Source organism: Trueperella sp. HMSC08B05 (assembly GCF_001808405.1).
Classification (GTDB): domain Bacteria; phylum Actinomycetota; class Actinomycetes; order Actinomycetales; family Actinomycetaceae; genus Trueperella; species Trueperella bernardiae.
The window spans coordinates 1-86,795 of sequence record NZ_KV793240.1 but is presented as its reverse complement, the minus strand read 5'-3'; the positions used below and the strand labels follow the sequence as shown (position 1 = coordinate 86,795).

The window sequence follows — 86,795 nt, the reverse complement described above, 5'->3', positions numbered from 1 at the left end:
GGCTATTATCCGCACGATCTTCCAAGCCCTGGCCGGCATGGCCACGATGGGGGTTATCTGGCTCGCCGGGCGCTCCATCGGCGTTGACCTGAGCGAATATGGTGACGCGATGCGCGAGTCTATCGCGTACGGCCTGTGGATTGTGGCCACTGGTTTCTACACGTGGCTGATGACCCGGCCGCGTGTGAACGAGGTCGTCGAACGGCTTGCCCCGTTCCTTGCCACCGGTGTCCATACTGAGGCCCAGGGGGTGAAGGTGGGAGATCGTCCTAACGACGCCGACCGCACACTGGATGCTGTGGGCCTACCCGCCGCCACTGATGATGATGGTGATGGTGGGGTTGTGAGTGACCCGGTCGTGGTGGATATCGGGTAGCCGGTTGTGGCCCTTTTTTGGTCTCACATTTTCTCGGCGAGTTCATGGTCCCGCCGAGCGCTCAAATGCTGATAAACCTTCACAATCGCATCAAGCAGATCCCTGCACTCGTGGCGGGCTACCTGAAGTCACGAGTGAGCCTGACGACGCCAGTGAGTCGTATACAGGCGCAGAATTCTAGAAAAGGCTTCATTCTGCGCGAATGAAGACAAACCCTAAGGCCCCGCAGTTGTTCGGAAAACCCGGACAACTGCGGGGCCATTCCTTTTTGCTATCAGCCCCCACCGGCACCACGTGCCGGGTAAACCCCGCCGACCTCTAAAAGAAACCGCCCGAGGGTGAGAGTTGGTGTCTGGACACAATAAATGGCCTTGTCATTGACAAGCGAAGTGTGTATACTTGTCACCGACAAGGCAACCGGCTTTGTCTTCCACAATAAGGAGGTCCGATGGTCAATGACCTGAAAGTCCTTCTCAAAGAACTGGAACGGCAGGGATGGGAAATCCGCGAATCCTCACGAGGAATCATGGCAGTCCCGCCCAACAAGGAGAAACCGATGGTGTCCATCCACAAAACGGCTCGGGGAAGCCGCTCGTGGCAGAACATGATCGCCCAGCTCCGTCGCTCCGGATTCGAATACAGGGGAAGGTGACAGTGGGCGGGGTAGAGAAAAAGCAGAAAGAATCTCTACCCCGCACACTACCTAACCCGAAGTGGAAAACAAAAAGAAAGGAGACAACGCAATGAGCACGTGGCATATCGCGGCAAGCTTCACAGCAACCCCCAAGCTCGACCTTGACACCGTTTTCGATGTCGAGACGAAGCTGGAAGACCTTGCTGCCGTCATGAGCGTGGCACGTGCTTTCGACGCGGGAAGCGTCGCCGTAACCGTCGATGCTTCGACCGCATCTGAAGCATTCACCACCGCAACAACCCGCATTACCGACGCGTTCACGAGCGTGAACGTGACGGCCACTATTACAGGAATCAACATCCAGACCACCGAAGAATTCGATCGCGAACTCTCCGAACCGATCTACCCCGAGGTCGTTTCTTATGCAGAGATCGCAAAGATCGAAGGCGTCTCCCGTCAGCGCGCACGCCAGTTCGCCGACATGGACACGTTCCCCAAACCGGTGATCAAAACCGGCCAGGGACCGCTTTACTCCCGCCACGCCGTCGAAAACTGGCTGGCAAACCGCAAAGCGCCCGCTATGGCGTAAGCCGCCCACTCCTCACCTTCCCAGAGGAAACCACGAGGCCCCACATCGGCAAGAGTCTGATGTGGGGCCTCTTCTTCATGCTCAGACGGCCCACGCACGCGCCCGGAAGCCACACTAGCCCCCATGACCATCTACCTGCGCACCCTCGCACACCTACTCACCCTCACAGCCCGCCACACCACCGCAACCGCCCCACCCGAGGACAACACCGTCGTGGTAGACATCTAACCGGCTACCCCACTCTGGCCCCCGCCCAGCGCCGAATCTTCGAGCGCTGGACGGGGGCCGCTTTTTCATGCCCACTACACCCGGTCGACCAGCTCCCGATCCCGCCGGGCACTCGAATGCTGATACACCATCACCGTCTTCGCATCCGTATGCCCCGCCCTAGCCATCAAATCCGCCAGCGTCGCCCCAGCTCGCCCATACAACGTCAAGCCCGTATGCCGCAGATCATGACAACGCAACGAGGCAGGTAGCTGTGCCGCCTGAGCGGCTTCACCAATCACCCGATTCCACACATCATTTGAAATCCAGCCCTCCCGCCAGAAAAGCGCACCGGTGGGATTATCACCCGCGAATAGGCGCAGGTGGTCCTCGACAGTTTTCCGGTGCCGTTCTGGTAAGGCGACCGTGCGGTAGGCGGCCTCGGATTTCGGTTCACCCACGACTAGGCCACCATGCTTATCACGCTTGACTGATTTACTCACTCGCACCAGCAGGCGCTCAACGTCAATGTCGTTGGTGGTCAGTGCCGCCATTTCCCCATAGCGTAGGCACCCGAACGACATGAGAAGGATTCCGAGCCGCCATTTGCCGGGCGTGGCCGCCAAGAGGTCGTCAACTTGTGTTGATTCTAGGGCGATTTTTTCACGCATTGGCCGGTACCGGTGTCGCGTGCCCTGTAACCGCACGGGGTTGTCTGTGATGAGTTTCGCATTCACTGCCGCGGCCATGCACGACGAGAAGCACAGCATCACATTTTGTGCGGTCACGGGTGAGACTTTCGCGAGCGCGGTCTGGTGGACCTTTTCGGCATGTGTTGGGGTAATGCTTTTGATCGGGATGTTCCCGACGATGGGGCGAATGTGGACTTTGAGGCTGGAGGTGTGAGCGCGAATTGTGTTCACGGATTTCTGCCGCGCTTCGAGGCTGGCGAGCCATTCATCAGCCCATGTGTCGAAGGTCATCGTCGCCCGTTTCTTCTGGGTGGGGGATTCCCATGTGCCGAGGGTGATCTCGGCGTGGGCTTGGTCGAGCAGGTGACGGACCTCGGTTTTGGTGCGCATGGTGGGTGTGTAGATGGTGTGACCGTTTTTGCGGTAGCGGCCGCGCCATCGGCCGGACGCGGTTTTCTGGATTGTCCCGAAGATTGATCTAGCCATATCTGCACCCTTGCTGTGTTGGAGACGGTGACCCTATCTGCACCCTAGGGGCCCAAAAAACACCATATCAGACCACAAAAGACCACAAAACAAAACAGTGGCTTTTCCCCGTCAAAACAACGAAAACCCCGCCAGATCAACGATCCGGCGGGGCTACCTGCGGAGATGGCGGGATTTGAACCCGCGAGCCACGTTTCCACGGCTACTCCCTTAGCAGGGGAGCGCTTTCGACCACTCAGCCACATCTCCAGGCTTGATCAGAATAGCGGATATCGCCCGGGCGGCGCCAATTTACCGCCGCCCCGGCGCCGTCAGGCGCGTCGCTGTCGTGCAAGCCATGCGTCCCTGGTCATCGCGTTGACGTGAACGGTTCGCTTCTCGTGTAACCGCGGGATGTCGACGTCGTGGAGAGTCTCAACATGCACGAAGCCGAGCTTTTCCTGGACGCGCTTTGACTGGGTGTTGCCGTCGTAGAACCTGCACCAGACCTTAGTGATGTCGATGTCTTCAAAGGCGTGGCGAAGAATCTCCCGGGCGGCTTCCGGTGTGAGCCCACGGCCCCAGTACGGTTGGCCGATCCAAAAGCCGAGGTTGCACTCGTCGGCGGGTGTGTCCTTGCTGTCGACCTTGAGTTCGATAGATCCGACAAGTCTGCCGTCATCTTTCAGGCACATGGCATACGTCTCCGGGCCGTCCAGGAAGTTTCTGATGATTCCGAGGCTTTCCTCAACGCTCTTATGCGGTGGCCACCCGGCCATCGGACCTATGGCGGGGGCGCTGGCGTAGTGGAAGAGGTCGGTTGCGTCGCGTTCTTCCCATTGGCGCAAGAGTAGTCGTTCGGTCTCAAGTGTCATGTTCGCTTACCTCTACTCCTTGGCGGGCGCGGCGTATCCAATCGGCAGGAGCGAGAATCGGAAGTCGTAGCGGATCGCGCCCGGCCCGGCATCGGCGGGCTTGGCGTCGGCTGGCCCGGTGCCTGCCGGCTGGGTGTCTTCGTCCGGCGTCGCCGGGCGCCCCACATACCGCTCGACAAGTGCGGAAAGTTCGTCGGCGAGTGTGCGGGCGTCGTCGAGGCTGAGGGTGAGGACGGTGTCGCCGTTGGCGAAGGGGAGGACGACGCCGGCGTCACGCTGCTGGGCGGCGAAGGCCTCTGAGCGGTCGCGGACGTGCTGGTCGAGGAGGGTGAGCGCGGCGGTGAGGCCGGGGGCGAGCTCCGGGTCGTCGACCTGCCACCCGCCCGGGACGGCGGACCACCAGGTTTCGCGGGCGTCGTCGCCGGGCTGCTTGGTCACGACGCCGGCCGCCCCGAGTTTCTTCAGGTGGTAGGAGACCTTGTTGGGCGCGAGTTCCACGGCCTGCGCGAGGTCGGAGGTGCGGGCGCGCCCGGCTGCCGTGATCTCGTACAGGAGCTTGAGCCGCACGGGATTGGCCAGCGCGGCCACGACCTCCGGGGTGGCTATGTTCGTCATAGCTCCACATTAGACCACTCGCCTGGGCGCGGCAGCGAGCGCACCCGCGGCATCGCCGACCAGGTGAGCAAAGGCACGACCATCGCCACGATGAACGCCGCCATAGCCACGCTGTAGGCACCCCGGTCGAGCAGCACGCCGGCCAGGGTGGGGCCGGCCGCCATCGGCAACGACGTGATCAGCCCAAACGCCGCCCATAGCCGGCCCTGCATGTGGTCGGGCGCCGTGGAGAAAATGATGGAGTGGTGGCCCGCAGTGGTGATCGCGGCCATGAGGTACAGGCCCATGCACGGGATGATCACCACGAGCTCGCGGCTGAACACCGCCGGGATCAGCACCAACGCCGACGCCGGAATGGCCACCGTGAACACCCGCCCCGTGCGGAAGCGGTTCGAATACCGGCCCGCCAGCGCGGATCCGACCAGTGCAAACACCGCGATCGCCATGTTATAGCCCGCGATTGTGCCCGGCGACCGGCCGTCCAGCACCAGCGCGTACGTGATCGCGTGCTGCGCGCCGAGGAACCCGATGTTCGCCACTGACAGTGGTGCCAGCAATTGCAAGATCGTGGGGTGTTCGCGCAGGTAGGCGAAGCCGTCGCGGACGTCGGTGGTGAAGGTGGTCCACGCTTTCACGACGACGGTCGGGCCGGTGGCGTCGTCGACGCGGGTGGTGGCCGGGGCAGGTGCTGTGGTGGAGGCTGGTTCGGCGGGGGTGGCCGGTTCGGCGGGGGTGGTGCGCGGGCGGAGGTCGCGGCGGATGAGGGAGCCGCACAGGCCAAGGAGGAGGTAGCCGACAACTGAGGCGGCGAAGGGTGCCCACGCGCCCAGGGCGTAGAGGGCGGCGCCGATGGGTGGGGCGCCGAGTTCGATGGTGGCGTCGCGGCCGTGGTTGGCGGCGCTGGCCTTGACGAGGTCCTCGCCGTGGACAAGCGTGCGGAGGATCGCGTCCGTGACCTGGCCAAACAGGCCGGCGTTGATGGCGCCCAGCGAGGTCAGCGTGATGAGGACGGGGAAGCTGAGGGCGCCGGTGACGAAGAGAATCGCGACCGCTGACCAGATGACCGTGCCGAGCGTGGCAAAGAGGTAGAGGATCTTGCGGCGGTCCACCCGGTCGGCGATCACGCCGCCCGGCACCATGCAAATGATGCCGATGACCTGGGAGGCCGTGGCGATGAGGCCCGCCTGCGTGGCCGAGCCGGTGAGGGCGACGACTGCGAGCGGAAGCGCAAAAGCGCGCAGGGCGCCGGCGAGCTGAGAGGAGGTGTCGCCGACGAACCAGGCTCGGTAGTCGTGCTGGCGCCACAGGGATTGGGTTGGGGTTTGGGTGGTGGGTGCGGTATCTGGGGTGATCATGGGACCAGCCTAATGCGGCAATTATAATTGTGCAAATAAAGTTGAATTAATGGGGTGTTAAAGGGTGGAGTGCGCTGGAAGTGGGCTGCTAGCGGGTTGGTGTGGCTAACTCGTGAGTCTGAGAGTTTTCGTTTCCAAAATCGGCCATTCGGAGCAAATCCTCATGATTTGTCTACGCGAGCCTTGGCGCCCTGCCCGACCGCGCCCGCGAGCATGTCAGTCACGGCGTTAGCCATGAACGCTGAGAAGGAGGCCCGGAAAGGGCGAGGCGTCGCCCTTTCCGGGCCGGTGGCGGAGGGTGGGGGATTCGAACCCCCGATACGGGATCGCCGTATAACGGTTTTCAAGACCGCCTCATTCGGCCGCTCTGACAACCCTCCAGCGCTCGCGCCGCACGCGCGAGCTACGTGTCATTCTGGCACGTTGGCCGACCCCCTGCCAAAAACTGCCGTCCAATTCGCCCGGCCAGGGGAGAAGGACACGCGGGACGAAGTAGATAATGAGGGGAGAAAGGAGCCAGGTGGTGGAAAGAAAGGCGTCAGGCCAGCCCCGCCTACAGCAGGGCCTCGAGCACGACGGCCAGGCCGTCGTCGTCGACATGGGGTGCCATGGCGTCGGCGAACTCGCGAATGTAGGGGCGGGAATTGGCCATGACGATGCCGGTGTCGGCCCAGGCGAGCATTTCGCAGTCGTTGCCGGAGTCGCCGACGGTCAGGGTCCGCCGCGCGCCCACGATCTTTTGCACGTCGGCGAGCCCCACGGCTTTGGAGATCCCGGCGGGTGCGAGGTCCATCCACGCCGACCACCCCACGGCGTACTCGATGCCGCGTAGCCCGAGCGCCTCAATGGCGTCGAGCAGTTCCATGGCGGTCATGTGGGGTGCGCGGATGGTGACGCGCGTGGTGTCGGGGCCCACCAGCTGGTCAGGCGCGGAGAGCACCACGTTGCCGGAGAGCTCGCCGACCGGGAAGGGTGCGGAGATGCGGGTGGCGGAGCTCATGGACTCGACGGCAATGGCGGCGTCGGGAAGCCCTACGAGGACTTTGGCGATTTCGGCGCTGGGGTCGAAGGTGTGGACGCGGACGATGTGGACGGCCCGGTCGGTGATGTCGGGGGAGACGGGCGTGGTGGGCGCGAGCCCCGGGTCCTCGCCGAACGCGGCGATGATCGCGCCGTTCGAGCACACGGCGTAGACGCCGCTGAGTCCAAGCGCGTCGAGCGCCAGCTGCGTGCCGGCGATCCCGCGCCCGGTGGCGATCACGACGTGCGTGCCCGCGGCTACGTGGGCGAGGATCGCGTCGCGGACGCGGGGCGAGAGTGAGGTGTCGTGGTGGAAGATCGTGCCGTCGACGTCGAGCCCGATAAGCAGATCGGGTCCGGCCGCGAGGCCGGAAAGGGCGTCACTTAGCTCGCGCATTGTTATGCCTGCAGCCCCCGGACCGGCTCAATGACCTCGCGTCCGCCCAGGTAGGGTCGGAGCGCGTGTGGCACGTAGAGCGAGCCGTCGGCCTGCTGGTGGTTTTCGAACATGGCCACGAGCCAGCGGGTGGTGGCGAGGGTGCCGTTGATGGTGGCCACGGCCTCCATCCCGTCCTCCCCGCGCTGGCGGATCTTGAGGCGGCGCGCCTGGAAGGTGGTGCAGTTCGAGGTGGAGGTGACCTCCATGAAGCGGTTCTGGGAGGGCAACCAGGCCTCGCAGTCGAACTTGCGGGCGGCGGAGGCGCCGAGGTCGCCTGCGGCGGTGTCGATCACGCGGTAGGGCAGCTCCACCTTGGCGAGCATGTCCTCTTCCCAGCCGAGGAAACGGGCGTGCTCGGCTTCGGCGTCGGCGGCGTCGCAGAAAGAGAACATTTCCACCTTGTTGAATTGGTGGACACGGATGATGCCGCGGGTGTCCTTGCCGTGCGATCCGGCTTCGCGCCGGTAGCAGGTGGACCAGCCGGCGTAGCGCTTGGGGCCGGCGGTGAGGTCGAGGATTTCGTTTTCGTGGTAGCCAGCGAGTGCCACTTCGGAGGTGCCGGTGAGGTAGAGGTCGTCGGCGGGGAGGTAGTAGATTTCGTCGGAGTGCGCGCCGAGGAAGCCGGTTCCGCCCATGACTTCCGGCTTGACCAGCGTGGGCGTGTTCATGAGTTTGAAGCCGTTGGCTTCGGCCTGGTCGGCGGCCATGGTGAGCAGCGCCAGTTCGAGGCGCGCGCCGATGCCGGTGAGGTAGTAGAAGCGCGCGCCGGAGACCTTCGCGCCGCGTTCCATGTCAAGCGCGTCGATGCCCTCGGCGACGTCGAGGTGGTCCTTGACCTGCACGCCTTCGGCGGCGAAGTCGCGGATTTTCCCGACCTCGCGCAGCACCACGTAGTCGTCTTCGCCGCCGGCGGGCACGCCGTCGACGATGATGTTTTGCAGCTTGAGCATGGCCTCCTGGAAGGCGGCCGCGGCGGAGTCGGACTTCGCTTCGAGCGCCTTGACCTGTTCGGCCATTTCCTTGGCCTTGGCCAGGATCGCGGGGCGTTCCTCGGGGCTGGCCTTGCCAACCGTGCGGGAGAGCGCCTTTTGTTCCGCACGCAGGTCCTCGAACTCCTGGAGCGACGATCGGCGGGCCTCGTCGGCGGCGAGCACGGAGTCGACGTCGGACTCCGCGGCCCCGCGGGCGCGCTGGGAGGCCTTTACTTGTTCGGGATTGTCGCGGATGGTGCGGATATCGATCATGCCTCAAGGATATGCCTTGGCTTACGAACGGGGCAATTGACGTCCGGAACGCTCGGTGCGCGGGCGGGGTGTGAGGGACGACGGCGGCCGGCTTGCGCTCCCCGTTGTGGTGGCGTTGGGCGCGGCTTGCGTCGCCTGCGACGCGGGCGGACCGGGAGAAAGGGCGCATTTGCGGGCCGGGGAAGAATTGTCGGAGGGTGGGGATAGGATGATTTCATGGATTGGGGAATCGTTGTCGGAGTGCTCGGCCTGGTGGTCGGGCTTTTTGCGCTGTGGTCGGCGGCGCGGGTGAATTCGTCGGCCGATTCCTTGCGCCTCAAGTGTGATGCGAATGAGGCGGAGATTGACGCGCTGCGGGAGCTGGTGGATCCGGGCGGGGGCGCCGCGGAGGCGGAGCCCCCGCCCGGGAAGCAGGCGGGCCCTGTGGTTGTCTTTAATCCGACGAAGAAGACGGATTTTGACTACCTGAAGACCCTGCTGGCCAGAGTCGCCGCGGATGCGGACTTGCCGGAGCCGATCTGGCTACCCACCACCGCGGAGGATCCCGGCGGCGGGCAGACCCGCCAGGCGCTGGAGATGGGCGCCTCGGTGGTGATCGCCGCGGGTGGGGATGGCACGGTGCGCAATGTGGCCGAGGTGCTGGCCGGCACGGGCACGCCGCTCGGCCTGCTCCCGGTGGGTACGGGCAACCTGCTGGCCCGCAATCTTGACCTGCCGTTCACCTCCGCCCGGCGCATGGCAGTCACCGCGCTGACCGGGCAGGAGACCACGATTGACGTGGGGTGGCTGGAAATCCCCGAGGGCGCCCCGGCGCCGCCCGCGCCGGATGCGCCCGGGGCTGGCGAGTCCACGGATCCCGATGCCTCCCAGGCGGCCAAGCCGGGGAAGTATGCCTTCTTGGTGGTGGCCGGCTTGGGTTTCGATGCTGACATCATGGCGGCTGCCGATGAAGAATCGGAGCTAAAGGCCAAGATCGGCTGGCTGGCCTACGTCAAGGCCGCGATGCCGTACCTGCGCGCGGACAGGATGTCGGCCACGATCACCGCTGGTCAGGAGGGGCAGCCGGTGCAGGTAGAGGCCCGCTCGGTCATGCTGCTCAACTGCGGGCAGCTGGTGGGCGGCCTGCTCCTCGACCCGCACACCCGCCCGGATGACGGGTGGCTTGAACTCGGAGTGCTCGACATCCGCCGCGGCCTCATCGGCTGGGTGGACGTGGCGCGCAAAGTCGGTTTCAACGGGCTGGGCCTAAAGCCGGTGAGCATGCCGGGGGTGCAGCCCTCGGGGGACCTCCACATTCACCGCATCAGCTCGGCCACCGTGGTGGCCGAATCCGCCCAACTTGTCCAGGTGGATGGCGACGTGCTCGGCGCCGCCACCACGATCTCCGGTTACATCGACAAGGGCGCGCTGCGCGTGCGCGTGGTGTAACGCGCCCGGCGCGCGAGCCCGCGCTGACCGCCCGCCACATCCGCGGGCCCGGTAAGCCCTACAGCGAGCGCTCCACCAGTGCGTCGACCCAGGCGCGGGCGCCGATGAAGTCGTCGTCGGCGGTGCCGGGCCGCAGCCGGATGCTCTTGTGGGCCGCGGACGGGTAGGACCCGAGGAACGTCACCTTGGGGCACACCCGGTGCAAGCCGAGTAGCACGGCCTGGATGCGTTCGTCCATGAGGTGCCCCTCGGCGTCGATGGAAAAGGCGTACCGGCCGAGTGAATCGCCGATCGGCCGCGACTCGATCCTCGACAGGTTCACCCCGCGTGCCTTGAACTGTTCGAGCATGTTGAGCAGGGCGCCGGCCTCGTCGGTGGGCAGTTGCACCATGAGCGTGGTCTTGTCCGCGCCCGTGCGCTCGGGTAACTTGCCGGCCTTGCCGATGAGGACGAAGCGGGTGACGGCGTCGTGGTTGTCGGCCACGGCGTCGGACAGCGACTCCAGCCCGTACTGCTGGGCGGCCAGCTTCGACACGAGCGTGGCCTGGAAGCCCGGGTTCTCCTCGCGCGCCAGTTTTTCGGCGCCGGCCGCGGTGGACGACGCGGGCAGGTGGACGACGTCGGGAAGATGCTCCCCCAACCAGTTGCGGCACTGCGTCCACGCGGCGTTATGGGTGGAGATGTGGGTGATGTCCTCCATCTTCGTGCCCGGCCGTACGGCAAGCGTGAACGCGATGTCCACCAGCACCTCGGCGTAAATGAGCAGGTCGGAGCCGGCGGCGAGCGTGTCGAGCGTGGCGTTAATCCCGCCCTCCACCGAGTTCTCGATCGGCACCACGGCGTAGTCGGCCTCCCCGGCGCGCACCATCTTGATGGCGCGCGGCGAGTCGATCGCGGGAATGTGGACCGACTCCTCCTCAGTGGAGATCTCGTTCAGCGCCTGCTGGGTGAACGTGCCGCGCGGGCCGAGAAACGAAAAACGAAGCTTGCTCATGGCCGCTAGTCTACCCGGGGCACGCTAGGCTAAATCTCATGGCAAAAAGCATGAGACTCGGGCGCGCCGGCATCGCGATCGTTGTGGGCACGGCGCTCGCGTTGCTCGCCTCGATCCTCCTCCCGCTCCTGCGCCCCGACCCCGAGCCGATGCCGCGCGGTAACAAGGTCGTGTTCGTTGGGATGACCGGCCTGCCGTGGGAAGCGGTCGGCCCGCGCACCCCCACGCTCCTCGCCCTCGCCGAGGACTCCGCCATCGCCAACGTCTCCGTCCGCACCTTCGACCTCACCACCTGCTCGCTCGCCGGCTGGGCCACGCTGAACACGGGCGTGCGCACGCGAGGCCTCGCCGACTCCCAGCAGCCCTGCCAGGAATACGGCGGCACGTTCGTAGGGCGCAGCCTCAGCCAGGACGGCCGCCTGGGCGTGTGGGACACGCTCCTCGAACACAACGAATCCAACCCGCTCCGCCCGGCCTTCGGCGCGCTCGCCACCACGGTCACCGACGCCGGGCTCAGCGTCGCCTCCATCGGCGGCGGTGGCGCGGTTGCCATCGCCGACGACGACGGCCGCCCCCTCGGCCCCGCTCTCGCCGTCTCCTCCTACGGCACGGTCAACCAGGTGGTCGAGGCCTACGAGCTGGTCAGCGACGCCGACCTCGTGGTCATCGACCTGGGCAGCGCTCACCGCGACACCACCCCCTCCTCCCACCTCGAGGCCGCGCTCGTCCCGCCCGGCCAGGTGTCGGCCCACACCCGCGCGGTCGCCGAAACGATAGACAGCCAGCTCGGCGAGCTCATCGCCACCCTCGAACCCGGCACCACCCTCATCGTGTCCTCCATCGGCGACTCCGACCGGCGCGCCGCCCGCCTGCAGATCTTCCTTGAAACCGTGATCGGCGAATCCCACCACGGGCTCGCCACCTCGGCGTCCACCCGCAAGGGCGGCCTCATCCAAAACGTCGACGTCCACGCCGCCATCCTCGACGCCCTCGGCCTCACCGCCCCCGCCACCGCCGCCGGCGCCGCCGTCACCTTCCTCGCCTCCGACGCCGGGCCGGCCACCCTCGTCGACGCCAACGACCGCGCGATCATGACCCGCGCCGTCGTCGTCCTCTTCTACCTCCTCTTCGTGTTCGGGGCCGCCCTCATTTTTGCCGCCATGATCATCACGATCCGCGGCGGGCGCTTTGGCCTCCACCACGTCTTCGCCCTCGGCGTCGTAGCCGCCATGCCCGTGGCCTCCTTCCTCATCAACCTCTTGCCCTGGTGGCGGGCCGGCCGCTTCTCCACGATCAGCTTCACGGTCGGCGTCATCCTCATTGCCCTGGCCATCGCGGAACTGGCGATGCTCGTGGTGCGGCGCGCCACCCGGCGTCGGCTCGCCGAGGAGCAGGCGGAAACCGGCCAGACCAGCGACGTCCTCACTGCCCCCGACGCCGGCGGCCTACCCGCCATCGCGCTCGGCCCCGTCCTCATCGCGTGCCTCACCGCGGTGGTGATTGGCGTGGACGCCATGCTCGGCTCCCACCTGCACGCCAGCTCCGTGCTCGGCGACCAACCCCAATCCGGCGGGCGCTTTTACGGCATCTCAAACGCCCCCTTCGCCATCTGGGCTGTGTCAATGATCTTCCTCGCCGTGGTGGCGGCCCGCGTGCTGGCGGGGAGGTGGATCGCGGTCGGCGTCGTGAGCCTGCTCGGATCCGTGGCGATCTTCATCAACGGCGCCCCACACATCGGCGCCGACTTCGGCGGCCCGCCCCCACTACTCATCGGCTTCCTGCTCCTCATCCTCATGATGCGAGGCGTGCGGATCACGCCGCTGCGGGTGATCGTGGTGGGGGTGGCGGCGGCCGCGCTCGCGGTCGGGATCTCTTGGCTCGACTGGCTCCGCCCCGACCCCACCCACCTCGGCCACTTCTTCCAATCCCTCCTCGACGGGCAGGCGCTCGACGTCGTGGCGCGCAAAGCCCACCAGCTCTTCACGCAGGTGCCGTGGCCCAGCTGGATTGTGGCCGCAGTGGTGTTGACCGGGGTAGTGGTGGCCGTGCGTCGGGCCGGCCTCGATCCCCTGCGCGACCGCACCGACTTCCCCGAACTGCGCGCCGGCGCCATTGCCGCCATCACCACGCTACTCATCGCCATGCTCATCAACGACTCCGGCCTGGTCATCCCGCTCATCGGCGGGATCTACATGGGCGGCCTGTGGGTGATCGCCGGGCTCGACGGCACCGAAAACGAGCGCTACGGGCGCAACGTCTTCGAAACGCCCCTGTCCAAAGAGCACGCGCGTGGCTAACTGGTGAGTGTGAGCAGTTTCGTTCGAAAAACCGGCGGTTTCGGGCCCAAATTCGCTAGTTAGTAACGGGCCGGCCCGCGCTCACCCTACTTGACGGCGCGGAACGGCACGCCCGGCTCGGGAACCTGCCCGGAGCGCTTGCGCGAATGGACCCGGACGCCCCGCATCCGGCGGGCGGTCACGGCCCGGACGACGTCGGCGTACTGGCTGGCCCGGTGCAACTGACCCGCGAGGTCGTTGCCCGAGGGCCGGTGGTAAAGCTTGCACGCGATCTCCTGCACGGTGAAACCCTGGGTGAGCAGGTCGATCGTCATCCCGACCTCCACGCCCCACCCCGGGGCGAGCGGGTGAGCAGCTTCCACGGCCTCGCGCGTGAGGCACCGCTGGCCGGACAGGGGTTGCTGCGCCTCCCAGCCCGTCAGCTTCTTGATCCAACGCCGCGCGTACCCGGTCACCATGCCGTGCCCGCCGGCGCCGGCCTGCGGGGGAAGGTAGGCGATCGTCATGTCGACCTCGCCCGCCAGCACGGGCGCCACCAGAGGGGCGCACTCGATGGCGGAGTCGCCTAGGTCGGCGTCGAGGAAGAGGAGCGTGCGGGGCGTGGCGTCTTCGGCGTCGCGCATCGCCACCACCGATGCGCCCGTCTCCAGTGCCGAGGCCTTGCCACGGTTGACCGAGTGGCGAACCACCGTGGCGCCGGCGGCGCGGGCGACGGAACGCGTGTCGTCGTCGGAGCCGTCGTCCACCACCACGATGAGGTCAACCTTGGGAATGGCGCGCGCGGCACGGATCGTCGCGCCGATGCGCTCCGCCTCATCTTTGGCCGGAATAACGACTGCTACACGTTCGCCCTTCACACGTAAAGTCTAACCATTCCAGGTAAAGAATGTGCAAAGGAATGCGCGAACGTGCAGGAAGTTATCGCAGAGTCACCTGGCGGGAAATGATGCCCGACCGGGTGCGGCGCTCCTCGGGGGAGAGCGGCTCGTCGGATGTGATCGCAGCGATCAGCACCTTCTCGAAGTTGGCCAGCGGGCCCTCGAGCTCCTCCGCCTCGGTGCCCGGGGCCAGCTCGAAGACGGGGATGAGCAGGCCGAGCGCGCGGAAGGCGCCGACGAACCGGGCGTCGTCAAACGTGAGCTCGCGCTTGAAGTGCAGGCGGGCAAGGCCGTCGAGCACCTTATCCTCCGATTCGGGGCGCACCCAGCGCAGGAACTCGCGCTGCATGCGGCACCAGTAGGCGCCCTCCACGCCCTCCACCTGGGTGGTGGGGACCATCTGGTCGGAGGTCTGCTGGATTGCGGCCTGCACGTTGGGATCCTGCGCGTCCTCCGCGTCCACCCAGTACTCGAACGAATCGAGGATCGTGAGCTCGCCGGCGCTGTCCGCATCGAGCACGTCCTGCAGGCGCGGGCCGGGCTCGGGCAGGTCGGCGTGCAGGATGGACTCTCCCGGCTCCAGCTCGAGCGCCTTGACCAGACGGTCTGCGATGTCGAGCGACGCATCTCCCGACGACGTCACCGCTTGCACCGCCACCAGAACTTCGCCGTTCTTGCGGCGCAGCGCCGCCCCCATGCCCGGCAGGATAGTGACGAAGGTGACCTCGCGCGAGCCGTACTCCGGCGTGGTGATCACCGTCAGCGTGGCCGCCGGGATGATCTCGCGCATCGCCACCAGCTCCGCCTCGAACGGCAGGCCCTCAAACGGGCGGTCAACAAACTGGATACGGGGCCTCTTCGGCTTGGCTTCCTTGTTACGGCGGCTGGACTTGCCCATCAAAAGTTCCTGTTCTGTCGGTGCGCGGCGCCGATGCGGGCGCGTTTGGACCAAGACTAGCAAATGCGCTGGCCGCCTTCGGGCGGCGGCGGGCGCCTGTGGATAGACTGGGCTTGTGAATCTTGCAATCTTTATGGCCACCTCCGCTGACCCTACCGCCGTCAAAATCATCCAGTATGTCGGCATTTTCGCCGTCGCGTTCGGCATCGGGGTCCTTGCGCGGCGCTGGTGGAATAACCGGTAACAACGGCGCCCGCGTGGCTGGCCGTCAAATCTCAGGACTCTGAGGCCGGATCGGCCGATTTTGGCAACGAAAAGCTACAGGGTCCTGACATATGACGAGGGTCAGTAGCGCGTGGCGGTGCTGGTGGCGTCGAGCGCCCAGGAAATCGTGCGCTCGGTGTAGAACGTGCGCGCGGGGGCAGGGGAGAGCGAGAGGTCGTGCCGGCCGCCCGGCACCGCCAACAGCTCGACGTTCCGGCCGAGCTTCGGGGCCAGGCGGACCATGTCGCCCACGTTGAGGACCACGTCCGTGCTGTCCAGCTCGGCGCCGGTGGGCTTCTTAGGGTTGCCCGAGGCGCTCGAATGGGCAACGAGGATCGGCGTCGGGATGGCCAATCCGGCCGCGAGCTGGGCCTGCGCCCGGCGCACGCCCCTGAAGAACCCGGCCAGCACGGGCACGGAGTCGAGGGGCTTGTGGGCTGGATCGAAGCGGAACTCGCCGCCGTAGTCCACGTGAAGGCGGCGGGCGTAGGCGGGGTCGAGCTTGCCGATCCGCAACAGCGGTAGCCGCGCGCCCACCCGGTCCACCAGGGCGGTGAGCTGCTTCTTTTCCAGGTCCGGGCCGTTGTGGTCAAACCAGGGCGAGTTCAAGATGATCGCGTCCGCCGCGCCAGGGTGAGCCGCCGCGAAGATCGGCACCTGAAGGCCGCCCGTCGAATGCCCGATGAGGATCACCTTGTCCGCGCCCCACGCGCGCAGCACCTCAATCGCCCGGTCGATCTCCTCGTTGCGCACGGACATGTCGCGGATGTCGTCGCGGTGCCAGCCGATGAGCGCGCGGCCCGCCCGGCGCATGTCCAGGCCCACCAGGGCCACGCCCGCCTCCCGCCACGCCGCGGCATGCTCCACGTGGAAAAACGTGTCCACGAAGCCCGGGATCCACAGGGCCGCCATGCCCGTTCGGGCGACCAGGTCCGCGGCATCGACCTCATGGACCAACACGGCGAACTCAGTGCCGCCGCACGTCGAGCCGTGGGCGCGAGGGGCACCACCGTCGTCGTCGCGAAGATAAATCCTCCGGGCGCGCCAGGACGGGCCCAGGTAGTCCGGGCCGGGGGAGCCGAGCCAGCTAGGCGCGGGGGCGGCCACTAGTCGACGACGCCGTAGAGGCGATCGCCCGCATCGCCCAGGCCGGGGACGATGTAGCCCTTCTCGTTGAGGTGGTCGTCGACGGCGGCCACCACCACGCGCACGTTCGCGCGATCCCCCAGGTGCTCCTCGAGGGTGGCGAGGCCCTCCGGTGCGGCGAGGATGCAGATCGCGGTGACGTCGCGGGCGCCGCGCTCGAGCAGGTAATCGATCGACGCGATGAGGGTGTGGCCGGTGGCGAGCATCGGGTCGAGCACAAAGCACTGGCGGCCCGTCAGGTCATCCGGCAGGCGGTTCGCGTACGTGACTGCCTCCAGCGTCTCCTCATTGCGTTTGAGCCCAAGGAAGCCGACCTCGGCCGTGGGCATCAACTTCATCATGCCCTCGAGCATCCCCAAGCCCGCGCGCAAAATCGGCACGACGATCGGGGCCGGGGTGGCCATCGCGCGGCCCGTCATCGGAGCAACCGGGGTGACGATCTGCTTGTCCACCACCTCCACGTCGCGGGTGGACTCGTAGGACAGCAACATGATCAGCTCCTCGACAAGCTGGCGGAAAACCGTGCTGGGTGTCTTCTTATCGCGCAACACGGTGAGCTTGTGGGAGACGAGCGGGTGATCAATAACCTGGAGTTTCATAGCTCTAATCTACCGCGTTCAGGGCGGTTGCGTTTCTGGATCGATACGATGTCGGTATGGAAAAATCGTGGATCAACCTGGTGCTCGAGCTGGCCGGCGGCGCCGGGGCCGAGGGCGACGTCCCCGTCGCCGCCGTCGTCGTGGACGAGGCCGGACGGGAGATCGGGCGCGGGGTCAACACCCGTGAGATCGACCACGATCCGGCCGGGCACGCCGAAATCAACGCGCTGCGCGAGGCCGGGCGGGCGCGCGGCTCGTGGAACCTGGCCGGGTGCACGCTGTATGTGACGCTCGAGCCGTGCACGATGTGTGCCGGGGCGATCGTAAACGCCCGGATCTCGCGGGTGGTGTTCGCGGCCTGGGATGAGAAGGCCGGCGCCGCCGGGTCCGTCCGCGACGTCCTGCGCGACGCCCGCCTCAACCACGAAGTCGAAGTATTCGGTGGGGTGGCCGAGGAACAGGCGGGGCGGCAGCTGCGGGAGTGGTTCGCCGCGCGGCGGGTGTAAGGGCTGGCCGGCCGGGTGTTCGAGCCGGCTCGCGACGCGGGGTGCGGGCCGTGGGGCGGCTCACCCCGAGGGCGAATTGCTCAGCGGCACGAAATTCGGTTAAGATGGCGTGCCGAGGTGGAGTGTCCGAGCGGCCGAAGGTGCAGCACTCGAAATGCTGTGTAGTTAATAGCTACCGCGGGTTCAAATCCCGCCTCCACCGCCAGAGTCCTCCGGTACGGGTTTGCCCGCGCCGGAGGATTTTTCATGCCCGACGACGCCCGGTCAAGCCCGGGGTCAAGCCTGGGGCCGGCGGACCGGGCGATTTCTCCGGTAAACATGGCGAACATCATGTGGTACTTGCGACCAGTGATCTACGGTCAGCCCGGGCTCGCGGGGTAGCCTGCCATACGGGGGAGTGGCCCGCCCAACCGGCCCACCCGGCCAACCGGCCCACTTGCACAACTACACAACGAGGGGACACACAGTGAGCACGCCAACACCAACGAGCAAGATGCCCACCCCCGTCATCGTCGGTTTCGCCCTGTTTGCCATGTTCTTCGGCGCGGGCAACTTGATCTTCCCGGTGATGATCGGCGCGAACTCGGTCGGCCACCTCCCGGCGGTCCTCCTGGGTTTCTTGCTGACGGGCGTCGTGCTACCGGTCTTAGCGATGGTGGTGAACGCCACCGAAACGGCCGGCGAGCTCCGGGCCGGCGGCGTCGCGATGCGCATCGGTCGACCGGCCGGCTTCCTGTTCACGCTGGCAATCTTCCTGTCGACGGGCATGCTGTACGCTGTGCCGCGCGTGGCCACGGTCGCCTACGAGATGTCCACTCGCCCGTTCGTTTCCGACGCCGCCCACACCTCCGGCACGCCTCTCCTCGTCTTCACGCTGGTGTTTTTCGCGGTCTCCACGCTGTACTTGGTCAATCCGCGCAAGGTCGTGGACCGCGTCGGCGGCGTCCTCACCCCGCTCCTCCTGGGCTTCCTCGCGCTCCTGATCGTCGGGGCCCTCATCCGCCTGCCGCAGATCGCGAACGCGGTGTCCACGGAGCCGTCGTCGCTGACCAGCGGCATGATCAAGGGCTACTACACGATGGACGTGCTGGCCACGTTCGTGTTCGGTGTCGTGATCGTGACGGAACTGAAGAAGCGCGGCGCCGCCACCCGCGCCGCCCGCATTGGTGGGATGATGAAGGCGGGCCTGGTGTCGGGGGCGTGCTTGGCCGTGGTGTACGTGGGCCTGGCCCTGATCGGCGCGCGCCAGGCGGGCATGGGTTTCACGAATGGCGCGGAGCTGCTCGCGTCCGTGGCGGGCCAGATGTTTGGCTCGATGGGCCAGGTCATCTTCGGCATCATCACTTTGCTCGCCTGCCTCACGACGACGATCGGCCTCCTCACCGCCTCCACCGCCTACTTCACCCGGCTCCTGCGCGTGGTCCCGCGCCCGGTGGTGATCGCGGTGCAGATCGTGGTGTCGGTGGCGCTCGCGAACCTTGGCCTGGAGCGGATTCTCGAGTTTGTGGCCCCGCTCAACCAGTTCATTTACCCGATCGCGATCGTCATCGTGGTGTTGGGCTTGGTCGAGCTGGCGCTGCCCTTCGCCCTTGATTGGGCGTACAAGCTCGGCGCGCTCGCCGCCGCCGTGGTCGCGTTCGCCGAGGCCGGCCTGATCGCCGCCTCCGAGTGTTTCCTCGCGATCAAACCCGCCGTCGACGCCCTCCCCGCCTCCGACCTCCAGATGGGCTGGACGACCCCCGCCCTCGCGGCCATCGTCATCGGCTTTATTCTCGACGCCCGACGTCGTCGCCCCCGCCGCGCCTAGCCGCCACCTGTCGCCGACGCCAACCCGCCCGACGACGTCGCCCCGCCGCGCCTAGCCGCCACCGAACCCCTGCCCTGCGTTTCTCGTCACGCACAGTGTTTTCGCGTCACTTAAACGGCCGATTTTGGAGTGCACAAAACCCTTTTGGTGACGAGAAACGAAAGAACGCGCGCCCCGAGGTCATCCCCCGGTCTACTTCGCACGGCGGGGCGGTCGCGTTTAGACTAGGACGGTTGAAGGTCGCGTGGTGCGCGAACTTTTGCTCCGGCACGGTTCCGGGCCACGCGACCCAAAGCGTGATCCGGCACCCCACCCGCCCAGGGCGGTGTGCTGTGGGAGGTGCGGCGGCCCCAAAGCCGCGGCCCCAGCGTGCGAGGCGTGAAGGAGTAACTGTGTCGCAAGATTTGTCCGGCCCAACCCCGTCGTCGATCGGTTTTGATCGGGACAAGTACATTGATATGCAGTCGGCCCACATTCGTGAGCGGCGTGAGCGGATCGGCGGGAAGCTCTACTTGGAGATGGGCGGCAAGCTCTTCGACGATAATCATGCTGCCCGCGTCCTGCCCGGCTTCACGCCGGACAACAAGATCGTGATGTTGGAGCAGATCAAGGACCAGATCGAGATCCTGGTCTGCCTCAACGCGAAGGACATTCAGCGGCAGAAGAAGCGCGGCGACTTGCAGATTACGTACGAGGAGGACGTGCTGCGCCTGATTGACGTGTTCCGCGAGCGCGGGTTCCTGGTGGAGAACGTGGTGATGACGCAGATTGAGGCGGGTAACCGCCAGGCGCACCAGTTCTCGGACCGGCTGGAGCGCCTGGGCCTGAAGGTGGCCCACCATTACACGATCCCGGGTTACCCGTCGAACACGAAGCTGATCGTGTCGGATGAGGGGCTGGGCCGCAACGATTACGTCCGCACTTCCCGCGATCTCATCCTGGTCACGGCGCCCGGCCCGGGATCGGGTAAGCTCGCCACCTGCCTTTCCCAGATCTACCACGAGTTCAAGCGGGGCGTCCCGGCCGGTTACGCCAAGTTCGAGACCTTCCCGATTTGGAATATCGCGCTGGAGCACCCGGTGAACTTGGCCTACGAGGCGGCGACCGCGGACCTCGAGGACAACAACGTCATTGACCCCTACCACCTCGCCGCTTACGGCAAGCAGGTCACGTCCTACAACCGCGACGTGGACGTCTTTCCGCTGCTGCGCTCGCTGCTCGAGCTGATGATGGGCGAGTCGCCGTACAAGTCGCCCACGGACATGGGCGTGAACATGGTGGGCATGTGCATTTCCGACGACGACGCCGTCCGGCGCGCCTCCCGCCAGGAGATCGTGCGCCGGTATTACAAGGCGCTGGTGGATGAGGCAGCGAATGACCTGGAGCCGGCGCAGTCGGACCGGATTGCGCTCATCATGGCGGAGGCCGGGATCACGGCGGAGGAGCGGCGCGTGGTGGAGCCGGCGCTCGCGATTGAGCAGGCGACGGGCGAGCCGGGCTGCGCGATCGAGTTGCGCGACGGCACGATCATCCAGGGCAAGACCTCCCCGCTACTGGGCTGTTCGGCGGCGATGTTGCTCAACGCCCTCAAGCACCTGGCCGGCATCGATCCGGAGTTGCACCTGCTCTCCCCGGAGTCAATCGAGCCGATCCAGACCCTGAAGACCGAGCACCTCGGCTCGCGTAATCCGCGCCTGCACACGGACGAGGTGCTGATCGCGCTGTCGGTGTCGGCGTCGACGTCGCCCGAGGCCCGCCTCGCGCTTGAGCAGCTGCGCAACCTTGAGGGCTGCGACGTGCACACCACCACGATCCTGGGCACGGTGGACGAGGGGATTTTCCGCAACTTGGGCATCCTCGTCACGTCCGAGCCGCACTACCAGCGCAAGACCCTTTACAGGAAGAGATAGCATGCCAGCTACAACGCTCGGCTTGACGTCGGCGGAAGTTGAGGAACGGCGTCGTGACGGCCGCGCTAACGAGCTCCCCCCGCGCACGGGCAAGTCCGTGGGGCAGATCGTCCGCCAGAACGTCTTCACGCGGATCAACGCGATCCTGTTCGTCCTGTTCGTCATGGTGATGACCACCGGATCGCTCATTAACGGCGCGTTTGGCCTGCTCATCGTGGTGAACTCCGGCATCGGCATCGTCCAGGAGTTGCGCGCGAAGCGCACGCTCGAGTCCCTCGTGATCGTGGGGGAGGAGCGCCCGCGCGTGTGGCGCGACGGCGAGCTTACCGAGGTGGCCCAGGAGGAGCTGGTGCTCGACGACGTCGTCCGGGTCGGCGCGGGGAACCAGATCGTGGTCGACGGCGTGGTGCGCGCCTCGGACTACCTGTCGGTGGACGAGTCGAACCTGACGGGAGAGTCGGACGCGGTGCGGAAGGCGCCGGGGGATCCGATCATGTCGGGGTCGTTTGTCGTGTCCGGGTCGGGCGATTATGAGGTGACGAAGGTCGGCGCGGATTCGTACGCGGCCAAGCTCGCCGCGGAGGCCTCCCGGTTTTCGCTCGCGCGTTCGGAGTTGCAGGCGGGCATCAACACGATCCTGAAATACATCACGTGGGTGCTCATCCCCGTGGGCCTGCTGACGATTTATTCACAGACCAGCGACGGCGTCCACAGCTACCGCGCCGTGGTCCTGGAGATCACGGGCGCGCTGGTGCCGATGGTGCCGGAGGGCCTGGTGCTCATCACGTCCACGGCGTTCGCGCTCGGGGTGATCCGGCTCGGCAAGCGGCAGTGCCTGGTCCAGGAGCTGCCCGCGATCGAGGGGCTGGCGCGCGTGGACGTGGTCTGCGCCGACAAAACCGGCACGCTGACCGAGAACACGCTGGTGTTCGCCGAACTTGAGGTTGTTCACGACGCCGGCCGCGCGGCTCGCGTCGACAGTGCGGGGCACGACGGCGGGGCCGAGGGCGCCGACGGCACAGTCGGCCGTGGTGAGCCGAACGCGCAGGAAAGCGAGTGCGCCCAGATCCTGGCGCAGCTGGTGGCTACCGACCCGGACCCGAACGCTACCGCGCAAGCCATCGCCGAGCACTTTTCGGTGGAGGGCGAGGCCTGGGAGGTGGCCGAGCGGGCGCCGTTCAGTTCGGCCACGAAGTGGTCGGGGGCCACGTTCGCTCGGCCGGACAGGGTCACGTACGTTATGGGCGCCCCGGATGTCCTCGGCGGCGACCACCCTGCCGCCGCACGCGCTGAGGAGATCGGGGCCACGGGCCGCCGCGTCCTTATGCTGGGAAGGGCCGAACGGGAGGTCGGCGAGGAAGGCGCGCCCGGCGTCGTGACTCCGCTTGCCCTCATCATCTTCGAGCAGAAGATCCGCCCCGACGCCCGCGCCACCCTCGAGTTCTTCGCCGAGCAGGACGTAGAAGTCAAGGTGATCTCGGGCGACAACGCGGCGTCGGTGGGGGCCGTGACCGAGCGCCTCGGCGTCGAGCAGGGCACGCCCGTCGACGCCCGCCACATCGAGCCGGACGACTTCGCCCGCACCATCGAGCACAACCGCGTGTTCGGGCGCGTACGCCCCGACCAGAAGCAAGACATAGTCAAGGCCCTCCAATCCAACGGGCACACGGTGGCCATGACCGGCGACGGCGTCAACGACGTCCTCGCCCTCAAAGACGCCGACATCGGTGTCGCCATGGGCTCCGGCTCCGCCGCCACCCGCGCGGTGGCCAAGATCGTCCTGCTTGACAACCGCTTCGCCACCCTCCCGCACGTCGTGGCCGAGGGCCGGCGCGTAATCGGCAACATCGAGCGCGTCGCCAACCTCTTCCTCACGAAGACGATCTACTCCGCCTTCCTCGCGATCCTCGTGATCCTCGCCGCCGTGCCCTTCCCCTTCATGCCGATCCACGTGACGATCACCGGCTGGTTCACCATCGGCATCCCCGCCTTCATCCTCGCTCTGCCCCCGAATCACAACCGGGCGCGGCCACACTTCGTGCGCCGCGTGCTGCGCTTCGCGGTGCCGGCGGGGGTGGTGGTCGGGACGACGTCGTTCCTCGCCTACATGGTTGCCTCCGGGTGGGACGTGCCGGACGTGCACGTGCAAGAGTCGACCGCGGCGCTCGTGGCCCTCATCATCCCCTCGTCCTGGGTGCTGTTCTGCATCGCCCGCCCGCTCTCTGCGTGGAAGCTCGCGCTCGTGGTGCTGCCGCTGGTCGGGTACGGCGTGATCTTCAACTGGGACCTCACGCAGCGCATCTTCATGCTCGACTCCTCCAACGGCCCCATGATGTGGCAAGCCACGCTGATCGGCTTGGCGGGCGCGCTCGCGGTCGAGGCGCTATGGTGGATCATCCGGGCGCGCGCCGACGAGCCCACGCCCCTGTGGAAGCCCGAACCGTTTTTCGAGGAGAGTGCATGATCGCCGAGCTTCGTTTCTTCGCCGCGGCAGCCGACGCCGCCGGCACCGACACCGCCACCGTGGAGGTCCCGCAGGGCGCCACGGTCGAGGAGTTGGCGGCGCGCGTTCACGACGCCGTCGCCCCCGCCGACCCCGACCGCCTCACCCGCGTCCTGGGCCTGTGTTCCTTCCTGGTGAACGGCAAGCACGCCGAGCGGGAGGCCGTCCTCCCCGACGACCCGCGCGTGGACGTTCTACCCCCGTTCGCCGGAGGCTGAGGTGGGCGTGAAGAGCAGTTCGGCTGGGATGATCGCCCCGCTCGTGGAGCCAGGCCCCGAACTGACCCTCGACCAGCGGGAACGCTACGCGCGCCACATCGCGCGGGCGGAGATCGGCGAGCTTGGACAGCGGAGGTTGCTAGGGGCGCGGGTGCTGATGATCGGGGCCGGAGGCCTCGGATCGCCAGCGCTGCTCTATCTGGCGGCGGCGGGAGTGGGCGCGGTCGGCGTCGTGGACGCCGACCGCGTGGACCTCACCAATCTTCAACGCCAGGTTATCCATTCGACCGCCGCGGTCGGGGAGCTCAAGGTGGCTTCGGCGGCGCGTCGGCTCAAGGAGCTCAACCCGGGCCTTGCTGTGGAGACCTTCCCCGTGAGGCTGACGGAGGATAACGTCGATGGGGTGCTGGCCGGCTGGGACCTCGTGCTGGACGGCACGGACAACCTGCCCACCCGGTTCCTCATCTCCGATGCTGCCGCGCGTGCCGGCATCCCCGTGGTGTGGGGTGCGCTGCTGGGCTGGCAGGCCCAAGTGTCGGTGTTCTGGACTGGGCCGCGGGCCGTGGCCGCCGGATTCCCCGGTCCTGACGGGCTCTGTCTGCGCGACCTCTTCCCCGTTGAACCTCCCGCCGGCTCCCTGCCCACCACCGCCGAGGTGGGGCTCATGGGCGCGGCGCCCGGCCAGACGGGCGCGGTCATGGCCGCCGAGGCCATCAAGCTCATCACCGGGGCTGGCCACCCGCTGGTTGGGCGCGTCCTCTTCATCGACGTGCTCGCCGGCCGCACGCAGGAGATCCCCTTCGGCCCCCGCTGACCGCCCGGCACCGGCTAGTCGGCGATCGAGAAGTCCCGCGCCAGCTCCATCGCACGCTCCGGGTCAAGTACGGCCAGGTGCGGCAGCGGATTAATCCCGCTGACCTCCACATAATCGGTGAGCATCTGCCGCACGGTCTCGCGTAACTCCTCGGGTTGCCAGGGCTTGGCGATGTAGTGGTCGAGGTCGGCGTCGTTGACGGCGCGGATCGTGTCGGACAGGTCGGCCTGCCCGGTCACGAGCACCTTGCGAGTGTCCACGGTCCGATCGTCGTCCATCATCTGCACCAGGAATTCCACGCCGGTGGTGCCGGGCATGCGGTGGTCGCACAGGACGAGGGCGAGCGCGTCGCCGTCTTCGTCGATGTCGTCCACCACCTCCCAGGCGTCCTCGACGTCCTCGGCGGGCTCGATACGAGCCACGTCAGCGAAGTCGATGAGGTCGCGCTCGATGGAGGCGCGCACCTCCGGCTCGTCCTCCACGATGAGAATTGCAAGTTTCATGGTTCCTCCTACTCGGCTCTCTGCTCTGCTATTTGGCTTGTTGTGACGCCGTCCGCCCGGCCCGTACCAGCGCCCTCAGCCTCCCTCGGCGGCCCGGCGATTGGCAGCGACACGGTGAAGGTGGTGCCGCTCGGCCCGGTGTCCACGCGGATGTGGCCGCCGTGCCGCGTGACCATTGACCGCACCACCGACAGTCCAATCCCCATCCCGAACCGCACCTGCCCGCCCTTGGTGGTGAAGCGCGGTTCGAACATGTTCTTCTGGATGTCGGGTGCGATGCCGGGCCCGTTGTCGGCGATCGCCACGGTGACGTTGCCGCCCTCCACGCCGGTGGTGATGCGGATGCGGGCGCCCGGCTGGTCGGCCATGGCTTCGGCGGCGTTGGTGATGAGGTTGGTCCACACTTGGGAGAGTTGGCCGGGGTTGCCGGTGATGTGGGGGATGGTGTGGAAGTCGCGTTCCACTTCGACGTTGAGGAGGCGATGGGAGACGAGTCGGAGGGTGTCGTCGAGACCCACGTGCACGTCCACGTTCGTGATGGGGTCGCCGTCGGGGCGCGCGTAGGAGCGCAGCGAGGCCACCAGCTCGGTTACCCGGTGTGTGGCCGTGGAAATGTTGCGCAGGCCCGTGCCGATCGACGCCGCCAGCTCCACGGTCTCCAGGTCGATGCCGCGCGAGCGCAGGACTTCCTTGGCGAAGCCTGGGTCGTGGATTCCGGCGAGCACGAGGCGCTGGGCCGCGGCCCGGTCACCCGTCACCGCTTCCAGTTCGCGCCGAATCTTTCGCTCCTCGCGCGTTGTTAACGACGCCGCCCCGTGAGCCGCGTCCATCGCCGCCAGCACGCGCCGCGCCCACTTTTGGTCCTTCGCGGTGGAGGTGAGGGCGTGGACGTCGTCGTAGAGGTGGTCGCCGATGCGTTCGATGGCGGCCATCGGGTTGTTGAGCTCGTGGGCCACTCCGGCCGCGAGCTCGCCGAGCGACGCGAAACGCGCCTGGCTCATGAGCTCGGCGCGGGCCGCCTCGAGGTTGCGCAGAGCCTGGGCAAGGTTGGCGCGCTCCCGCTCGAGTTCGGCAGTGAGCTCCACCTGCTCGATCTGAATATCTTCCGAGCGGCGCAGGCGCCGGTCAAACGAGCGCACGAACAGCGCCGCCACCAGGGAGGGGATCTCCGAATTGTGGCTCCAAATGTAGTTCATCTGCTCGAAGGTGAGCTGGACGGCCACCACGTTGGTGGTCGTGCGCGAGGTAAAGAACGCGTTGCGGCCGGAGGTCAGGGCCAGCATGCCGATGAGGCGGCCGGTGGTGGAGCGGTGCATGGTGACGTCGCCGACGTCGGAACGCATCTCGAGCGCGACCTGCCCCGACAGCGCCAGCGTGATCTCCTCCACCCGTTCGCCCTCGGTGGTCAGGCGCGTGTTGGGCGGGTGGTGGACGCGCGGCTGGTAGCCGAGTAGCTCGTCGGCGAGTTCGACGATCCGGTGGACGATCTCCAGGTCGGAGGCGTCGAGGTGGAGGGCGAAGCGCTCGTCCACCGTGGCGCGCTCGCGGCGCCCGCCGGCCTTGACGCGAGTGTTCTTGCGGTAGCGGCGCAGCTGGGTGCGGATGTCGCGAGTGAAGGGCAGGTGGGGGATGTCGGGGAGGTAAGCGAGGAGGTCGAGGCGGTTGGAGTCGGCGAGGGCGGACAGGCCGCTGATCTCGCGCTCAGTGGCGAGTAGCGCCACGCGCACGTCCTCATGTCCGGGGGCGGCGATGAAGTCGAACAGGGGGTGACCGGGGCCGAGCCCGTGCTTGTCCACGGTCAGGGTCACGACGGCGAGCTCGTCCAGCTCCGGCTCCCGCTCGATGAGCTCGGTCAGGTCGGCCATGAGGTGGACCCGGCACTCCCCGCGCAACCCCTCCGCGAGCCACTCGGGGACTGCCGCGGTGGCGGGGTCGGTGCCGAGCATGACGACGTCGAGCGGGCGCGCGTCCACAATCGGGATCGACGGCTGGACGCCGAAGTTCGCCGTGTCGAGCGCGGGGGTATGGAATGGTGCGCGGTTGAACGCGACCGAGTCGGACGTCGTCGGGAACCCCATCGTTACAGCAACCCCATGGCAGACCAGACGGTAGGCAGGGCGAAGATGAGGACGGCGGTGGCGGCCGTGCCCACCACCATGCCGAGCAGCGCCATCTGGGAGATCTTGATCTCGCCCGTGGAGTACGCGATCGCGTTGGGCGGGGTGGAGATCGGCATCGACATGCCCAGCGAGCAGGCGATCGCCACGACCACGCTGACCGTGATGGTGTCCACGCCGTCGAGGGAGACGGCCAGCGACACGGCCAGCGGGACGAGGAGGTTCGCGGCCGCGGAGTGAGAGATGACGTTCGCCATACCGAACCCGATGAGGCCGAGGATCGCGACGATCCACACTCCGCCCAGGGATTCCCACGGCACCGAGCCGACCAGCCAGGCGTCCAGGCCCGTGGCACCGACGCCCGTGCCGAGCGCGATGCCGCCCGAGACCAGCCACAGCACCGACCAGTCGAGCGCCTTGATGTCCGCGCCGCCCATGACCTTGAGGCACAGCAGGGCTACGACCGGGAAGAAGCCCACCGTGTTGGATGAGACGCCGTGGAGCGGCTCGCTCATCCACAGCAGGATGGTGATTGCGGCGATTGCGTAGAAGATGCGGGCGTTCGAGGTGCGGTCCCAGTTCGAGGTCATCTCCACGTGGATGCGGGCGTCCTTCGGGAGGAACACGAAGGAGAGGAACAGCCAGGAGAACAGCAGGATGATCGCCATGAACGGCACGGCCATGATCATCCAGTCCACGAAGGAGACGGTGATGCCACGCTCGGCCAGCGCGCCGATAGCGATCGCGTTGGGTGGGGTGCCGACGGGCGTGCCGATGCCGCCCACGTTTGCCGCGAGCGGGATGGACAGCGCGACGCCGGCGCGCGCCTTGCCCTTCGGCAGGCCCTTGAGGATGGGGGCGACGACGGCGAACATCGTGGCCGTGGTAGCCGTGTTCGACATGAACATCGACAGGATCGCGGTGATGAGCATGAGGCCCGCGGTGGTGGCCCGGGCGCTATCGGGGAACGGGCGCAGCATGACCGAGGCGAGGTTGCGGTCCAGGCCGTACTTTTCGGCGCCGTGGGCGATCATGAAGCCGCCCAGGAACAGGATGATGACCGGGTTGGCGAGCGCGGCGAAGTAGGCCGAGGAGGGCAGGAGTTGGTCGGCGATGGTGGCGGCGTCGGGGCTGGAGGGGTCGAGGCTCGGGGTGAAGACGCCGCCCTTGGCCACGAACAGCACCTCCAGCAAGATGACGAGCACCGCCGTGGCCGTGAGCGGAATCGGCTCCGTGATCCAGAAAATAATGGCCAGCAGGAAGATCGCCAGCATGCGCTCGCCCAGGGGCTCCAGGTTCGGGATATCCACCACGAATGGGAACGCGAAGGCGATCGCGCCCAGAATCAGGCCGATCTTCTCCTTCGCGCCAAGCGGCGTGCAGCGCTGGGCGGCCGGTGCCTTGCGTGGGCGGCGGGCCGGGCGCTTAGCGCGGGGCTTGGATGCGCCAGCCGGGGTGGCCGTGGGTTGGGCTTGGCCGGGGGCTGGGCGGGCAGCCGAGGGCTGGCCGGTTGCGGGCGTGGTGGTGGGGGCGGGTCCGTCGTTGGACGCGGCGCGTGGGGCGTCGTTCATGAAAGCCATCTTAATGTTCCGTACGCCACAGTCATGGGTCTAATGGCTCGGAAAACCGCGGGTTCTCGGGCGCCTGTTTGGGTTGCGGCGGGAGGTAAAGATTTCCCAGAAAACTCCCAGAAATCATCAATGGATATCTAAGTATCGATTGCCATACTAGAGACATCGCAAGGAGATCTCCTTCAAGGTCTTCCCTTTCGTGTGTGTGATGAAACCTGACGCACTGGCTGGAGAAGGAATTTGTGCAGTCTTCTCCCTGAAGGTCAGAGCGTCTGCCCGAGGCGGGCCGCCTAGCGTGGATGGCGGCCCGCCTCATTTATGTTTTCGGCCGGTTTGCGGCCCTGCCCGGTTCGGCCTGTCTGGCCTGGCCATTCTGGTTCGGCCCGGCCCCTCACCTCCGCAGGTGCAACGCTAATTCGCGATGTGCAACGGCAAAAAGCCGCATTTTGGTGTTGCATCTTGGGAACTAACGTTGCAGATGCGCGAAGGGGGCGGCGGGCCTTCGCCCGCCGCCCCCGTTCAGCGCCGCTTAGTTCTTCTTACCCGCGCGGCCCAGGTAGATGCCGATGAAGAAAATCGCGAGCACGGTGGCCACGATCCAGCGGATCCAATCAATGCCGGGCGTGTCGGTTGGGTAGCTGAAGAGCTGGAGGATCAGGTTACCGACCACCACGCCGGCCACACCGAGGCCGACAGTTGCCAGCACGGAGATCGGGGCGTCCTTTCGGATGAAGCGGGCGAGGAAGCCGATCACAGCTCCGAAGATAATCGTTCCGATGATGTTGACCATGGGTGGACTCCTTTCAGGTCAGCGCCGCCCGGATCGGGCAACGCACACACTCATCTTACGCCCCGGTAGCTACTTATTCACATTTGCACCGTGCGAAATGGAGATGAGTCGCACCTGCATCGCCTTCACTTCGGCATACACGGCAGCCCCCTCCTCCAGCCCGAGCTCGGCGGCTGCGGCCGCGGTGATGGTTGCGTGGATCGGCGTCGCAGAGCCGATATCCAGCATCACGTTCACCCCCACGGCCCCGGTGCTCATAGACTGCACCCGGCCCTCGAACACGTTGCGCGGCGAACCGGGAGTTCGCTGGGTGCGAAGCGAGACGGAGGTGGGGTCGAAGACGGCGGCACCGGCGTCGCCGTCGGTCAGCCCGTCGGCCACGCCCTGGAAGGTCACGGCCCCGGATCGCAGGCCATCGCCGCCCATCTGCCCGAACTGCATGTTGACGCCCGCGAAGCTCGCCACGAACGCCGTGGCCGGCCGGCTGAGCGCCTCCTGCATCGGCGCGAGCGCCACGAGCTGCCCTCCCTCGAGCACGGCCACGCGGTCGGCAAGGGTGAGGGCGTCGACGATGTCGTGCGTGACGATCACCGTGGTAATGCCCGCCACCCGCCGCGCGATGATGGCGCGCAGCTGCGCGGTGGCGGTGGAGTCGAGCGCGGCGAAGGGCTCGTCCAGCAGGAGCAGCTGCGGGTCCACGGCGAGCAACCGGGCCAGTGCCACGCGCTGTGCCTGCCCTCCCGACAGCTCGCGCGGGTTACGCTCCGTCTGCCCGGCCATCCCGACGGCGGCCAGCTCGGCCCGCGCCCGCTCCCGCGCCTCGGCCTTGCCCACCCCGGCGCACCGTGGCCCGAAGGCTACGTTGTCGAGCACGGACATGTGCGGGAACAACGCCGGCGACTGGTCCAAGAACCCCACGGCGGCCGGTTTCTCCACCACCGACCCCGGGCTCGTGATATCTCCGGCCAGTAGCCGGATCCCCGTCGACTTCCCCGAGCCGTTCGGCCCGATGAGCGCGATCGTCTCGCCCGGCTCGGCCTCCAGCCGGTAGCGCACGTGCCTCTCGGGCACGTCCGCGTCCAGCACGAAGCCCACCGGCGCCTGTATCTTCCGCCCAGCCTCGGTGTCGTTCCCGACGCCGTCCTCCCGGCCCCCACCCGGGGCACCGGCGTCGTTGGCAAAGCGGCGAGAGCTGCGGGCCTCGATGGCGGTGGTGAGCGCGGTGACGAGCAACGCGATCAGGATGAGGAGGAGGGCGAGGGCGAGGGCGGAGTCGGGGTCTTGTTCGCGCTGGAGGTAGACCTCGAGGGGGAGCGTGCGTGTGGTGCCCTGGAGTGAGCCGGCGAAGGTGATGGTGGCGCCGAATTCGCCGAGCGAGCGGGCGAACGCAAGGGCCGCGCCCGAGATGATCGACGGGCCGAGCACCGGCACCGTGATGCGGCTGAACTGCACCCACCGGCTGGCGCCCAGGCCCGCGGCGGCGTGCTCGAGGTCGGAGCCGGCGGCGCGCGCGGCGCTCTCCACAGTGGTGACGAGGAAGGGCAAAGACACGAAGACCTGGGCCAAGATCACGGCCGTGGTGGTGAACGGGATCTGGATGCCCGCCACGTCCAGCGCCGGGCCGAACAGCCCGCGCCGGCCGAATGTGGTGAGCAAGGCCAGGCCGGCCACCACCGGCGGCATCACCAACGGCACGAGGACGAACGTGCGCAGCGGGGTGAGCCACGCCGGGCGCCGGGGCGCCTCAGCGGCGCGCGCGAACATGAGCGCGAGCGGCGTTCCCACCACCAGGCAAATCGCCATGGAAAGAAGGCACGTGCGCAGTGAGAGCCACAGCGCGTCTGTGGACGCGGCGGAGGTGAGGATCGGCCCCAGCTCCGCCCACGGCACCCGCGAGGCCATGCCCACCAACGGCAGGATAAGCATGGCTAGCGCAATCGTGGCCGGCAGCCAAAAGCCCCGCGGGATGCCGCGCATTACTTGGTTTCGCCCGCGCCCGTGCCGAACCCGTACTCCGCGAGGATGGCCTGACCCTTCTCCGACATGACGGCGTCAAGGAAGGCCTTCGCGGCGTCGGGATTCGGGGCGTCGGTGAGGGTGGCGATCATGTAGGAGGTGCCGACGTCAGTGATGCCGGGGACATCGACGATCTTCACCTTGTCCGCCACCAGCATCGCGTCGGTGACGTAGACGAGGCCCGCGTCGGCCTCGTCGGTCTCCACCTTCGTGCGCACGTCCGTCACCGACTGCTCCTCCGAGACCGGCGTAAGCGTGAGCCCGAGGTGCTCGGCAAGCTGCGTGGTGGCCGCCCCGCACGGCACCTGCGGCGCACACACCACCAACTTCGCCGCGTTGGCCGAGGCCAAGTCCGTGACACCGGCCGGGTTGCCCGCGGGCACGATGAGGCGCAGCGTGTTCTTGGTGAACTCGGCGGGGGAGACGGCGAGGTCGCCCACCTTGTCCATGTTGCCCACGTTCGCGGAGGCAAAGACGTCCGCCGGGGCGCCGGCCAGGATCTTCTCCGCCAGCGAGGAGGAGCCCTCGAAGGAGAACGTGACGTTGACGCCCGGGTTATCCGGGCCGAAGACCTCCTCGGCGATCTGCGGGAACGCCGTGTTGAGAGAGGCTGCGGCGAAGACGATGAGCTCGGAGCTGGCGGGGCTGCTGGCACCCGAGCCGCCCGGGCTGCCAGGGCCGGAGCCGGCGTCGTTACCGGCGCCCTGGGAGCAGGCGACGAGGAGGAGGGTAACCGCGGCGACCGCGGCGATCTTCTTGAACATGTGTGTCCTTGGGTCGCAGGCTTCGTTAAGCAAGACGTTCCTAAACATTCTTGAGCGAACGTTTACTTAATTTATAATGAGCCTATGAGTATTTCAGCTGCCGTTATCACGATCTCAGATCGAAGCGCCGCCGGCAAGCGGGAGGACATCTCCGGCCCCACCGCCGTGCGCTATCTCGAAGAGGCCGGCGTCAAGGTCGTCACCGCCACCGTGGTTCACGACGATGTCCGCGCCATCGCCGAAGCCGTCCAGACCGCGGCGTACGACGAGGTCGACGTCGTGATCACAACCGGCGGCACCGGCATCTCGCCCCAGGACTACACGGCCCGCGCGATGGACCCGCTCCTGCGCTTCGACATCCCCGGCATCCCGGAGGCGATCCGCTACCACGGGATCAAGAAGGGCTCGCCGTCGGCAGTCCTGTCCCGCTCGCGCGCGGGCGTCATGGTGCTCGGGCGCAACCGCACCCTGGTGGTCAACCTGCCCGGTTCGGTGGGCGGAGTGACGGACGGGATGGAAGTGATCATCCCGATCCTGCCCCACGCCGTGGACCAGATGCGCGGCGCCGACCACTGATCGCCCGCGGATGTTGGCCACCGTGGCCGGGCTGAGCGATTTAAAAATACTGGACGATTCCGGGGCGATCTTTCTATATGAGGAGATCGCCCCGGAATCGTCCAAAATATTTCAATCCACCCTGGTGTCGAGGCCGGTTTTGGTGCCGAGGCCGGCCCCAACCTATTGGGGCGAAACCTGCCGGCGCCGATAATTTGCCGGCGGGCGCTTGTTTTTCTGCCTGCCCCAACCCTATTCACACCAGTCACAATTGCCCCAATTGTCACCGCCCAGATTGGGGTGTGACGGAGAGGTGGTCCCTTCGCGGGACGATTTCGGCCGTATCTTCGTATATACGAAGATGAAGCTCAAATCGTCCCGCGAACGGCGTCCGGCGAGGATTGCCGGGTGGAAGTCCGGTGCCGACCACTGATCGCCGTAACTAACTGGTGAATCTGGGCTTGAAAAGGCCGGTTGTGCGCACGAAACCGCTCAGACTCACCAGTTAGCAACGTTCCTATAATTGAATGACCTGGAGGAGGTCCCCTGGCCGGACCTCCTCTTTGTCTGCCGGCACCACGGCCAGCACCTCGGCGTGGTGCAACGCGGCCACCAGGTGCGAGCCCGAGCCCCGTTCGTGCACGGGCACCACAACGTCCGGGTCGCCCGGAACCACGCGCGCGGGCAGGTACTGGCGCCGACCGGCGGGGGTGGTCCAGCCAGCGCCGGCCGGTAGCATCCGGGCGGGGTGCTCGGCGTGACCAAGGAGGCGGGCGAGGTAGGGCCGCACGAACAGGGCGAAGGACACCGCCACGGAGACGGGGTTGCCGGGCAGGCAGATGACGGGCACGCCACCCGGGCTGCGCCCGTGGCCCTGCGGCTTACCGGGCTGCATCGCCACTTTCTCGAAGGTCCAGCCGTGGGCGAGGCCGTATTCCTTGACGGGGTCGAACGCGCCCATGGACACGCCGCCGGAGGTGACGATGAGGTCGACGTCGGTGGGCAGTGCCGCGCCGAAGGCTTCGGCCGTGTCCGCCACCGTGAGGACCTCCGTGGGCTCCCCGCCCGCCTCGCGCACGAGCATCGCCAGCAGCGTGGAGTTGGAGTCGGGGATCATGCCCGGCCCGAGCGGCTCGCCCGGGCGCGCCAGTTCCGATCCGGTGGCGACGACGCCGACGCGAGGCCTGCGCACCACCCCCACCTGCCCGTAGCCGATCGCAGCGAGTGCGGACAGCGAGCGGGCGCCGAGAATCGTGCCCGCCGGGATGGCAGGAGAGCCGGCGGTGAGGTCCTCGCCGGCGCAGCGGATGTTGAGGCCCGGTCGCGGGGCGGCCGTGATCCGCACGGTTGCCGGGAGTTCGGAGGCACCCGCGGGGGCATCGGTGTCCTCGACCTTGACCACGGTGTCGGCCCACGGCGGCACGGGTGCGCCGGTCATGATGCGGGCGGCGGACGGACGTGCGCCTGCCGCCCCGGCTCCACCCAGTTCGGCCGGGCCCAGCTCATCGCCCACAGTCCCCGCCGCGATCTCCGACACCACCGCGAACTCCCAGGGCCCCTCGCCCGCAAAATCCCCCACCCGCACGGCGAAACCGTCCATCGCGGAGTTGTCGAAGGGCGGGACGGAGAGCAGGGCGTCGGCGTCGTCGGCGAGGGTGCGCCCCAGCGCATCGGCCAGGCGCAAGCTCTCGGACGCCAGCCGCTGCGGGCGGAAGGCGGAGAGGAGGGATGCGAGGTACGCCTCGGGTGTCGTGAGCGCGCCCATCAGGCCTCCACGGAACGGTCGGATTCGAAGCCGGGCCGCTCCCACGTGCCCGAACGCCCGCCGGACTTGGCGGTAATCAACAGGTCGGTGATGGCGGCGGAGCGGTCCACGCCCTTGACCATGTCCACCACCGCGAGCGCCGCCACCGACGTCGCGGTCAGCGCCTCCATCTCCACGCCGGTGCGGTCGGCGGTGCGGACGGTGGTGCGGATGAGCACGTGGTCGACCTCGAGCGTGAGGTCCACCTGCGCGCCGTGCACGCCGATCGTGTGGGCAAGGGGGAGGAGGTCGGGCACGCGCTTGGCGGCCGCGATCCCGGCCACGCGGGCCACGGCCAGCACGTCGCCCTTGGGCACGGTGCCGTCCCGGAGCGCGGCCATGACCTCGGCCGAGCACGTGACCTTCGCCTGCGCGCTCGCCGCGCGAACGGTCGGCTGCTTGCCCGTCACGTCGACCATGCGGGCTTCTCCGGCGGAATTGAGGTGGGTGAGCTTCATGAATGTCCTTTCTGGGCGGGCCTCGGTGGGCGCGCCACCACCACACCATGCTAGTGTTTGCGGGTCGCAACAATAGGGAGGACGCACATGGACCGCATCGGCCTCACCGGCGTGCAAGACACCCCACTTGACACCGCCGCCATCGCCGACTCAATCCGCAACGATGCCGCCGGCGCACTCGTGGTCTTCGAAGGGATCGTGCGCAATCACGACGCCGGCCGCGGGGTGACCGGCATCGAGTACAGTTGCCACCCGAGCGCGGCTGAGGTGGTGGCCGACGTCGCCGCCGAGGTGGCCGAGCGGCACCCGGAGTGCCGGGTGGCCGTGGTGCACCGGGTGGGCGAGCTCGCCATCGGGGAGCTCGCGATGGTTGCGGTGGTGGCTAGCCCGCACCGCAGCGCCTCGTTCGCAGCGATCTCAGACGTGGTGGACACGATCAAGGACAAGCTGCCCGTGTGGAAGCGCCAGCTCTTCACCGACGGCACCGACGAGTGGGTGGGCTCGGCGTAGTCGGGAACCCCGGCGCAACTCGTGAACCTGAGACCTGCCAGGCCCATATAGAACCGGTAGCCGGTATATTTACGAGTTCTGTCGAGCGCCCCGTTCGGACGGGCTGCTTAGCCGCCGATTTCTGACATGTAGCGCTCGGGCTGGATGAAACCCGGGTCGTCGATCCCGTGGCCGGGCTTCTTCTCCCACATGGCGTCGGCCCACAGCCGGGCGAGTTTGGAGTCGTCGGCGCCGGAGCGCATCGGGCCGCGCAGGTCGGTCTCGGTGCGGGAGAAGAGGCAGTTGCGGATCTGGCCGTCGGCAGTGAGGCGCGTGCGGTCGCAATCCGCGCAGAACGGCTTCGTCACCGACGCAATCACGCCCACGCTCCCACCCGGGTGATCCGCTCCCGGGGCCACATTCCACAGCTTCGCGGGCGCCGACGGGTCGGCGGTCTCGGCCGGCGTTAGCTCGAACTCCTCGCCCAGGTAGTCGAGGATCTCGTCCTGCGGCACCATATTCGCCCGCGACCACGTCTCACGCGGCCCAAGCGGCATGTGCTCAATAATGCGCAACTGGGCCCCGACGCGCAGAGAGTAGCGCAGCAAGTCGCGCAGACCGGCGTCGTTGACATCCCGTATCGCCACCGCGTTGATTTTCACGGGCGTGAGCCCCGCGTCGAAAGCGGCCTGGATCCCGGCGAACACGGAGGCCAGGCGGTCACGGTGGGAAATGTGCCGGTAGACATCCGGGTCTACCGAATCCATCGACACATTCACCCGGTCCAGCCCCGCCTCCGCAAGCGCCGCGGCCCGCTTGTCCAAGCCGAGCGCGTTCGTGGTGAGGGACAGGCCAGGCCGCGCGCCCGACGTCGTGCGCAAACTCGCGCCAAACGCCACCAAGTCCTCGAGGGACCTGCGCAGAAGCGGCTCGCCGCCCGTAAAGCGGATCTCCTCAATGCCAAGCATCTCCACACCGATCCGCATGAGGCGCATGACCTCGGCGTCGGTCAGCGTCTGCTCCGTGGGTAACCAGTCCAAGCCCTCGGGCGGCATGCAATACGAACAGCGAAGGTTACAGCGGTCCGTGAGCGAAATGCGCAAATCACGCGCCACGCGACCCCACTGGTCACGTAACTGTAGTGTTGCGGCAGTGGCCTCACTCATGAACATCCTCGCCTCGGTGTCTTACTGAACAGCCACGTTACGGGGTGGGACCGAATTGTTCAACACCAAGCTGTGCGAAAACGTGCACGGGCAAAACCGCAGGTGAGAAGGTGTGGGGGGCGGATCGGGGTCGGGAAGAAAAAACCAGACTTAGGGCGTAGATAGACAAGGAAAGCGCCGGGCTCGAGGAGGGCGTGTTCGCCTAGCCGGCGTAGGTGACGGTGTCGCCGTCGTCGAACGCCAACGTGATCGAGGGTGCCGTAAGGTCGATCGTCACCGTGAGCGAGCCCTCGCCGAGGTTGCCGGGGCAGCCGGCGTTGCCTGGGCGCGAGGTGACGCGGTAGGAGAGGCGCTCGTTGGCTTTGTCCAGGACCTCGACGCGCGCGTCGACCAGCCACGGGTGCCGGCGCCGCGCGGCCACCAGCTCCTGGTAGTGCCGGTACATCCACCAACCGAACTCGCTCAGCTCCTCCGGGGAGGCCGGCAGGGGTGGGCGGATCTGATCGTCGGAGGAGGCGCCCTCGCCTTTCATCCCACGGAACGCCTGCTCATCGCCCTGGTAGATCGATGGGATGCCCGGCAGCGAAAAGAGGATCGCGGCAGCAATGGCGGCGCCGTCGTCGTCGAGGGTGGAGGCGATGCGGTCGACGTCGTGATTGCCCACAAAAATCTGCAGGCGGTGGTCAGCCGAGAAGGGTCGTGGCGCTCGAGCGCGTGGGCGAGCTCCCACAGATTGCGGTCCTTGAGCGACGACCAGATGCCCTTCCACAGCTCGTACTGCGTGGCGGAGTCGAGGTGGCCGGCGTCGATGAGGCGCAGGTAGTCGCCGTGGATGATCTCGCCCACGAAGACAGCGTGCGGGAAGCGGGCGCGGACGCGGTCCGTGACGCGGGCCCAGAAGTCGGTGGGAACCGAGTAGGCGACGTCGAGACGCCAGCCCGCAATCCCGCGCTCGAGCCAGAACTCCATGGCTTCCACGACCAGGTCCTCGGTGGCGGGGTTGGCGTGGTCGAGCTCGGCCAAGTCCAGGTGGCCTTCCCAATGCTGGGGGTAGCCGTCGTCGGCGACGATAACCGGGGAGGGCTGGCCGTCCAGGGCCGCGAGCGTGAGCGGGTGGCGCACGCCCACGTGGTTGAACACGCCGTCGAGGATGATGTGCAAGCCGCGGGCGCGGCATTCGGCCACCAACCAGTCGAAATCCTCGTTCGAGCCCAGGCGCGGGTCAATGCGCAGGTGGTTCGTGGTGTCGTAGCCGTGCGTGGTCGACTCAAACAGCGGGCCGAACAGGATGCCATTGCAACCCAACTGCGCGACGTAATCCAGCCAGGGGCCGAGCTTGCGCAGCCGGTGCTCCTCGCCCGTGTCCCGCCAATCCTCGCGGATCGGGGCGCCCAGGGCGCCAAGCGGATAGACCTGCCACCAGATCGCGTGTTCCAGCACGTTTGCTCCTTTGTTTGGTCCCTCAAGGCTACCGCGTGGGGGGTGGGTGCGGGGGCGGTTTGGATAGAGGCCCGGGCGTGGTGGCCGACAGAAGTCGTGAATATACCGGCTGGCGATTGCTATGGGGCCTGGTGGGTCTGAGGTCCACGAGTTGTGTCGGGGGTGGCAGGTACCGGGCGGGTATCGGGGACCGCGCCGGCGCCGGTGGTCGGGGTCGCCGGCACTGCTGGTGGAGGCCGGGGACTCCTGGGCGGGCATGAAAAACGGGTGAACCCTCACGGTTCACCCGAATTCTGGTCGGGGTGGCGGGATTTGAACCCACGGCCTCTTCGTCCCGAACGAAGCGCGCTACCAAGCTGCGCCACACCCCGATATCTTGCGACTCAATAAATAGTAGCCGCTACACCCCCGAATTCGAAATCGCTCACGGCAGTGCGCGCGAATTCACACCCGCAGGCTGGGCGGCCACCGGCACGACGTCCAACAAGATCGCCTCCGGCGGGCAGAACGTGCGTAGCGGCATGTAGGTGGCCGACCCAATCCCGGCCGACACCTGCACCCACGCCCCGCCAGCCTCCTCCTTCGCGATCGCAGCGCCGTCGCCCTTGATCGGCTCCTCGGAGTCGGGGAAGCGGGGCCAGTCGAACAGGCCGGAGGCGAGCGACGGGTCGAGGTCACAGTTCGACACCAGCGCCCGATGCGGCGGCAGACACACCTGCCCGCCATGCGTGTGACCTGCGAAAATGAGCGAACACCCGTCCGCGACCATCTGATTGAGCACCCGCTGATAGGGCGCGTGCGCCACGCCGATCCGCATCCGGGGTTGTTCGCCCACGACGGCATCGCCTAGCTTCCCGACGCTGTCCCCCGGGTTGGTGGCTGGCTTTCCAGAGTTGCCCGTCGGCGAGGCCGGGCGGGTTTTGCCGGCTGAGATGGCTGTGCCGGCTGCGCCGGCGGACCTGGCAGTGCCCGCAGAATCTCCAGCGGCGGGCCCATCGACGGGATCTGGGAAGCGGTCGAGGTGCATGTGCGGGTCGTCCACGCCCACGAATTCGAGATCCCACCCGGCCACTGACATCTGGGCGCGCGCGTTCGTCAGGTCCGCCCACCCGCGCGCCTTGAACTCGGCGCGCATGTCCCGCCACGGCAGGGGCCGGCGATCGGGCTGGCCCTTCTTCGCCCCGCGGTTGGACGGCCCGCCCAGGTAGGCGAGCGGATTCTTGAACGTGGGCGCCACGTAGTCGTTCGAACCGAACACGAACACGCCGGGCACCTCCAGCAACTCGTCGAGCGCGGCGAGGACCGGGGCGACGGCGTCGGGTTCGGCGATCATGTCGCCCGTCAGCACCACCAGGTCCGGTGAGGTCTCCGCGAGGTCGCGGATGAAGCGCAGGCGCTTGGTGTGCCGAGCGAGGGTGTGGGCGTCAGAGATGTGCAAGATGCGCAGCGGACGCGCCTGCCCGGGGAGCAACAGCGAACGACGCCGCAACACGTAGCTGTGCGAATGCACCAGCCCATAGACGCCGGCACCCAGGCCAGCCGCTATTAGCCCGCCGCCACCTGCCAGCACGGCATGAGAAGTTCGCATGTATGCCTCCTAGTCGGGCGGGCGGCCCACCGGGCCGCCCGCCATCACGTCCACCGCGTTGAAATTAGTTTCCGCCTGAAATCCAGATCTCGATCCGGCTACCCGGCGTCGCCTCCTGCCCAGGGGCAGGACTCTGCCGAAGGACGGTCCCCGCGGGCTGGCTCGAGGATTCGGTTCGAGTCACGTACCCGTATCCGGCGGCAAGCGTCGCGGATTGCGCGGCTTCCTGAGTCATCCCCAGCAACGACGGGGCGGGGTTTGCCGCCGTGTCACCAGCCGGCTCCGTGGTCTCCTTTGCCGCTTCCTTTGTCTCTTCCTTTTCTTCCGACTCCTCGAGCTTCGTGCGCGGCACGCGGATCGTGGTCGGATCGGCGGTGGGCTTGGCGAACTGTTGGATAGGTTCGCTGGCGAGCGCGGCGTCCATGTAGCTCTTGAACGTCATCGCCGGGTACAGGCCGCCGTAGACCTCGCGGTGGTAGACCCCGTTGATCACCGAGTGGAACATTGAGATGTAGCCTTCGTGGTGACCCTGCCACACGGCGGAGGCGAGCTGAGGGGTGTAGCCGACGAACCAGGCATGGTAGTCCTCGTTCGCAGTACCGGTCTTGCCGGCGGCCGGGCGCCCGCCCGCCAGCTGGGCGCGCTCACCCGTGGCATCGCTCTTGACCACCTGGGCCAGCGTGGAGGTGGTCCGCCGCGCGAGCTCCTTGTCAATGACCTGGCGGCACTGCGGCTGCCGGTCCGACAGCACGTTGCCGTTCGAATCCTCAATGAGCGTGTAGGACTGCGGTTCGCACCGGTTGCCGTCAGCGGCCAGGGTAGCCATGGCCACCGCCATCGACAGCGGGGTGACCGGGTTCGAGCCGATAATCGCAGCCGGGTTCGGCATGAGCGGCAGGGGCTCGCCCAGCTCGTAGGGCAGACTGAGGTTGGCAATCTGCGCTGTCTCCGCGTCCCCATCCATGGCCACGCGTCCGCGCTCCACGCCCAGGTTGCTGGCCATGTCCATGATGTTGCACAGGTCGAGCTGGTTGGCCATCTGCCCGTAGGCCGGGTTGACCGATTGCTTGGTGGCCGTCAGCACGCTCATCATTCCCGTGCCGACGCCGTCAAGCGTGCCGGGCCCCCACGCCTCGCCGGGCCGCGCGCCGGGCGCGCACCGGATCTTCCAGGAGTTAGGCGCGAACTTCTGCGGCGTGCCATTGACCCGCTCCAGCGTGCCGTGCCCCTCCTTCAGCCACTCGACGAGGGTGAAAATCTTGAACGTCGATCCGGCCTGGAATCCCGATCCGCCGCCCATGTTCATGCCCGCGTTGAGGTTGAGCGTCATGTCATCCGGCGATTCGGGGGTGGGGTTGCCAAAGTTCGTGTTCTGCGCCATCGCGCGGATGTGGCCGGTTCCAGGCTCCACCGACGACAGCGCCATGTTGATGGACGATTCGTCACCCACCGGCACCGAGCCCACCACCGCGTCATACGCGGCCTGCTGTTCAGCCGGATTGATCGTGGTGTGAATGACGATGCCACCACGGTAGAGGGCCGCGATGCGCTCCTCGCGTGTCTCGCCTAGCGCCGGATCGTTCAGCACGTCCTTCACCACATACTCGCAGAAGTAGGCCGAAATTCCGGCCTCCGCGCACCCGTTGGGCACCGAGGTGACGTTCAGCATTTCCTCCACCGGTACGGCTACCGCGGCCTCAAAGTCCTCACGCGAAATCATGTCGAGCTTGTACATCTGGCCCAGCACCACGTCCCGACGCTTCTTCGCCTCCTCCGGGTTCGTGACCGGATTCCACTTGCCGGGCGCCTGCGTGATGCCGGCGATCATCGCGGCCTGCGGCAGCGACACGTCCTTCGCCGAGATGCCGTAGAAGTAGCGCGAGGCCGCCTCCACGCCCCACTGCGACGGGCCGAACTGGGCCAGATTGAGGTAGCCCGTGAGGATCTCATCCTTCGTCAGCTTATTCTCCACCGCGATCGCGTAGCGCGCCTCGTTCAGCTTGCGGGAAATCGAACGCTCGGTGGCCGACGCAATGAGCGTGGAATCGCCGAGGATTCGCCCCTCTTCGATGATCGCGTTCTTCACGTACTGCTGTGTGATCGTGGATCCGCCCGCGAGCCGCCCGCCCGTGAAGTTATTGAACGCCGCGCCGATGAGACCCTGGGCGTCAATGCCGTTGTGCGTGTAGAAGCGCTCGTCCTCAATCGCGACCACCGCCTGCTTAATCAGCGGCGAAATCTGGTCGGATGCCACTACGATCCGGTTCTCCGCGTAGAACGTGGCCAGGTGCGAGCCGTCCGCCGCCAAGATAACGGACTGCTCGGACGGCTTGGTGAAGTCAATATCCGTGGGCAGGTCATCAAACACCCGAGTGCCCGCGTTAGCAACCGTGCCCGTGGTGGCCACTATAGGTAGCGCCGCGGCGGCAAGAATCCCACCGCCGACACCGGTGAGCAAAAAGAAGCTGAGCAGGGCGACGATGATCTGTCGGATGGTCATCTTTCGGCCAGAACTACGCATGTTTCAACAATAGTGGTTGCCACCGACAAAGTTGCGTGAATTGGGGCATGCCAAGGGCGGATGTGGCCCGTTTATCTCCGGTGTTCTGCGCTCTGAACAGGGTGAACGCCGCGTCCGCGGACCGGCCGGATGTGATTTTATCGGAGCAGTTGGGTAACATGTTGGTGAGTGACCGCAGTCACGCCAGTTCGGGAGCAAGGGCGCTTTCGGTGAAGGGATAGGTAAATGACGCAGGTATATGAGGATCAGACGTGGGCAGTGCGCGCGATCTGCGCAAACACTGATCCGGATTCGCTCTTCGTGAGGGGCTCTGCGCAAGCCGACGCCCGTCAAATGTGCTTCTCCTGCCCGGTCCGCATCGAGTGCCTGGCCGACGCCCTCGATTCGCAGATGTCCTTCGGCGTCTGGGGCGGCATGACCGAACGCGAGCGCCGCGCCCTCGTCCGCCGCTTCCCCCACATCACCGACTGGTGGGATTACCTCACCGAATCCAACGACGCCGTCGCGATCGAGCTTCGCGCGGGTCGCATTCCGCGCCTCTCGCGGCGTCCGGCAGCGCGCTGACACCCCGCCCTGCCCGTAGCTCGGCCGGCAACAATAATTCGCGGGCCGGATCGAGCCACATCGGCGCATATGTGCAGATGTGGCTCACATCGTCCCGGAAGTATTCGATTGAGCTTGGTGCCCGGCCTACTTGGCGATGAAGGTGACTTCCACTTCCACCGGCGCATCCAGCGGCAACACCGCAACTCCCACGGCGGAGCGGGTGTGCGCGCCGCCGTCGCCGAAGATCTTGCCCAGCAGCTCGGAGGCGCCGTTGATGACGCCGGGCTGACCAAAGAAGCCCGGGTCGGAGGCAACGAAGCCGGTCACGTGCGACACACTCACCAGGTGATCCACCCCGCCGGCAGCGGACGCCGCCGCCGCGAGCGCGTTGAGCGCGCACTGTTTCGCCAGGTCGTAGGCCTGCTCGGCCGACACCGCCTGGCCTACCTTGCCCGTCACCAGCTCACCCTTGACGAAAGGGAGCTGGCCGGAGGTGCGCACCTCGTTGCCGACACGCCGAGCGGGGATGTAGGCCGCAACTGGGGCGGCGACGTCGGGAAGCTCCAGGCCGAGCTCAGCCAGCGCCTGCGCGATGCTCACTCGACCGGCCTCTTCATGTAGGCCACGGGGTTAGTGCCGTTCGGGCCGGGGATAACCGTGACAAGCTCGTAGCCGTCCTTCCCCCACGTATCAAGAATCTGCTTCGTGTTGTGCATCAAGAGCGGTACAGTGACGTATTCCCAAGTAGTCATGGCTCCAGCGTAATGAGACGGGCGAGCACCGGCAAGGCATTCGATTGGGGGTGCTCTACCCGTTAAAGGCAATTGGACGATGTCGGGGCCATCTGCGTGAAGGAGCAGATAGCCCCGACATCGTCCAGCTAAGCGAAATGCCCTAGCCGCCGGGCGGCGACTAGTGGGCGCGGCGCTGCAGGCGCCCCACCTGGATGAGCAGCACGGCCCGGCCCTCGAGGCGGATCCAGCCGCGGGCCGTGAAGTCCGCCAGCGACTTATTCACCGTCTCGCGCGACGCCCCCACGAGGTGCGCCAGCTCCTCTTGGGTCAGATCGTGGGCCACGTAGATGCCCTCGGGCGTGCGTTCGCCAAAGCGCTCGGCCAGGTCAAGCAGGGCCTTGGCCACGCGTCCGGGCACGTCGGAGAACACGAGGTCGGCCATCTGGTCGTTCGTGTTGCGCAGGCGGGTGGCGAGCTCGCGCAACATGGCCTTGGCCATCTTCGGGTGCTCGTCAATGTAGTTCATCATGTCCTTGTGGGACAGGTAAAGGAACTTTGACGGCGCAATCACCGTGACCGTGGAGGACCGCGCGCCCAGATCAAACAGTGAGAGCTCGCCAATGATCTCGCCCGGGCCGAGGATCGCGATGAGGTTTTCACGCCCGTCGTCGGAGGTGTGGGACAGCTTCACCTTGCCTTCGACAATGACGTAGAGCCGATCGCCCGCGTCACCCTCGTGGAACAGGGACTCGCCACGCTTGAGGCTGGTCTCTGACATGAGGGCCATGAGGGAGTCGCGCTCGTCGTCCCCAAGCTCCTTGAAGAGTTCAACGTTGGCAAGGATGTTCGATTCCATCCGCTTACCTTTCTACTTAAGTTTACTGAGGTCTTCGTGACCATGCCGGTGGGCGGTCGGGGCCGCGCGGCGGGTCGGGCTTGTGTCCGAGGTCATACACACTACATCTTGCCATGCTAGCGCGCTATTCGCACGGTGTATACGGGGGTTTGTCGCGCTAATCTGGTCTTACGCCGCCGATGGAGGTTGACATGATGGAACCCGGCTCGCCCGAGCAGGTCACGGAAATCCTGGGGCGCCTTGCCGCCCTCTATCCCGACGCCGCCTGCGAACTTGACTTCACCACCCCCTTCGAACTGCTGGTCGCCACGATTCTCTCGGCCCAGACCACCGACGTGCGGGTCAACCAGGTGACCCCCGAACTATTCGCCCGCTTCCCCGGCCCGGAGGCCCTGGCCGGCGCCAGTATCCCCGAGCTGGAGGAGATCCTGCGCCCGCTCGGCTTCTTTCGGGCCAAGGCCAAGTCGCTTTCGCGCCTGGGCGGGGCGTTGCTCGAGGCCCACGACGGCGTCGTGCCTGGAACGCTAGAAGAACTGGTGAGGTTGCCGGGGGTGGGGCGGAAGACGGCGAACGTGGTGCTCGGCAACGCCTTCGGCGTGCCCGGGATTACGGTGGACACGCACGTGGGCCGGCTGACCCGGCGATGGGGGTGGACGCAGCAGACCGACGCCGTCAAAGCCGAGCGCGAGCTGATGGAGATCATGCCGCGCGAGGACTGGACCATGGATTGCCACCGCATCATCTTCCACGGGCGGCGGGTGTGCCACGCCCGCCGCCCGGAGTGTGGGGCGTGTGCGCTGGCGGACATCTGCCCGTCGGCAGAATAGGGCCCAGCCGCCGGGTCGGTAGAGTAACCGGGCAAACGTCAGGACTCTGAGAGTTTTCGTCGGCAAAAGAGGCCGTTTTGGCCTCAGGGTCCTGACAATTGACGGGGCGCCGCCGAGCCAATCGGGCAAAACGGAACAACCGCCACTGGCTAAGCCGAGCAATTCTAGACAAATCGGACATTGCGGTCCGCCGGTGCGCCGATCCCACCCGGAAAGCAGCTACTCGAGCCCCTGAAGGAAGTCCAGTAGCAGGCGCGTGGTGGTCTCGGGCTGTTCCTCGGCCACGAAATGCCCGGCCCCGGCCACTCGCACCTTGTGGTACGGCCCGGTGGAGAACTCGAGGTCCTTATCCCAGGCGCGGTCGGGGAGGAGGGGGTCGGCCTCGCCCCGGATCGCGAGCACGGGGATGTGCACGGGGTTCGCGGAGGCGCGCAGGTAGGTGCGCCCGGTGGCGCTGCGCTGCGAGTTCCACGTCCACCGCAGCTGGTTGATGGCGATCTTCGCCGCGCCGGGCAGTTGCAGGGCCTGGGTGTAGATGTCGGACTGGCTGGAGGCGCCGTTGTTGCCGGAGGCGGACCACTCGGTGAGCAGTGCTCGCACCACGGACTCCTTGGCCAGGTTGCGCCCTGAAATGGGGGTGAGCGCGAAGGTGAGCACGTGCCGCCACGTCCGCAACGTGACATGCATGCCCAGCCGGTGGAGGGTGCGCGGGTGCGGGGAGGAAATGGTGACGAGCCCGGCGAAGAGGTCCTGCTCCATTGACACCGCGCTCCACGCCAGCGCCCCGCCGCGCCCATGCCCGACGACGACCGCCCTGCGCGCCCCGAGCGCCCGCACGATCGCCACGAGGTCGGAGGCGAGGGTGAGCCCGTCTTCGGAGTCGGGGGTCTTATCGGAGCCGCCGATCCCGCGCTGGTCAATGGCTACCACGTGGTAGCCGGCGGCGTGCAGTGGCTCGATCTGGTTGCGCCACGCCCACCAATACTGGGGAAACCCGTGGACGAGCAGCACGAGCGGCTTGTCGGGGTTGTGGGAGCCGGCGATCGCGGCGTGGAACTGGGCGCCGTTGGCGCGGATGTATTCGTGGCGCCAGGGGCCGGGGAGGGTGATGCAGGTGGTGTCGGCGGGCATTAGGAATCGCGAAGGAGTAGGTTGCGGCGGGTGACGGTGGTGCCGAAGGCCTGGCCGCGGCGTCGTGCGCCGTGCGAGACGATGCCCGTGAGCAGCAGCAGCGCGCCGAAGACGGCGATGCGGCCGGTGGCGAGGTCGTTGCCGAGGTGGTAGACGACGTTGCCGGTAAATGCGTTGTAGCCGCCGATCGCGTTCGACAGCTGCTCCACCACGTCCTGTGCGAACTTCGGGGCGCCGAGCGCGCCGGCCCCCGCGAGCAGGACGAGCGTGCCGATCACGTTCGCGCCCAAGGACGACGCCCGGGCCATCCACCAAATAATTCCCGCGACGACGACGCCGCCCGCCAGCTCCAGCAACGGCATGAGCTGCGGGGAGCCGGTCATCCACGGGTTGTCGGGGACGATCGCGAGGCGAGCCCCGGCGTCGGCGATGAGGTACCAGGCCGCGGGCACAAGCAGCAGGGTGAGTAGGAGGGCGCCGGTGTGGGTGAGGCCGCGGCCCTTGGGGGCGTCGGGGATTCTGTCGGCGAGGACGGTGTCGCCCGGGTCGGCGGACCAGCGCTCGCGGCGCTCTTCGGCGTCGGCGGAGCTGGCGGCGGTCATGAACGCCGGCGCGGCGGGGGAGTCCGGGGTGGGCTGCTCGACGGCGGTGTCCGGGCTGGCCGGGGAGCTCGCGTATGGTTCGTAGGAATCGCCGAAGGTGGCCGCGCTCATGACGGAGGTGCGCGTGGGGCCGCGCGGGGCGTCGTGGGTGGAGGATGCGAGATCGTCGGAGGTTTCGGAGCTCAGCGGGCCGAAGCCGCGGGGGCTGGAATCGGAGTCGGTGCTGGCGGGCGAGTCGGCGCGGGCCGGGCCATCAGCTCGGCCCTCAATGGAATCGGCGGCCGGGCCCTCGGCCCAGCCCTCGGCCCAGCCCTCGGCGGGCGTGGCATCCTTGGCGGGCGCCCCACCCTCAGTCGGCTCAGCGCCCTTGGCCGGCGCATCAGACGGCCAGCCGTTCCCCTCGTCGCGACCAGGTGCCAGCGGGTCCGCCTCCCATGTCTCCTCGGTGCCGGCCTCGTTGTGCGCGGGGAACTCGGGCTCCACCGACCCGGTGAAGCGGTGCGGCAGGCCGTCGTTGGCGAAGCTGCCCAGTGTGGGTTCGGCCTTGCCGGGCTCGGCGGCGGGGGCGGCGGCGCGGTCGTCGAGCGGCTCGAGGATCGAATCCTCGTCGTCGAAGGGCCGGCGCGAGTTGGAGTTGTAGGGGTCGGTAGGCGTTGACACGTTGTTCTCCTTCTACTTCTTGCTCCAGCGTAACGACAAAGAGCGGCGATAAGCCAGAACTTGTCGGCGTGCCTGTGTGGAAAACGCAAAACTATCCACAGTTGCGCCGCCGGGGCGCCGCACCCGCGCCGGATTCGCAAGACTGCCGGCATGGAGAACATGCATTCAGTGGTGTACACCGGCACGGATCGGACCGTGGGCGACGAGCTGGCGCGGCTCGCGGACCTCGTGGGGATTGATTTTGCGCGCCTGCGCGCCCCCGCGGTGCTCATGTTCGACGACGCCGACGCCCCCGGCCAGGTCGAGGCCCACTTCCACGAGATGTTCGCGCCCTACTTCCCGCGCGGCCGGGTGCGCCTGGATCCGCACGAGTCCGCGGATGTGCTCGAGCTCATGGCCGCCGTGGGGTTGACGATGCGGGGGCGGGTGATCGGGGTCGTGGGCGCGCATGGTGGGGCCGGGGCGTCGACGATTGCGGCCTGGCTGGCGCGGCTGATTGCGGTGGAGGACGACTGCGCGCTTGTTGACGTGAATCCGGCGTCGGTGGGGATTGACCACCTGCTCGCGATCGATGCCGAACCTGGCAAGCGCTGGGCGGACCTGGCCGGAGACGGCGCGATCCTGGCCGGGCGCCTTAACCGGGTGCTGCCGCGCTGGCAGGATGTACGCGTGGTCTCCGCCGACGACCGGGGCGGGGTTCCCGACGCCGCAGCCGCGACCCGCGTCATCAGCGCGCTCGCGCAAACGCATGCGTGGACGGTGCTCGACCTGCCGGTCGCGGCCGGGATGGCGGGCAGTGAGTGGCACGGGCTACTCGATTGGTGCGACGTGGTGCTGCTGGTGACGAGGCCCGACGCCGTCGCCCTGGCTCACGCTCGCGCCCGCCGAGACCATATCGGGCGGCAGATGGTGGCGGTGGGCAACACGGTGGGATCAAAGATGGAGGCCGCCCACCTGGCCGGTGCAATCGGCGTGCCGGCGATGTTTTCCGTGCGGACCTTGCGCGGCACCCGCGGCGATCTCGACCACGGCGTCACCCCCGGCGACCGCAAACGCTCCGGCGCCGAACGGGACCTGCGCGCCCTGTGGGAGCACGTGCTGGAGGTGACGGCATGAACCTCGATCCGGCCCAGCTGGCGGGGATTCGGCGGCGGCTCGCGGCGGGGGAGAACCTGCGCGGGGCGCTTGCAGCGGTTCCCGGCGCGATCTTCACGGCCGACGTCGCGGCCCTGGACGCGCAGGTGCGCCGCGAACTCATCGGGGCCGGGCCCATCATCGCCCCGCTGCTGGAGGACGCGGAGGTGACGGACGTTGTCGTGAACGGGGTGGAAGTGTGGGCCGACCGCGGGCAGGGCATGGAAAAGGTGGCGGCCGAGCTGGACGGCGAGGAGGCGACGCGGGCGTTGGCGGTGAGGCTGGCGGCGTCCTGCGGGCAACGCCTGGACGACGCGAGCCCGATCGTGGACGGCACGTTCCCCTCCGGCGTGCGATTGCACGCGGTGATTCCGCCGCTGTCGGCCGAGGGCACGCTCATTTCCCTGCGCACGCACCGCGCCCGCGTGCTCACCCTGGACGAGCTGGAGTCGGGCGGCTCGGTGGAGGCCGAGGTGGGGCGGGTGGTGCGCGCGCTGGTGGAGCGGCGGGCGAACGTGCTGATCTCGGGGGCCACGGGCGCGGGCAAGACGACGTTCCTCAACGCCATGCTGTCGCTGATCGGAGCCGAGCAGCGGATTTTGGTGATTGAGGAGTCGGCGGAATTGCGGCCCGACCACCCGCACGTCGTGCACCTGCAGGTGCGCAAAGCTAACGTGCAGGGCGCGGGCGAGGTGACGATGAGCGACCTCGTGCGCGCCGCGATGCGCATGCGCCCCGACCGGATCGTGCTCGGCGAATGCCGTGGCGCCGAGGTGCGCGACGTGCTCGGTGCGCTCAACACCGGCCACGAGGGCGGGTGGGCCACGATCCACGCCAACTCGACCGCGGACATCCCCGCTCGGCTCGTGGCGCTCGGCACGCTGGCCGGTATGAACGAGGTCACGGTCGCCGCGCAGGCCGCCTCCGCGCTCGACGCCGCCATCCACGTCCGCCGGCTTGGCGGGCGCCGCTTCGTGTCCGAAATCTCCGTGTTCGCGCGCCGAGGTGGGGAGCTGTTCGCGCCGGTCGCGATGCGGGTGGACCGGCCCGGCGGATGCGTCACGCACGACGACGGGTGGGCGGCCCTGGCCCAAAGGCTTGGGTTGGAGCCGGGGGCGGGGGTCGGGCGGTGATCTGGTTCGGCGTGCTCCTGGTGGTCGCCTTCGTCACCGTGCCGCGCCGGAGCGTGGAGCGAAAGTTGCGCGGGCGGCGTCGCCCGGAAAAACAGCCCCGGCCGGTGATGGACATGGGCGCGATCGTGACGGAGGTGGCGACGCGGCTGCGGTCGGGGTCGAGCCCGGAGCGGGCGTGGGCGCAGACGTTGCAACACGCAGGGCTCGAAGTGGACGACCCCGTTCTCGGCGACGACGGCGTCCCCCTCGCGCTGCGCGGGCTCGAGCGCATGGGCTGGTGGGAGCGGCGTAAAGTGGGCGTGACCGACGTGGCGCTACACACCCTGCCCGCCACGTACGCCGTGTGCGTGATGAGTTTCCGCACGGGCGCGCCGATGGCCGACGTGTTGGAGGCGTGCGCGGCAGGGATCACCGAGTCGGGGGAGGCGAAGAACGCGCGCGAGGTGGCGCTGGCCGGCCCGCGCACGTCCGCCCGCATGCTCGCGGGGCTGCCGGCGATCGGGATTGCGTTGGGGTACGTCATGGGCGCGGACCCGCTGGGCTTCCTATTCACGACGACGCTCGGGCGCCTCGCACTCGTAGCAGGGCTGAGCTTTGAGGTGGCGGGGCTGATGTGGACTGCGCGGATGGTGGCGCGGGCGCGGGTAGAGGAGGAATAGGTGCTGGGGCTAATGGTGGTTGCGGCGGTGCTCGCGGTGGTGTGGATGCCGTGGAGGGTGTCGGGAGGAGGCGCTGGCTCGAGCGGGGCTGGGGCCGCGGGCTCGGGGCTGGCGCGGGTGCGCGAGCGGGTGGCCCGCGTCGTGGGCAGGGCCGGGGTGCTCGGCAAGAGGGCGGACGAGCCGGTGGACATGGCCGTCGTGCTGGATCTGGCGGCGGCGGCGCTGGGGTCGGGGTTGTCGATCCCGGGGACGCTCAAGGCGCTCGACGCGGCGATCGGCGGGGCCGCGCGCACGCAGACCGCGAACCTGCTGCTCATGGGGGCCACCTGGGAGGAAGCCTGGGAGGACCTACACCGCGACCGACTCCGCGACGCCCTCCGCGCCGCCTGGACCGACGGAGCCGCGCCCGTGCCACTCATTCAGCGCAGTGCTCAGAGCCTGCGCCTGCAGCGCCAGCGTAATGCGAAGGAGGCCGCGGCCCGGCTGGGCGCGCGGCTAGTGATGCCGCTTGGGTTGTGCTTCCTGCCCGCGTTCATCCTGCTGGGCATCGTGCCGGTGGTGGCGGGCGCGGCGGGGCGCCTGTTCGGGCTTTAGCCGGCCGTATACCCGGCTGACCCGTCAGAAGTCGTGAGTATGCCGGCTGGCGGTGTGTATGGGGCGTTGGTGAGTCTTATTTTCACGAGTTGTGTCGGGTGTGCCGGGTAGCTGGCTTTGACGGCGCCCGGCGACGGGGCGGGGGCGAACTATCCACAGCGAAGCTCCCGGGAGGGCTATTCACTTTTGGGGATTATCGGCGTTTCCAGATTTTGCGATTGATGAGACTGGAGATGTCACACACCGTGACGACCCCACACGGGGGCATACAACACGAGAGAGGAAAAACAATGAAGGCAAAGAAGTTTCTGACTCCGCAGGCTGAGTCGGGCATGGTGTCGGCGGAGTACGCGGTCGGTACGGTAGCGACCACGTCCATCGCGGGGATCTTGATCTGGCTGGTCCAGCAGGACTGGTTCCGCGAGGGCATCGCGGCGATCTTCAGGCTCATTTTCAAGTACGCCTAGCCGTTCGGCGGGTGGGGCGAACCCCACCCGCCGAACCCGGTCATAGGGAAAGGAGGGAACGAGGTGAACGGAAGCGAGCGGCGGGCTGGGTCAGGGCGTGCTCCGGGAGGTGGGCCAGCTGGGCAGGCTGAGGCAACGCGTGCGGCGGGCGACATGCCAGTCGGCTGGGTGCGGGCCGAGGGCGGGATGGTCACCGCGGAATTCGCCATCGTCACGCCGGCCGTGATCCTCGTGGCGCTGGCCCTCATCTCCATGCTGGTGATGGGCTGGAAGCAGGTGGAGGTGGGCAACGAGGCTAAGGAGATTGCCCGGGAGTATTCCCTTCACGGGCACACCACCCTGGCTGAGCAGGCCAAGGCAACGGGAGCGGACGTGCGGCTCGGCGTGGAAGGGGAGGTCGTGACGGTGACGGTCACCCGCCGTGGCGGCGGCCTCTACTCCTGGTTTGACCTCGACTTCAGCGGCACTCACCGGGCCGTCATCGAACCGAGGAGCCATGGCTAGGGCCCGGGCGGAGCGGGGCTCCTCAACGACTCTCGCGGCGGGCATCATCGTGGCGCTCGCGGCGTTGGCCACCCTCCTATTCCAGTTGGTCGCGGCGGCGGGCGAGCGCATGGAGGCACAGAACGTCGCCGACCTGTCGGCCATCGCGGCCGCGATCACCTACCGGGATACGAGCTCGCAGGAGGGCGCGTGCGCGCGGGCCCGCGAGCTGGTGCTTGGCTACTCAATCACCTGCGAGGTAGAAGGGAGGAACGTGCGGGTCACGGTCCGCCGCGAGTCCCGCTTCGCCTGGATCACCCGCGCCCACGAGGCTAGCGCTGTGGCGGGCCCGGCTCGCGGCCCGTAGGGCTGGGCCAGGAGGCGAGCAGGTAGCGCAGCAGGGCGGTGGCCCCGTGCTTATCGAGCGGTTCGTTGTTGTTCCCGCACTTGGGTGACTGCACGCACCGCGGACAGCCGTGGGCGCAGTCGCAGGATTCGAGGGTGTCGAGCGTGGCGCGCAGCCAATCCGCCTCGGCGTCGAACCCGCGGTCGGAGCAGCCGGCCCCGCCGGCCATTGCGTCGTGGACGATGATGGTGGGCTTGCCGGTCTGTGGGTGGGCGGCGGTGGACAGGCCGCCGATGTCCCAACGGCTGCACGTGGCGAACAGTGGGAGCAATGCGATCATCGTGTGTTCGGCGGCGTGCAAGGTGCCGGGCACGTCGGCCGTGCGGATCCTGGCCGACGTGAGCGCCTCGACGTCGATCGTCAGCCACACTCCGGTGGTCTCCAACGACCGCATGGGCATGGTCAGCGGGTGGGTGCCAAGGTACAGGCCGTCGGCTACCCGCCGCACGTCGTAGCCCACCACCCGCGACTGCACCACCACCCGCCCGCGGCACCACGTGCCGTGGGGGAGGCGCACCTCGGCGTCGGTGGAGAGGATCTCCACGGAGGTCTCCTCACGGGCGAAGGTGCGGATCTCCTCCTCGCGGTGGCGGTGGACGAGCGCGACGTCGTCGGCCAGGCTCTCCACCATGTACGCCACGCCCTGGTGGAGATAGATTGCGCCGGGGTGGACGGTGATGTCGGCGCGCGCCTGGTCCACGGTGCCAAGCAGGGCGCCCGATTCGGCGTCGATGATCGACACGGTGGTGCCACCGCCGCGGATGTCAACCATGTCGTGCGGGCTTACGTGCAAGGCCGGGTTCCAGAACCAGCCGCGCGGGCGGCGCCGAAGTAGGTCGGCGCGCTCGAGGTCTTCGAAGACCTCGGTGGAGGGCAGGGAGAAGATCATCATGTCCGCCTCCGTGAGCGGGACCTCGGTGGCCGCCGCACACAGGTGCCCGGGCAGGATCCACGGGTTGGTGGGATCGAAGACGCTCATCTCCGGGCTCGCCTCGAGGATCGCGGGGTGGCTGAGGATGTACTGGTCGAGCGGGTTGTCCCGCCCGATGAGGACCGCCAGCCCGTTCTCACCGGCACGGCCCGCCCGGCCGATCTGCTGCTGGAAGGAGGCCTGCGTTCCGGGCCACCCCGTCACGACGACGGCGTCCAGGCCCGCGATGTCAATCCCGAGCTCGAGCGCGGAGGTGGTGGCGAGCCCGCGCAGGTCGCCCGTGCGGAGCTGGCGTTCCAGTTCGCGGCGTTCCTCGGGTAGGTAGCCGCCGCGGTAGGCCGCCACGGTGCCCTCGAGGTGGGAGGCCCGCTCGTGGAGGACCTCCCGCGACACCTCGGCCACCCGCTCCGTTCCCGGCCGGGAGCGCACGAAGGTGAGCACCCGGGCGCCGGCGGCCACGAGGGTGGCGGTGAGCTCGCCGGCCTCGGTGTTGGCGGAGCGGCGGCGGACGTCGATGTTGCCCTCGTCGTCAATCGCGGCGGGCTGGGCGTCCTCGACCTCGCGGCAGGCGAGGGTGAGGATGTCGCGCTGGCCAGCGGGTGAGCCGTCGTCGACCACAGCGACGACCTGCCCGAAGGCCTCCCCGAGGAAGCGCTGGGCGGACACGGCCGGCTCATAGGCGGTGGCGGAGAGGAACACGACCGTGGGATCGGCGCCGTAATGCCGTGCCACGCGCAGCAGCCGGCGCACCACCAGCGCCACGTTGGAGGCGAAGGAGCCGCGATAGGAATGGAATTCGTCAATCACGACGTAGGCCAGGCCGCGCCAGAGCCGCTGCCACATCTCCTGCCGGCCGAGCAGGCCGAAGTGGGCGAAGTCGGGGTTGGTGATGACCACGTCGGCGCTGGTACGGGCCCAGGCGCGGGTGGGGCCGTCGGCGTCGCCGTCCACGCTCGCCACGCCGATCCGCCGGTCCACGAGGGCGGCGAGCCGCGAAAGCGCCTGCTCCTGGTCGGCACCGAGCGCCTTCGTGGGCGCGAGGTAGAGCGCGGTGGGGCGGGAACGCGCCGAGGCCAGCGACGTTGTGGCGCGCCCTTCCGCGATCGCCGACAGCACGGGCACCCACGCGGCCAGCGACTTGCCTGACCCCGTGCCCGTTGCCACCACGACGTGGCGGCCGCTGTGAGCGGAGTCGGCAGCCTGGGCCTGGTGGATCCACGGCCGCTCCACCCCGATCTGGGCAAGCGCGGCGCGCACCTGCGGCGCAACCCATTCACCCCACGTGCCGTAGCGAGGCGCGCGGGGCGGGACGACGACGTGGCCGGTGAGCTGGTCGGCGCCGTAGGATCGGGCAACATCGAGGAGCATGGTGCCAGTGTGCCACCCCGCTCCGACAAATTCAGACCCGCCCGCACGACGGTCGAGGCGCGGCTTCCCGAAAGGGCGCGGCTCGCGCGGTGCGCACCTTGCGCACGCCTGCCCCGCCGCCCGGTCTCAGCCGCGCCGCGGGCTCCTCCGAAGAGGGCACCTTAGTCGAGGGCGAAGAGGTCGCCGGGCTGGCAGCCGAGCGCCTCGCAGATCGCGGTGAGGGTGGTGAAGCGGACGGCGCGCGCCTTGCCGGTTTTAAGGATGGAGAGGTTGGCCATGGTCAGGCCGGTGCGTTCGGAGAGCTCGGTGAGGGTTATGCCGCGGGCGGCGAGCACGGCATCGAGCGTGCAGACGATCCGGTGATCCTTTTCAGACGACATAGTCGAGCTCCTCCTGCATCCTTGAGCCCTGGCGGAATGCTGCCCAGAACGCGAGGGCGAGGATGCCGGCGAACACGAGCGCGAGGCCGAGCGTGTCGGGCCCCGCGGCGATGGTCGCGCCGTCCCCGCTCGTGGCGAGTTGGAAGGCGCTGGAGTCCTCGGAGATGCGGGTCGTGGAGGCCTCGCCCAGGACGTAGGCGATCACGCCCCCGGCTACGAGCAGCCCCGCCACCAGGCCCATCCGGCCCAGCGTGGCGCGCGCGAAGGCCTGGGCCTTGCTGATCCGGCGGATGACCCTCGTGCCGAGCACAAGCGCGGTGGCGAGCGTGAGGAGGACGACGGCGTCGTAGGCCACGGTCCACCCAATCGTGGCGGACGAAACCCAGCTCATGGGCACGCTTGATTCGCCGTTCATGCAGAAGTAGGGCAGGTCGCACGCGCTGGCGGGCGCGCCGCCCAGGTGCGAGCCCACGGTCAGGGCGACGAGGGTGTCGAGCAGGCCGGCACCGAGCAGGCACGTGCCGAGCCAGATGATGGCCACGGCGCCCCAGAGGAGGATCTTCTCCCAACGGGTCATGACAACTCCTTATCGTTAATCGATGTTATTGATTAACAATAAACTCGCGTGTGGCATCGGGCAAGGGTCGCGCCTCCGCCCGTGGGGGGGGATCCGCCCTTCTCCTCAACAAACTCAGCACGCACCGTGGTCGCGCCTCCGCCCGTGGGGGGATCCGCTTCACGACGCCCGAGGCCCGGCTCGCGCCCTGCGAGCCGCGCCCGCAGCTCCTAATCCGCCACCGGCCGCGGAAGACGATGTCCTCTTTAGTTAAAGCCCGCTCGAATATGAACTGCGCGCTGAGATGGGCATCACAGCGTGAACTGCACAACTGAACCGTCAGCAACCAGCGGGCAAGCCTAGAGGCTCCGGTAATGTATCCGTCCAGAATATTTTCGGCAACGCACCACAACCCGGTCGTGGGCGCTTGCCACTGTCATTTTGGAAGGGATGTTTTGAAGTTCGTAGGGAGAGCTTGGCGCTACTGTGTACGCAAGCCAGTAAAAACACTCATCATCTTTGCTGTTCTGGCCATCATGGCCACCGTGGTTATGTCCGCCAGTGCGGTCACCCGCTCAGCAGACCACGTGTCCAATGAAATCGAAGCAAAGACTGGCCGCGGTTTCGTCCTGGAGAACAACCCCCAACATAACCCCGGAACACCACGAGGCGCCGGCACCGTCAAAGCTGCTGACATCGACAAACTCGCGGGGCTGGACGGTGTGGAATCGTACGTGGCCCGCCAGAACGTGACCGCTGACCTCGTGGGGGCGGAAGTGCAGAAACTCGACCACGCCGACTATGACAAAAAGCGTGAAGAACAGTTCGGCAATGCCGTCAACGTGTGGGGTGTCAACAACAGCGAAATCGCCAACAACTTCCGCAGCGGCACGCTGAAACTCACCCAGGGCCGCCACCTGACACCCGACGACAAGAACAAGGCCATCATCCACGAGGATCTCGCCAAAGCCAACAACCTCAGCGTGGGTAGCAAACTTACGCTGAAGGGCAACAAGTACGACGTCGACAACGAACGCCAGTCCACAGAAGAAGTCACAACCGAAATCGTGGGCCTCGTATCCGGCGACAACCCCCGCCCGCCGGCAACGCGCAATGAGCTTTTCGCCAACACCGTCTTCACTGACCTTGATACCACGCGCGCGCTGTACGAGTTCACGCCAGAAACTGAGATCTATCAGGACGCGAACTTCTTCATCAGTAAAGACGCCGACCTCGACAAGGTCGCGCAAGCTGCCAAGCAGCAGGACGTCGACTGGCAGAACTATCAGATCTCCCCAGCAGCCCAGTACCTTTCGGGCATCACCGGCGCTGTTGACGGCATCAAGAGCATCATGCGCAGCACCACCGTTGCCGCCACCATTTTTGCTGCTGCAATCGTGGCTCTCGTCCTGTTCCTATGGCTGCGCGAACGCAACAGGGAAACCGGCACGCTGCTGTCCATCGGCGTGACCAAAACCAGCATCGCCACACAATACTTCACCGAAATGATCATGATCGCCGTACCGGCGTTCATTGCCGCTTACTTCGCCGCCGGCCGATTCGCCCAATGGATGGGCGACACCACCCTGGCCAGTGTGAACAAGTCGGCAGCACAGGACATGGCGCAGGCCGGACAGTTCGGTGCTGACATGGAATCTTCCGCGTCAGCCCAAACACTGGAAAACCTGACAGTGGGACTGACCTCTGCTTCGGTTGTTCAAGCCGTTATCATCTGCGCGGTCGTCATCGCCGTGGTCGTTGCCATCACAGCTGTGCCCATGCTACGTAAGAGCCCCCGTGCGATCCTGGCGGACACCAAATGACCAGCCCCTGGTCACGCGCAATCCGCTGCGTTACTCGCAAACCCGGCCGCACCCTGACCATGATCCTCATCATGGCCGTGGTGTGCACCACGCTCGTCGCCCAATCCGGTGTGCGCTCCACCATGGCCGAGGTCAAAAACGCCATCAACACCAACGTCGGTGCCGGATTTACGGCAACCGTGTCGGCAGGGGAGACCGTTGGCGAGGTGGAGTCCGGTTCGGAAGGTGACCCGGCACCTCGGGAAGGTGACCAGGTGGAGACCACCCCAGGTGAGGCACCTGTGGTGGGCTCCACCTCGGGAGATTTCACGGGTCTTGATCGTGACCTGGCCGAGCGCCTGGCAGCCCTGCCCCAGGTGGCGCGGCACAGTCTCGAAGCTGAAACCTTGGCTCGGCCCGAAGGCGCGCAGCCGGTACTGGGTACCAGTGGAATTCAGCTGGACCCGAAATTCGCCGGTGATGTCAGCGTGACCGGAACCAGTGATTCTTCGCTCAGCCCGGCTTTTCAGGGCAAGCTGTACCGGCTTGTCGAAGGGGAGCACCTGGGCTCGCAGGAAGATTCGAAGTCCAGCGCTGGGGAGCCGCGGGCCATTATCCACCGCGCGTTCGCTGATCAGAACAAACTCGGTGTGGGCGACAAGCTCACGCTTACCCGCGATGGTGCGAAGGTCACGGTCACGGTTGCCGGCATTCTCGAAGGCAAAACCGACAACCCCACGGGCCTGCCATCCGGGGCATCTGAGAACCACATTTTCGTGGACCTTTCATCTGCGCAGAAGCTGGGCGCGCCCCTGACCACGGGCCGCTATTTCACGCAGAACGCACAGCAGCTGCCGGAGACGCTCGCGGCTGCTGGGCGCATAGCGCCCGAGCTGACACTGGAGGACAATTCCGCACAGTTCGCACCCGTACTCCAGGCGATTTCCGGGGTGGACCGACTGCTGGGAATCCTGCTGTTGGGTCTGGGGGTGGCCGGTGCGTGTGTGCTGGCACTGGTGAGCACCTTCTGGGCGCGCGGCCGTGCTTACGAAATCGGCGTCCTTCTGTCCTTGGGCAAAAGCAAAGCCAATGTGCTGTCGCAGTTTGCGATCGAAGCCGGCATTTTCGCCGGTGCGGCCGCAGTCATCGCCGCGGTGGTCGGCACAGCTCTTTCCACCCGGCTGGGACAGGCCGTCTTCGCGCAGGTAGGCGGGGAGGCGCTGTCGTCGATTCAGCTAAGCACCGGAGCCGGTGATGTTGTCCTAGCGTTGGTGCTGGGCGCCGTCATCGTGCTCTTCGGAGTGTCCGTGGGAGTCCTGCCGCTCGTCATGCAGCGCCCCAAACGAATTCTTGCAAAACTCAGTTAGGAAACATCATGGCCATCATGCAGCTTGATCACGTCAACTTCAGCTATGCCAGCCGCGCCAAGCGGGTGCTCAGCAACGTCAGCTACGACTTCGAAGAAGGAACGTTCTACGCAATCGTGGGCTCGTCCGGTGCGGGCAAAACAACCATGTTGAACCTGCTGGCTGGGCTGGATACACCCACTCAGGGGACTGTCCGGTTTGGCGGCGACGACATTGCCGAAACCGGGTACACCCGTCACCGCAAGGACCAGATTGCGCTGGTGTTCCAGAACTACAACCTCATCGACTATCTGACACCCTTGGAGAACCTGCGCCTGGTCAACCGCAAAGCCAGCATTGACGACCTCACGCGGTTGGGCATCGACGCGGCCGCTGCAAAGCGCAACGTGCTGGCCCTGTCCGGTGGTCAGCAGCAGCGAGTGGCGATCGGACGGGCCCTGGTTTCCTCAGCTCCTGTCATCCTGGCTGATGAGCCCACCGGCAACCTCGATGAGGAAACCGCCGAAGGCGTCATCGAGATTCTGCGGGACGCAGCCCACCAGCAGGGCAAATGCGTCATCGTGGTCACGCACTCGAAGCAGCTGGCACGAGCAGCCGACATCACCCTCCGCCTCGAACAGCGTAAACTCGTCGAGCACAAAAAGGCCTAGACGGGCGAGGTGGGGTTACTTCTTTCCGAATGATCTGCCGAAGAACGAAGTCTTCTTCGGCAGATCGTCGGTCCAGGCGTTTGCTGCCTGGGCGCTGTTCGGCCCAGTTCTGACACCGTCAGGGGCGGGGTGGGTGTAGGCAAAGTGCCGTGCGCGCACGGTGAACGCATCGTCGTCCCGGCCTACGGCCCCAACGGGACGCTGAAGTTCTTGAATGACCAGGTCCCCACCCACCTCGGCCAATGATTCGTCCTGACCATCCTCCACGAACGCAAAACGAGACTTGTCAACAATAGGTTCGCCCCCGTCCAATTCCGCATCGCCGGACATCAGGTGTCGAACCAAGGTGCCATCAACAAACACCCGGTAACCCGCCGTTCGTTATCACGCCGGCCGCCGCGCGGGAGGGCGTGGGCAAGCTTGACTATCGGGACGCTGGGCTGGACGTTGACCTCGTCATGCGCGAGCTGTTGCCCGTCACGTCCTACATCGAGATGTGGCTGCGTGACGGCGCGCTCACCCACGCCACCCTGACTCTGCCCTCTCGTACCGCGCGTGGCTGGCGGACTTCGGCGCGCGCAAGGTGACCCACATCGGCATGGGATATCTGGCCGTGGGCTGGGCGACGGCGTCGTGATCGCGCAAGAGCTACACGGAATGGTCCTGCCGAACCTGCACAAGTACATGGAGCGGATCTGGGCCGGGCTGCGGCAGGAGGACTTGGCGAGGTTGGCGCCAGTGGCGCACGGGGAGCTGACCACGGCGCAGATCGTGTCCGCGCTGGCGGAAATATTGTCGGAGGCGCCGGATACACTGGTGGAAAAGTTGATATCGAAAGTTGTTCAGCTCAAACAGTTGGGTATGCTGACTTTCGTCGAGCCGGTGGCGCTTTAGCCGGCGTTCACGTTCAATCTCGCCGCGGGGCGAATAGAAAGAGGAATCAATGACGAAGCTTGTCATCGTCGAGTCTCCTGCCAAGGCGCGCACGATCGGGAACTATGTGGGTTCCGATTTCGTGGTCGAGGCGTCCATTGGGCATATTCGTGACCTCCCGCGCCCATCGGAGCTGCCAGCCGAGATGAAGAAAGGCAGTTTCGGCAAGTTTGCCGTGGACGTGGAGCACGATTTTGAGCCCTATTACGTGGTGAATGCGGACAAGAAAAAGAAGGTCGCCGAGCTGAAGAAAGCGCTCAAGGATGCCGACACGCTCTACCTCGCAACCGATGAGGACCGCGAGGGTGAGGCGATCGCGTGGCACCTGCTCGAGGTGCTGAAGCCGAAGGTGCCGGTCAAGCGCATGGTCTTCCACGAGATCACGAAGGAAGCGATCACCCGCGCGCTGGATAACACCCGTGATATCGACACACAGCTGGTGGATGCCCAGGAAACGCGCCGCATCCTTGACCGGCTGGTGGGGTATGAGGTCTCGCCGTTGCTGTGGCGCAAGGTGGCGCCGGGGTTGTCAGCGGGGCGCGTGCAGTCGGTGACCACCCGCCTGGTGGTGGAGCGCGAGCGGGAGCGTATGAAGTTCGTGCCGGCCTCGTACTGGGACGTGACGGTCAGCCATGACAAAGGAGGCCAGCCGTTCGAGTCGAAGCTGTATGCGGTGGACGGCGTGCGGATCGCGTCGGGCAAGGATTTTGGCGACGACGGGCGGCTGACCGCCAAGTCGGAAAAGGCGGGCGTGGCCACGCTGTCGGCCGAGCAGGCGGAGCAGGTGGCGAAGGCGATCGAGGCGGCGTCGGCGTACGTGGCCTCGGTGGAGACGAAGCCGTACCGCAGGCGGCCGGCGGCGCCATTTACCACTTCCACTCTGCAACAGGAGGCCTCGCGCAAGTTGCACCTTTCGGCGCGTGACACGATGCGGGTGGCCCAGGCGCTGTACGAAAACGGCTTTATCACCTACATGCGAACGGATTCGACCAACCTGTCCACCGAGGCGATCTCGGCGGCGCGGCGCCAGGTGCAGGAACTGTACGGCGCGGACTACCTGCCGGAAAAGCCGCGGCTTTATACGTCGAAGGCGAAAGGCGCCCAGGAGGCGCATGAGGCGATCCGACCGGCGGGCGATTCGTTCCGCACGCCCCAGCAGGTGGCGAACGAGCTGCGCGGGCGGGAGTTTCAGCTGTACGAGCTGATCTGGAAGCGCACGGTCGCCTCCCAGATGGCGGATGCCACGGGCTCCACCGCGTCGGTGCGGTTGGTGGTGGACGTGCAGGCCGGGGGCGTGCAGGAAGCCACGCTGGCGGCGTCGGGAACGATCATCACCTTCCGCGGATTCCTCGCGGCGTACGAGGAGGGCCGGGACAAGAAGCGCTATGAGGACAAGGAGTCGGAGGCGCGGCTGCCGGACCTGGCCGAGGGCGAAGAGGTGGCGAATCTGCAGGCCACGGCCGAGGGCCATGAGACCACCCCACCCCCGCGCTACACGGAGGCCTCGCTGGTGCGAACGCTGGAGGAACGCGGAATCGGGCGCCCGTCCACGTACGCTTCCACGATCTCCACAGTGATCGACCGCGGGTACGTGGACAAGAAGGGCAGCGCGTTGGTGCCCACGTGGACGGCGTTCTCGGTGGTGCGCCTGCTGGAGGACAACCTGCCTGAGCTCATTGATTACGACTTCACGGCGGAGATGGAATCCGACCTGGACGACATCGCCGCGGGCCACAAGAGCCGCGTGGACTACCTAGGCGGCTTCTACTTTGGTACGGGCGGCGCGGGCGAGGGCGCGGCTGGTGGTAGCGCTGGCGGCGGTCTGCACGGGCAGGTGGACGGGCTAGGCGATATTGACGCCCGGGCGGTCAACACGATCGACTTGTCGGAGCAGGTGGCGGTGCGCGTGGGGCGCTACGGGCCCTACCTGGAGGAGACCGTGGACGGCGCGGTGACGCGGCGGGCCAACATCCCGCCGGAGGTCACGCCGGATGAGCTGACGATCGAGAAGGCCAAGGAGCTGCTGGACTCCGCGATGCAGGAGGACCGGGAGCTGGGCAAGGATCCGGACACCGGCTACTCGATCGTGGTCAAGGACGGGCGCTTTGGGCCCTACGTGTCGGAGGTGTTGCCGGAGGACGCGGTGGCCTACACGCCCACGGGCAAGGTATCGAAGGTCAAGCCCAAGCCGAAGACAGCCTCGCTGTTTGCCTCGATGAGCCCGGACACGGTGACGATTGACGACGCGCTGCGTCTGCTGTCCTTGCCGCGTGAGGTGGGCGAGTCGAACGGGGAGATGATCGTGGCCACGAACGGGCGGTACGGCCCGTACATGAAGCGCGGGTCGGACTCGCGGTCGTTGGAGAGCGAGGACCAGATCTTCTCCATCACGCTGGAGGAGGCGGAGGAGATCTTCTCCAAGCCGAAGGTGCGCGGGCAGCGCCAGGCGCGCCCGCCGCTGGCAGAGCTGGGGACTGACCCGGTGTCGGGCGGAAAGATCCTGCTCAGGGACGGGCGCTTCGGCCCGTATGTGACCGACGGGGAGACCAACGCCTCCCTGCCGCGTTCGGAGGATATCAACCAGATCACCCCGGAGCGCGCCCAGGAGCTGCTGGTTCAGCGCCGGCTGAAGATTGCCGAGCAGGGCGGGCCGAAGGCGCGCAATAAGACGCGGCGGACGGTGAGCAAGTCAGGGGCTAAGAAGGCACCGGCGAAGAAGACGGCAGCGAAGAAGAAGTAGGCGGCTGGCGGCCGCGCTGGGCGCGGCTCATGATGGCGGCGGGAAGTAGTCGACGGGAAGTAGGAAGCGATGGGCCTGTTCATTTCCTTCGAGGGCGGGGACGGCAGCGGTAAGTCCACGCAGGTACGCGTGCTCGCAGCCTGGCTGGAGGAGACGGGGCGCGACGTCGTCGTCACGCGCGAGCCCGGCGGCACGAAGATGGGCAACGCGATCCGTGAGTTGCTGTTGCACGGGGAGGACATGGGCCCGCGAGCGGAGGCGCTGCTGTATGCGGCGGACCGCTCGCATCACGTGCAGTCGAAGGTGCGCCCGGCGCTGGAGCGCGGGGCGGTGGTGGTGACCGACCGCTACTTGGATTCGTCGGTGGCCTACCAGGGCGCGGCGCGGGAGCTGGGCACTGAGGAGGTGCGTGAGCTGTCGCTGTGGGCTGTGGGCGGGTTGCTGCCCGATGTGACGTTCCTGCTCGACCTGCCCGCTGAGGACGCCGCGCGGCGCGCCGCGGCGCGCGCTGGAGGAACGGCGGGTGAGGGCTCGGGTGCCGGCGAGTCCCCCGGACTGGACCGGCTCGAGCGCGCGGGCCAGGAGTTTCACGACGCCGTCCGCGCCCAGTACCGCCTGCTCGCCGCCCGCGAGCGGCAGAGGTTTTACACGTTAGACGCCCGCCGGCCGGTGGAAGATTTGGCGGAGGAGATTCGCGAGGTCGTGGTGGGGATGTTCGAGGAACGCCGGCAGAGGCCGGGAGCCACGGCGGACGGCGCTGGGGGCATGCGCGGCGACGAGGGCGCGGACGGCGTCGTTGGCGGGCCGGGAGGCGAGCGCGCGTGAGCGTCTTTGATGAGCTGGTCGGACAGCAGGAGGCGGTGGCGGACCTGACGCGCGCCGTTAAGGCGGCGCGGAAGATCGCGGGTGCGGGATTTGGCTCGGCGCGGGGGAACTCGGCGATGAGCCACGCCTGGCTGATGACGGGCCCGCCGGGGTCGGGCCGCTCACTCGCGGCTCGCGCGTTCGCGGCCGCCCTCCAGTGCACGGGCCCTACCCCGGGGTGCGGGGAGTGCTCCCAGTGCAAGGCCGTGATGGCGGGCCAGCACCCGGATGTGAGCTCGTTGTCGACTGACCTGGTGACAATCAAGGCCGACGAGGTGCGCGCCTACGTGGCTAGCTCTTATCAGGCGCCGGGGAGTGGATCATGGAAGGTGTTCATCATTGAGGACGCGGACCGGATGGTCGAGCGCACCACGAACGTCCTGCTCAAGGCGATTGAGGAGCCCGGCCCGCGCACGGTCTGGCTGTTGTGTACGGCGGCGGTGGCCGACGTTCTGCCCACGATCCGCTCCCGGTGTCGGAACGTCAACCTGGTGACGCCGGCGGTGGACGAGGTGGCACGCCTGCTCGTGGAGCGCGAGGGCGTTGAGCCGGAGGCGGCGCTCGTGGCGGCGCAGGCCGCGCAGTCGCACATTGGGGTTGCGAAGGCGCTGGCCACGGACCCGGAGGCCGCGGGGCTGCGAAAGAAGACCCTAGACGCGCTGGCGTCGATCCACGGGGTGGGGGATGCGGCCGTGGCCGCGTGGATGCTGGTGGACCCGGAACTCATGGGTGTCAGCAACACGAAGCGGGACAAGGAGTCCGAGGAGCGTGAGGAGGCTGAGCGTCTCGCCGCACTGGGCCTGGAGGCCGGAGCGCGGGTGCCGGCGGCGGTGCGGAGCCAGGTGAAGGCGACCAGCGTCGATTCTAAGCGCCGCGCCACGCGCACGCTCCACGACATGATTGACCGCGAGCTGACCTACATGATCTCCTTCTACCGTGACGTGGTGGCCGTGCAGCTGGGCGCCCAGGTGTCGCTCATTAACGGCGACTATGCGCAGGCGATCCAGAAGGTCTCGGCGGGGATCGGCCCGTCCGAGGCGCTGTACCGCATAGACACGCTGAGCGAGGCCCGCGAGCGCCTGCGCTCCAACGTGGCCCCGCAGCTGCTCATGGAGGCGGCGCTGTCGGCGATGCGGCAGTAGGCGCGGGCGAGCGGCGTGGGGCGGGCCGGGCGTCGTCGTCGAGAAGTTTTCCACAACGGGGCTTGCGGGGCCGCAACCCCCGAATGCGCCCGTTGGCGAAGACTGCGGTGCGAGCCATGCGATAGATTGGCTGTGTGAAGAAGCTTCAGATGATGTCCTTGTGTGCCGCGGCGAGCCTGCTCGTGGCGTGCTCGTCCGGTGGTCAGAATGCTGGCCCGTCAACGTCGCCTGCGCCGGAGCCCACGAACGTTGCGGGTGCGGTGGCGATCCAGGCGGAGATGCCGGCGGCGCCGGCCGGCCTGGAGGAGTTCTACGACCAGGAAGTGGAGTGGAGCGCCTGCGGTAGCGGGTTTGAGTGCGCCGAGGCGACCGTGCCGCTCGACTACGACAACCCGGGCGGGAAGACCATCACGATCTCGATGAAGAAGATGCTGGCCACGGGTGATCCGATCGGCACGCTGTTCGTCAACCCGGGTGGGCCGGGCGGGTCGGCTCTGGACATGGTCGACCAGGCGAATCTCTATTTCTCGGACCAAATCCTGGCCAACTTCGACATCGTGGGTGCGGACCCGCGTGGGGTGGGGGAGTCGACGCCGGTTGACTGCCTCGACGACGCCGACCTGGCCGCCTACCTCGACACCTCCTACCCGGACACCCCCGAGGGCAAGGCGCAGGCCAAGGTGGACACGGAGAAGCTCGTGGCCGGGTGTAAGGATAAGTCGGGGGACTTGTTGGAGTTCGTGGGCACGCGCTCTGCCGCGAAAGACTTGGACGTGTTGCGCCAGGTGGTGGGCGATCCGAAGCTGTACTACGTGGGTTTCTCGTATGGCACCAGCCTGGGCGGCATGTATGCGGAGCTGTTCCCGGGCAACGTGGGGCGCATGATCCTCGACGGCGCGGTGGACGATTCGATCTCCAGCTTCGACCAGGCGAAGGCCCAGGTGGTGGGCTTCACCGAGGCGTTTGACGCCTACCTGCAGCACTGTGTGGAGGGCGGCAAGTGTGCGCTAGGTGCCACGGTGGATGAGGGCTGGGCGAAGCTGGCCGAGCTGACCGACCAGATCAAGGAAAAGCCCGTGTCCGCCGGCTCGGGCCGGGTGCTGGGCGAGACGGGCTTTTTCTACGGCATCATCACCCCGCTCTACGACGACTCGCTGTGGTTCGCGCTCGACGCGGGTTTTGACAGCCTCATTCACGACGACGACGGCTCGATCTTCGCCCTCCTGTTCGACCAGTACATGGGCCGCGAGGGCGATAAGTTCGTCAACAACATGTTCGAGGCGAACTTCGCGATCAGTTGCGCTGACACGCACGTGGAGGGCACGGAGGCCGACTGGGACAGGATGTCGGATGAGCTGAAGGAGATCTCCCCGGTGTTCGGCGCCGCGATGGGCTATTCCGAGTACGCCTGCCAGATCGTGCCGGGCGGCGAGGACGGGCCGCTGGGGCCGTTCGTGGCGGCGGGGTCGGACCCGATCGTGGTCGTTGGAACGACGGGCGACCCGGCCACCCCGTACGAGTGGGGCAAGGCGTTCGCCGACAACCTGGAAAATTCACGGTTCGTGACCTGGGAAGGCGAGGGGCACACGGCTTACAGCCGTGCGGGCGAGTGCATCTCCCAGCCGCTCGATCAGTATCTGCTCACGGGCGAGGCCCCCGAGGACGGGCTGACCTGCCCGGCCGAATAGGCGGCATAGATCACGTCCGGCTATTTGGTAAACGGGGGAGCAGTTCGATAAATTGAACTGCAGGCCGCCTTAGCTCAGTCGGCAGAGCGTCTCACTCGTAATGAGAAGGTCGAGAGTTCGATTCTCTCAGGCGGCTCGGCTAGCCCGGCAACCATTCGTGGTTGCCGGGCTTTTGTTTGTCCGGCTCTACGTACCGGGGCAAGATCGGGTGAGGAGCTCAGCGATGAGGACTCCCTCCTGGCCGATGAGGTCGGCGACGAGGGCGATCGTGATGGCCGGGTAGCCGTGGCGGATCAGTTCCAGGTTCATGAGGGTGCAGCCGGGGCGCCCTGCCTGGCGTTGTGCCCGGGCCGGACGGCGTCGGGAAAATTTGTCGGAGGGAGATTGTAGAGTGGTGGCATGTACGTCGCACAGCAACATGCCATGGATCGCGCCGCCGCCCTCGGGTTTGCCGGGAGCATCGGCGTGGGGCAGCTCGTGTCCGTTGGGGCCGGGGGCCTCAACGCCACGTATCTGCCGTTCAATATTGTGGAGTGCGGGAGCAAGGTGGTGGCCCAGTTCCACCTGAACCGGGTCAACCCGCAGTGGCGGGACGCGGGGGAGGCGATGCTGATCGTCCAGGGGCCGAGCGCACACGTGTCGGGCCTGGACCTCCCGGCCGAGCGCCCCGGCGCTAAGCTGCCCACCGTGCCCACGCTCAACTACGTCACGGTCCACCTCAGGGGCTCGCTCTCGATTCACGACGACACGGCGTGGAAGCAAGCTCATCTCACCGCGCTGGTGGAGCACTTCGAGCGTGAATGGCGGGTGGGGCAGCACACGTCCTATGAACTCGTGCACGCGGCGTTCGCGGCGATGGTGGGCGTGGAGCTGGAGGTCGCCGAGGTGATCGGGAAGGCGAAGTTGAGCCAGAACCTGTCGGCGGAGGGGATCGCGGAAACGGCGCGGCACCTACGGGAGCGCGACGAGTCGGCGTGCCCGGTGGCGGACCTCATGGAGGAAATCGCCATCCCCTGGGCGAAGGAGCGGGAAGGCCGGGTGGAAGGCGCGCGCAAGCTGCCGATCGCGTGGGATAAGAAGGAGGATCCGCGGCGGTACGTGGTTGACTACGGCTGGCTGTGGGAAGAACCCCCGCACAATGACGGCACGCCGGCCGTGCTGCGACTGGTGTTGACCGACGGGGCGGAGACGAACGCGAGGGCTGCTGCCGAGGAGTGGCTCGCCGGGCTTCCCCAGGATGGCGGGATGCCGGGCCGTGGAGGATGGGCCGTGAAGGGCGGCGTCGTCGAATGCGAGCACGCGGGAGCCGTGGGGCTGGATCTGGTCTCCGCCGGGGAAGACGTGGCGGACGGGATCTCGGCCGCAGCCGAGGACGCGTTCGCGAATCTTATCGCCAGTACCGACCTGGGCGTGCGATGGGAACAGCTCCCACGCGAGGAGTCCCACAAATAGGGGCCTGCAAAACGATAGAATGAAAGGGATGCGCGAAAACGCGTAACCTCTCCAAGAGAAGGAACAATATGGTGTACAAGTTGGTGCTCGTTCGCCACGGCGAGAGCGAATGGAACGCAAAGAACCTCTTCACCGGCTGGGTTGACGTGCCGCTGTCGGAGAAGGGCGTGAAGGAGGCGAGCCACGCCGGCACGCTCCTCACCGATGCGGGTGTGCTGCCCGACATCCTCCACACGTCGCTGCTGCGCCGCGCGATCATGACCGCGAACCTCGCACTCGACGCGGCCGACCGCCACTGGATTCCTGTCCACCGCAACTGGCGCCTCAACGAGCGCCACTACGGCGCCCTGCAGGGCAAGAACAAGAAGGAAATTCGCGACGAGTACGGGGATGAGAAGTTCATGGAGTGGCGGCGCTCGTTCGATGTCGCCCCGCCGGAGATCGAGGTCGGTTCCGAGTACTCCCAGGATTCGGACCCGCGCTACGCCGGCGAACCGATCCCGCTGTCCGAGTGCCTCAAGGACGTCATCGCCCGCCTGCTCCCCTACTGGGAGGAAGCCATCGTCCCCGATCTGAAGACGGGCAAGACCGTGATGATTGCCGCCCACGGCAACTCGCTACGCGCCATCGTCAAGATGCTCGATGAGATCTCCGACGAGGATATCTCCGGCCTCAACATCCCCACCGGCATCCCGCTCTACTACGAGCTCGACGAGGAGACTCTCAAGCCCGTCAAGAAGGGCGGCACCTACCTCGACCCGGAGGCCGCCAAGGCCGCCATCGAGGCCGTGGCCAACCAGGGCAAGTAGCAGGTCTACAACCTGGTGTGCACGGGTGGCCTGAGCACGGCAGAAGCCGGCCCAGGCCACCCGCCCTTTTGCCCGCGCCCTCTGTTCTCCCCCCCCCCCTGCATCTAGGCGCAGTGTGTCCGGTCGGGTGTAGCGACGACGCTAGATCCTCACGCCACGCGCGCGGGCATCCGCGAGCCAGTTCTCGAACCCCTCCCGGGTTTTCACATCGCTCCACACCAAGTGAAGCGGATCGATGCCGATCGCGCGTAGATGGCGGTCGCTGTCGGTTTCGTGGCTGATGGCGGCGCGGACGTCGCCGTCCTTGAGCATGGAAGGTGTGAACATCTTCGCCCTGCCGTCGAATTCGTAGGCGATCTTGCGGGCGAGGTCGAGGAAGTCGAGCCGGTACGTCCGATCCCGCAACTGCACCCACACTTGCGGCTTGACCGGAAGGAGGGAGAAATCGTCCAGGCGCAACAGCGTCAGCGATTCGCCCACCGACTCAATCCTTCCATCCATCAGCCGTAGCACCCGCCGAATGTTCCCCACCCCTTTGACCCGTTGTAGCTGCCCTGCGATCGTTTCGATTTGATCGCGGGTTGCGAGCTCGCGGTGGAGGACGAAGTTTGCGCAGGCCAGTGCATCCTCCACCGTGGCGAAACGCGCCAGGTCAACCACCACCTGCGCCGGCGACGACACCACAATTCCCGCCAGCTCCACCGTCTCCGGCTCGGCGGGAGAGCGAAAGGTGCGGGTGTTGGCCGTGCGTCCTGAAGAGCTCGCGGGCCCCACTTGCCGCACAACGTAGCTGGGATGCCCGTGGACCAGCGGTAACCCGAGCACCATCGCGGCGGACTGCCCGGCCAGTGCCACGTGTTTGGAGCGCGCTCGGTCTGTGCGCCGGCGGTCGACGTAGTCGATGAGGTGGAGGGCTGCCGTCCGCTCGCGCTCGTACGCCTGGGCTTCCGGATCTGGGCTGGGGCAAACATAGCCGGGGAAAGGCCGATGCCAACGGTGAGCGGTGGCATGCCGGCCAAGCTCGCGGTGATCATCGGTGTGAAGGTCGCCGAGCCGTACGCCCTGCTGGCGGATCCGCAAGAAGCGCACCTCTGCATTCTTGAGCCACGAGGGCAACCCAGTGTCTGTGTTCGGCGTGGGCTGCGAGACGAGGCGGGGGCACGTGCTCATGGGTGTCCTTTCCCTGTTTGCCCATGAGCATATTGTTTTCCGACGACGACGAATGCTGCCCAACCCCCATATGTGGATAGGGTCGGCACATCGCGCGCCTGTGGACAGGTTTTGCGACGGGTTCGTGTGGATGGGGTGGGTGTCCGAGGCTGTCGAGCGCGGTCCGATCCACAGATGCGGCACTAAACCGCAAGATGCGGCACTACTTTACCGTTATTTAGTGCCGCATCTTGCGGTTTAGTACAGCATTTGCGAGGTGACCCAGCGGCGGGGCGCTGAGCCGGGCCTGCACGCGGGCGAACCGGCGCTGAACCGGCCCTCGAGCCCGGGCAGCTGGCCAGCCGGGCCTAGAACTCCTCGATCTGGGCCATCTCCTCGTCGTCCAGCGCCATGCCGGTCACGAGGAAGCGCATGCGGTGCGCCACGGACACGCCGTGGTCGCCGAACCGCTCAAGGTAGCGGCCGAGCAGGATGATGTCCACGATCTCCTGGCGGGTGAGGTCGAGCGAATCGTCGAGGACGTAGTCGAAGGTGCGGGAGTGGAAGTCATCGAGGACGTCGTCGTCGGCGATGATCTGGGCGGCGATGGAGAGGTCCTGGGTCTCGACGAGTTTCGCCACGAGGTTGCCCACCTCGGCGGCCTTGGTGGCCATCTTCTCGAAGAGCTGTTGCACTTCGCCCTTGACCACGGCCTGCGGGAAGCGGCCGCGTGCGACGTAGGCGACGTGGCGGGCGAGGTCGCCCATGCGCTCGAGGGTGGCGGACAGGCGCAGGGCGGAGACGACGGTGCGCAGGTCGCCGGCGACCGGGGCCTGACGAGCGAGCAGGGAGATGCCCATGTCGTCGATGTTGCGCTCGAGCATGTCGATGGAGTGGTCGGCGTCGATGACTCGCTCGGCGAGGGCGAGGTTGGCGTCCGTGAGGGAAGCGGCGGCACCATTCATGGCTTTCGCGGCGGCCTTTGCTTGCAAGACGAGGGTGTCAGACAGTTCTTGCATCTGCTGACGGAATTGTTCGCGCAACGGTACTCCTTTTGTGTGCCGCGGTTGAGTGACCCGAGCGGGTGGAGGGGCGCGGCTTCGCTCCCTTTGGACATTCCACCATGTTCAGGTGAACACAGTTTACCGCGAAGGTTAACGGGAATTGACGGGTGGGAGGAAGCTTGGGCGTTGGGGTAAGAGTGTCGGTGGGATGGTTTACGCTTGGAGTCATGGCAGACGGTTTCGGTTTCGGGCTGGGGTTTTTCCTTGGCATCCTTGTGGTTGTGGTGGCGGTTGCGGCCTATGAGATTTCGCAGCGGCTCCTCGGGAATGCGGAGGTTCCGTCGCCTGTCGTGGATGATTCGGATGTGATGGCGGTGCTGGCGGCGTTGCCGCAGTCGCATATCATCATTGATGTTGACGACGCCGTGGTGCGGGCTTCGTCGATCACTTACGCTTACGGGCTGGTCGGGAATGGGCAGTTGCGCAAGGAGTTGCGGAATTTGGCGGCGGAGGCGCGTGCGGCAGGGGAGGTGTCGGCGTTGGATTTGCGGCTGCCGCGCTTGGATGAGGATGCGCCGGAGTTGCGCCTGTCGGTGCTGGCCACTCCGATTTCGGGTGACAAGGTGCTGATTTTGTTTGAGGACAACACGGAAAAGCGTCGTTTGGAGGAGACGCGGCGGGATTTCGTGGCGAATGTGTCGCATGAGTTGAAGACCCCGGTGGGGGCGATTGGGCTGCTGTCGGAGACGTTGACTAAGGTGGCGGATGAACCGGAGCACGTGCGGCGGTTTTCGGCGCAGCTGACGAAGGAGGCTGAGCGCCTGTCCCAGTTGGTGCAGGAGATCATCCAGCTGTCGCGCCTCCAGGATGCGAATGCGCTGGCGGATTCGGAGTTCGTGGAGGTTGACAGCGTCGTCGCCGAGGCCCTGGACCGGGTGCGGGTGGAGGCGGAGTCGCGGGACGTGCGGCTCGTGTCGGGTGGCACGCCGGACCTGCAGGTGTATGGCGATCGGGCGTTGCTCACGACGGCGGTGCGGAACCTTCTCGATAACGCCGTGCGGTACTCGCGCCATTTTGGGCAGGTGTCGGTGGCGGTGAGCGCGGAGTCCGGGGAGGTCCACATTTCTGTGATTGACCAGGGCGAGGGCATCCCGGAGGGCAGCCGTGAACGGATTTTTGAGCGCTTTTACCGGGGGGATCGGGCGCGCTCGCGCGAAACGGGTGGAACCGGACTAGGGTTGTCCATAGTGAAGCACGTGGTGGCCGAGCATGGCGGGCGTGTCAAGGTGTGGAGTCAGAAGGGGCAGGGTTCGACGTTCACCATGATTCTGCCCGAGGCCTACGTGCCGGAAGGCGCGCAGGGCCAGGTGGTGGTGGACATGAAGGGCGCGAGATGACGCGGATTCTTGTGGTGGAGGATGAGCCCACCTATCGGGACATGCTCGAATTTAACCTGTTACGCGACGGCTTTGAGGTGGAGACGGCGGCGGACGGGCTGGCCGCGGTAGAGAAGTTCTCCGAGGAGATCGACCTGGTGCTGCTTGACCTCATGTTGCCGGGCCTGTCGGGGAATGAGGTGTGCCGGCGGATCCGGGCCCAGTCCCAGGTGCCGATCATTATGGTCACGGCGAAGGACGCGGAGATCGACAAGGTGGTGGGCCTGGAGATCGGCGCGGACGATTACGTGACCAAGCCCTATTCGTACCGGGAGTTGGTGGCGCGCATGCACGCAATCCTGCGTCGCATGGCGGATGCGCCGGCGCGCGAGGAGTCGTCGGAGTTGCTGACGGTGGGCCGGATCGAGATGGACCTGGATGCGCATGTGGTCCGTGTGGCGGGGGAGCCGATCCCGATGCCGCTGCGCGAGTTCGAGTTGCTGGAGCTGTTCATGGAGAACCCGGATCGGGTGCTGACCCGCGGGCAGATCCTCGACCGGGTCTGGGGCATGGCCTACATTGGCGATTCGAAGACGTTGGACGTTCACGTTAAGCGCATCCGCTCGAAGATTGAGGTGGAGCCGGCCAGGCCGCAGGCGCTGGTGACGGTGCGGGGTTTGGGCTACAAGCTGGTGTCGAACCCGGAGGCGCAGTAGTTTTCTTTTCGGCGAAACTTTGGGGGCTCGAGCGGGCAAAGTGCAATGGTAGAATAGGGGGACATCGATTGAGAGAAGAGTGATCCCCCAGTGAGCTTCAAAGTTGGCGAAACCGTCGTTTACCCGCACCACGGTGCGGCTTACATTGAGGAAATCTCAGAGAAGACGATGCGTGGTGAGACCCGCACGTATCTGACGCTGCGGATCCTTCAGGGCGATCTGATCATTCAGGTTCCGCAGGAGGCGCTGGAGCAGGTGGGCGTGCGCGATGTGTCGAATGAGGCGCAGCTGGAACGCGTGTTTGATGTGTTGCGTGAGACGGACGTGGAGGAGCCTGCGAACTGGTCGCGCCGGTACAAGGCCAATGGTGAGAAGCTGACGTCGGGTGACGTGAACAAGGTGGCTGAGGTCGTGCGCGATTTGTCGCGTCGGAATGTGGACCGTGGCCTGTCGGCGGGGGAGAAACGCATGCTGGCGCAGGCCCGCGCGATCCTGGGGTCTGAGGTGGCGCTTGCCCGCGACATCTCGGATGAAGAGGCCGAAGTTTTGCTTGATGAAGTGATGGGGATCGACGCGGAGTCGGCGGCCACGGCTGCCACGCCGGAGTCGGCTGAGTCAGCGGACTAATGTCGATCGCCGCCGTCATCGCGGGCGCCGGCTCGGGCACGCGGCTTGGCGCCAACATGCCCAAGGCGTTGGTGCCGCTTGGCGGCGTGCCGTTGTTGGTGCACGCGATCCGCGGGATGAACGCGGCGGGCGTGGACGACGTCGTTGTCACCATCCCGGCCGGCAATGCGGTGCGCGAGGAGTTTGACAAGGCGCTCGCCGCGGGCGGGGTGAGCGCGCGGCTGGTGGTCGGCGGGGTGACGCGGCAGGGGTCCGTGGCGAACGGGCTCGCGGCCGTGACCAGCGATTTTGTGCTTATTCACGACGCCGCACGGGCGCTGACGCCCGTGGCTGTCATTGACCGTGTGCGCGTCGCGTTGGAGGCGGGGTATGACGCCGTGGTGCCGGCGCTGCCGGTGACTGACACGATCAAGGAGGTCGGGGACCGGCGGGCTGGCGTGGTCGGGCCGGAGGCGGCCGGAGGTGGGGACGCGGCTGGGAGCGGCGTCGTCGTCGAGCCGGTGGTGGCGACCCTTGAGCGCTCGCGGTTGCGGGCGATGCAGACGCCGCAGGGTTTTCGCACGGAGCTGGTGCGGGAGGCGCACCGGGCCGGGCGGGAGCGCGGGGCGGACGAGCTGAGCGCGGCGCCGGACGACGCGGCGCTGGTGGAGGCCATGGGGCACGAGGTGGTGCTCGTGGAGGGCTCGCCGGAGGCAATGAAGGTGACGACGGCCTGGGATTTGGCGGTGGCGGAGATGTTGCTGGAGAAGAGGGGGCGCTAACATGCGCGTGGCCACGGCCTTTGATGCCCACCGGTTTACCGAGGAGGAGCGACCGCTGTTTTTGGCGTGCCTGCGCTGGGACGGTGAGCGGGGGCTGGAGGGGCACTCGGACGCGGACGTCGCGGCGCACGCAGCCTGTGATGCGATCTTGATGGCGAGCGGAGTTGGCGAGCTGGGGACCGTGTTTGGGACGGACCGCCCGGAGTGGGCGGGGGCGTCGGGCGAGGCTCTGCTGGCGGAGTCGGTGCGGCTGGTGCGCGAGGCGGGCTGGCAGGTGGAGAACATCTCGGTGCAGATCATCGGGCAGCGGCCGAGGTTCGCGCCGCGGAAGGCCGAGGCGGAGGCCGCGATGAGCGCGGTGGTGGGGGTGCCGGTGGCGGTGTCGGCCACGACGTCCGACCGGATGGGCTTCACCGGGCGCGGCGAGGGGCTGGCGGCGATCGCCACGGCGCTGGTGAGCAGGGTCTAGACGGCCCACTGGTGGCGGGCAGCTGGGAGCCGGGGTAGGCAGTGGTGAAGCCGTAGCGAACAGATGAGTTTGAGGCCGGGAAGGCCGGTTTTGGCGATGAGAGCTCTCAGATTCACTAGTTGGCTACAGGGGCGGGAACTAAGCCTCCGCCTTAACCTTCGGCTGTGCCTTGACTGGCAGGAACGCCACCAGGCCCATGACTAGCACGATCGTGATGCCGAGGATGCCGAAGTAGGCGGCCTCGTCCACGCCGATGCCGAGCAACCCGGCGCCCACGGTGATCGCGGTGGAGTACATGAAGGGCGCCAGCGCGGAGACGGCGCGGCCGGTGGTGGCGTACAGGCCGAAGATCTCTGCTTCCTCGCCGGCCGGGGCAATGCGGGCCAGGTAGGTGCGGGAGGCGGACTGGATGGGCCCCACGAAGATGCACAGCACGAGCCCGAAGATCCAGTAGACCTGTTTCGGTGAGAGCGGCCCCACCCCGGCGTGGAAGAAGAACACGCACAGTCCCATGGCGACCATGGAGGTCAGGGAGATGATGATGACGGCGCGGGCGCCGAGTTTGTCGTCAAGCCAGCCGAAGGCGATGGTGGCGATGCCGGCTACCACGTTGGTGGCCACGCCGAACACGATCACTTCGTCGGCGCTGAAGCCGAACGCGGCGCTGGCGAGCACGGCGCCGAAGGAGAAGACGCCGGCGAGGCCGTCGCGGTAGATGGCGGAGGACAGGAGGAACCACACTACCTGCCGGTCGGAGCGCCACAGTTCGGCGATGGAGTGGAAGAGTTGCCGGTAGGAGTCGATGACGCCGAGCCGAGGTTCGCCTGTGCGGGCGGGCTTGTTGGACAGGGTGAAGAATAGGGGGAGGGAGAAGAGGAGGAGCCAGGCGGCGGAGAGGAGCATCGCCACCCGGATGTTGAGCCCGTCTTTGCTGGTGACGCCGAACCAGCCAACCTCGGGGCTGATGAAGCCGACGAACAGGATCAGTAGCAGGACGATCCCGCCAAGGTACCCCAGGCCCCACCCGAAGCCGGAGATGCGCCCGACATTGTGGGGTTCTGCGAGGTCGGAGATGATGGCGTTGTAGATGACGGATCCGGTTTCGAACAGGATGTTGCCGGCGGCCACGAGGAATAGGCCGAGCCATAGCCCGGATTGGCCGGGGATAACGAAGTAGAGGCAGGCGATAATGAGTGCGGTGGCGGTGGTGGTGACGCGGAGGACGGTGGCGCGTTTGCCGCTGCGGTCCACGGCTTGGCCGAGTGCGGGGGCGACGATCGCTACGAGGATGCCGGCGATGGCGAGGGCGAAGCCGAGGAGGCGGTTGGCGTCGGGCCCGAAGAGGTCGGCGTTGGCGAGGTAGACGGTGAAGACGAAGGTGGTGACCACGGCGTTGAACGCGGCCGACCCCCAGTCCCACAGCCCCCAGGCCCAGACGTCCTTGGTCAGTGTTTTGGTTGTTGGGGCTGCGCCGCCCGCCGCGTTGTGGTTCATAGTCTTAACATACGTCGTTTTCGTTACTGTCTGGTAAATAGGTCGACGACGCCGTCCGCGCCTCTCACGCCCGATGCCCAGCGCGTGCCGCCCGGCTTTCCCGACGACGGCCGCCCACCCGGCCAGCTGCACCCATCGCGTGACGATGCCCGGGCACCGTCGTGTGGTCGGCGGCCCGAAGGGCTGGGGATGAAATGGGCGAGTGTCGGTGGGAGACGGTAGTCTGGAGGGGTGAAGATTTTTGATTCGAAAACGAAGTCATTGCGCGAGTTCACCCCGATCGAGCCGGGCAAGGTGGGCATCTATTTGTGCGGGGCGACCGTGCAGGGGTCGCCGCATATTGGCCACATGCGCTCCGCTCTGGCCTTTGATGTGTTGGTGCGGTGGCTGCGGCGTTGCGGGTATGACGTGACGATGGTGCGCAACGTGACCGATATCGATGACAAGATTTTGGCGAAGTCCGCGGAGGCGGGCCGGCCGTGGTGGGAGTGGGCCTACCGTTTTGAGAAGGAGTTTTCCAAGGCGTATCGGGACCTGGGCGTGCTGGATCCCACGTATGAGCCGCGCGCCACGGGCCACGTGCCCGAGATGATTGACCTGATCGCCACGCTGATCGAGCGCGGGCATGCATACGTGGGCAACCCGGGCAACGTGTACTTTGATGTGACGTCCTTGCCGGATTACGGCTCGTTGACGAATCAGTCGGTGGACGATCTTCACGACGACGAGGAGGCGGCTACCGACAAGCGCGGCCCGCACGATTTCGCGCTGTGGAAGGCGGCGAAGGTAAACGAGCCGGAGACGGCGTCGTGGGAGACACCCTGGGGGCGCGGCCGGCCGGGCTGGCACCTGGAGTGCTCGGCGATGGCGGGACGCTACCTGGGCGCGGAGTTCGACATTCACGCCGGCGGCATTGACCTGCGTTTCCCGCATCATGAGAACGAGCAGGCGCAGTCGCATGGCGCGGGTCGGGATTTTGCGCAGTACTGGATGCACAACGCCTGGGTGACGATCGAGGGCGAGAAGATGAGTAAGTCGTTGGGGAACTCGCTCACGGTGGAGAACATCGTGAAGGAGCACCCGGCGGTGGTGGTGCGCCTGGCGCTGGGCACGGTCCACTACCGTTCCACTGTGGCGTATTCGGAGTCCACACTCACCGAGGCGGGCGCGATTTGGGAGCGCCTGACTGGGTTCGTGCAGCGGTCGGTGGACACGGTGGGCGAGGTGCCGGCGGAGGAGATCGCGGCGCTCGGCCACGATGATTTCCCGGAGGATTTTGCGGAGGCGATGGACGACGACCTCAACGTCTCGGCCGCCCTGGCCCAGATTCACGAGCACGTGACGGCCGGCAACAGCGCCCTGGCGAACAATGATCACGTGGAGGCGCGCGCGGAGCAGGTGCTGGTGCGGGCGATGCTCGACGTGCTGGGCCTGGATCCGATGGCGGAGCCGTGGCGGCATGCGGATGCGTCGTCGTCGATGCATGACGCGCTGGACGCGCTGGTCAACCGGGTGCTCGAGGAGCGCGCGGAGGCGCGGGCAAACAAGGATTGGGCGCGGGCGGACGCGCTGCGCGATTCGCTGACGGTCGCCGGCATCACGGTGGAGGATTCGGCGGAGGGCGTGCGCTGGAAGGTCGGTGGTGACCTTGGCTAACGCTCACCGCGGGCGCCCGGGGGCGGTGCGCAAGAACGCGAAGAAGGGCTCGAGCAAGGGCACGGGCGGGCACTCCCGCAAGCGGCTCGAGGGCAAGGGCCCCACCCCGAAGGCGGAGGACCGCACCTACCACCCGGCGTATAAGAAGAAGCAGGAGCGCGAGGCCGCGGCCAAGCGCGCCGAGGGCCCGAAGCTGCGCGGGCATCTGCGCCAGCCGGAGGGGTATGAGCTGGTGGCGGGCCGCAACCCGGTTTACGAGGCCGTGCAGTCCGGCATCCCGTACGAGCGCGTGTTCCTCGTGGGGGCGATGTCTCACGACGAGCGGGTGGCTGAGGTCGCCCGCGCCGCGATGGACGCCGGCACGGCGATCGTGGAGGTCACGCGCACGGAGCTCGACATGATGACGGGTGGCGCGGTCCACCAGGGCGTGGCGATCGAGGTGCCGCCGTATGAGTACGTGGACGTGGAGCGGCTGGTGGAGCTCGGGCAACGCTCGGGGCGGACGGGACTCATCGTGGCGCTGGACTCGGTGACGGACCCGCACAACCTGGGTGCGGTCATGCGTTCGGCGGCGGCGTTCCGGGCCGACGGCGTGCTTATTCCCGAGCGGCGCTCGGCGTCGGTGAATGCCACGGTGTGGAAGGTGTCGGCGGGTGCGGCGGCGCGGTTGCCGGTGGCGCGGGAGACGAACCTGGTGCGGGCGCTGTCCTGGCTCAAGGAGCAGGGCTACTTCGTGCTGGGGTTGGCGGGCGACGGCGAGGTCGACGTCGCGGGCGCGGACATGGCGGACGTTCCGGTTGTGCTCGTGACGGGGTCTGAGGGCGCGGGGCTGTCGCGGCTCGTGCGTGAGACGTGCGACGTCGTCGTGTCGATCCCGATTGATTCGGCCACGGAGTCGCTGAACGCGGCGGTGGCCACCGGGATTGCGCTCTACCAAATTGATTCCGACCGAAAAGACGTGCAGGGCTAAAAATGTGTCGGAGGCCTGCGATAGGCTGGAAGGTGACGGCAGGCCGGACGGCAAAGGAGGCGACATGGCATCTTGGCGAACAGTTCACGGGCACATCCATCGGCTCGATCAGACGCTGGTGACTGATGGCGACATCGAGGCGTTCTTCGCCGATGAACGCATCCTTGGGCGCGGGCGTCCGGACGGTTCGGGCGGCTACACGTTTGAGGTGGCGGTGGGCGGCCGGCGTCGTCGGGTTGCCACGCTGGATGACACGGGCACGGTGTTCCGCGGGCGCTCGGTGAATGACCTGGTGGAGGAGCTGTCGGAGCGGCTGCGCAAGGTGGAGGGGGAGCTCGACGGCACGGTTGCCCACGGCCCGATTGACCTGGGCGCGGTGGACATCTCGCATGAGGTGCTGTTTGACGACTCCGAGGAGGAGCCGGTTAGCGACGCCGATATCCACGACGCGGCATTTGACCGCGAGGGCGCCATGCTGGTGATCGTGGACCTGCCGCTGTCCGAGGTGCCCAGCATCGTCAAGGTGGAGGACGAGGCGGTGGCTGTGTCCAAGCTGGGGGAGACCCTGGTGCTGGTGGCCAAGTCGAGCATGGATTCGGTGCGGCGGCTTTTCCCGCGGCCGTCGTTCCAGATCACGGTGTCGGCGGGGAACGCGGAGGAGAGCCCCACGCTGTACGTGCGGCGGGACAACTCGTATCTAACCTGGGATTGGAGCGGGGAGCTGCCCGTGTTCCCCTGGATCGAGCAGGGGTCCGAGGAATACGAGTTCGTGGTCGATGAGACGGGGGCGGGCGCGGTGGCGCGCAAGATGGTGGCCGACGTGATTGCGGCCCGGTTTGGCGACATCCGCGAGGCGCTGTGCAGTGAGGACGGCCCGCGGGCGCTGGTGGATGCGCTCGGGTTGCCCAGCGAGGTGGCCGACGTGCTGGAGGGCGACGGCGAGCTGGCCGACATCCCGAACTCGCGACTCTTCGAGCCCAGTAGCGCGGGGGCGGCGTTTGAGGACCGGCTGGCGTTTGAGCTCGCCGGCGAGGGCTTCGTGGAGCCGACTGTGGCGGGCGCCTACCGCAAGGTGTACTTGGAGCGGCCGTGGGCGGTGGCGCTGATGTCGGCCGCGCAGGCTGCTATCGGCGGGGCAATGCTGGCCTCGGCGTTTGGCAGGTCGGAGCGGGGAATGTCGTGGCGGATACGTGCGCTGCTGGGCGGCGGCACCGTGGTGTCGGGCCTCACGCGCATTCTGACCAGCGCGTATGCGGCGGAGCTCGTGCGCCAGCGGCAAACCGAGATCGACACCTGGAAGCGGATGCACAACTGGCAGGAGGGCCAGGGCTGAGCTTGTGGCCCTTACCCGCGTTTGCGACGCTTTTCTGACATCGGCGACGGCACACCACTAGCGCACCTGTCAGAGTGCCATCGCGGATGGGGGGGGAGCCAGGCGGCGTCGCCGTGAAGCGGGCGCGACCGCCAGCGCAGGCGAAGCCGGGCCGCGAGTCCGAGGTTTGGTCGGGCGTCTTGTCGGATGGTGAGACGATTTCGCGTGCGGGGTGGTGGTGAGTACGATCGTGCAGGGTCGTGAACGGGGTTCGCGTGCACCTTGACGTCTACTCACTGGAGGCTCGTATGGCTGGTTTTACTTGGAAGCTCCATGGCGATGGGCATTCTATCGCGCCGGGGGAGGTTGTTCTTCCGAACGAAAGACTGTCGTGGCCGATTACGTTCGGCATCGGCGCGCAACACGTGGTGGCCATGTTTGGGGCCACCTTTTTAGTGCCCCTGCTCACGGGGTTCGACCCGGCAACCACCCTGTTCTTCACGGGCGTGGGCACGATCTTGTTCCTGCTGATGACGGCGGGGAGGTTGCCGTCCTACCTCGGGTCGTCGTTCGCGCTGATTGCGCCGATCGGTGCGGTGACCGGCTACGTTGCCGGCGGGGGCGGTTCGGTCGACGCGGCGAAGGCGTCGCTCGCTCAGGGCGGGGTGATCGCGGCGGGTGCGGCGCTGGCGCTGGTCGGCGTCGTTGTGCACTTTGCGGGCGCGCGGTGGATTGACAAGCTCATGCCGCCGATCGTGACGGGCGCGATCGTGTCGCTTATCGGGTTTAACCTGGCGCCGGCGGCGTGGGGGAATGTGCAGCAGGCGCCGGTCACCGCGGTGGTGACGATTGTGACGATCCTGCTGGTCACGGTGCTGTTTAAGGGGATCATCGGGCGCCTGTCGATCCTGATCGGCGTGGTGGTTGGTTACATCACGGCGGTGGTGCGCGGCGAGGTTAGCTTCGATGCGATCTCGTCCGCCGGCTGGGTGGGCGTGCCGCAGTTCCGCGCCCCCGACTTCGACGTGACGCTGCTTGGCCTGTTCGTGCCCGTGGTGCTTGTGCTCATCGCGGAGAACGTGGGGCACGTGAAGTCCGTGTCCGCGATGACCGGCCAGGACCTTGACGACGTGACCGGCCGCGCGCTTTTCGCCGACGGTGTCTCAACCATGCTCGCCGGCTCGGGCGGCGGTTCCGGTACCACGACGTACGCGGAGAACATCGGCGTGATGGCCGCGACCCGCGTGTACTCAACCGTGGCCTACGTGATCGCGGCGTTTATTGCGCTCGGGCTGTCAATGCTGCCGAAGTTCGGCCAGCTGATCGCCACCATCCCGCCGGGGGTGCTCGGCGGCGCGGCCACCGTGTTGTACGGCATGATCGGCATGCTGGGCGTGCGCATCTGGGTGCAGAATCGCGTGGACTTCTCCGACCCCGTTAACCTCAACACGGCCGCCGTGGCCATGGTGATCGCGATCGCGAACTACACCTGGCACTGGGGTGAGATGACCTTCGAGGGTATCGCGCTCGGCTCGTTCGCCGCGATCATCATCTACCACGCGATGCGGGCCCTGTCGCGTTGGCGTGGCACGACGATCGAGCCCGCCACCCCGGCCTCCGCGCCTGCCGGTGCGGAGCTCGAGCCGGGTGCCCTGACGCGGGAGCACTAGGAGCGGGCGCGGCGCTGGCTCCTGTTAATGTTGGCGCTGGCCGATTTCAATTTACTGGACGATTTCGGGGTCATCTTCGCTATATGGGCCTATGACCCCGAAATCGTCCAAGTTTTTTAATCGGACACCGGGGAATGCGGGGCGGGCGCCGGCCGGCCCGCCGGCGCCCGCCAAGTTGCCAGCACCCTGCCCACCTCCGCGTGCGGCGGGCAGGGGGGGCATCGTCGGCGTCGTGAACGTCATCCCCCAGTACCGCAAGATTCCTGCGCAACCCGGCGTAAATCCGCTAGATTGGACGGGTGAGTTTCAACGCCCGCGCCGAGTACCGCAAGCGCACGCAGCAACGCCAGACCGTCATCTTCGGTTCGATCATCGCCGTCATGGCGGTGTTGCTCGTGCTGGGGACGCTCACGTGGTCGGGACTGCTGCCCATACCCTTCGACAGGGAGTTTTCCAAGGCACCGGACACGAACTCCGTGGTGTGCCCGATTGACGGCGCGCAGCACGTCGATCCCACCACCATCACCGTCAGCGTCTACAACGCCACCACCCGCACGGGTCTGGCGGGAACGGTGGCGACGTCGCTGTCTGCGGCCGGGGTGGTCGTGTCCGAGACCGCGAACTGGGGTGGCGAGGAATTCACCGAACCCGTGCGGCTCTACGCCAGCCCGGACGGCGTGACCAGCGCCTACACGCTGCGCGCCTACTTCCCCGACGCCCTCGTGCACATCGACCCGAACATCACCAGCCAGATCGTGGACGTGGTGCTCGGCGAGGGTTACACCGACCTGGTGGCCGCCCCCACCGAGGAACAGCTGGTCGCCGCGATGGAGCCGGTGGAGGACTGTGTTCCGGTGGAGACCTTCCAGGAGTAGCGCGGTTCCGCGGCGTCCGCTGCACCTGCGATGCTCTTCTGACTTTGGCGACGGCAAATTGCTAGCGCGGATGTCGGAAAGGTGTTGTGAGTAGGGTGTCGGCGGCAGAGTGTAACGCTGCTTCCAGAGTGCGACTCCGCGCCGCCAGAGTGATATTCGCCTGCGCAACAGTTGCGCTCTAGAGTGAAACTATTCATACTGTAGAGTATGAAATGGACGACAGAGCGGCTCCTTCGCACTCTTGAAGAGTTTCGTCAGATCAAGCGCGATGCGACTGATGTCGAGGTCAAGCGCGCCTCGAAGCTCCCGTGCAACCTGCCTGAAACCATGTGCGCATTCGCGAACATGCCGGGTGGCGGCGCGGTCATCCTCGGTGTTGACGAGCGCGACAACTTCGCCGTCGTCGGCGTGGATAACGCACACGAGCTGGCGGCGCGAGTCGTGGATCAAACCCGCTCGTCCGTCACCCCGGCCCCGCAGCTTTTGCCGACGGTTCTGACCTGGGAGGGGAGGGAGGTCCTCGTTGTCGAGGTGACTCCGTTGCCGCTGTCGCAGCGCCCCGCCTTGCATCGCGGCCGCGCCTACCTGCGCCAGTCGGACGGCGACTACGTGATGAACGACGCCGACCGTGCACTTATCGAGATCCAAAAGCTGGGGCAGTCCGAGCTCTACCGCTTCGATTCTGCCGCTGTGTCCAGCACGTCGATCGACGATCTCGATCCGAACGCGGCGGCTGATTTCTGCGCAAATGCTCGCAAGACGAGCAGGCGCCTCGCCCAGGTAACGGACGACGCCGAACTCCTGGAACTGACAAACGTGCTCGCTCCGGGCGGCGAAGTTACGCTCGCCGGCCTGTACTCGCTCGGACGCTACCCGCAGGCAAAGGCCCCGCAGCTTCGGGTGACAGCCTCGGTGCAACTGCCGCGCGACCGCTCGGGCAGCGTCCGCACGCGCAGCCGGCAGGACTTCGACGGCCCACTTCCCGACCTCCTCAATTCTGCCCTGCGATGGGTGGAGGAAAATGCGCCGCGCCACAACCGTTACCTCGACGACGGCAACATGGTCGAAGAGCCGCTCTTCCCGCTCGTCGCAGTTCGCGAGATCATCGCGAACGCGCTGGTCCACCGCGATCTTTCCCCGAACTCGGAAGGCCAGTGGGTGGAGGTGCGCATCGTGGGCGATCACCTGATCGTCACCAATCCTGGCGGGTTGCGAGGCATCTCGAAGGAGCAGCTCGCGAGCGCATCGCTCGCCAAGAACGCCGTGAACCCCCGCCTGTACGACATGGCAAAGCGCCTCCGAACCGATTCCGGTGCGAGCGTGATCGAAGGTGAGGGTGGAGGCGTGTCCGAGGTGTACCGTCAGCTCGGTTTGGCCGGCCTCCCGGCCGCCACTTTCGCCGATAACGGCGTGCGTTTCACCGCCATTCTCTACGGCACCCCCGTCGCATATGCCGAGCTGCCGACGACGATGCCCGCGCCGACGATCTTGGATGTGGAAGCGGAGCAGGATCGTCCGGAAAGGCCCGTTTCCGTTCCCGTGCTGACCGCTTTCGTGACGAAAAACGGGGAAGCCGTGCTCGAAGTTCTCGCCGCCAGTGGGCCGCTCTCGTTCCAGGAGCTACGCGCTCGCACCGGGTTGAATACCGGGCGTTTGCGATACGCGCTCAACAAGCTCAAGGAGGCCGGCAGCGTGGGCCAGTATGGCGGTTGGGGTCACCGTGATACGAAGTATCACATTGTCTCTGAGTGAGAGGATGAATTCGAGTGCGCCGCCGCATTGGGCGGCACAGTGTAACTCCGTTTCTACAGTGTAAATCCAGAGTATGACAGCGCAAGTGCCAGAGTGCGAAAAGTGGTGCTCCAGAGTTCGAAGTTTCGCGCCCGCGCAACGATGTCGTGAATGGGGATCTGCGGTGCGGGCACAAGTGCCGCGAACGAAACTGAGAGAAAAAGACGTCGGATTTGATAACTGTTACGTGCAAACGAGAACCTTCCGCCGAGTAGGAGGTTTTTGTTTTCAAGATTAGTTCGGCAAGTTTTGTGGGCCTCATTACCCCATCACGGGTAATTCTCTTCTTTCGGATTCCGAAGCACGTTTTGGCTAGCGGGGGCGATTCTTGCCTTCCGCCAGCTAGTTCGACACTAGGGGGTGCGGACGATGTCAACTGGTTAGCTGTCTTCACGTCTTCTTGAATTCGGCTTATCCGTCGGAATCAGGAATGTCATGATCGGCCTTTTTGGCTCTTGATTCAAGCCCTTTAATGGTTTCCAGATAGTCCTTCTCGACCTGTGAAGGTGTCTGTACCTGATATTTACGGTATTCAGCAGTTGCCTTGTAAATCGCTTTCTGGTGGCTGACTGTTCCTGCCCCTTGAAGCTGCTGTTGCCCAGTTGCTGCCAGGATATTGTCAAGATGCTCGACGTAGTCGCTCATGTACATAGGATGGTGATTCATAGCCTGCACTTCAGCAAAATCGAAGTAACCAGAAACTAGACGATTTAGCACCTTTAATTCGTCTTCCGTCAAATAGTTCTTGGCCACTTTGGTCTCTGCAAGAGTAGGCTGATTGCCCTTGAAAGTCGTTAAGCCCATGAAAGGTTTGGAAGCATCGGCTCGGCTATAAATGATTTCCGCCGCTGTGTGTCCGTGGGTAGCGTAATGCAACTTGTTCTGAACCATCTTGAAAAAGCGACCGATTCTGCGCTCTTCGGGTCATAGTCAACACTAGTTGCGTATAGATCCAGCACTTGTCGGTACATCACTTTCTCCGACGAACGGATATCGCGGATCCGCTCGAGAAGCTCGTACCAATACGATCCACCACCAAGGTTCTTAAGTCGCTCGTCATCTAGGGTGAAGCCCTTGATGAGGTACTCTTTCAGTCTCTCGGTTGCCCAACGTCTAAATTGCGTAGCAGTCTTGGATTTAACCCGATATCCCAGGGAAATAATCATGTCTAGGTTGTAGTGAGGCAGCGTCCTCGCCACGTTGCGGCTACCCTCACGGCGAACCTGTCGGAAATCCCGACAGGTTGCCTCTTCATCAAGTTCACCCTCTGCGTAGATGTTTCCAATGTGCTCGACAATGTTAGACCTTGAACTTTGAAAAAGCTCCGCCATCTGCTGCTGCGTAAGCCAAACCGTCTCACCCTCAAGTCGGACCTCGATACGTACAGTGTTCTCTGGGCTCTGGTAGATCAGCATCTGTCTATTGGTGAAGCGTCCTGGGTTTAGTTCCGCTTCTT

At 66.6% G+C, this 86,795-nt stretch carries 82 protein-coding genes, 5 tRNA genes and 1 pseudogene; 47 read left to right on the top strand and 41 right to left on the bottom strand.

Annotation, left to right across the window (positions count from 1 at the left end; translation table 11 throughout):
* From HMPREF3167_RS09830 to HMPREF3167_RS05020, 3 genes are all read left to right on the top strand, one after another.
* Positions 1 to 376: hypothetical protein (locus HMPREF3167_RS09830; protein WP_168160825.1), on the top strand; the 376-nt coding region annotated here is incomplete at its 5' end.
* 448 nt (positions 377 to 824) lie between these two features.
* Positions 825 to 1,028 carry a hypothetical protein gene (locus HMPREF3167_RS05025; protein WP_068539027.1) on the top strand — a complete coding sequence of 68 codons (204 nt, stop codon included), beginning with the start codon at positions 825 to 827 and terminating at the stop codon, positions 1,026 to 1,028.
* 91 nt (positions 1,029 to 1,119) lie between these two features.
* Positions 1,120 to 1,599, top strand: a complete 480-nt coding sequence (locus HMPREF3167_RS05020) for a helix-turn-helix transcriptional regulator (protein WP_068539028.1) — start codon at positions 1,120 to 1,122, stop codon at positions 1,597 to 1,599.
* 302 nt (positions 1,600 to 1,901) lie between these two features.
* On the opposite strand, the gene HMPREF3167_RS05015 is transcribed toward HMPREF3167_RS05020, so the two are convergent.
* The 8 genes from HMPREF3167_RS05015 to serS form a co-directional block, all read right to left on the bottom strand.
* Positions 1,902 to 2,984: a tyrosine-type recombinase/integrase gene (locus tag HMPREF3167_RS05015; protein WP_068539029.1), complete on the bottom strand. Its 1,083-nt coding sequence runs from the start codon at positions 2,982 to 2,984 to the stop codon at positions 1,902 to 1,904.
* Between the two features lie 160 nt (positions 2,985 to 3,144).
* Positions 3,145 to 3,233, bottom strand: a tRNA-Ser gene (locus HMPREF3167_RS05010).
* Positions 3,234 to 3,295: 62 nt separating this feature from the next.
* Positions 3,296 to 3,838, bottom strand: a complete 543-nt coding sequence (locus tag HMPREF3167_RS05005; protein WP_070445839.1) for a GNAT family N-acetyltransferase — start codon at positions 3,836 to 3,838, stop codon at positions 3,296 to 3,298.
* A gap of 12 nt (positions 3,839 to 3,850) precedes the next feature.
* Entirely contained in the window at positions 3,851 to 4,453 is a 603-nt protein-coding gene (locus tag HMPREF3167_RS05000) for an ArsR/SmtB family transcription factor (RefSeq protein WP_070445836.1), read from the bottom strand.
* The gene (locus HMPREF3167_RS04995) at positions 4,450 to 5,808 is read right to left on the bottom strand and encodes an MFS transporter (protein WP_070445834.1); all 1,359 of its coding nucleotides are present in this window, start codon (positions 5,806 to 5,808) and stop codon (positions 4,450 to 4,452) included. Before HMPREF3167_RS04995 ends, HMPREF3167_RS05000 begins: the two co-directional genes overlap by 4 nt.
* A gap of 289 nt (positions 5,809 to 6,097) precedes the next feature.
* Positions 6,098 to 6,188: transfer RNA gene (locus HMPREF3167_RS04990), tRNA-Ser, on the bottom strand.
* Positions 6,189 to 6,361: 173 nt separating this feature from the next.
* Entirely contained in the window at positions 6,362 to 7,225 is an 864-nt protein-coding gene (locus HMPREF3167_RS04985) for an HAD family hydrolase (RefSeq protein ID WP_062612979.1), read from the bottom strand.
* A 2-nt stretch (positions 7,226 to 7,227) separates the two neighbouring features.
* On the bottom strand, positions 7,228 to 8,511 hold the full coding sequence (gene serS, locus HMPREF3167_RS04980) for a serine--tRNA ligase (RefSeq protein ID WP_062612981.1): 1,284 nt from the start codon (positions 8,509 to 8,511) through the stop codon (positions 7,228 to 7,230).
* Between the two features lie 216 nt (positions 8,512 to 8,727).
* Between serS and HMPREF3167_RS04975 the strand changes: the two genes are divergently transcribed.
* A complete protein-coding gene (locus HMPREF3167_RS04975) occupies positions 8,728 to 9,939 on the top strand; it encodes a diacylglycerol/lipid kinase family protein (RefSeq protein ID WP_068539034.1) in 1,212 nt (403 codons plus the stop codon).
* A 58-nt stretch (positions 9,940 to 9,997) separates the two neighbouring features.
* Here the strand turns inward: HMPREF3167_RS04975 and pheA are convergent, their stop codons facing one another.
* A complete protein-coding gene (pheA, locus tag HMPREF3167_RS04970) occupies positions 9,998 to 10,933 on the bottom strand; it encodes a prephenate dehydratase (RefSeq protein WP_062612985.1) in 936 nt (311 codons plus the stop codon).
* Between the two features lie 50 nt (positions 10,934 to 10,983).
* Between pheA and HMPREF3167_RS04965 the strand changes: the two genes are divergently transcribed.
* On the top strand, positions 10,984 to 13,230 hold the full coding sequence (locus HMPREF3167_RS04965) for a hypothetical protein (protein WP_070445831.1): 2,247 nt from the start codon (positions 10,984 to 10,986) through the stop codon (positions 13,228 to 13,230).
* A gap of 86 nt (positions 13,231 to 13,316) precedes the next feature.
* On the opposite strand, the gene HMPREF3167_RS04960 is transcribed toward HMPREF3167_RS04965, so the two are convergent.
* Both HMPREF3167_RS04960 and HMPREF3167_RS04955 read right to left on the bottom strand, forming a co-directional pair.
* On the bottom strand, positions 13,317 to 14,087 hold the full coding sequence (locus HMPREF3167_RS04960) for a glycosyltransferase (RefSeq protein ID WP_068539036.1): 771 nt from the start codon (positions 14,085 to 14,087) through the stop codon (positions 13,317 to 13,319).
* Positions 14,088 to 14,148: 61 nt separating this feature from the next.
* A complete protein-coding gene (locus tag HMPREF3167_RS04955) occupies positions 14,149 to 15,006 on the bottom strand; it encodes a DUF5926 family protein (protein ID WP_068539037.1) in 858 nt (285 codons plus the stop codon).
* Between the two features lie 115 nt (positions 15,007 to 15,121).
* On the opposite strand from HMPREF3167_RS04955, the gene HMPREF3167_RS10110 reads away from it, so the two are divergent.
* A complete protein-coding gene (locus tag HMPREF3167_RS10110) occupies positions 15,122 to 15,250 on the top strand; it encodes a hypothetical protein (RefSeq protein ID WP_256359270.1) in 129 nt (42 codons plus the stop codon).
* Between the two features lie 101 nt (positions 15,251 to 15,351).
* Here the strand turns inward: HMPREF3167_RS10110 and HMPREF3167_RS04950 are convergent, their stop codons facing one another.
* Both HMPREF3167_RS04950 and upp read right to left on the bottom strand, forming a co-directional pair.
* Positions 15,352 to 16,377 carry an alpha/beta hydrolase gene (locus HMPREF3167_RS04950; RefSeq protein WP_062612993.1) on the bottom strand — a complete coding sequence of 342 codons (1,026 nt, stop codon included), beginning with the start codon at positions 16,375 to 16,377 and terminating at the stop codon, positions 15,352 to 15,354.
* Complete coding sequence (gene upp, locus HMPREF3167_RS04945; protein WP_062612995.1) at positions 16,377 to 17,015, bottom strand: uracil phosphoribosyltransferase; 639 nt, start codon at positions 17,013 to 17,015, stop codon at positions 16,377 to 16,379. Before upp ends, HMPREF3167_RS04950 begins: the two co-directional genes overlap by 1 nt.
* Before the next feature lie 56 nt (positions 17,016 to 17,071).
* Between upp and HMPREF3167_RS04940 the strand changes: the two genes are divergently transcribed.
* The 7 genes from HMPREF3167_RS04940 (at position 17,072) to HMPREF3167_RS04910 (ending at position 24,773) form a co-directional block, all read left to right on the top strand.
* The gene (locus tag HMPREF3167_RS04940; protein WP_068539038.1) at positions 17,072 to 17,521 is read left to right on the top strand and encodes a nucleoside deaminase; all 450 of its coding nucleotides are present in this window, start codon (positions 17,072 to 17,074) and stop codon (positions 17,519 to 17,521) included.
* A 116-nt stretch (positions 17,522 to 17,637) separates the two neighbouring features.
* A tRNA-Ser gene (locus tag HMPREF3167_RS04935) sits at positions 17,638 to 17,726 on the top strand.
* 288 nt (positions 17,727 to 18,014) lie between these two features.
* Positions 18,015 to 19,328: a branched-chain amino acid transport system II carrier protein gene (gene brnQ / locus HMPREF3167_RS04930; protein ID WP_070445828.1), complete on the top strand. Its 1,314-nt coding sequence runs from the start codon at positions 18,015 to 18,017 to the stop codon at positions 19,326 to 19,328.
* Between the two features lie 392 nt (positions 19,329 to 19,720).
* Positions 19,721 to 21,238 (top strand): DUF1846 domain-containing protein, encoded by a 1,518-nt coding sequence (locus HMPREF3167_RS04925; protein ID WP_349814161.1) that lies wholly within the window; start codon positions 19,721 to 19,723, stop codon positions 21,236 to 21,238.
* Between the two features lies 1 nt (position 21,239).
* Positions 21,240 to 23,702, top strand: a complete 2,463-nt coding sequence (locus HMPREF3167_RS04920) for an HAD-IC family P-type ATPase (protein WP_068539039.1) — start codon at positions 21,240 to 21,242, stop codon at positions 23,700 to 23,702.
* The gene (locus HMPREF3167_RS04915; protein ID WP_068539040.1) at positions 23,699 to 23,959 is read left to right on the top strand and encodes a MoaD/ThiS family protein; all 261 of its coding nucleotides are present in this window, start codon (positions 23,699 to 23,701) and stop codon (positions 23,957 to 23,959) included. Before HMPREF3167_RS04920 ends, HMPREF3167_RS04915 begins: the two co-directional genes overlap by 4 nt.
* Positions 23,960 to 23,966: 7 nt before the next feature.
* A complete protein-coding gene (locus HMPREF3167_RS04910) occupies positions 23,967 to 24,773 on the top strand; it encodes a HesA/MoeB/ThiF family protein (protein WP_201783140.1) in 807 nt (268 codons plus the stop codon).
* A 14-nt stretch (positions 24,774 to 24,787) separates the two neighbouring features.
* Here HMPREF3167_RS04910 and HMPREF3167_RS04905 read toward each other — a convergent pair whose 3' ends face one another.
* The 6 genes from HMPREF3167_RS04905 to modA form a co-directional block, all read right to left on the bottom strand.
* A complete protein-coding gene (locus HMPREF3167_RS04905) occupies positions 24,788 to 25,276 on the bottom strand; it encodes a response regulator (RefSeq protein ID WP_062613003.1) in 489 nt (162 codons plus the stop codon).
* An 8-nt stretch (positions 25,277 to 25,284) separates the two neighbouring features.
* Positions 25,285 to 27,354 carry an ATP-binding protein gene (locus HMPREF3167_RS04900; RefSeq protein WP_068539041.1) on the bottom strand — a complete coding sequence of 690 codons (2,070 nt, stop codon included), beginning with the start codon at positions 27,352 to 27,354 and terminating at the stop codon, positions 25,285 to 25,287.
* A 2-nt stretch (positions 27,355 to 27,356) separates the two neighbouring features.
* The gene (locus HMPREF3167_RS04895) at positions 27,357 to 28,964 is read right to left on the bottom strand and encodes an SLC13 family permease (RefSeq protein ID WP_083281084.1); all 1,608 of its coding nucleotides are present in this window, start codon (positions 28,962 to 28,964) and stop codon (positions 27,357 to 27,359) included.
* Positions 28,965 to 29,493: 529 nt separating this feature from the next.
* The gene (locus HMPREF3167_RS04890) at positions 29,494 to 29,754 is read right to left on the bottom strand and encodes a GlsB/YeaQ/YmgE family stress response membrane protein (protein WP_062613006.1); all 261 of its coding nucleotides are present in this window, start codon (positions 29,752 to 29,754) and stop codon (positions 29,494 to 29,496) included.
* Positions 29,755 to 29,823: 69 nt separating this feature from the next.
* Complete coding sequence (locus tag HMPREF3167_RS04885) at positions 29,824 to 31,680, bottom strand: ABC transporter permease (protein ID WP_168160824.1); 1,857 nt, start codon at positions 31,678 to 31,680, stop codon at positions 29,824 to 29,826.
* Positions 31,681 to 31,730: 50 nt separating this feature from the next.
* Positions 31,731 to 32,534, bottom strand: coding sequence for a molybdate ABC transporter substrate-binding protein (gene modA, locus HMPREF3167_RS04880; protein ID WP_070445821.1), 804 nt, complete (start codon positions 32,532 to 32,534; stop codon positions 31,731 to 31,733).
* 84 nt (positions 32,535 to 32,618) lie between these two features.
* On the opposite strand from modA, the gene HMPREF3167_RS04875 reads away from it, so the two are divergent.
* On the top strand, positions 32,619 to 33,110 hold the full coding sequence (locus HMPREF3167_RS04875; RefSeq protein WP_068539044.1) for a MogA/MoaB family molybdenum cofactor biosynthesis protein: 492 nt from the start codon (positions 32,619 to 32,621) through the stop codon (positions 33,108 to 33,110).
* A 496-nt stretch (positions 33,111 to 33,606) separates the two neighbouring features.
* Here the strand turns inward: HMPREF3167_RS04875 and glp are convergent, their stop codons facing one another.
* Both glp and moaC read right to left on the bottom strand, forming a co-directional pair.
* On the bottom strand, positions 33,607 to 34,854 hold the full coding sequence (gene glp / locus HMPREF3167_RS04870; protein WP_070445818.1) for a molybdopterin molybdotransferase MoeA: 1,248 nt from the start codon (positions 34,852 to 34,854) through the stop codon (positions 33,607 to 33,609).
* The gene (gene moaC / locus HMPREF3167_RS04865; protein ID WP_062613015.1) at positions 34,854 to 35,351 is read right to left on the bottom strand and encodes a cyclic pyranopterin monophosphate synthase MoaC; all 498 of its coding nucleotides are present in this window, start codon (positions 35,349 to 35,351) and stop codon (positions 34,854 to 34,856) included. The genes glp and moaC overlap by 1 nt, the downstream gene beginning before the upstream one ends.
* Before the next feature lie 87 nt (positions 35,352 to 35,438).
* On the opposite strand from moaC, the gene HMPREF3167_RS04860 reads away from it, so the two are divergent.
* Positions 35,439 to 35,861 (top strand): molybdenum cofactor biosynthesis protein MoaE, encoded by a 423-nt coding sequence (locus HMPREF3167_RS04860; protein ID WP_062613017.1) that lies wholly within the window; start codon positions 35,439 to 35,441, stop codon positions 35,859 to 35,861.
* Between the two features lie 107 nt (positions 35,862 to 35,968).
* On the opposite strand, the gene moaA is transcribed toward HMPREF3167_RS04860, so the two are convergent.
* The 6 genes from moaA to HMPREF3167_RS04835 form a co-directional block, all read right to left on the bottom strand.
* Positions 35,969 to 37,006: a GTP 3',8-cyclase MoaA gene (moaA, locus tag HMPREF3167_RS04855; protein ID WP_246825738.1), complete on the bottom strand. Its 1,038-nt coding sequence runs from the start codon at positions 37,004 to 37,006 to the stop codon at positions 35,969 to 35,971.
* 202 nt (positions 37,007 to 37,208) lie between these two features.
* Positions 37,209 to 37,646 (bottom strand): alpha-amylase family protein, encoded by a 438-nt coding sequence (locus HMPREF3167_RS09940; protein ID WP_371440123.1) that lies wholly within the window; start codon positions 37,644 to 37,646, stop codon positions 37,209 to 37,211.
* Positions 37,535 to 38,446, bottom strand: coding sequence for an alpha-amylase family glycosyl hydrolase (locus HMPREF3167_RS09935; RefSeq protein ID WP_210382965.1), 912 nt, complete (start codon positions 38,444 to 38,446; stop codon positions 37,535 to 37,537). Before HMPREF3167_RS09935 ends, HMPREF3167_RS09940 begins: the two co-directional genes overlap by 112 nt.
* A 294-nt stretch (positions 38,447 to 38,740) precedes the next feature.
* Positions 38,741 to 38,817: transfer RNA gene (locus HMPREF3167_RS04845), tRNA-Pro, on the bottom strand.
* A 53-nt stretch (positions 38,818 to 38,870) separates the two neighbouring features.
* A complete protein-coding gene (locus HMPREF3167_RS04840) occupies positions 38,871 to 40,034 on the bottom strand; it encodes a metallophosphoesterase (RefSeq protein ID WP_083281083.1) in 1,164 nt (387 codons plus the stop codon).
* Positions 40,035 to 40,098: 64 nt separating this feature from the next.
* On the bottom strand, positions 40,099 to 42,555 hold the full coding sequence (locus HMPREF3167_RS04835) for a penicillin-binding protein (protein ID WP_070445810.1): 2,457 nt from the start codon (positions 42,553 to 42,555) through the stop codon (positions 40,099 to 40,101).
* Positions 42,556 to 42,780: 225 nt separating this feature from the next.
* Between HMPREF3167_RS04835 and HMPREF3167_RS04830 the strand changes: the two genes are divergently transcribed.
* Positions 42,781 to 43,119: a WhiB family transcriptional regulator gene (locus HMPREF3167_RS04830; RefSeq protein WP_062613026.1), complete on the top strand. Its 339-nt coding sequence runs from the start codon at positions 42,781 to 42,783 to the stop codon at positions 43,117 to 43,119.
* 126 nt (positions 43,120 to 43,245) lie between these two features.
* On the opposite strand, the gene HMPREF3167_RS04825 is transcribed toward HMPREF3167_RS04830, so the two are convergent.
* From HMPREF3167_RS04825 to HMPREF3167_RS04820, 3 genes are all read right to left on the bottom strand, one after another.
* Positions 43,246 to 43,701, bottom strand: a complete 456-nt coding sequence (locus tag HMPREF3167_RS04825) for a RidA family protein (protein ID WP_062613028.1) — start codon at positions 43,699 to 43,701, stop codon at positions 43,246 to 43,248.
* The gene (locus tag HMPREF3167_RS09825) at positions 43,698 to 43,853 is read right to left on the bottom strand and encodes a Sp36 family protein (RefSeq protein WP_162839027.1); all 156 of its coding nucleotides are present in this window, start codon (positions 43,851 to 43,853) and stop codon (positions 43,698 to 43,700) included. The genes HMPREF3167_RS04825 and HMPREF3167_RS09825 overlap by 4 nt, the downstream gene beginning before the upstream one ends.
* A gap of 160 nt (positions 43,854 to 44,013) precedes the next feature.
* A complete protein-coding gene (locus HMPREF3167_RS04820) occupies positions 44,014 to 44,691 on the bottom strand; it encodes a Crp/Fnr family transcriptional regulator (RefSeq protein ID WP_062613030.1) in 678 nt (225 codons plus the stop codon).
* Between the two features lie 191 nt (positions 44,692 to 44,882).
* Between HMPREF3167_RS04820 and nth the strand changes: the two genes are divergently transcribed.
* Positions 44,883 to 45,518 carry an endonuclease III gene (gene nth, locus HMPREF3167_RS04815; RefSeq protein WP_210382938.1) on the top strand — a complete coding sequence of 212 codons (636 nt, stop codon included), beginning with the start codon at positions 44,883 to 44,885 and terminating at the stop codon, positions 45,516 to 45,518.
* A 219-nt stretch (positions 45,519 to 45,737) separates the two neighbouring features.
* Here the strand turns inward: nth and HMPREF3167_RS04810 are convergent, their stop codons facing one another.
* Complete coding sequence (locus tag HMPREF3167_RS04810) at positions 45,738 to 46,649, bottom strand: alpha/beta fold hydrolase (RefSeq protein WP_068539050.1); 912 nt, start codon at positions 46,647 to 46,649, stop codon at positions 45,738 to 45,740.
* On the bottom strand, positions 46,649 to 47,911 hold the full coding sequence (locus HMPREF3167_RS04805) for a hypothetical protein (protein ID WP_070445808.1): 1,263 nt from the start codon (positions 47,909 to 47,911) through the stop codon (positions 46,649 to 46,651). Before HMPREF3167_RS04805 ends, HMPREF3167_RS04810 begins: the two co-directional genes overlap by 1 nt.
* A 150-nt stretch (positions 47,912 to 48,061) precedes the next feature.
* Between HMPREF3167_RS04805 and HMPREF3167_RS04800 the strand changes: the two genes are divergently transcribed.
* The 7 genes from HMPREF3167_RS04800 (at position 48,062) to HMPREF3167_RS04770 (ending at position 52,748) form a co-directional block, all read left to right on the top strand.
* Positions 48,062 to 49,027: a cellulose synthase operon protein YhjQ/BcsQ gene (locus HMPREF3167_RS04800; protein ID WP_062613035.1), complete on the top strand. Its 966-nt coding sequence runs from the start codon at positions 48,062 to 48,064 to the stop codon at positions 49,025 to 49,027.
* Complete coding sequence (locus tag HMPREF3167_RS04795) at positions 49,024 to 50,178, top strand: TadA family conjugal transfer-associated ATPase (RefSeq protein WP_070445805.1); 1,155 nt, start codon at positions 49,024 to 49,026, stop codon at positions 50,176 to 50,178. Before HMPREF3167_RS04800 ends, HMPREF3167_RS04795 begins: the two co-directional genes overlap by 4 nt.
* Complete coding sequence (locus tag HMPREF3167_RS09930) at positions 50,175 to 50,837, top strand: type II secretion system F family protein (RefSeq protein WP_068539053.1); 663 nt, start codon at positions 50,175 to 50,177, stop codon at positions 50,835 to 50,837. The genes HMPREF3167_RS04795 and HMPREF3167_RS09930 overlap by 4 nt, the downstream gene beginning before the upstream one ends.
* Entirely contained in the window at positions 50,838 to 51,431 is a 594-nt protein-coding gene (locus tag HMPREF3167_RS04785) for a type II secretion system F family protein (protein ID WP_068539054.1), read from the top strand.
* 290 nt (positions 51,432 to 51,721) lie between these two features.
* On the top strand, positions 51,722 to 51,898 hold the full coding sequence (locus HMPREF3167_RS04780) for a DUF4244 domain-containing protein (RefSeq protein WP_068539055.1): 177 nt from the start codon (positions 51,722 to 51,724) through the stop codon (positions 51,896 to 51,898).
* 63 nt (positions 51,899 to 51,961) lie between these two features.
* On the top strand, positions 51,962 to 52,402 hold the full coding sequence (locus HMPREF3167_RS04775) for a TadE/TadG family type IV pilus assembly protein (RefSeq protein ID WP_145989868.1): 441 nt from the start codon (positions 51,962 to 51,964) through the stop codon (positions 52,400 to 52,402).
* Positions 52,395 to 52,748 carry an Rv3654c family TadE-like protein gene (locus tag HMPREF3167_RS04770; protein ID WP_070445799.1) on the top strand — a complete coding sequence of 118 codons (354 nt, stop codon included), beginning with the start codon at positions 52,395 to 52,397 and terminating at the stop codon, positions 52,746 to 52,748. The genes HMPREF3167_RS04775 and HMPREF3167_RS04770 overlap by 8 nt, the downstream gene beginning before the upstream one ends.
* Here the strand turns inward: HMPREF3167_RS04770 and HMPREF3167_RS04765 are convergent.
* The 3 genes from HMPREF3167_RS04765 to HMPREF3167_RS04755 form a co-directional block, all read right to left on the bottom strand.
* A complete protein-coding gene (locus HMPREF3167_RS04765; RefSeq protein ID WP_070445797.1) occupies positions 52,714 to 55,086 on the bottom strand; it encodes a DEAD/DEAH box helicase in 2,373 nt (790 codons plus the stop codon). The genes HMPREF3167_RS04770 and HMPREF3167_RS04765 overlap by 35 nt on opposite strands.
* Positions 55,087 to 55,247: 161 nt before the next feature.
* The gene (locus HMPREF3167_RS04760; protein WP_068539058.1) at positions 55,248 to 55,466 is read right to left on the bottom strand and encodes a helix-turn-helix domain-containing protein; all 219 of its coding nucleotides are present in this window, start codon (positions 55,464 to 55,466) and stop codon (positions 55,248 to 55,250) included.
* Positions 55,456 to 56,043: a DUF2975 domain-containing protein gene (locus HMPREF3167_RS04755; protein WP_070445794.1), complete on the bottom strand. Its 588-nt coding sequence runs from the start codon at positions 56,041 to 56,043 to the stop codon at positions 55,456 to 55,458. The genes HMPREF3167_RS04760 and HMPREF3167_RS04755 overlap by 11 nt, the downstream gene beginning before the upstream one ends.
* A 434-nt stretch (positions 56,044 to 56,477) precedes the next feature.
* On the opposite strand from HMPREF3167_RS04755, the gene HMPREF3167_RS04750 reads away from it, so the two are divergent.
* Genes HMPREF3167_RS04750 through HMPREF3167_RS04740 form a run of 3 tightly spaced genes read left to right on the top strand, consistent with a single transcriptional unit; the run spans position 56,478 to position 59,841 of the window.
* Entirely contained in the window at positions 56,478 to 57,845 is a 1,368-nt protein-coding gene (locus HMPREF3167_RS04750) for an ABC transporter permease (protein WP_070445791.1), read from the top strand.
* 59 nt (positions 57,846 to 57,904) lie between these two features.
* Entirely contained in the window at positions 57,905 to 59,191 is a 1,287-nt protein-coding gene (locus tag HMPREF3167_RS04745; protein WP_210382964.1) for an FtsX-like permease family protein, read from the top strand.
* An 8-nt stretch (positions 59,192 to 59,199) separates the two neighbouring features.
* Positions 59,200 to 59,841 (top strand): ABC transporter ATP-binding protein, encoded by a 642-nt coding sequence (locus HMPREF3167_RS04740; protein WP_062613056.1) that lies wholly within the window; start codon positions 59,200 to 59,202, stop codon positions 59,839 to 59,841.
* A gap of 15 nt (positions 59,842 to 59,856) precedes the next feature.
* Here HMPREF3167_RS04740 and HMPREF3167_RS04735 read toward each other — a convergent pair whose 3' ends face one another.
* Positions 59,857 to 60,204: a hypothetical protein gene (locus HMPREF3167_RS04735; protein WP_148132390.1), complete on the bottom strand. Its 348-nt coding sequence runs from the start codon at positions 60,202 to 60,204 to the stop codon at positions 59,857 to 59,859.
* A gap of 47 nt (positions 60,205 to 60,251) precedes the next feature.
* Between HMPREF3167_RS04735 and HMPREF3167_RS09815 the strand changes: the two genes are divergently transcribed.
* The 7 genes from HMPREF3167_RS09815 to HMPREF3167_RS04705 all read left to right on the top strand — a co-directional run bounded on the left by HMPREF3167_RS09815 (position 60,252) and on the right by HMPREF3167_RS04705 (position 67,344).
* On the top strand, positions 60,252 to 60,428 hold the full coding sequence (locus HMPREF3167_RS09815; protein ID WP_168160569.1) for a hypothetical protein: 177 nt from the start codon (positions 60,252 to 60,254) through the stop codon (positions 60,426 to 60,428).
* 46 nt (positions 60,429 to 60,474) lie between these two features.
* The gene (locus HMPREF3167_RS04730; protein WP_068539062.1) at positions 60,475 to 60,735 is read left to right on the top strand and encodes a hypothetical protein; all 261 of its coding nucleotides are present in this window, start codon (positions 60,475 to 60,477) and stop codon (positions 60,733 to 60,735) included.
* A 49-nt stretch (positions 60,736 to 60,784) separates the two neighbouring features.
* Positions 60,785 to 63,514, top strand: a complete 2,730-nt coding sequence (gene topA / locus HMPREF3167_RS04725; protein ID WP_070445784.1) for a type I DNA topoisomerase — start codon at positions 60,785 to 60,787, stop codon at positions 63,512 to 63,514.
* Positions 63,515 to 63,583: 69 nt separating this feature from the next.
* Positions 63,584 to 64,339, top strand: coding sequence for a dTMP kinase (gene tmk, locus HMPREF3167_RS04720; RefSeq protein ID WP_070445781.1), 756 nt, complete (start codon positions 63,584 to 63,586; stop codon positions 64,337 to 64,339).
* Complete coding sequence (locus HMPREF3167_RS04715; protein WP_062613066.1) at positions 64,336 to 65,520, top strand: DNA polymerase III subunit delta'; 1,185 nt, start codon at positions 64,336 to 64,338, stop codon at positions 65,518 to 65,520. Before tmk ends, HMPREF3167_RS04715 begins: the two co-directional genes overlap by 4 nt.
* Positions 65,521 to 65,654: 134 nt before the next feature.
* A complete protein-coding gene (locus tag HMPREF3167_RS04710) occupies positions 65,655 to 67,208 on the top strand; it encodes an alpha/beta hydrolase (RefSeq protein ID WP_143602105.1) in 1,554 nt (517 codons plus the stop codon).
* A 63-nt stretch (positions 67,209 to 67,271) separates the two neighbouring features.
* Positions 67,272 to 67,344 (top strand) — tRNA-Thr (locus tag HMPREF3167_RS04705).
* A gap of 50 nt (positions 67,345 to 67,394) precedes the next feature.
* Here HMPREF3167_RS04705 and HMPREF3167_RS10105 read toward each other — a convergent pair.
* Complete coding sequence (locus HMPREF3167_RS10105; protein WP_256359245.1) at positions 67,395 to 67,517, bottom strand: hypothetical protein; 123 nt, start codon at positions 67,515 to 67,517, stop codon at positions 67,395 to 67,397.
* A 90-nt stretch (positions 67,518 to 67,607) separates the two neighbouring features.
* Between HMPREF3167_RS10105 and HMPREF3167_RS04700 the strand changes: the two genes are divergently transcribed.
* Both HMPREF3167_RS04700 and HMPREF3167_RS04695 read left to right on the top strand, forming a co-directional pair.
* Positions 67,608 to 68,660 (top strand): FMN-binding negative transcriptional regulator, encoded by a 1,053-nt coding sequence (locus HMPREF3167_RS04700; RefSeq protein WP_070445778.1) that lies wholly within the window; start codon positions 67,608 to 67,610, stop codon positions 68,658 to 68,660.
* 68 nt (positions 68,661 to 68,728) lie between these two features.
* Positions 68,729 to 69,469: a phosphoglyceromutase gene (locus tag HMPREF3167_RS04695; RefSeq protein ID WP_062613072.1), complete on the top strand. Its 741-nt coding sequence runs from the start codon at positions 68,729 to 68,731 to the stop codon at positions 69,467 to 69,469.
* Between the two features lie 141 nt (positions 69,470 to 69,610).
* Here HMPREF3167_RS04695 and HMPREF3167_RS04690 read toward each other — a convergent pair whose 3' ends face one another.
* Complete coding sequence (locus HMPREF3167_RS04690) at positions 69,611 to 70,639, bottom strand: hypothetical protein (RefSeq protein WP_148132388.1); 1,029 nt, start codon at positions 70,637 to 70,639, stop codon at positions 69,611 to 69,613.
* Between the two features lie 347 nt (positions 70,640 to 70,986).
* Positions 70,987 to 71,661 (bottom strand): phosphate signaling complex protein PhoU, encoded by a 675-nt coding sequence (gene phoU / locus HMPREF3167_RS04685; protein WP_062613074.1) that lies wholly within the window; start codon positions 71,659 to 71,661, stop codon positions 70,987 to 70,989.
* 188 nt (positions 71,662 to 71,849) lie between these two features.
* Here phoU and HMPREF3167_RS04680 point away from each other — a divergent pair, with 188 nt between their 5' ends.
* The 5 genes from HMPREF3167_RS04680 to ispF all read left to right on the top strand — a co-directional run bounded on the left by HMPREF3167_RS04680 (position 71,850) and on the right by ispF (position 75,571).
* A complete protein-coding gene (locus tag HMPREF3167_RS04680) occupies positions 71,850 to 73,019 on the top strand; it encodes a sensor histidine kinase (RefSeq protein ID WP_062613075.1) in 1,170 nt (389 codons plus the stop codon).
* Positions 73,016 to 73,714: a response regulator transcription factor gene (locus HMPREF3167_RS04675; protein WP_062613076.1), complete on the top strand. Its 699-nt coding sequence runs from the start codon at positions 73,016 to 73,018 to the stop codon at positions 73,712 to 73,714. The genes HMPREF3167_RS04680 and HMPREF3167_RS04675 overlap by 4 nt, the downstream gene beginning before the upstream one ends.
* 90 nt (positions 73,715 to 73,804) lie before the next feature.
* A complete protein-coding gene (locus HMPREF3167_RS04670) occupies positions 73,805 to 74,341 on the top strand; it encodes a CarD family transcriptional regulator (protein WP_062613078.1) in 537 nt (178 codons plus the stop codon).
* Complete coding sequence (locus HMPREF3167_RS04665; protein ID WP_070445775.1) at positions 74,341 to 75,102, top strand: IspD/TarI family cytidylyltransferase; 762 nt, start codon at positions 74,341 to 74,343, stop codon at positions 75,100 to 75,102. The genes HMPREF3167_RS04670 and HMPREF3167_RS04665 overlap by 1 nt, the downstream gene beginning before the upstream one ends.
* Before the next feature lies 1 nt (position 75,103).
* Positions 75,104 to 75,571: a 2-C-methyl-D-erythritol 2,4-cyclodiphosphate synthase gene (ispF, locus tag HMPREF3167_RS04660; protein ID WP_062613080.1), complete on the top strand. Its 468-nt coding sequence runs from the start codon at positions 75,104 to 75,106 to the stop codon at positions 75,569 to 75,571.
* Positions 75,572 to 75,709: 138 nt separating this feature from the next.
* On the opposite strand, the gene HMPREF3167_RS04655 is transcribed toward ispF, so the two are convergent.
* A complete protein-coding gene (locus HMPREF3167_RS04655; protein ID WP_062613082.1) occupies positions 75,710 to 77,065 on the bottom strand; it encodes an MFS transporter in 1,356 nt (451 codons plus the stop codon).
* A gap of 231 nt (positions 77,066 to 77,296) precedes the next feature.
* On the opposite strand from HMPREF3167_RS04655, the gene cysS reads away from it, so the two are divergent.
* From cysS to HMPREF3167_RS04625, 6 genes are all read left to right on the top strand, one after another.
* The gene (cysS, locus tag HMPREF3167_RS04650) at positions 77,297 to 78,721 is read left to right on the top strand and encodes a cysteine--tRNA ligase (RefSeq protein WP_062613084.1); all 1,425 of its coding nucleotides are present in this window, start codon (positions 77,297 to 77,299) and stop codon (positions 78,719 to 78,721) included.
* Complete coding sequence (gene rlmB / locus HMPREF3167_RS04645; RefSeq protein WP_236698648.1) at positions 78,705 to 79,691, top strand: 23S rRNA (guanosine(2251)-2'-O)-methyltransferase RlmB; 987 nt, start codon at positions 78,705 to 78,707, stop codon at positions 79,689 to 79,691. The genes cysS and rlmB overlap by 17 nt, the downstream gene beginning before the upstream one ends.
* A gap of 64 nt (positions 79,692 to 79,755) precedes the next feature.
* Positions 79,756 to 81,024 carry a hypothetical protein gene (locus HMPREF3167_RS04640; RefSeq protein WP_070445774.1) on the top strand — a complete coding sequence of 423 codons (1,269 nt, stop codon included), beginning with the start codon at positions 79,756 to 79,758 and terminating at the stop codon, positions 81,022 to 81,024.
* Between the two features lie 287 nt (positions 81,025 to 81,311).
* Positions 81,312 to 82,673: a uracil-xanthine permease family protein gene (locus tag HMPREF3167_RS04635; RefSeq protein ID WP_062613177.1), complete on the top strand. Its 1,362-nt coding sequence runs from the start codon at positions 81,312 to 81,314 to the stop codon at positions 82,671 to 82,673.
* A gap of 299 nt (positions 82,674 to 82,972) precedes the next feature.
* Positions 82,973 to 83,548: a LytR C-terminal domain-containing protein gene (locus HMPREF3167_RS04630; RefSeq protein WP_062613087.1), complete on the top strand. Its 576-nt coding sequence runs from the start codon at positions 82,973 to 82,975 to the stop codon at positions 83,546 to 83,548.
* Between the two features lie 207 nt (positions 83,549 to 83,755).
* Positions 83,756 to 85,300 (top strand): ATP-binding protein, encoded by a 1,545-nt coding sequence (locus tag HMPREF3167_RS04625; protein WP_070445773.1) that lies wholly within the window; start codon positions 83,756 to 83,758, stop codon positions 85,298 to 85,300.
* Between the two features lie 450 nt (positions 85,301 to 85,750).
* On the opposite strand, the pseudogene HMPREF3167_RS04620 reads toward HMPREF3167_RS04625, so the two are convergent.
* Positions 85,751 to 86,670, bottom strand: a pseudogene (locus tag HMPREF3167_RS04620) (virulence RhuM family protein).
* Between the last annotated feature and the right edge of the window lie 125 nt (positions 86,671 to 86,795).

What these genes read in the sequence shown, in the direction of transcription:
- HMPREF3167_RS04740 (WP_062613056.1), top strand. Translation starts at nt 59,200, where the DNA reads ATGGCCATCATGCAGCTTGATCACGTCAACTTCAGCTATGCCAGCCGC.
- serS (WP_062612981.1), bottom strand. Translation starts at nt 8,511, where the DNA reads ATGATCGATATCCGCACCATCCGCGACAATCCCGAACAAGTAAAGGCC.
- HMPREF3167_RS04835 (WP_070445810.1), bottom strand. Translation starts at nt 42,555, where the DNA reads ATGCGTAGTTCTGGCCGAAAGATGACCATCCGACAGATCATCGTCGCC.
- HMPREF3167_RS04955 (WP_068539037.1), bottom strand. Translation starts at nt 15,006, where the DNA reads ATGGGCAAGTCCAGCCGCCGTAACAAGGAAGCCAAGCCGAAGAGGCCC.
- HMPREF3167_RS04965 (WP_070445831.1), top strand. Translation starts at nt 10,984, where the DNA reads ATGAGACTCGGGCGCGCCGGCATCGCGATCGTTGTGGGCACGGCGCTC.
- HMPREF3167_RS04840 (WP_083281083.1), bottom strand. Translation starts at nt 40,034, where the DNA reads ATGCGAACTTCTCATGCCGTGCTGGCAGGTGGCGGCGGGCTAATAGCG.
- upp (WP_062612995.1), bottom strand. Translation starts at nt 17,015, where the DNA reads ATGAAACTCCAGGTTATTGATCACCCGCTCGTCTCCCACAAGCTCACC.
- HMPREF3167_RS04665 (WP_070445775.1), top strand. Translation starts at nt 74,341, where the DNA reads ATGTCGATCGCCGCCGTCATCGCGGGCGCCGGCTCGGGCACGCGGCTT.
- HMPREF3167_RS04900 (WP_068539041.1), bottom strand. Translation starts at nt 27,354, where the DNA reads ATGGGGTTCCCGACGACGTCCGACTCGGTCGCGTTCAACCGCGCACCA.
- HMPREF3167_RS05005 (WP_070445839.1), bottom strand. Translation starts at nt 3,838, where the DNA reads ATGACACTTGAGACCGAACGACTACTCTTGCGCCAATGGGAAGAACGC.
- HMPREF3167_RS04635 (WP_062613177.1), top strand. Translation starts at nt 81,312, where the DNA reads ATGGCTGGTTTTACTTGGAAGCTCCATGGCGATGGGCATTCTATCGCG.
- HMPREF3167_RS04625 (WP_070445773.1), top strand. Translation starts at nt 83,756, where the DNA reads ATGAAATGGACGACAGAGCGGCTCCTTCGCACTCTTGAAGAGTTTCGT.
- HMPREF3167_RS04765 (WP_070445797.1), bottom strand. Translation starts at nt 55,086, where the DNA reads ATGCTCCTCGATGTTGCCCGATCCTACGGCGCCGACCAGCTCACCGGC.
- moaA (WP_246825738.1), bottom strand. Translation starts at nt 37,006, where the DNA reads ATGAGTGAGGCCACTGCCGCAACACTACAGTTACGTGACCAGTGGGGT.
- HMPREF3167_RS04755 (WP_070445794.1), bottom strand. Translation starts at nt 56,043, where the DNA reads ATGACCCGTTGGGAGAAGATCCTCCTCTGGGGCGCCGTGGCCATCATC.
- HMPREF3167_RS04760 (WP_068539058.1), bottom strand. Translation starts at nt 55,466, where the DNA reads ATGTCGTCTGAAAAGGATCACCGGATCGTCTGCACGCTCGATGCCGTG.
- HMPREF3167_RS05025 (WP_068539027.1), top strand. Translation starts at nt 825, where the DNA reads ATGGTCAATGACCTGAAAGTCCTTCTCAAAGAACTGGAACGGCAGGGA.
- HMPREF3167_RS04875 (WP_068539044.1), top strand. Translation starts at nt 32,619, where the DNA reads ATGAGTATTTCAGCTGCCGTTATCACGATCTCAGATCGAAGCGCCGCC.
- tmk (WP_070445781.1), top strand. Translation starts at nt 63,584, where the DNA reads ATGGGCCTGTTCATTTCCTTCGAGGGCGGGGACGGCAGCGGTAAGTCC.
- HMPREF3167_RS05015 (WP_068539029.1), bottom strand. Translation starts at nt 2,984, where the DNA reads ATGGCTAGATCAATCTTCGGGACAATCCAGAAAACCGCGTCCGGCCGA.
- HMPREF3167_RS04975 (WP_068539034.1), top strand. Translation starts at nt 8,728, where the DNA reads ATGGATTGGGGAATCGTTGTCGGAGTGCTCGGCCTGGTGGTCGGGCTT.
- HMPREF3167_RS04675 (WP_062613076.1), top strand. Translation starts at nt 73,016, where the DNA reads ATGACGCGGATTCTTGTGGTGGAGGATGAGCCCACCTATCGGGACATG.
- HMPREF3167_RS04800 (WP_062613035.1), top strand. Translation starts at nt 48,062, where the DNA reads ATGGAGAACATGCATTCAGTGGTGTACACCGGCACGGATCGGACCGTG.
- HMPREF3167_RS04745 (WP_210382964.1), top strand. Translation starts at nt 57,905, where the DNA reads ATGATCCTCATCATGGCCGTGGTGTGCACCACGCTCGTCGCCCAATCC.
- nth (WP_210382938.1), top strand. Translation starts at nt 44,883, where the DNA reads ATGATGGAACCCGGCTCGCCCGAGCAGGTCACGGAAATCCTGGGGCGC.
- HMPREF3167_RS04905 (WP_062613003.1), bottom strand. Translation starts at nt 25,276, where the DNA reads ATGAAACTTGCAATTCTCATCGTGGAGGACGAGCCGGAGGTGCGCGCC.
- HMPREF3167_RS04915 (WP_068539040.1), top strand. Translation starts at nt 23,699, where the DNA reads ATGATCGCCGAGCTTCGTTTCTTCGCCGCGGCAGCCGACGCCGCCGGC.
- HMPREF3167_RS09825 (WP_162839027.1), bottom strand. Translation starts at nt 43,853, where the DNA reads ATGACTACTTGGGAATACGTCACTGTACCGCTCTTGATGCACAACACG.
- HMPREF3167_RS04700 (WP_070445778.1), top strand. Translation starts at nt 67,608, where the DNA reads ATGTACGTCGCACAGCAACATGCCATGGATCGCGCCGCCGCCCTCGGG.
- HMPREF3167_RS04985 (WP_062612979.1), bottom strand. Translation starts at nt 7,225, where the DNA reads ATGCGCGAGCTAAGTGACGCCCTTTCCGGCCTCGCGGCCGGACCCGAT.
- moaC (WP_062613015.1), bottom strand. Translation starts at nt 35,351, where the DNA reads ATGAAGCTCACCCACCTCAATTCCGCCGGAGAAGCCCGCATGGTCGAC.
- HMPREF3167_RS04695 (WP_062613072.1), top strand. Translation starts at nt 68,729, where the DNA reads ATGGTGTACAAGTTGGTGCTCGTTCGCCACGGCGAGAGCGAATGGAAC.
- HMPREF3167_RS04860 (WP_062613017.1), top strand. Translation starts at nt 35,439, where the DNA reads ATGGACCGCATCGGCCTCACCGGCGTGCAAGACACCCCACTTGACACC.
- HMPREF3167_RS04995 (WP_070445834.1), bottom strand. Translation starts at nt 5,808, where the DNA reads ATGATCACCCCAGATACCGCACCCACCACCCAAACCCCAACCCAATCC.
- HMPREF3167_RS04885 (WP_168160824.1), bottom strand. Translation starts at nt 31,680, where the DNA reads ATGCTTATCCTGCCGTTGGTGGGCATGGCCTCGCGGGTGCCGTGGGCG.
- glp (WP_070445818.1), bottom strand. Translation starts at nt 34,854, where the DNA reads ATGGGCGCGCTCACGACACCCGAGGCGTACCTCGCATCCCTCCTCTCC.
- HMPREF3167_RS04940 (WP_068539038.1), top strand. Translation starts at nt 17,072, where the DNA reads ATGGAAAAATCGTGGATCAACCTGGTGCTCGAGCTGGCCGGCGGCGCC.
- pheA (WP_062612985.1), bottom strand. Translation starts at nt 10,933, where the DNA reads ATGAGCAAGCTTCGTTTTTCGTTTCTCGGCCCGCGCGGCACGTTCACC.
- HMPREF3167_RS05020 (WP_068539028.1), top strand. Translation starts at nt 1,120, where the DNA reads ATGAGCACGTGGCATATCGCGGCAAGCTTCACAGCAACCCCCAAGCTC.
- topA (WP_070445784.1), top strand. Translation starts at nt 60,785, where the DNA reads ATGACGAAGCTTGTCATCGTCGAGTCTCCTGCCAAGGCGCGCACGATC.
- HMPREF3167_RS04890 (WP_062613006.1), bottom strand. Translation starts at nt 29,754, where the DNA reads ATGGTCAACATCATCGGAACGATTATCTTCGGAGCTGTGATCGGCTTC.
- HMPREF3167_RS04770 (WP_070445799.1), top strand. Translation starts at nt 52,395, where the DNA reads ATGGCTAGGGCCCGGGCGGAGCGGGGCTCCTCAACGACTCTCGCGGCG.
- HMPREF3167_RS04795 (WP_070445805.1), top strand. Translation starts at nt 49,024, where the DNA reads ATGAACCTCGATCCGGCCCAGCTGGCGGGGATTCGGCGGCGGCTCGCG.
- HMPREF3167_RS04690 (WP_148132388.1), bottom strand. Translation starts at nt 70,639, where the DNA reads ATGAGCACGTGCCCCCGCCTCGTCTCGCAGCCCACGCCGAACACAGAC.
- HMPREF3167_RS04680 (WP_062613075.1), top strand. Translation starts at nt 71,850, where the DNA reads ATGGCAGACGGTTTCGGTTTCGGGCTGGGGTTTTTCCTTGGCATCCTT.
- HMPREF3167_RS04640 (WP_070445774.1), top strand. Translation starts at nt 79,756, where the DNA reads ATGGCATCTTGGCGAACAGTTCACGGGCACATCCATCGGCTCGATCAG.
- modA (WP_070445821.1), bottom strand. Translation starts at nt 32,534, where the DNA reads ATGTTCAAGAAGATCGCCGCGGTCGCCGCGGTTACCCTCCTCCTCGTC.
- HMPREF3167_RS04810 (WP_068539050.1), bottom strand. Translation starts at nt 46,649, where the DNA reads ATGCCCGCCGACACCACCTGCATCACCCTCCCCGGCCCCTGGCGCCAC.
- HMPREF3167_RS04920 (WP_068539039.1), top strand. Translation starts at nt 21,240, where the DNA reads ATGCCAGCTACAACGCTCGGCTTGACGTCGGCGGAAGTTGAGGAACGG.
- HMPREF3167_RS04655 (WP_062613082.1), bottom strand. Translation starts at nt 77,065, where the DNA reads ATGAACCACAACGCGGCGGGCGGCGCAGCCCCAACAACCAAAACACTG.
- HMPREF3167_RS04780 (WP_068539055.1), top strand. Translation starts at nt 51,722, where the DNA reads ATGAAGGCAAAGAAGTTTCTGACTCCGCAGGCTGAGTCGGGCATGGTG.
- HMPREF3167_RS04820 (WP_062613030.1), bottom strand. Translation starts at nt 44,691, where the DNA reads ATGGAATCGAACATCCTTGCCAACGTTGAACTCTTCAAGGAGCTTGGG.
- brnQ (WP_070445828.1), top strand. Translation starts at nt 18,015, where the DNA reads ATGCCCACCCCCGTCATCGTCGGTTTCGCCCTGTTTGCCATGTTCTTC.
- HMPREF3167_RS10105 (WP_256359245.1), bottom strand. Translation starts at nt 67,517, where the DNA reads ATGAACCTGGAACTGATCCGCCACGGCTACCCGGCCATCACGATCGCC.
- ispF (WP_062613080.1), top strand. Translation starts at nt 75,104, where the DNA reads ATGCGCGTGGCCACGGCCTTTGATGCCCACCGGTTTACCGAGGAGGAG.
- HMPREF3167_RS04895 (WP_083281084.1), bottom strand. Translation starts at nt 28,964, where the DNA reads ATGAACGACGCCCCACGCGCCGCGTCCAACGACGGACCCGCCCCCACC.
- HMPREF3167_RS05000 (WP_070445836.1), bottom strand. Translation starts at nt 4,453, where the DNA reads ATGACGAACATAGCCACCCCGGAGGTCGTGGCCGCGCTGGCCAATCCC.
- HMPREF3167_RS04830 (WP_062613026.1), top strand. Translation starts at nt 42,781, where the DNA reads ATGACGCAGGTATATGAGGATCAGACGTGGGCAGTGCGCGCGATCTGC.